Here is a 112,488-nt window from a genome sequence, read left to right as displayed (position 1 = left end):
CCCAATGCGCCATTGGTGATGGCGACATCCCCGCCAACCTGGCCTTGCACCTGGCGTTCATGCGCCAGGCCCATGAGCATGGCGTGGACCTGTTGCTCTTCCCCGAACTGTCGCTCACGGGCTATGCCCCCGCCGTGGCCAGTGGCCTGGCGCAGGGCCTGGACACGCCGCTGCTGGCCCCCCTGCGCCGGTTCGCCCAGGAAGCGGGCATGACCACCGTGGTCGGGATGCCGCTCAAGGTGCCGGGCCAGGACAAGCCGCGGATTGCGGCCTGCATCCTCCACCCGGATGGCTCGATTGCGGTCTATACCAAGCAGCACCTGCATACTGGCGAGGACGTGTTCTTCAGTGCGGGGAGCGGCGGTGAGTTGTTGTCCGTTTCCGGGCTGTCCGTGGCCTTGTCGGTATGCGCCGATTTCAGCCATCCGGAGCATGCCGCCCAGGCAGCGCAGCGCGGTGCGCAGGTGTACGCGACGGGTGTGCTGATCGGGGAGGGTGGGTATCCGGCGGATAGCGCGTTGCTGCAGGGTTATGCACAGCGGCATGCTATGGCCGTGCTCATGGCCAACCATGGCGGCACCACGGGAGGCTGGGCGGCGGCTGGGCGCAGCGCGTTCTGGGACGAGCAGGGGCGGTGTGTCGTGGCTGCTTCAGGGGACGGAAATCGGTTGTTGGTTGTTTCTGGGCAGTCGGGCAAATGGCAAGGACGCGAGGTATTCGTGTCTCTCGATGTCGCGGGGTCAGCCTGAAATCACTTGGCTAATCGCTCGGCTGCTTTGCGGTAAACCTGATCACGCTCACGTTTATCCACGGCGATCACGAATACCACGACTTCCTGGTCGATGACCTGATAGATCAATCGATATCCACTGCTGCGCAGCTAGATCTTGTAGCAGTCCGGGAAGCCATGCAGACGGTTGGCTTCGACCCTCGGGTTGAGCAGCACGGTTGCCAGCTTCTTCTTGAGCTGTTGGCGAATGGTGTCGCCGAGCTTCTGCCATTCCTTGAGTGCGCGCGCATCGAAATCGAGGTTATAGGTCATCCAGCGTTACCCTTACCCTCTGCGGCGCGGCCAGGCGTTCGCGTACCGTGGCGAGCAGTGCTTCGTCCTCTTCGGTCTGCAACACGGGTTTGAACGGCAGTTGTCCGCGCTCAGCGACGTATTGCAGTGCCTGGCGCATCAGCTCGGAAGGGGTTACACCCAGTTTTTCCAGCTCACGGTAGGCGCGCACCTTGAGTTCGTCGTCGATACGCACATTGATGGACGCCATGCTTGCAGTCTCATTTGTAATGACAGTGGTCTGTACAATGTGGCAAAGCAGTCTGTTGGACAAGGGTGGCAACGAGATTACCGACAGGCATATTACTCGTTGAACTCCGGAGCGACATCGGGCTGCAGGGAGGGCGATTTCGAGGTGGCCGCTTCGAACCACACGGGCCACGAACTGCGATGCCGGCTCTCCACCTGCACACAGTGAATCAACCGCTCGCGCAACACCTCGGTCCTGCCCACGCTCACCGCCAGCCGATACTTGGCACTGTGCACGCACTCCCGGTCGCCAAACTCGCAACGGTCCAGGCTCGTGCCGCCGCATGGCCCGTTCGCCAGGCCTTTGGGGCAGGTCTCGGGGCAGATGTAGAGCGTGTCCTCCAGCCGGCAACTGCCGCAGGTATCGCACCCCACCAGCGGGCGTTTGATACGCCGCTCCAGCTGATGCAGCCACGTCGCCGCCGTGGGGTTGGCCCACAGCGGCCGGGTCACGGCCCAGCCGAAGGCCTTGCTCAAGGCCGTGGTGCGGCTGAACAGCTGATGGTGCATCGCCGAGAGCAAGTGATAGCGGGCCTTTTCCTTGTTCGATGCATTGATCTGCCGTTGCCCGAGGCACCAGGCGTGCCCGGGTGGGTGGAAGGTGACCGGCGCCAGGCCAGGTGCCTGCCAGGCTGCTTGCCAAGCCGGGGCCCAGTCCTGCAGTGAGGTGAACTGCGGCTGCAGCGCGTCGATGGCCTGCTCCAGGGCCTCGAACTGAGCCACCTCGTGGATGCCGGACAGGTGCACGCCGGCATAGCCCATCAGTTTCAGGCCGATCACCTGCAAGGCCAGGCGATGGTTGGCGCGTTCCCTGGCGTAAGCCTTGGACACCGCCGTTTCGGCGGCCAGCAGCGCGCGCATCGACGGCGTGACGGTTACCCCGGCAACGTGATCGAGCATCCCGGCGCGGCCTTCGGTCAGCGCCATGATGCAGGCCATCAGTGGCTTGGGCCGGGGCTGGCGCTGCATCCAGTCGAAGGCTTCCTGGTGTTTGTCGATATCGAAACCGAGCTGCAGGATGAACAGGTCGGCGCCGGCGGCGAGTTTCTTTTCGGCCTTGCAGTACTGCGCGCCGCCTTCGGCCTCCTGGTACTTGAATGGGTTGAGCGCGGCGGCCAGCAGCCAGTGGGGGCGGGCCTGGCGGACGATCTGCAAGGCGGCCACGGATTCCAGGTAGCGTACCGGCCGTTCGCCCGGGTTGTGGCCGGGCAGGCGGTCGCCGGTCAGCAGCAGGAGCTGGTCGAGGCCGGCGGCATCCATGCGTTGCAGCTGGGCCAGCAGGTCGCGGCGTTCGCGGTCCTTGCCGGAGAAGTGCAGCAGGGCGGGGACGGGGTTCGAGAGACTGCTGAAGGCCTCCAGCGGCGACATGTCCAGGGCGCTGGCGACGCGGTCGCCGATGGCCACGGTCATGGGCCAGCCGCACAGCCGGGTGCGGGCCATGAGGGTTTCGAGGGTGGCGAAACGCTCGGCGCCGGGCTTGGGGACGAATTCCAGGATGCAGGCGAAGGCGTTGGCGTCCAGGGTCGTTTTCAGCAGGCTCATGGGGTGCGGGCTACCGGGTTGGGGCAGGGTGGCAGTGTGCGGCAGATTGGCGGGTGGGGCATGTCTGATTGCGCGGGGGAATGTGTTGATTGAGACATCCTAGGCGACCCAGCCCCCTGTAGGAGCGGCCTTGTGCCGCGAAAGGGCTGCGGAGCAGCCCCAGGATGTCAGTGTTGATGCACAGATCGCCGGGGCCGCGTTGCGGCCCTTTCGCGGCACAAGGCCGCTCCTACAGGCAGATCACCGATCATGAACAAATCTTGAGTTCATCTCAAATTTAATGAGTTTGTCTCACCTTGTTACAGCGCCCAGAATCCCCTCATTCACATTCAAGGCTCGAGGGACGACAACATGGCACTGGCACACAACCTGGGGTTTCCGCGCATTGGCCGCGACCGCGAGCTGAAGAAAGCCCAGGAGGCCTTCTGGAGGGGTGAGCTGGACGAAGCCGGCCTGCGTGCCGTGGGCCGTGGCCTGCGCGCCGCGCACTGGCAGGTGCAGAAGGCTGCGGGCATCGAGTTGCTGCCGGTGGGCGACTTCGCCTGGTACGACCAGGTGCTCACCCACTCGCTGACCTTCGGCGTGATCCCCGAGCGTTTCCGTGCCAAGGACGGTGCCAAGCCGACCCTGCAAACCCTGTTCGCCATGGCGAGAGGAGTGAGCGACAACTGCTGCGGCGGCGCCCACGCCCAGGAAATGACCAAGTGGTTCGACACCAACTACCACTACCTGGTCCCCGAATTCACCGCCGACCAGCAGTTCGCCCTGAGCTGGGAGCAGTTGTTCGAAGAGGTTGAGGAAGCCAAGGCCCTGGGCCACGCCGTCAAGCCGGTGCTGATCGGCCCGCTGACCTACCTGTGGCTGGGCAAGACCAAGGGCGCCGACTTCGACAAGCTGGAGCTGCTCGACCGCCTGCTGCCACTCTATGACCAGATCCTCAACCGCCTGGCCGTGCAGGGTGTGGAGTGGGTGCAGATCGACGAGCCGATCCTCGCCCTCGACCTGCCGCAGGACTGGAAGAACGCCTACGAGCGCGTCTACAACATCCTCCAGCGCGCACCGCTGAAAAAGCTGATCGCCACCTACTTCGGCGGCCTGGAAGACAACCTGGGCCTGGCCGCCAACCTGCCGGTCGATGGCCTGCACATCGACCTGGTGCGCGCCCCGGACCAGTACCCGACCATCCTCGACCGCCTGCCGGCCTACAAGGTGCTGTCGCTGGGCGTGGTCAACGGCCGCAACGTCTGGCGCTGCGACCTGGACAAGGCACTGGACGTGCTGCGCCATGCCCACGAGCGCCTGGGTGAGCGCCTGTGGGTGGCGCCGTCGTGCTCGCTGCTGCACAGCCCGGTGGACCTGGCGCGTGAAGACCAGCTCGATGACGAACTGAAGAGCTGGCTGGCCTTCGCCGTGCAGAAGTGCCAGGAAGTGGCGCTGCTGGCCAAGGCACTCAACCAGCCCGAGGCGGCCGATGTCGTCGCAGCGCTGGCGCAGAGCCGCGCCGTGCAGCACGCCCGCGCCACCTCGCCGCGTATTCACAAGCCGGCGGTGCAGGCCCGCGTCGCCGCGATCAAGCCCGCCGACAGCCAGCGTGCAACCGCCTTTGAGCAGCGCATTGCCAAGCAGCGTGCCGGGCTGAACCTGCCAGCCTACCCGACCACCACCATCGGTTCGTTCCCGCAGACCTCGGCGATCCGCCTGGCACGCCAGTCGTTCAAGCAGGGCAAGCTGACCGAGGCGGACTACGTCGAGGCCATGCACAGCGAGATCCGCCATGCGGTGCAGATCCAGGAAAACCTTGGCCTGGATGTGCTGGTCCACGGCGAGGCCGAGCGCAACGACATGGTCGAGTACTTCGCCGAGCAACTGGACGGTTATGTGTTCACCCGCTTCGGCTGGGTGCAGAGCTATGGTTCGCGCTGCGTGAAACCGGCGGTGATCTTCGGCGACTTGAGCCGCCCGAAGGCCATGACCGTGGACTGGATCAAGTACGCCCAGGGCCTGACCCGCAAGGTGATGAAGGGCATGCTGACGGGCCCTGTGACCATGCTGATGTGGTCCTTCCCGCGCGAGGATGTGAGCCGCGAAGTGCAGGCTCGCCAGCTGGCGCTGGCGCTCCGCGACGAGGTGGTGGACCTGGAAGCCGCCGGCATCAGGATCGTGCAGATCGACGAGGCCGCCTTCCGTGAAGGGTTGCCGCTGCGCCGCAGTGCCTGGCCGCGCTACCTGGAGTGGGCCACCGAGGCCTTCCGCCTGTGCGCCTCGGGCGTGCGTGACGAAACGCAGATCCACACCCACATGTGCTACAGCGAGTTCAACGACGTGATCGAGTCGATCGCGGCGATGGATGCCGATGTGATCACCATCGAGACCTCACGTTCGGACATGGAACTGCTGGAGGCCTTCGAGCGCTTCGACTACCCGAACGAGATCGGCCCGGGGGTGTACGACATCCACTCGCCGCGGGTGCCGAGCAAGGAGGAGATGGTCAACCTGCTGCGCAAGGCGGCCCGGCGGATTCCGGCCGAGCGCCTGTGGGTCAACCCGGACTGCGGCCTGAAGACCCGCGCCTGGCCGGAGACCGAGGCGGCGCTGGTGAACATGGTGGCGGCGGCGCGGGCGTTGCGCGCCGCAGTCTGAAAACCGCGCTGGCTCCCGATGCGGCAGCCAATGCGCGTCAGAAGGTACCGCGCAGGGTCACCGAGACATTGCGCGGATCGCCCCAGTAGTAACCGGTCGGCGTCGGCGCCACCTGGCGGTAGTACTTCTTGTCGAACAGGTTGTTGGCGTTCAACTGCAGCGAATAGTTGTCGTTGAAGCGGTAGTTGACCATCGCGTTGTACACCGCATACCCCGACTGCGAGGCTTCGGCGCTGCCGCTGCGGTTGTAGATGTCGCTCTGCGCCTGCACGCCGCCGCCCACGGTCCAGGCCTGCAGCTCGCCCGGCAGGCGATAGCTGGTGAACAGGCGCAGCAGGCGCTTGGGGTCGGTGGTACGGATCGGGTTGCCGTTGTTGCCGGTGGTGTCCTTGAGGTATTCGGTGGTGTTGTAGGTGTAGCCACCGGTCACGTTCCAGCCCGGCAGCACTTCGCCGGAAATCTCCAGCTCGAAGCCCTGGCTGCGGTTCTTGCCCGCGGCGACCTTGCAGTAGCCGCTGGTGTAGTTGGGCAGGCACGGGTTCGGCCCGCTGACGTCGTCCAGCGCGTTGCCGACCTGGTAGATGCGGAAGAACGCCAGCGAGGTGTTCAGCCGGCCCTCGTAGAACTCACCCTTGATTCCCGTCTCGTAGGCTTCGCCGGTGACCGGCTCGAGCACGGAGCCGGCGGCATCGGTGTTGGTCTGCGGGTTGAAGATCTCGGTATAGCTGGCGTAGGTGCTGAAGTTCTCGTTGAGGTCGTAGATCAGCGCGGCGTACGGCACGATCTCGTTGTCGACGCTGAACTTGCCGCTGGCCTTGGTGTTGTTCTCCTGCTCGTAGTCGTACCAGTTGGCGCGGGCGCCGATGATCGCGGTGAGCGGGTCGGCCAGGGAGATGCGCCAGGTGGCGTAGGCGCCTTCCTGGGTGGTGCGGGTGCGCACCGGGTGGGCGGTGATGTCGATGTGCGGGTTGGCCAGGCTGGTCTTCGGGTCCCAGGTGCGGATGTCGAACACGCCCGACTGCACATTGTTGGTGGCCGAGGCGTAGGAGTCGTTGCGGATGCGCTCGACGCCCAGCATCAGCTCGTGGGTGCGGCCAAGCAGGTCGAACGGGCCATTTAGGGTCGCGCTGAGGTTGTTCTGCAGACTTTCGCCGCCATCGCCTTCGGTCACCTGGTAGCTCATCAGGTAAGGGTTGCGCGTCGGGTTGGCGGGACCGGTGGCGCGGCTGAAGTAGGTCTGCTTGAAGCCGTTGTCGTCCAGCTCGAAGTGGGTGCGCTGGGCCATCAGCTTGAGCGTCCAGTCGTTGTCGAAACGGTGCTCGAGCTCGGCGAAGGTCTGCAGGTTGCTGCGGTTCCAGCGGTTCCAGTCGGCGCCCAGGTAGGTGCTGCGGCCGAACGGCAGCGGCGAGCCGTCGTAGTCGGCCGGCAGGTTGCCCCAGGCCCCGGTGGCGTCGAGCTGGGTCCATTCCAGGCCGGTGGTCAGGGTGGTGCTGTCGTCGAGATCGAAGGCCATCACCCCGTACAGCACGTCCTTGCGCTCCTGGCGCGATTGCTGGAAGTGGTCTTTCTCGTCGTGCACCGCGATCACCCGGCCACGCACGTTGCCGGTCTCGGTCAGCGGCCCGGAGAGGTCGGCGACGTAGCGCTGGGCGTCCCAGGTGCCGAGAGTGACGCTGCCTTCGCCCTGGAACTCGTAGGTGGGGCGCTTGCGCACCAGGTTGACGGTGCCCGAGGGGTTGCCGGCGCCGCGCAGCATGCCGGTGGCGCCGCGCAGGACCTCGGCGCGGTCGAGGATCGCTGAGTCGCTCTGGATGAACGAGCCGCCGCCGCTGCTCTGCACCACGGTGGCGCCGTCGTACTGGATGGCGTCGATCTGGTAGCCGCGCGAGTAGTACTGCACCCGCTCGCTGTCGGTGAGGTTGACCACCACGCCGGGGGTCTGTTCGAGCAGGTTGGTGAGGTTGGTGATGTTCTGGTCGTCGATCCGTTGGCGGGTAACCACGGTCACCGACTGCGGGGTGTGGCGGATGCTTTGCGGGGTCTTGCCGATGGTCACCGCCCCGGTGGTGTAGGAGCCGCTATGCTCGGTGGTTTCGCCCAGGCGGTTGCTGGAGATGCTGGTGGCACCCAGCTGCAGGGCGTCGCCGACGTCCAGGGCCGGGAGCAGCAGGAAGCTCTTGTCGCTTTCCTGCTGGACCTGCACGTCGCTGCCTTGCAGCAGGATCTGCAGGGCCTGGGCACTGTCATGCCGGCCTTGCACGCCCTGGGTGGTCTTGCCCCGCAGGCTGGTGGCGTCGAACGACAGGTTCAGCCCGCCCTGGCGCGCCAGCTGGTCCAGCGCGGCGGCCAGCGGGCCGGCCGGGATATTCCAGTCGCGCTGCTGGCTCTGGCTGGCGGGCGCGGCAAGGGCGAGGGTCGGCGGCAGGCCGGCACAGGCCACGCCCAGGCCCAGGGCGGCGGCGCGGATGGCATGGCGCAGGGTGGCGTTGCGGGGGGAACACGGGCGGATCATGAAGCGCTCCTGAAGGTTGGCAGACCACTGTTCGGGCTTGTTTCCTTCAGGCCGGACGAGAATAAGATTCCACCTCATTTATTTTTTCGATGTTTTCAGGCGGCGCCGATGCTCACCCAGAAGCGTGTGCGGTAGTCGACGCGCACCGGCAGGCTACGGGCGACCAGCAGCAGGATCTGGTCGGTGTCGGCCAGCTGGAAGGTGCCGGAAACCTTCAGCCCGGCGACTTCAGGCGCGCAGCGCAGCAGGCCGGGGCGATAGCGCGACAGTTCGTCGATGAACTCGCCCAGGGGCATCTGCTGCACGCTGAGCACGCCGTCGGTCCAGCCCCAGGGGTCGTTGTGCAGGGTGGCGGGCTGGAAGTCGCCCTGGGCGAACACCTGCAGCACCTCGCCGGGCTTGACCCGATGCGCGGCGGCAGAGGCGGGGAACAGCGTCACCTCGCCCCGGCGCACGGCCAGCAGCAGGCCCTGGGCATTTTCCCGCAGCAGCAGTTGGCCGCCCTGGGTGCTCAGGGCGCCGACGCGGGTGTCGATGCTGAACGGGCGGTTGTCGTTGGCGTTGCCGTCCAGGCTGACCTCGCCGCGCAGCAGGGTCAGCCGGCGCTGCTCGGCGCTGTAGCGCAGGTCGATGGCGCTGGCGGTGTTCAGGCGGATCAGGCTGCCGTCACTGCCCAGCAGCTCGCGGCGCTCGCCGGTGGCGGTGCGGCTGTCGGCCATCAGCGCCGGCAGGCCCAGGGGCTCGCGCGCGGCCCAGCCGACGCTGGCGCCGAGCGCCAGCAGCGACAGCAGCTTGAGGTGGTCGCGCCGGCTCATTCGGCGGCGTTCGCTGCCGGCCAGGGTCTGGCGGCTCAACTCGGCGGGCAGGCTGGCCAGTTCGTCACCGAGGCTGCTGACCCGCTGCCAGGCCTGGGCATGCTGCGGGTGGCTGGCCAGCCAGCGCTGGAACTGCTGTTCGCTGCGTGGGCCGGGGCTGTCGTAGCGCAGTTTCACCAGCCATTCGATGGCCTCGTCGACCTGGGCCTGGGTCGGGTTCTGGTCAGGCATCGGCGTAGCGGATCCGGTAGCAGACACCCAGGGCCTTGGCCAGGTCGCGCTCGACCGTGGCCCGGGAGACGTCCAGGCGTTGCGCGACCTGGGTGAGGGTGAGGCCGTCGAGCTGGGCCAGCAGGAACGCCTGGCGCACTCGTGGCTTGAGGCGTTGCAGGGCGCGGTCGAGACGCTCGAGGGTGTCGAGGATCAGCAGGCGCTGTTCCTCGCTGGGGGCTTCCAGCTCGGGCAAGCTGGCCAGGCTCTCGAGGTAGGCTTTTTCCAGGGCACGACGGCGGAACTGGTCGATCATCAGGCCGCGGGCGATGCTGCTCAGGTAGGCCCGTGGCTCCTTGAGCGGCGAGACCTGGCGCGCCTTGAGCAGGCGCACGAAGGTGTCCTGGGCCAGGTCCGCGGCGTGCTCCCGGCAGCCGACCCGGGCACCGAGCCAGCCGCGCAGCCAGCGGTGGTGCGCCTGATAGAGCAGATCGACCTCGGCCGGTTTCAGCGTGTCTTCGATCTGCATCGTCTGGAGAGCCTGCCCGGATAATGTGATTGTTAATAGTTCTCAATTCTATGCGGGGCGTTGCGGGCGGATCAATGGTATGCCAGTAATTCGATGAGCAAGATTGAGCGTTTCACCGATGAACGGTTGCGCTAGGCTGGAGGATCGTGATGTGAGCGAATGCCCTTGATGATCCTTGCAGACCTTTCCCCGCAGGCCTTTGACGATGCCGCTGCCTGGCTGGCCGGGCAGGACCCGGACTGGGCGCGGCATATTGCCGCTGTGGGGCCTTGCCTGCACCGTGCCACGCCCGGACGCGAGCCGTACGAGGCGTTGGTACGGGCGATCGCCTACCAGCAGTTGCATGCGCGGGCGGCCGAGGCGATCCTCGGGCGATTGCTGGCGCTGTTCCCGGAGGGAGCGTTTCCCTCGCCCGAACAGTTGCTGACGGTGACGCCGGAGGCGATGCGCGCCTGTGGGCTTTCCGCGAGCAAGATCGCCACGGTTCACGGGATCGCCCAGGCGCGTGTGGCGGGCGTGGTGCCCAGCCGGGACGAGGCGCTGCATATGTCGGATGCCGCACTGGTCGAGCGTCTTGTAGCGTTGCGCGGGGTGGGGCGCTGGACCGTGGAAATGCTGCTGATCTACAGCCTGGAGCGATCGGATATCCTGCCGGTGGATGATTTTGGCGTGCGCGAGGGGTATCGGCGCATGAAGGGGCTGGACAAGGCGCCGACACCTGCGCAGATGCGGGTATTGGGCGGGGCGTGGAGCCCTCATCGCACCGTGGCGGCCTGGTACCTGTGGCGGGCTTGAAGCTTTCCTGCATGGCCCTATCGCGGGGCAAGCCCGCTCCCACAAAGATGGACCACGCTCTCGTGGGAGCGGGCTTGCCCCGCGATAGGGCCCGTGAAAACACCGCAAGAATCGGAGTTCCACGCATCATCCACCCTGCCAGGCTGACGGTATCGAATCCCAGGAGAGGCCCCTGATGAAGCCCGCCCCGACCACCTACACCACCGACGCCGAACGCTGGCACGCCGTGCAGGCCCGCGACACCGCCGCCACCGGCCATTTCGTCTACGCCGTGCGCACCACCGGCGTGTATTGCCAGCCCGCCTGCAAGTCGCGCCTGGCCAAGCGCGAGAACGTCGAGTTCTTCGGCAACGCCACCCAGGCCGAGGCCGCCGGCTACCGCCCCTGCAAGCGCTGCAAGGGCGGGCAGGGCAGCCGGCGCACCGACTTGGTGGCCCGCGCCTGCCGCCTGATCGAGGCCAGCGAGACCGCACCCAACCTCGACCAGCTCGGCAGCGAACTGAACGTCAGCCCGTTTCACCTGCACCGCCTGTTCAAGGCCGAGACCGGCCTGACCCCCAAGGCCTACGCCTCGGCCTTCCGCGCCCAGCGTCTGCGCGAGCGCCTGGACGCCGCCGGCAGCGTCACCGAAGCCATCTTCGACGCTGGCTACAACTCCAACAGCCGCTTCTACGAAAGCGCCGGCGAGCGTCTGGGCATGCGCCCCAGGGAATACCGTGCCGGCGGCCAGGGCGCGACCATCCGCTTTGCCCTGGCCCAATGCGCCCTCGGCGCGATCCTGGTGGCCCAGAGCGAACGGGGCATCTGCGCGATCCTGCTCGGTGACGAGCCCGAGCCCTTGCTCAAGGACCTGCAGGACAAGTTCCCCAAGGCCCAGCTGATCGGCGGCGATGATGCCTTCGAGCGGCTGGTGGCCGAGGTGATCGGCTTCGTCGAGGCCCCGGCCCTGGGCCTGGCGCTGCCCCTGGATGTGCAGGGCACGGCGTTCCAGGAGCGGGTCTGGCAGGCGCTGCGCGAGGTGCCGGCCGGGACCACGGTCAGCTACACCGATATCGCCGAGCGCATCGGCGCGCCCAAGGCCGTGCGGGCAGTGGCCCAGGCCTGCGCGGCCAACGCGATCGCCGTGGCCATTCCCTGCCACCGGGTGGTGCGCCGCGACGGCGACCTCAGCGGCTACCGTTGGGGCATCGAACGCAAGCGCCAGTTGCTGGACCGAGAGACGGCACTCTCCTGAGCCTCCAGACCGCGTAGAATTCACGCCCTGTCGAGTTGTGTAGAGGAACATTCGATGAGGCGTGTCAGCCTTGACCGATTCTATGCGGGGATTTTCGCCCTGCTGTTGTGCCTGGCCGTGCCGGCCTGGGCCGCGCCAGCCACGCCGGTATCGCGCCTGGCCGTGGCCGAGCAGCAAGTGCTGGACGAGAACGCCAGCCTGGAGGAGTTGAGCGAACGGCTCGACCAGATCCGCCAGGGCGTCACCAGCAACGCCAACGACGACCTGCTCGCGCAGTTGCGCCAGTCGGCCTTGCAGGTGCAGCGCCAGGCCGATGTGCTGGTCACCCAGCGCACCGCCGACGTGCAGCGCCTGGACGACCAGCTCAACGTGCTCGGCCCGCCGCTGGAGGAGGAGGCCGAGAGCCTGACCCGCCAGCGCAAGCAGCTCAACGACGAAAAGAACAAGCTGGTCGCCGAGCAGAAGGACGCCACCACGCTGACCCAGTCGGCCCGTGACCTGTCGACACAGATCGTCAACCTGCGCCGTAGCCTGTTCAACTCGCAGATCACCAGCCGCGCCGCCAGCCCGCTGAGCCCGGCATTCTGGTCGAGCCTGATCCGCCCCACCGACGACGACGTGGCGCGCCTGCGCGACCTGCGTGGCGAGGTGTCGGACGCCATGGCCAGCGCCTTTAGCGCCGAGCACCGATGGCTGTTCATCACCGCGCTGGTGGCGGCGGTGCTGGTCTGGACCCTGGTGCGCCGGGTGCTGGAGCGCCTGCTGGCCGATGCCATGATCCGCTGGCTGCCCGAAGGTCGCCTGCGCCGCAGCGCCCTGGCGCTGAGCGTCAGCCTGGCGACCCTGGGCACCATCTCCGGCTCCGTGTCGCTGCTGCGCTGGGGCCTGGAGAGCAGCGCCGACCTTGGCACGGACCTCGCCAGCCTGACCAACCATATCCTCGCCCTGGTGATCTTCAGTGCCTTCATTTCGGGCCTGGGCCGCGCCATGCTGATGCTGCAGCGCCCGTCCTGGCGCCTGCCGCCGATCGCCGACGAAGTGGCCAGCGCCCTGGGCTGGTTCCCCAAGGTCCTGGCCCTGGCGCTGATGGTGCTGCTGACCCAGGAGCGCATCAACAGCGTGATCGGCACCAGCCTGGCGCTGACCCTGGCCACCAACGGCCTGACCGCGCTGGTGGTGTCGTTGCTGTTCGTCGTGGCCCTGCTGCGCTATCGCCGTGCCCACCGCCAGCATGACCTGGAGCGGCCCAAGGGCCTGGCCGGGCTGATCCCGTTCGTGATCGTGGTGTGGGTGCTGGCGATCCTGCTGACCCTGCTTGCCGGCTACCTGACGCTGGCCTACTTCCTTACCGCCAAGCTGCTGTGGATCAGCGTGGTGGTGGTCTGTGCCTACCTGCTGGTCACGGTGTTCGGCGACCTGTGCGAGACCTTGCTGTCGCCTCGCCAGCCCGGTGGCCTGGCGCTGGCCTCGGCGCTTGGCTTGCAGCAACGCCACCAGGCCCAGGCCAGCACCGTGCTGGCGGGCATCGGCCGCACGCTGCTGCTGTTCGCCGCCGCGTTGCTGGTGTTCATGCCTTCGGGCACCAGCCCGGGCGAGCTGCTGCTGAGCCTGGCGGACTGGGACGGCACCGGCGGCAAGGTGCTGGGCAACCTGAACATCGTGCCCCAGGACATCTTCCTGGCCGTGGCGATCTTCCTCGGAGGCTGGTTCGCCATCCGCGTGGTCAAGCGCTGGCTGAGCGAGCGCCTGCTGCCGGAAACCGACATGGACGCCGGCATGCGCGCCTCGCTGGTGACCCTGGTCGGCTACCTGGGCTTCCTGTTCCTGGCCATGCTGGTGATGTCCACCCTGCACATCAACCTGACCAGCCTGACCTGGGTGGTCAGTGCGCTGTCGGTGGGTATCGGTTTCGGCCTGCAGCAGATCGTGCAGAACTTCATCTCCGGCCTGATCCTGCTCACCGAGCGCCCGGTGAAGGTGGGCGACTGGGTGAGCCTGGCCGGTGTCGAGGGTGACATTCGCCGGATCAACGTGCGCGCCACCGAGATCCAGATGTCCGACCGCTCGACGGTGATCGTGCCCAACTCGCAGTTCATCTCGCAGAACGTGCGCAACGTGACCATGGCCAATGCCCTGGGGGTGGTCAGCGTTACCCTGACACTGCCGCTGGAAACCGATGCCAACCATGTGCGCGAGCTGCTGCTGGCGGCGTACAAGGAGCATGAGTCGATCCTTGATGCGCCGGCCACGTCGGTGACTTTCAAGGACCTGACCAGCAGCGGCATGGTGATCGGTGTGAGCGGTTACGTGGCGTCGCCCCGGCAGGTGTCGGGCACGCGCAGCGACCTGCTGTTCACCATCCTCGGGCGTTTGCGAGACGAAGGCATTGCACTGTCGTCGCCGCAGAGCATGGTGTTGGTGCAGGAAAATGGGCGACCGGCCGACGAGCCGGCGTGAGGCCATCTCGGCTCTTGTAGGAGCGGCCTTGTGCCGCGAAAGGGCCGCAAAGCGGCCCCGACGATCTTTGCTCAACACTGAAATCTGGGGCCGCTACGCGGCCCTTTCGCGGCGCAAGGCCGCTCCTACAGGGATCGTGCAAGAATTGATGACGCGGGTTGGCCTCGCGATGTTTTCAATGCTGCTTGGCTCGTCGAATCCGCAGCAGGATGACCAGCAGCACCAACCCCGCCACCGGTGCCATCCCCAGCATCGCCTCCCGCGCCGTCAATCCCGCCCCCAGCACATTCAACCCGCCATACAGCAGCTTGAACAGGTTCAGCAGGTAGTAGGTGATGGCAATGATCGACAAGCCTTCCACCGCCCGCTGGATCTTCACCTGGGCGTCGGCCCGGGCATTGAGGCTGCGCAGGATCTCGGCGTTCTGCTCCTCCATCTCCACCTGCACCCGCGCCTGCAGCAGGTCGCCCAGGTTGGCGACGTTCTTCGCCAGCTGTTCCAGTCGTTGCTCGGTGGCCACGCAGTAGCGCAGGGTCGGCTTGAATCGCCGCTCGATGAACACCCCCAGGCGCTGGCAGTCGGCGACATGGCTCTCACGCAGCTCGCCCAGGCGTTCGAACACCAGTTGCGCATAGGCCTGGCTGGCGCCGAAGCGGTGTCGGGTCTGCACCGTGCGGTCGACCACCTGGCGCGACAGGTGGGCGATGGCTTCGAGCAGGGCCTTGGAATCGTGGGCCGCGCTGCTGGCGCCGCGTTCGGAAAGGCTCACCAGGACGGCGTCGAAATCGTCCAGTTCCTGGCTCAGGGCCTTGGCCGTGTCCAGGGTCAGCGAGGCCATCATGCGGTAGGTCTCGATCTCCAGCAGGCGGCGGATCATGCGACCCTGGCGATAGGCATTGAGCCGGCGGTTGATGAACAGGAAGCGGTTGGTGCCGTCCCCGGTCAGGCGGAAATCGCTCCACACCACCGCATCGCCACCGCCGACGCTGGAACCGCAGGGGTCCTTGAAGCCATAGCGGGCGAGGTCCAGGTCCTGGTCGTCGCGTACCAGCACCTGCACGGCGTTGATCACCTGCGCCGCCTGCGGGGCGATGGCCTCGGCGAGCACGGCGGGCAGGGATTGCCAGTCGCTGTCGTGGGTCGTGCAGGGCACCACCAGGGTCAGGGTGAAGAATTCGGTGTGGCGTTCCCACTTGAACGGGTGGCCGTCCAGCCGGGTGATGCCCTGGGCCGCATGGGTGTCGGGGGCCTCGGGGCAGCAGCGTTGCAACAGGGTCTGACAGGCGCTGGCGTCGCCGAGCACGGCAAGGTGGAAGACATGCGCCGGGTCGTCGAAGTACAGCGACGGGCGGGCGTGCAGTTCGTTGTGCAGGGCGGTGCGAAGAGGATGCATGGGTGGGCTGGCCTGGTGTTGTGATTGTGGGGCTACCAGGAGGTGTGACTTCGCAGGGCAGGGCAAAAGTCACGGGGTGCCGGGGCCGTGTGTTCGGGATTTACACCTGCCTGTGTAGGAGCGGTCTTGTGCCACGAAAGGGCTGCGAAGCGGCCCCGGCGATCTGTCTCGTGGCGCAGACCCTGGGGCCGCTACGCGCCCCTTTCGCGGCACGAGGCCGCTCCTACAGGGATCGCGCAGGGCAGGTCTCCTGGCGTCAGCCGCAAGAGCAGCGGTTCAGCGCATGTTCCGCCAACGCCCGCCCCATCTGCATGTTGTGCGCGGCGTTCACCAGCATTCCCAGTCCGGGTTCGCCGGCCAGGGCGCAGCAGTACTCGTCGATGGTGTCTTCGATACCACGCATCAGCTGGATGGCGTGAAGCAGCGCCTCGGTGGTGGGCATATCGTCGTTGATGGTGAAGAAGGGGCGGTTGAGCGATTTGGCAGGGGGTGGATCGGGAACGATCTTTTTCATGGGAAGCACTCATTTCGATTGGAAAGGTGCCGCCTCCAGATCCCTCTCACAGGATGAGGGTGGCAGCCGTACGCGGGGTGAGAGACCGGTCGAAATGAGCAAATGCCGGCCAGGCCTGGGCCTGCCCGCGCACAGCCGCCATGGCAGTGCTGCGTACTTCATTTCGACGGTGGCAGGCTCTCACCCCTGGTCGCCGGTAAGACGACCTAGGGAAGTTAGTCCTGCTGATGGTCCTCGACAATTCAGACGCGTCGGCAGCGTGCGTAGGGTAATTCCCAAGCTGTTCTGCTTTGAAGCACTTTGTTTCAGGTTCGGAAATCTCTGACAGGCAAGGCTGATTTGCACAGGCAGGGTTTTTATCGCTCTGAGATTGGCCAGAATGATTGGCCTGGCGATGTGGTTCTGGTCATTGCTTCCAAGGAGGTGATTTTGAAAGACACGAATCTTGCGTATGACGAAAGGCCGAACAATCCTGTCTCGGAGGTGGATGAATTGGAGTCTCAGCCATTCGTGGTCGGTGATGAGGCATTTGAAGCGTTCATCGACAACCTCGAATATTACCCGCTCAAGGAAAACCAATGCCTTCAAAACCTTATGAGTAGGCCGAAGCGTTGGATTTGAGTGTGGCAGGTGATGCAAATGATCAGATCGCAAGTGCGCCATTGCCCGCTGGATCAATGAGGCTGGGCAGAAGTAGCGCGGGTTGTCGTGGGAGCGGGCTTGACCCTCGATGGGAATGGAGGGCTGGGCTTTCGAGGATACTGAAGACTGTCGCGTGCGGGCGCCCAGGTGTACGACGTTTGTTTTGAGGCGCTTACGAGATCGAGCGCCGCCCGCGCGGCGCATCGCGACGCAAGGCCGCTCCTACATCTGTTTCGGGCCAGTCAATCCTGTGCCATTACCGGGTCCGCCTTGTTGGTACGACGCGGTTTCAGTGTAGGCACCACTGGCGCCTCACCTGTCTCAAGACAGGCACCAAGGCGGGCAACCATGGCCTGACAGGTTCGGTACGTTGCAACAAATGTGGGAGCGGCCTTGCGTCGCGATGCGCCGCGCGGGCGGCGCTCGATCTCGCAGGCGCTGCAAGGCTGCCGTCGAACACCTGCCAGCCTCACGCGCCCTGTGAAAGGGCTCAGCTACTCACCCCAAACACCGCGTCACATGCTTCACCGACTGATACCCCGAAAGCCCCCAAGGCCCAAGCTCTCGGCCAATGCCGCTGCCCTTGGTCCCGCCCCACGAGGTCTCGACGAACACCGCCTGCACCGAGTTGATCCACACATGCCCGACCTCCAGCGCGTCGGCGACGCGCTCGGCGCGTTCCAGGTCGGCGGAGCAGACGGTGGCCACTAGCCCGAAGCGGCTGTCGTTAGCCTGGGCGATGGCCTCGGCCTCGGTGCTGAAGCGCCGTGCGCAGAGCACCGGGCCGAAGATTTCCTCACTCCATAGACGGCTGCTTTCGGGCACATCCACGTACAGCGTCGGGCTGACGAACCAGCCGTCGCGGTCCAGCGCCTTGCCGCCGGCCAGGCACTTCAGGCCCTCTTCGCGGGCGGTGGCGAAATAGCCGGCGACCTTGAGCCACTGCGCCTGGCTGGTCAGCGGTCCCATGTCCACTTCTTCCGCCAGCGGGTTGCCCACGCGCAATGCTTCCAGCGCCGCCTGCAAGCGCGGCAGCAGGGCGTCGGCGATGCCGTCCTGCACCAGCAGGCGCGAGGTGGCCGAGCACATCTGCCCGGCGTTCCAGGTGATGCCGGCGACGATCCACTCCACCGCCTGGTCGACATCGCAATCGTCGAACACCACGATGGCCGACTTGCCGCCCAGCTCCAGCGTCACCGGCCGGCACTGGGCGGCGGCGGCGCGCATCACCTGGCTGCCAACGCCGTTGCTGCCGGTGAACGACAGCTTGTCCAGGCCGTTGTGGCCACTCAGGGCGGCGCCGGTCTCGGCCTTGCCGCCCACGATGTTCAGCACGCCGGCCGGCAGGCCCAGCACCTCGGCGATCTGGCCGTAGGCCTGCTCGATCAGCGGGGTGACCTCGGAAGGTTTGAGCACCACGGTGCAGCCGGCCGCCAGGGCCGGGGCGAGCTTCCAGGCACTGGTCACCAGCGGGAAGTTCCACGGCACGATCAGGCCGACCACGCCCACCGGTTCCAGACGGGTGCGGGCAGTGAAGCCCGGCGCGGCCAGGGGCACGTCGCGGTTCTTCGCCGGCAGTTGCTCGGCGAGGTCTGCGTAATAGGCGAAGGTGGCGATGGCGTCGTCCAGGTCGATTTCGGCCTCATGGCGCGGCTTGCCGTTGTTGCGCATCTGCAGGGCGATCAGTTCGTCGCGGCGCTGACCCAGCTGTTCGGCGAAGCCGCGCAGGTAGGTGGCGCGCTCGGCGGCGCTGACCGTCTTCCACGATGCCAGAGCACGGCGCGCGGCGGCCACGGCCTGGTCGACCTGGGCGCTGCTGGCGGCCATCAGTTCGGCGAACGGCTGACCGTCGGACGGGTTGTGCACAACGATGCAGTCGCTGCCCTGGCCTTCGACCCAGCGGCCGTCGATGTAGTGAGGTGTGGTCATGGTCGGATTCCAGTCAGGCCATTTCGGCGGTGGTCACGGGCTTTACGGGCGTACTTTTGCAGCGCACCCAGCGCGGGCCACGGGGGCCGTACACGCCAGCGGGTTCAGGGAACAGGTTGAGCAGGATCAGGTACAGCACGGCGGCGATGCCGAGGGTCACCGGCAGGCTCAGGTCGATGCCGCCGGCCAGTTCGCCCAGCGGGCCGACGAACTGCCCGGGCAGGTTGACGAAGCACAGGCCGATGGCCGCGCTGGGGACCCACGCGCCCATGCCGCGCCAGTTCCAGCCATGGTCGAACCAGTAGTGACCGCCCTGCTGGCCACGGGTGAACACCTGCAGGTCGTCGGCGTGGTAGAAGCCGCGGCGGGTGATCAGGCCGAGGATCATGATCACCATCCACGGGCTTGTGCAGGTGATGATCAGCACGGCGAAGGTCGACACGCTCTGCACCAGGTTGAAGGTAAAGCGGCCGACGAAGATGAAGCCGATGGCCAGCACGCCGATCAGCAGGGTGGCGGCGGCGCGGCTGAGCAGGCGCGGGAACACGCTGGACATGTCCAGGCCGGTGCCATACAGCGCCGTGGTGCCGGTGGACATGCCGCCGATCACCGCGATCAGGCACACCGGCAGGAAGAACCAGCCCGGCGAGATCGCCAGCAGGCCGCCGACGTAGTTGTTGGCGGCGATGTAGTCCGGCGCCTGGCTGGCCACCAGGGTGGCGGTGCACAGGCCGAACAGGAACGGGATCAGCGTGGCGGCCTGGGCCAGGATCACCGCCAGCATGATGCGTGACTTGGCGGTTTCGCGCGGGATATAACGCGACCAGTCGCCGAGGAACGCGCCGAACGACACCGGGTTGCTCATGGCCAGGATCGCCGCGCCGACGAACGCCGCCCAGAAACCGGCCTGGCCGAGGTTGACGCTGCCGGCGTAGCCCGCGTCAAAGGGCCCGGCGAAGGCGAAGATGCCCAGCAGGAACAGCAGGCTCGAGGCCCACACCGCGATCTTGTTGACCCACAGCATGAAGCGAAAACCAAAGATGCACACCACCAGCACCAGCACCGCGAACAGGCCGTAGGCCAGGCCCAGGGTCAGGTCGGTTTCCGGCAGGCCGACCAGGCGCTTGGCGCCGCCGACCAGGGCATCGCCCGAGCTCCACACCGACAGCGAGAAGAACGCCACGGCGGTCAGCAACGACAGGAACGAGCCGACGATACGCCCGTGCACGCCGAAGTGCGCGCCGGACGATACCGCGTTGTTGGTGCCGTTGAGCGCGCCGAACAGGCCCATCGGCGCGAGGATCAGCGCGCCCACGCCGACGCCGAGCAAAATCGCCCAGACCCCGGCCTGGAATGACAGCCCGAACAGCACCGGGAAGCTGCCCAGCACGGCGGTGGCGAAGGTGTTGGCGCCGCCGAAGATCAGGCGGAACAGGTCCAGCGGGGCGGCGTCGCGTTGATCGTCGGGGATCTGTTCGACGCCATTGGTCTCGATACCGGTCGAGTGGCTCATGGTGGTGCTCCAGCGCGAATGTTGTCGGCCGTCGGGCGGCCTTGTTGTGGGTGCGATGGCAGTGCGGCAGGGCCGCTTAAGGGAATCAGGCCGGCGAGATGACCGACAGGTGCTCGTGGCAGGCCAGCCAGCGTTCCCCGTGCAAGCGGAAGACGATGGTCTCGCGCTCGTTCAGGTCGAGGGTTTCGCCGGCCACGCGCAGGCGCGTGGCTACATCGTGCATGAAGATCGCCACGTCGCCCTGCAGGCTCACCTGCGCGTTGCTGGACTCACAGCCGAGCACGGCGAATCCGTCTGCCTGCCAGCTGGCCCAGAGTTCTTCATAGGCGCGGCGTGACAGCAGCGGTTGCGGCACGGTATGGAAGAGAAAGGTGGCGTCTTCGCTGAAGTAGGCGAAGTAGCGGGCGCTGTCGTTGCTGGCGAAGGCGGCGACGAGGTCGGCGGCGGCCTGCCGTACCTGGAGTGTCTGGTCCACGGGAGTGGCCTCACGGTTTATTGTGATTGTTGGTGAAGCGATTCTGGTGGCGGTGGGCGAGGGGAAAAATCGCTGTGGGCAAATAATCAGTTCAGGAAATCGTGAACCAATGGGGTGCTGTGCTTTACCCGGGTGTTGCCACTGGCTAAGGTGTCGACAGCCTTGACGTCATCAAGCTTCACGATCATTCCCACGCTTTCAGACCCGATGGACATTCCCCATGAGCCAGTATCTGCCGCCACTGACCGTGACACCGCGCATGCTGGCGCTGGTTGCCGATATCAGCGAGCAGGTGGGTGCACTTACGGCTAATCGGGAAGTGGCGCTTACCCCGCAACTGCGCCGGGGCAACCGCATTCGTACCATCCAGGCCTCGCTGGCGATCGAAAACAATACACTGAGCGTCGAACAGGTCACTGCGGTTCTGGAAGGGAAGCGGGTACTCGGCCTGCCGCGTGAAATCCAGGAGGTGCGCAATGCCTTTGCCACCTATGAAGCGATGAGCGGCTGGCTGCCCGAGCGTCAGGCTGATCTGCTGGCTGCCCACAAGCTGCTGATGATGGGGTTGATCGATGACGCCGGTCAGTTTCGCCAAGGAGGTGTCGGCATCTATCGCGGCCAGCGCCTGTTGCACATGGCACCGCCTGCCAGTCGCTTGCAGCCACTGATGCATGACCTGCTGCGTTGGCTGGGCGCCAGTGACTGGCACCCGTTGATCAGCAGCTGCGTCTTTCATTACGAATTCGAGTTCATCCATCCTTTCGCCGATGGCAACGGGCGGATGGGGCGTCTGTGGCAGACGCTGATACTGAGCCACTGGCGCCCGGTACTCGCCTACCTGCCGGTGGAGTCGGTGATCTGTGCCCAGCAGGAGGCGTACTACGGTGCCTTGGCGGCTGCGGATCAGGCTGGCGAGGCCACGCCCTTTGTCGAGTTCATGCTCCAGGCACTGCGGCAGGCATTGGCCGAGGCGAGTGAGACCGACCAAGTAACCGACCAAGTAACCGACCAAGTAGCACGATTACTGGAGGTTCTGAAACCGGGTGTCGCGCTGCGCGCCAATGAACTGATGGAGCGCCTCGAGCTGTCTCATCGGCATACCTTCAGAGCGAACTACCTCAAACCGGCGCTGGCGGCCGGTCTGATCGAGATGACCGATCCGGCAGCCCCGCGCAGTCCGATGCAGCAATATCGTCGTACCTCACGATAGCGGCGCCCGCCTCACTGTTCTTCAGGTAGAACTCTGAGGGTTCACCCATGGGCCTACCGGCCCGCGTCTCTCCTCTCTACCGTTAGCCCTGTCGCCCGTCTGGCCCCAGGCCGCACGGGCATCTCCCACGGCCCGCCGACTGACGGTCGCTTCGTTCAGCCTGCGTTGCCTACTCTCATAGTCCCCACTGTGGATGTGTGGGGCGCGGCCAGACCGCAGCGGCCAGGATGGCCTGTTCTCCACACCTGAAGGAGAGAACGATGAGCAATTTCTCGCAAGCCGCCAACTTCGAAGGCCAGGTGCCACGCATCGACCCCGACAACGCCACCATGCTGCTGATCGACCACCAGAGCGGCCTGTTCCAGACGGTCAAGGACATGCCCATGACCGAGCTGCGGGCCAATGCCATCACCCTGGCCAAGGTCGCCAGCCTGGCGAAGATCCCGGTCATCACCACCGCCTCGGTACCCCAGGGCCCCAACGGCCCGTTGATCCCGGAAATCCACGAGGCCGCGCCACATGCGCAATACGTGGCCCGCAAGGGTGAGATCAACGCCTGGGACAATCCCGAGTTTGTCGCCGCGGTGAAGGCCACCGGGCGCAAGCAGCTGATCATCGCCGGTACCATCACCAGCGTTTGCATGGCCTTCCCCAGCATCAGCGCGGTGGCCGCCGGCTACCAGGTGTTCGCTGTCATCGATGCGTCAGGCACCTACTCCAAGATGGCCCAGGAAGTGACCCTGGCGCGGGTGGTCCAGGCCGGCGTGGTGCCGATGGACACCGCCGCCGTCTGCTCCGAGGTCCAACGCACCTGGAACCGTCCGGACGCCGCCCAGTGGGCCGAGGCCTACAGCGCGGTGTTCCCGCACTACCAACTGCTGATCGAGAGCTACACCAAGGCCCAGGCCGTCGTCACCGGTCATGAGCAACTAGACTCGCAACGCAACTGAACCTGGCTGTTCCCTATCCAAGCAAGGAGATCCACCATGGCATTCCAATACAAGCGTCTGGACAAGAACAACGCCGCAGTCCTGCTGGTCGATCACCAGACCGGTTTGCTGTCGCTGGTGCGCGATATCGACCCGGACCGGTTCAAGAACAACGTGCTGGCGCTGGCCGACCTGGCCAAATACTTCAAGCTGCCGACCATCCTCACCACCAGCTTCGAGACCGGTCCCAACGGCCCGCTGGTGCCCGAGCTCAAGGAGCAGTTCCCCGATGCGCCCTACATCGCCCGTCCCGGCAACATCAACGCCTGGGACAACGAGGACTTCGTCAAGGCGGTGAAGGCCACCGGCAAGAAGCAGCTGATCATCGCCGGCGTGGTCACCGAGGTGTGCGTGGCTTTCCCGGCGCTGTCGGCGCTGGAGGAGGGTTTCGATGTGTTCGTGGTGACCGACGCCTCCGGCACCTTCAACGAGCTGACCCGCGACTCGGCCTGGCGTCGCATGGAGGCCGCCGGCGCGCAGCTGATGACCTGGTTCGGCGTGGCCTGCGAGCTGCACCGTGACTGGCGCAACGACATCGAAGGCTTGGGCACGTTGTTCTCCAACCACATTCCCGACTACCGTAACCTGATGACCAGCTACAGCAAGCTGGCCAAGTGACGGTGTGTCCGGGCCCCGGTGCCGGGGCCCGGACCCGCCTTGTCGGTTACGAGGTAATGGATGGCTCCACTGATTGCCTATTTCAGGCTTGCCCTGCGCCCCGGACGCGATGTGCTGCTGTTCGCGCTGCGCACGGTGGTGGCGGGCCTGCTGTGCCTCTACCTGGCGTTCCTGTTCGACCTGGAACAACCGAAATGGGCGCTGATGACAGTGATCATCATCAGCCTGCCGCTGGCCGGCATGACCCTCAAGCGCAGCCTCGCGCAGGTGCTCGGCACCGTGGTCGGCGCGGCGGTGGCCGTGCTGCTGATGGCGTTGTTCGCGCAGATGCCGTACACCCTGCTGGTCAGCCTGGCGCTGTGGCTGGGGCTGTGCACCGCCGGTGGCACCTTGCTGCGCTATACCGATTCCCATGCCTTCGTGCTCAGCGGCTTTACCTCGGTGGTGGTGGCCATGCTGGCCGTACCCGAGCCCGAGGGCACCTTCATGCTGGCCGTTACACGGGTTACCGAGACCTTGCTGGCGGTGGCCTGCGTGGCCGTGGTCAGCCTGCTGACGGCCCGCCCGCAGGCGGTGGCCAACAGCTATTTCGCCAAAGTCGACAGCCTGCTGAAACTGATCGCCCAGCATGCCGCCGAGGTGATCCGCACCGAAGAGGACGAGGCCGCATTCGGTCAGCGTCAGGCCCGGTTGATCGCCGAGGTCAGCGCGCTGGAGGGGTTGCGTCGGCACCTGTACTTCGATGCCCCGCACCTGCGCAGCGGCGATGGCCTGGTGCAACTGTTCGCCAACCAGCTGGTGCTGCTGGTTTCGCGACTGCTGGTGCTGCGCCAGCAGCGTGAGCTGATCAAGGCGCACTGGGAGGGGCCGCTGCCCGCGGATATCCAGCTGCTGCGCGACGCCGAACTGGCGAGCCTGGATGCGCTGGCACGTGACGGTATGGCGCTCTCGGCAGCGGATCGCGAGGCCCTGCGCACCCTGCACAAGGGCTTCGATGACGCCGCCGACCGTGCGGAGTTTCTCAATGAGCCATTGCCCCCGCACCTGCGCGCCCTGGCCTGGGCCTTGCGCTGGGAGCAGGCGCGCCTGCTGCAGCAACTGGACGAGCTGATCGAGCTGAACGAGGCGATCCAGCAGGGCCGTCTGGCCAGTTGTCCCCAGCAGCAGGGGCGCGCCAGCGCCTTGCACCTGGACTGGCCGCTGGCGGCGATGAACGCCGTGCGCGCCTGCCTGGCCCTGTTGCTGATCGGCGGGTTGTGGATCGAGAGCGCCTGGGATGGCGCGCGTTCGGCGGTGATCCTGATGGGCGTGATGTGTTCGCTGATGGCGACCTTGCCCCGACCGCTGCTGGCCAGCCAGAACTACAACCGCGGGCTGTTGGTGGGCATGGGCTTGTCCGCGCTTTATCAGTTCGCCCTGCTGCCGCTGTTCACCGACTTCGAGATGCTTGCCCTGTGCCTGGCACCGTTGCTGTACCTGGCGGCGGTCGGCCTGGCCAACCCGATGACCGCGGGGATCGGCATGGGCATCGGTCTGATCAGCCTGCTGATGATCGGGCCGCAGAATGTCGGGGCCTATCACAGCAGCGATATCCAGTGGTTCGAGTTCGCCGGTGGCTACCTGGTGGCCGGGGTGCTGGCGATGGCCGTGTTCGCGCTGGTCTTTCCGTTCAATGCGCAGAAACGCATCGCCCGATTGTTTCGCCAGACCCGTGAGGATGTGCGCCGCCAGGTGCTCGGGAGCGGTTCGCTGGCCGGGCAGTTCGCCTTCGAGAGCCTGCTGCTTGATCGCCTGTCGGCGCTGATTGGTCTGTTGCCGGCCGCTGCGGACATGACCTCGCGCGAGCGTGTCGAGTGCGCGCTGGTATGCCCGGCGCTGGCCATCGCCCTGGGCCAGGCGCGTGCCTTGTGCAACAGTGACCTGGCGTTGCCGTCGGCGACCCGCACACGCTTGCGGGAAAGCCTGCAGGGCGTCGCCGACTTCGTCGGTGGCCAGGGCGCGGTGGCCCTTGATCCGCTGTTGCGGGAACTGGACGATCAGGCGCAGTTGCTCGATGCCTTGCATGGCACGCCAGGGCAGATGGGGCGTGACGCCTTGCGCCGACTGTTCATCCTGCGGGTGGCACTGGCGGTGGCCGGGCAGTTGCTGGCGCGTTATCGCCAGGTGCTGGAAGCTGAACGATCGCGGCTGTTGCCGGAGGTGGCCAATGCCCATTGATTTCGAGGTAGGCGGGGTCTACCTGCCGCCCATCGCCCAGGCGCTGCTGCTGGCGCTGCCGTTGTTTGTGCTGGTCGATGCCCTGTTGCGCCGGGTGGGCGTGCTGGCATTCGTCTGGCATCCGGCGCTGTTCCAGGGTGCCTTGTACACCGCGATTTGCGCGGCCTTGTTGTTGTGGATGGGAGTGAGCAGGTAGATGTCGTCGATCAAGCCACTGTTGTCGCGCAGCCTGACCCTGGTCATGCTGGCCGTTGCCATCGTGCTGGGCTGGTTGGCCTGGACGCACTATACCCAGGCGCCCTGGACCCGCGACGCACGAGTGCGGGCCGATGTGGTCACCCTGGCCGCGGAGGTCAGCGGCCGGATCGTCGCCCTGCCGGTGCGGGACAATCAGTTCGTGCACAAGGGCGACCTGCTGTTGCGCATCGACCCGGCGCGCTATGAACTGGCCGTGCTGCATGCCCGGCGCGCGGTCGAGGTGGCACGGGCAGCCTTGGGGCAGTCGCAGGCGAACATCGTTGCCAACCAGGCGTTGCTCAAGCAGCGGCGTAGCGAGGAACAGCGCCGCGGCAAGCTGCAGTCACTGTCGGCCATTTCCGCCGAGGAGTGGGAAAAGTCCAAGACTGATGTGGCTGTGGCCCAGGCCGACCTGCTGCGCGAGCAGTCCAGCCTCGGCCTGGCGCAAGCCAATGTGCAACTGGCCGAAGCCACGCTGGAACAGGCACAGCTCGACCTGCAGCGCACCGAGGTGCTGGCGCCGGTCAATGGTCATGTCACCAACCTGCTGACCCGTCAGGGCGACTTCGCGCAACCGGGTGCCGCGTTGCTGGCGCTGGTGGACAGCGATTCGTTCCATGTCAGTGGCTACTTCGAAGAGACCAAGCTGCCGCGCATCGCCGTCGGCAGCCGGGCGCGCATCGTGCTGATGAATGGCCAGGCGTTGCAGGGCACGGTGGAGAGCATCGCCTACGCCATCACCGACCGTGAGAACCAGCCGGGCAACCGTCTGCTGGCCAACGTCAACCCGAACTACACCTGGGTCAAGCTGGCCCAGCGCGTGCCGGTACGCCTGCGCCTGGAGCCCCAGGCTGCCGAGGCGCCTCCTTTGCGGGCCGGGACCACCGCCACTGTGACGATCCTCGAAGAATGACGGATGATGCAGCAGTGAGCCGTGGACGAGTGTTGCCGATGTTCGACCTGAACGACCTTTATCTCTATGCCAAGGTGGTGGAGCACGGCGGCTTCGCGCCCGCCGGGCGTATCCTTGGCCTGCCCAAGTCACGCCTCAGCCGGCGCGTGGCCAAGCTCGAAGAGCGTTTGGGCGTGCGCCTGATCCAGCGCTCCACGCGGCAGTTCCAGGTGACCGAGGTGGGGCTGGAGTATTACCGCCATTGCCTGGGCATGCTCGAGCAGGCCGTTGCCGCCGAGGATGCGGTCGAGCGCAACCGCGCCGAGCCTCGCGGCATCGTGCGCCTGGCCAGCAGCACCGCGCTGCTCGATTCGCGCCTGGCGCCGATGCTGGCGAGCTTCATGGCGCAATGCCCGGTGGTCGAGCTGCTGGTCAAGAGCTACAACCGGCGGGTGGATGTGATCGGCGAGGGTTTTGACCTGGTGCTGAGCGTGCAGCACCAGCCACTGGAAAGCAGCGAGCTGATCATGCGTCGCCTGGCCCCGAGCCGGCAGTGCCTGGTAGCCGCGCCGGGCCTGTTGGCCGAACACGGGCGGCCCATGTCGCCGGAAGGGCTTCAGGCCCTGCCGAGCCTGAACTGGGGCGCCAATGTGCAGGACGCCAGCTGGATGCTGGTCGGGCCCGCAGGCGCCGAGGTTGCCGTGCGCCATCGCCCCCGTGTGGTGTCGGACGACCTCGCGGTGCTGCGCGAGGCCGCCCTGGCCAGCGTGGGCGTGGTGCTGCTGCCCGAGGAGGCAGTGCGCGACGATCTGGCTAGCGGGCGGCTGGCGCATGTCCTCGACGACTGGGCGCCCCGGGAAGGGGAGGTGGTGGCGCTGTTCCCTTCCCGTCGCGGGTTGATGCCCGCGGTGCGCAAGCTGATCGACTACCTGGCCGATGCCTTCGAGCAGGAGCAGCAGGCCGCTACGCCGGTTCGCGCTCGCTGAAGCCAGGCACGGCAGGTGGACGCGCCGACCAGAACGCCAGGCCCGCCGCCAACGCGGTCAGCGCGGCGCCGGCCCAGGGGGTGGCCGCCAGCGTCGCCCCGGTTATCACCGCGCCGCCGATGGCCGAGCCGAGCCCGACGCCCAGGTGCATGGCCGACATGTTCAGGCTCATGCCGGCCGGGAAGGTGTCCGCGCCACGGGTCGCCAGGTAGCTCTGCACCACCGGCGAGGTGGTCCAGCTCAGCCCGCCCCAGAGCATCATCGCCGGCAGGAACAGCCAGGGCGTGCCGACGCTCAGGGGCAATACCAGCAGGCTGGCGAGATAGAGCAGTGGCGCCAGGGCGATGGAGCGACCTGCACCGAGCCGGTCGGCCATCCAGCCGCCGACATAGCCGCCCGAGACGCCGGCGATACCGAAGACGGCGAACAGGGCCGCCAGCCATTGCACGGGGATGTCGGCGACTTGGCGGGCGTAAGGCGCCAGGTAGGCGAACACCGTGAAGTGCCCGGCGATCATCAACAGCGACACGCCCTGGGCGGCCACCAGGCGGCTGTCACGCAGATGCCGCAGGTAGCTGCCCAGGGCGATGCGTTCGCTGCTCTGTAGTTGCGGCAATCCGCGCCAGGCCATCAGCAGCACTGCGATCGCCAGCAGGCTCAGGCCGGTGAACACCCCGCGCCAGCCCAGCACGTCGCATAGCAGCATTCCGGCGGGCACGCCCAGCACGAGTGAACTGCAGATACCCATGAATATCACGCCGATGGCTCGGCCACGCAGGGCCTCGGGTACCAGGCGCGTGGCCATCAGGGTGCAGGTCAGGCAGGTGAGGGCGCTGGTCGTGGCCATGCCGATGCGGGCGAGCAGCAGCGCGGTGTAGCCGGGCGCCAGGGCCGCGGCGAGGTTGCACATGGCGAACAGGGCCAGGGTGATGCAGAGCAGTCGCCGCAACGGGAAACGGGTGGTCAGCAGGGGAGAGAAGGGTGCGGCGAGGGCGAAGCTCAGGGAGAAGACCGTGGTCAGTTGTCCGGCGATCCCGAGCGGGACTTGCAGGCCATCGGCCAGGGCCGGCAGGATGCCGACCGTGATGTTTTCCGCCATGCCCGTGGCGAATGTCGCCAGGGCCAGCAGCCAGATACGCGGGCTCATGTGTTGCCTCCGATAAACGGGCCGGCCAAGGTCCGGACCCATTTGTCCCGACGGTTGACCGGCAGTGGTCAGGTCCATCGGGTTTCGAGGCAGTGCTTCGGTTATCCCGGTTCAAGCAGGAGGGATTGTAGACGGTTGTGCGCAGGCGATGAAGCCTTGGATTCTTTCAGGCTGAACAGGACTCTATGGGCTGGGAGGTCGCGCAGGGCATCATCACCTGCGGGCTTGCCCCGCGATGTGGGGCTCTGGCATCGGCTTTGCCGGCGATCGCGGGGCAAGCAGGTTCCCACGCAGTGCGGGCGCGGGTTGTAGTGCTTTTCTGCGGGCGAAAAAAAACCCGCCGAAGCGGGTTTTTTCAGGAGCGGTGCATCAGACGTTGAAGCGGAAGTGCATCACGTCACCGTCCTTGACGATGTAGTCTTTGCCTTCAAGGCGCCATTTGCCGGCTTCCTTGGCGCCGCCCTCACCCTTGAACTGGATGAAGTCGTCGTAGGCCACCACTTCGGCGCGGATGAAGCCTTTCTCGAAGTCGGTGTGGATCACGCCGGCCGCTTGCGGTGCGGTGGCGCCCACGCGCACGGTCCAGGCACGCACTTCCTGCACGCCGGCGGTGAAGTAGGTCTGCAGGTTGAGCAGCTCGTAACCGGCACGGATCACGCGGTTCAGGCCAGGCTCTTCCAGGCCCAGGGCCTCGAGGAACATGTCCTTCTCCTCGCCGTCGTCCAGCTCGGCGATCTCGGCTTCGATCTTGTTGCACACCGGTACCACCACCGCGCCTTCTTCCTCGGCGATGGCCTTGACCACGTCCAGGTGCGGGTTGTTGTCGAAGCCGTCTTCGGCGACGTTGGCGATGTACATCACCGGCTTGCTGGTCAGCAGGTGGAAGCCGCGAATCACGGCCTTCTCGTCGTCAGCCATGTTTTTCATCAGGCTGCGCGCCGGCTTGCCTTCGGTGAAGTGCGGGATCAGCTTTTCCAGGATGGCCTTCTGTGCCAGGGCGTCCTTGTCACCGCCCTTGGCGTTGCGGGCGACCTTCTGCAGTTGCTTCTCACAGCTGTCGAGGTCGGCGAAGATCAGTTCGAGGTCGATGATCTCGATGTCGCGCTTGGGGTCGACGCTGTTGGAAACGTGGATCACGTTCTCGTCTTCGAAGCAGCGCACCACGTGGGCGATGGCGTCGGTCTCGCGGATGTTGGCGAGGAACTTGTTGCCCAGGCCTTCACCCTTGGAAGCACCGGCGACCAGGCCGGCGATGTCGACGAATTCCATGGTGGTCGGCAGGATGCGGTTCGGCTTGACGATCTCGGCCAGTGCCGCCAGGCGCGCATCGGGCATCGGCACGATGCCGCTGTTCGGCTCGATGGTGCAGAAGGGGAAGTTCTCCGCCGCGATGCCGGACTTGGTCAGGGCGTTGAACAGGGTGGACTTGCCGACGTTGGGCAGGCCGACGATGCCGCAATTGAAACCCATGGGTATTCCCCTTTCGTAAAGTGTCAGGCCTTCTGGCTGTGCAGTTCGCGCATGGCCTTGGCGAAGTCGCCGGCCAGCACGTCGGGCATCACGCCGAGGGCAAAATCGATGCTGGCGTCGAGCTTCTCCTGCTCGGCGCGTGGCGCCCGGCCCAGGACGAAGTTGGAGACCAGTTTGGCGTCGCCCGGGTGGCCGATGCCGAGCCGCAGGCGGTGGAAGTCGTTCTGGTTGCCGAGCTGCGCGATGATGTCGCGCAGGCCGTTGTGCCCACCGTGGCCGCCGCCTCTCTTGAGCTTGGCGACGCCGGGAGGCAGGTCGAGTTCGTCGTGGGCCACCAGGATCGCTTCCGGCTTGATGCGGAAGAAATTGGCCAGAGCCGCCACGGACTGGCCGCTACGGTTCATGTAGGTGGTGGGGATCAACAGGCGAACATCGTTGCCCTGATGGCTGAATTTAGCCGTCAGGCCGAAATACTTTTTGTCAGCGGACAGCGAAACGCGCTGGGCGCTGGCGAGGCGTTCAACGAAAAGAGCCCCTGCGTTATGCCGGGTCTGTTCGTATTCGGGGCCGGGGTTACCCAGGCCGACGATCAACTGGATGGCGGTCACGTCAGGGGCTCTTCCTTGGAGTTGGTGGGTTACAGTGCGCGCGGCACTGTAACCCGATCAACGCCGGCGTGCGAGTGGATTACTCGGCAGCGCCTTCAGCAGCTTCAGCGGCAACGCGCGGGGCGTGGACGTTGGCAACAGCTTTGTCATCACCGTGGGCCAGAGCGACGAACTCTACGCCTTTCGGAGCTTTCAGGTCCGACAGGTGGATGATGGTGCCGACTTCGGCCTTGGACAGGTCGACTTCGATGAACTCAGGCAGGTCCTTGGCTTCGCAGGACACTTCGATCTCGGAAACGACGTGCGAGATCTCGCCGCCTTTCTTGATCGGGGCTTCTTCGCCGACGAAGTGAACTGGAACCTTGGCGGTCAGCTTCTGGCCAGCAACGACGCGAACGAAGTCGGCGTGCATGATGAAGCCTTTGGCCGGGTGACGCTGCATGGCCTTGACCACGACGTTCTGCTTGGCGCCGTCGACGTTCAGTTCGATCACGTGGCTGAAGGCAGCTTCGTTTTCGAACAGCTTGGCGATTTCCTTGGCCACGATGGTCAGGGATTGGGCTTCTTTATCGCCACCGTAGACAACGGCAGGGATGTTCAGCGAGTGACGCAGGCGGCGGCTCGCACCTTTCCCCAGGTCAGTACGCGCTTGGGCGTTCAGAATGAAATCAGTCATTTTGTTTCTCCAAAATAGCCCCCCGAGGGCGTTTGCGACCAGCGCCAGACGGGGATGGCAAAAAAGCCCCGCCCCAACACATGCTGGGGCGGGGCGCTTCATATCAACACATGTTCCGCTTAGCGGAACATCGCGCTGATCGATTCTTCGTTGCTGATGCGGCGTACCGCTTCAGCGACAACCGGTGCGATATCCAGCTGGCGGATACGGTCACAGGCCTGAGCAGCGGCGGACAGCGGAACGGTGTTGGTCACCACCAACTCGTCCAGTACCGACTTCTCGATGTTCTCGATCGCACGGCCCGACAACACAGGGTGCGTGCAATAGGCGTAGACCTTGGCGGCACCGTGTTCTTTCAGGGCCTTGGCCGCGTGGCACAGGGTGCCGGCGGTGTCGACCATGTCGTCTACCAGGATGCAGGTGCGTCCTTCGACGTCGCCGATGATGTGCATAACCTCGGAGTGGTTAGCCTTTTCGCGGCGCTTGTCGATGATCCCGAGATCGACGCCCAGGGACTTGGCAACGGCGCGAGCACGCACCACACCACCGATGTCCGGGGAAACGATCATCAGGTTCTCGAAACGCTGGTCTTCGATGTCGTCGACCAGTACGGGCGAGCCGTAGATGTTGTCGACGGGGATATCGAAGAAACCCTGGATCTGGTCAGCGTGCAGGTCGACGGTGAGTACACGGTCGATACCCACGACAGTGAGCATGTCAGCGACGACTTTGGCGCTGATGGCTACACGTGCCGAACGCGGACGGCGGTCCTGGCGGGCGTATCCGAAGTAGGGAATCACGGCGGTGATTCGCGACGCTGAGGAGCGGCGGAAGGCATCTGCCATCACGACCAGTTCCATCAGATTGTCGTTGGTTGGAGCACAGGTGGGCTGAATGATGAAGACGTCCTTACCGCGGACATTTTCATTGATTTCAGCACTGATTTCGCCGTCGGAGAATTTACCGACAGAAACATCACCCAGTGGAATATGCAGCTGACGTACGACACGCCGAGCCAGATCGGGGTTGGCATTCCCCGTGAAGACCATCATCTTGGACACGCGCAGTACCTGAAGGCTGAGGGTAACCTGGATGAGTATAAGAAATGGCAGGGGCGGCTGGATTCGAACCAACGCATGGCAGGATCAAAACCTGCTGCCTTACCGCTTGGCGACGCCCCTGTATCTGTTGCTGCGAATTCTTATGAACTCGACTTCTTGATCAGAACTTGCAGCTTGCGATGCAACATCGAAACATTGCTTCCTTTCGCCACAAACCCTGTTTGGGTCTCTGAAAGAAGGGCCAGAACTCTATCAGCTTCGGCTTTGCTTGGGAAGGCCCCAAACACACAACTTCCAGTTCCGGTCATTCGGGCTTCGGTGAATTTACCCAGTGAAATCAGCGCATTGCGAACTTCAGGATACCGTTGCTCTACTACCGGTTGGCAGTCATTTCGACTGTTTCCCTCGGGAACGTGGCGCATCTTAAGGGGGAGGGAATCACGTGTCAACTCCGGATGCGAAAAAATTTCCGCTGTGCTGACAGACACTTGCGGCACCAGCACGACATACCAGGGTTCCTCGGGGTCGACCGGGGTCAGCTGCTCGCCGACACCCTGGGCGAAGGCCGCGTGGCCGCGGACGAACACCGGCACATCGGCGCCGAGCGACAGGCCCAGGCTTGCCAGGCGGTCTTGGTCCCAGTCCAGCTGCCACAGGTGAGCGAGCGCCAGCAGGGTGGTGGCCGCGTCCGAGCTGCCGCCGCCGATGCCGCCGCCCATGGGCAGCACCTTGTGCAGCCAGATGTCGGCGCCGAGCGGGGTGGCGGATTGTGCCTGCAGCAGGCGCGCGGCGCGGACGATCAGGTTGCTGTCGTGGGGCACGCCTTCAATTTCGGTCTGCAGGCGGATCTGGCCGTCCTCGCGCAGGGCGAAGCTCAGTTCGTCGCCGTGCTCGAGGAACTGGAACACGGTTTCCAGCTCGTGGTAGCCGTCGGCGCGGCGGCCGGTGATGTGCAGCCAGAGGTTGAGCTTGGCCGGGGCGGGCAGGGTCAGCTTGTGCATTGTCTCAGTGCCCCAGCTGGCGTGGCTGCCAGTCCTTGACCACCAGGGTCACGTCGATGTTCTCGCCGTGCAGCTTGAGGCGCTCGGGCAGCCAGTAGCCGTTCTGCTCCACGTAGCTCAGGTACTCGACCTGCCAGCCATCCTGGTGAAGGCTGGCCAGGCGGCTGTCGCCGTCGAGGGTCAGCTGGCTCTTGCTGTCCGGGGCGGGCAGGCCGCGCACCCACCAGACCAGGTGCGACACCGGCAGGCGCCAGCCCAGTTGTTCTTCCAGCAGTGCCTCGGGGTTGGCGGCCTCGTAGCGGCCCTGGTTGGCCACTTCCAGCACCACGCCGCCGGGGCGTCCGGTCAGGCGCGCCGCGCCACGACCCAGGGGGCCGGCCAGGCGGATGTCGTAGTAGTCCTGGCGTTGCAGCCAGAACAGGGTGCCGCTGCCGGAGTCGCGCGGGGCGCGGATGCCGACCTTGCCGTTGATCTGCCAGCCGTCGAGGCTGCCCAGCTGCTGTTTGTGCTCGCGCCACAGCTGCGGGTTGCCTTGGCCTTGTACGGCTTCCTTGCTGCCGAAGCCGGCGCAGCCGGCGAGCAGGGCGATGAGGGTGAAGGTGATGCAATGACGCAGGAACATGGTTTACAGGCTCTCGGATCCGGTCAGGCGCAGCAGGGTCTTGCGCAGGATGGGGCTGTCGGCCTGGGCTTCGAAGCCCTTGGCCCAGACTTGGCGGGCTTCGCGGCGCTTGCCGTTGGCCCAGAGGACTTCGCCCAGGTGGGCGGCGACTTCATGGTCGGGGAAGCGTTCGAAGGCCAGGCGCAGCTGGCGCTCGGCTTCCTCGAGGTTGCCCATGCGATAGGCCACCCAGCCCAGGCTGTCGAGCACCGCCGGGTCGTCCGGAGTGAGCTGGTGGGCCTTGTCGATCAACGTCTTGGCTTCGCTGTAGCGGGTGGTGCGGTCGGCCAGGGTGTAGCCCAGGGCGTTGAGGGCCATGGCGTTTTCCGGCTCGCGGGCAAGGATCGCGCGCAGGTCTTTCTCCATCTGCGCCAGGTCGTTGCGCTTCTCGGCGAGCATGGCGCGGGTATAGAGCAGGTTGAGGTCGTCCGGGTAGCGCTTGATCGCCTGCGCCAACACTAGACCGGCCTGGGCCTCCTTGCCGTTGTTGCCCAGGCTTTCGGCTTCGATCAGGTACAGCTGGATGGCGTAGTCCGGCTGCGCCTCGCGGGCTTCGGCGAGTATCCGCGAGGCTTCGGCGCTGCGGCCGTTGGCGATGAGGATATCGGCCTGGCGCAGTTGCGCCGGCAGGTAGTCCGGGCCGGGGCCGACCAGGGCGTATTCGCGCAGGGCGGCGGCCGGCTGGCTGCGCTCCTCGCGGATGCGGCCCAGGTTGAGGTGGGCGGCGTCGACGTTGGCGTCACGCTCGACCAGCTCCTGCAGGTAGCCTTCGGCTTCGTCCCAGTGTTTGGTTTCCAGGCACACCAGGGCCAGCGAGTAGCGGATCTCGTCGTCTTCGGGGTATTGCTGCAGCAGGCTTTCGAACTCGGCCTTGGCGTCGTCGATGCGGTCCTGCTCGACCAGGGTGCGGGCGTAGGTCAGGCGCAGGCGCTTGTCCTCGGGGTTGTCGCGGATCGCCCCACGCAGCAGTGGCAGGGCCTCCGGGCCACGGTCCATGGCTTGCAGCAGACGGGCGCGCAGCAGCACCGGGGCGATTTCGCCGTTCTTCGGCGGATGGGCCTCGAGCAGGTCGAGGGCCTGTTGCGGCTTGTCGTCCTGGTTCAGCAGCAGGGCCTTGCCGAACACCAGCTGGCCGTTGTCGGGGTATTTCACCAGCAGGCGGTCGAAGCTCTGCATCAGGCCGTCACGGGTGCTCTGGTCGGTCTCGGCGGCCGCCAGGGCGAGGAAATCGAAGTGGGTGTCGCCCTGGCCCTGCAGCACCTTTTCCATATAGGTCATGGAGTCGTCGTAGCGTCCGGCGCGGGCCAGCTGGATGGCCGCGGCGCGCTGGGCGTCGAGGTTCTGTGGGTCGTTGCGTGCCCAGATCAGCGCGGTGTCCAGGGCAGGCTCGTCGGCGCCGAGGTATTCGGCGATGCGATAGGCGCGCTCGGAGACGGCCGGATCCTGGGTCTTTTCGGCCTGGTCGACGTAGTTGGCCAGGGCGATGTCGAAGCGGTTGCGCTGGCCGGCCAGCTCAGCCACCAGCAGGCTGTACAGGGTCTCCTGCTTGAACGATCCGTACACCACGGGCTTTTCCGCGCTCTTGCCGGCGTCGACGGCGGGCGACTGGGCGTCCGTCTTCGGGGCCAGGCTCTGGCAGCCTTGAAGCAGGGCGAGGGCAAGCAGCAATGCGTAGGATTTGTTCATAGAGGCTTATTAAAGAGGCTAAACCGGCGGTCGGAGCATGATGACACAAGCGTGAGGGCAAACCCACCTGCGAAGGTCGTGGTGTGAAGCGGTGCTTCGGAGTATAGGGACAATGAGCCGGGGCGGTGGTTCGCAACCACTCACGGCATCCTGCCCTTGCCCTTGCCCTTGCCCTTGCCCTTGCCCTTGCCGTTGCCGTTGTTTTTGCTTTTGCTTCTAAGCGCGCGGTAGTTCAGGCAACACCAATTGCGACTTCAGGAGGCCGAACGCAGGTCTTGCGGAGGGAGGTGACGGGCATGGATGCCCGTCAAGCGCTGCGCCCCAGGATGGGGCGTTCAGCGCGGTCCTCCCGGGAGCAAGACCGGAGTGAGGGGACCCCGGAGCGAAGCGTAGGGGCCGGATGAACGGAGCGGGGCGGTTTTGCCTACTTTTGCCAAGACAAAAGTAGGCCGCCGTAAGGGCGGAAAGGTGACTATGCGTCGCCATCGCCAATGAATGAGCGTATAACTTTCAAAACCCACGCTCTGAAAGTCAAAGTCAAAGTCAAAATCGGTCGGCGCGGGTTTCTACAAGTGCAAGCGCATTCATTTACGATGTCGACGCATAGTCACCTTTTCGCCCTTACGGCGAGTCACTTTTTGTCAAACGCGACAAAAAGTAACCAAAAAACGCTGCGCTCCATTCATCCGGCCCTCCGCTGCGCTCCGGGTCCCCTCACTCCGGCCTTGCTCCCGGGAGGACCGCGCTGCAGGGCCCATCCTGGGCCCCAGCGCTTGACGGGCATCCATGCCCGTCACCTCCCTTCGCAAGACCTGCGTTCGGCCTCCTGAAGTCGCGAAGGTACGGGCGGCGCCTGGGCTGGCGCAGCTGTCGCTAGCTGGGTATGGCGCTAGACTCTCGATCGGCAACGGCAACGGCAACGGCAACGGCAACGGCAACGGCAGGGAAGGGTGATGGTGCGGGGCGATAGGCACGCACCATCGCCACAATAGCGAACGGTGGTTGTTCTAAAACCTGCGAAGTAGGACAATTATCGGCTTCACGTCCCAACCAGCGACCTTGCATGGCCTTTCTTGCACTTGGTATCAACCATAAGACTGCCTCGGTAGACGTACGCGAGCGCGTGGCGTTTACGCCCGAGCAGCTGGTCGATGCCCTGCAGCAGCTCTGCCGACTGACCGCCAGCCGCGAGGCGGCGATCCTGTCCACCTGCAACCGCAGCGAGCTTTATATAGAGCAGGACCACCTTGCCGCCGACGCCGTGCTGCAATGGCTGGCCGACTACCACCAGCTGAGCCTCGACGAACTGCGCGCCAGCGCCTATGTCCACGAGGAACACGACGCGGTCCGGCACATGATGCGCGTGGCCTCCGGCCTCGACTCGCTGGTGCTCGGCGAGCCGCAGATCCTCGGCCAGATGAAGTCAGCTTATGCCGTGGCCCGTGAGGCCGGCACCGTCGGGCCGCTGCTCGGGCGCCTGTTCCAGGCCACCTTCAGCGCCGCCAAGCAGGTGCGCACCGACACCGCCATCGGCGAGAACCCGGTGTCGGTGGCGTTCGCCGCGGTCAGCCTGGCCAGGCAGATCTTCTCCGACCTGGGCCGCAGCCAGGCGCTGCTGATCGGTGCCGGCGAGACCATCACCCTGGTCGCCCGCCACCTGCACGAGCAGGGCGTGCGCCGCATCGTCGTGGCCAACCGCACCCTCGAGCGTGCCAGCATCCTCGCCGAGCAGTTCGGCGCCCATGCCGTGCTGCTCTCGGACATCCCGCAGGAACTGGCCAACAGCGACATCGTCATCAGCTCCACCGCCAGCCAACTGCCGATCCTCGGCAAGGGCGCGGTGGAGAGCGCGCTGAAGCAGCGCCGGCACAAGCCGATCTTCATGGTCGACATCGCCGTGCCGCGTGACATCGAGCCGCAGGTGGGCGAGCTGGACGACGTTTACCTCTATACCGTCGACGACCTGCATGACGTGGTCGCGGAAAACCTCAAGAGCCGCCAGGGCGCGGCCCAGGCCGCCGAAGAGCTGGTCTCGGCCGGCGCCGACGACTTCATGGTGCGCCTGCGCGAACTGGCGGCGGTGGATGTGCTCAAGGCCTACCGCCAGCAGAGCGAGCGCCTGCGCGACGAAGAACTGCAAAAGGCCCTGCGCCTGCTCGGCAACGGCGGCAACCCCGAGGATGTGCTCATGCAGCTGGCCCGGGGCCTGACCAACAAACTCTTGCACGCGCCCAGCGTGCAGCTGAAAAAGCTCTCCGCCGAAGGCCGCCTCGATGCGCTGGCCATGGCCCAGGAACTCTTCGCCCTCCACGAGGGCTCGACGGACAAATCCCCGCAATGAAAGCGTCGCTGCTGAACAAACTGGACACGCTCCAGGATCGCTTCGAGGAACTCACCGCGCTGCTTGGTGACGCCGAAGTCATTTCCGACCAGACGCGCTTTCGCGCCTACTCCCGCGAGTACGCCGAAGTCGAGCCGGTGATCGGCGCCTATAAAGACTGGCGCAAGGTCCAGGACGATCTCGAGGGCGCCCAGGCGCTGCTCAAGGATGCCGACCCCGACCTGCGCGAGATGGCCGTGGAGGAGGTGCGCGAGGCCAAGGAGCAGTTGGTGGGCCTGGAGTCGCAGCTGCAGCGCATGCTGTTGCCCAAGGATCCCAACGACGGGCGCAACGTGTTCCTGGAAATCCGCGCCGGCACCGGCGGTGACGAGGCGGCGATCTTCTCCGGCGACCTGTTCCGCATGTACTCGCGCTACGCCGAGAAACGCGGCTGGCGCCTGGAGATCCTCTCCGAGAACGAAGGCGAGCACGGCGGCTACAAGGAAATCATCGCCCGGGTCGAAGGCGACAGCGTGTACGGCAAGCTGAAGTTCGAGTCCGGCGCGCACCGTGTGCAGCGGGTCCCGGAAACCGAATCGCAAGGCCGTATCCACACCTCGGCCTGCACCGTGGCGGTATTGCCCGAGCCCGACGAGCAGGTGGCGATCGAGATCAACCCGGCCGACCTGCGCGTGGACACCTACCGCGCCTCCGGCGCCGGCGGCCAGCACGTCAACAAGACCGACTCGGCGATCCGCATCACCCACTTGCCCACCGGCATCGTGGTCGAGTGCCAGGAAGAGCGCTCGCAGCACAAGAACCGTGCCCGCGCCATGTCCTGGCTGTCGGCCAAGCTCAACGACATGCAGACCAGCGCCGCGCAGAACGCCATCGCCAGCGAGCGCAAACTGCTGGTGGGTTCAGGCGATCGCTCCGAGCGCATCCGCACCTACAACTATCCACAGGGCCGGGTCACCGACCACCGTATCAACCTCACCCTCTACTCCCTCGACGATATCCTCGCCGGCGGTGTAGACGCGGTGATCGAGCCGTTGCTGGCCGAATACCAGGCCGATCAGCTGGCCGCCCTGGGGGATTGAATGACCATCATCGCCAGCCTGCTGCGCAACGCGCAGTTGCCGGACTCGCCGACCGAACGGCTGGACGCCGAGCTGCTCCTGGCCGCGGCCCTGGGCAAGTCGCGCAGCTTCCTGCACACCTGGCCCGAGCGCATCGTCAGCAGCGAGGCGGCGCAGGTGTTCGCCAGCTACCTCGAACGGCGTCGCGCCGGTGAGCCGGTGGCCTATATCCTCGGCCAACAGGGGTTCTGGAAGCTGGACCTGGAAGTTGCGCCACACACGCTGATTCCGCGTCCGGACACCGAGCTGCTGGTGGAAACCGCCCTTGAGCTCGTGCCACCCATGCCTGCCCGAGTACTCGATCTGGGCACCGGCACCGGGGCTATCGCCCTGGCCCTGGCCAGTGAGCGTCCGGGGTGGCAGGTCACGGCGGTGGACCGTATCGACGAGGCCGTGGCCTTGGCCGAGCGCAACCGCCAGCGCCTGGGCCTGGGCAATGTCCAGGTGCGCGCCAGCCATTGGTTCGACGCTCTCTCGGGTGACCAATTTGACCTGATCCTCAGCAACCCGCCCTATATTCGCGCCGCTGATCCGCACCTGGTGGCCGGTGACGTGCGCTTCGAACCCAGCAGTGCCCTGGTGGCCGGCGAAGACGGGCTGGACGACCTGCGGGTGATCGTCGCCCAGGCCCCGGCGCACCTGCTGCCCGGAGGTTGGCTGCTGCTCGAGCACGGCTATGACCAGGCGCCCGCCGTACGTGACCTGCTGGCGGCGGCCGGCTTCATCGACGTCGTCAGCTGCGTCGACCTGGGCGGCCACGAACGCATCAGCCTGGGGCGCCTGCCATGCTGAGCGACCAGGAGCTGTTGCGCTACAGCCGGCAGATCCTCCTGTCGCAGGTGGATATCGACGGCCAGTTGCGTCTGAAACACGGCAAGGCCCTGGTGATAGGCCTGGGCGGGCTGGGCTCGCCGGTGGCGCTGTACCTCGCCGCAGCGGGTGTCGGTGAGCTGCACCTGGCCGATTTCGACACCGTCGACCTGACCAACCTGCAACGCCAGGTGATCCACGACAGCGACAGCGTCGGCATGAGCAAGGTCGATTCAGCCATCAAGCGTCTGCGGGCGATCAACCCGGAAATCAGCCTGGTCGCCCATCGCCGGGCGCTGGACGAGGATTCGCTGGCCGCCGCGGTGGCGGCGGTCGATGTAGTGCTCGACTGCTCCGACAACTTCGGCACCCGCGAGGCGGTCAATGCCGCCTGTGTGGCTGCGGGCAAGCCGTTGGTCAGCGGCGCGGCGATCCGCCTCGAGGGCCAGTTGTCGGTGTTCGACACCCGCCGCGATACCAGCCCCTGCTACCACTGCCTGTATGGCCATGGCAGCGAGGCCGAGCTGACCTGCAGCGAGGCCGGTGTGATCGGTCCGCTGGTGGGGCTGGTCGGCAGCCTGCAGGCACTGGAAGCGCTGAAGTTGCTGGTCGGTTTCGGCGAGCCGCTGGTCGGCCGCCTGCTGCTGATCGACGCCCTGAGTACCCGCATGCGCGAGCTGCGGGTCAAGCGCGACCCCGCCTGCGCGGTGTGCGCGACTCGCCATGGCTGAGCGCTCGGCGCCGGTGGGCGTGATGGATTCCGGGGTCGGCGGGTTGTCGGTGCTGGCCGAGATCCAGCGCCTGCTGCCCAACGAGTCGCTGCTCTACCTGGCCGACAGTGGCCACGTGCCCTATGGCGAGAAGTCCCCGGACTACATTCGCCAGCGTCTGCGGCTGATCGCCAGGTTCTACCATGAGCAGGGCGCCAAGGCCTTGGTCCTGGCCTGTAACACGGCCACGGTGGCGGCGGTGGCCGACCTGCGCGAGCTCTATCCGGACTGGCCGCTGGTGGGCATGGAGCCTGCGGTCAAGCCGGCGGCCGCGGCAACCCGCTCCGGCGTGGTCGGTGTGCTGGCCACCACCGGTACCCTGCAGAGCGCCAAGTTCGCTGCCTTGCTTGACCGCTTCGCCAACGATGTGCGGGTGATTACTCAGCCGTGCCCTGGGCTGGTGGAGCGTATCGAGGCAGGGGATCTGGTCAGCGAGCAACTGCGCCAGTTGCTGTCGGGCTATGTAAAACCTTTGCTGGCGGCCGGTTGCGACACCCTGATCCTGGGCTGCACCCACTACCCGTTCCTGCGCCCCATGCTGGCCGAGATGGTGCCGGCGGATGTGGCGATCATCGACACCGGCGCTGCCGTGGCGCGCCAACTGCAACGCCTGCTGGACGCTCGCGGGCTGCTCAGTGACGGACCGGCGCGGGCGACGGCGTTCTGGAGCAGCGGCGAGCCGGACAACTTGCAGAATGTCCTGCCGCTATTGTGGAACCAGTCCGGCAGCGTGCAGCGCTTCCTGCCATGAAACGCAGGTTCAACTGCTTTTCGGCAGCGGCCACAGTTCGCCTGGGTTGAGCACCTCCAGTACCAGCTCGGGTTGGCGCTCATCCAGGCCCGCCAGCAACTCCTGCGCTGCGCTTTGCGCCGTCCAGGGCTCCGGAATGGCCTGTACCGAGGTCACCGGGGTCTTCAGCGACTGAGGCGCCACCACGGTCAGGTCGATGCCTAGTGTGCTCAGGGTGTTGCGTTGTTCGCTCAGCCATGTCGGCAGGCTGTTGCCGCCATTGAGCGGCTGGTTCGGTTCGAACAGCTGCAATGCCGAGTAGCGACTGAGAATGGCCATGACCTGCGGCCTCTGGCCCTTGGCCAACAACGGCAGCGCGGCGTTCAGGCACTGGTGCGTGGCCTGCAGGTTGCTGCTGACGATCTGCTCGAACAGGTCTGCATGCGCCATATTGTCCGGCAGATAGTCGCAGCTCCCGGCATTTACCAGCAGACAATCCAGCGCGCCCCAAGTGGCCTTAAGCCGCTGACCGGCATCCTGCAAGGGGCCGAAAAGCCGCAGCAAGCGTGTGCCGTGACGCTCCCCCAAGGTGTCGAGTTCCTGGCTATCCCTGCCACTGGCGGCCACCGTGTGCCCTTGTGCGAGCAACTGTTCCACCAAGGCCAGGCCGAGTCCGTGGCTGGCTCCTGTAATCCAGAAACGACGTGTCATGCTCTATGCCCCCTGATCCTGCCAGCTGGTCAAGCTTTTGAAGGCTTCCAATGCGCGTTGGCGACTACTATCGAGATCGACTATCGGGCCCGAGTAATTATTAGTAGCAAATAGGTCGGCGGATTTCACGGGGTAGTGAATTGATTTATCGTCCTTTCCTTCCAGTTCAGGCAACCACCGGCGGATGAACAATCCGTTCGGATCGAAGCGCTGCGACTGTGTGATGGGGTTGAAGATCCGAAAATAGGGCACGGCGTCGGTGCCGGTCGAGGCGCTCCATTGCCAGCCACCGTTGTTGGCGGCCAGATCACCGTCTATCAGGTGACGCATGAAATGCCGTTCGCCGTGCCGCCAGTCGATCAGCAGGTTCTTGCTGAGGAACATGGCGACGATCATGCGCAGGCGGTTGTGCATCCAGCCGGTGTGCAGCAACTGGCGCATGGCGGCATCGATGATGGGGAAGCCGGTGCGGCCGTCCTTCCAGGCCTGCAGGTCGGCGGGCGCGTCGCGCCAGGGCAGTGCTTCTGTATGCAGGCGGAAGGCGCGGTGCCGGGAGACCCGGGGGTAGCCCACCAGTGTGTGCTTGTAGAACTCGCGCCACAGCAGTTCGTTGACCCAGGTCTGCACGCCGACGCTGCCACTGTCGAACTCGCCCCGGTTGCTGGCCAGTGCCGCGTGCAGGCACTGGCGCGGCGAGACCACGCCAGCGGCGAGGTAGGGGGACAACTGGCTGGTGCCGGCCCTGGCAGGCAGGTCGCGCAGTTGTGCGTAGTCATCGATGGTTTCGTCGACGAAGCGCTGTAACCGCCGCCTGCCTTCATCCTCGCCTGCCGGCCAATGCTGGCGTAGGGCTTCGCCAGGGGGCTCGAAGCCTTCGATCTGCAGGGGGATGGCGTCGCTGCGGATCCCGAGGGCTTGCTGGCGTTTCACCGAATGGGCAAGGGGGGGCAGGCTGCGGTGCAGGTGCTCCAGGCAGACCCGCTTGAACTGGCCGAACACCTGGAAGTACTGGCCGGTGCGGGTCAGCACGCTGCCGGGCCTGAACAGCAGCTGGTCGAGGTGGCCGGTGGCGGTGATTCCGGCTTGCTGCAATGCGTCATGGGTTGCCTGGTCCCGCCGGGCCTCGTTGATGCCGTATTCGTCGTTCCAGTGCACGGCCTCGATGCCGTGCTGGCGACAGACCTCGAGCACGCACTCCGGGACACCCGCCCAGCTGTCTGTCGTGCGAACCAGCAACGGAATGTTCAGCGCCGCCAGCGACTGTTGCAGCAATCGCAGGTTGCGCAGCCAGAAATCGACCTTGCACGGCGCATCGTCGTGGGCCTGCCACTGGCCGGGGCTGGCGATCCAGAGGGCCACGGTCGGGCCACGCTGGCAGGCGGCCGCGAGGGCGGTATTGTCATCGATGCGCAGGTCGCTGCGCAGCCAGATCAATTGCATGGGTTGCAGGCTCAAGGTCGAGGTTGTTGAAGGCAGCGCAAGGCGGTAAGCGGGCTGTCGAACAAGTGCAGGTCAGGCAGCGACAGTGCATGCAGTTCCGTCTCATGCAGGCTGACGGTGCTACCACCCAGCAGTTTCAGTGTGTTGACGTCCTTCAATGCGCGGCCCAGCGCGGCGAGGTCGGGGCGACGGCCGAGGTGCAGCAGCAGCGCTCGTGGTTGCAGGTGCTCCACGGCCAGGCGCAGTTGACGGGGCTCGACCGACCACTCGAGGATCTCCAGTGGGTAGCCGTTGCTGCTCAGCAGCCAGGCGCAAAGCCAGAACTCGGCATCGAAGGGGGAATCATCGGAGCGGGCGAGCAGCACGCAGGGGCCGCCAAGCGAGTGGCTGTCGTGATAAACCCGCGCCCCCAGCTTGCTGCGCAGCCAGCCCTGAAGGAACACCTGTTCCAGTCGCGCGTCGAAATGCGTTTGCCAGCGTTGTTCGAGGGCTTCGAGCAGCGGCAGCAGCAGGCGTTCGCACACGGTTACGGCGGGGTAGAGGGCCATGACCTGGTTGATCAACTGGTCCAGCGGACGCTGGGCAAGGCGGGCGATGGCCGCGATCAACTGCTCGATCCGTGCGCCCCATTCGCCCTGGATCGGCGCCGTGGCGTGCGCGGCATTGTCCAGCAGCTCGCGCACCTGGCTCACCGCGGCGCCACGCTCCAGCCAGCGCAGCACGGCCTGGACCCGCTGCACCTGGTCCTGTGGATAAAGGCGATGGCCCTTGGGCGTGCGCTGTGGCTTGATCAGGCCGTACCGGCGCTCCCAGGCGCGCAGGGTGACCGGATTGACGCCGGTCAGGCGGGCCACTTCGCCGATGGGCAGCAATGGGTCAGATGGCATTGCGCAGTCCGAGGTCTTCCGGATGGGGTTGCAGGTAGGCCTGTTGCAGCAGATAAGGATCGGGATGGTGGCGCAGGTGGTGCTTGAGCAGGGTCAAGGGTACGACCAGGGGCACCACGCCTTGCTGGTATTGGCCGATGACCTGCTGCAGCTCGGCCTTGTCCGCCTGGCCCAGGTCGTTGCGCAGGTAGCCGCTCAGGTGCTGCAGTACGTTGCCATGGGTGCCGCGACTGGCGCAGCGGCGCAGTGCCTGCATCAACTGGCTGAAGTAGCGCGGGCCGAGCTGCGCCGGGTCGTCGTCGCGGCTCATGTTGCCGAGCAGGCGGCCAAGGCTGCGGTACGCCTGGGGATTGTGCGCCATCAGCAGGTACTTGTAGCGGGCATGGAAGCGGATCAGCGCACCGCGGCTCAGGCCCTGGCGCAGCAGTTGCCGCCAGTCGGCGTAGGCGTAGACGCGGGTAATGAAGTTTTCCCGCAGCACCGGGTCGTGCAGGCGGCCTTCCTCCTCGACCGGCAGGTCCGGGCGCCGCTCGCAGAATGCCGCGGCGTAGGCGCCCCGGCCACCCTGGCGGGCCGGGCGGCCGTCTTCCTGGTAGACCTTGACCCGTTCAAGGCCGCAGGACGGTGACTTCTGCATGAAGATGTAGCCACAGATATCGTCGAGTTCGTCGGCCATTTGTTCGCCGTAGGCACGCAGCGGGCCGGCAAAATCAGTGGCGCTGTTGCGCGTGCCGGTGACGGCGGGGTGGTCCGGGTCCCCCACCAGGCGGATGGGTTCACGGGGCGTGCCCAGGCCGATGGCGACCTCGGGGCACAGCGGTACCCAGTCGAAATGCTTTTCGAGCAGTTCCAGACAGAGGCTGGAAGCTTTGTGGCCGGCGTTGTAGCGCACGTTGAGGCCGGTCAGGCAGGCGCTGATGGCCAGGCGTGGCTTGCCGCTGGGCGGTGAAGCGTTCATCGCGGTCTCCGGAATGACTTGTACAGGCTGCACGGTTTGTACAAGTCTATTCCAGCACAGATAAAAACTTATACAAGTAGAATTTTTTGTATAAGTTTTTCCGTCGATTATTCCAGATGCTCCAGCAGCCGTCGGGCGGCTTCCTGGCCACTGAGCCAGGCCCCTTCGACCCGGCCGGACAGGCACCAGTCGCCACAGGCGTACAGGCCCAGGTCGGCATCGGCCAGCGTGCCCCATTCATGATTGACTGCAGGACGGGCGTACAGCCAGCGGTGGGCCAGGGCGAAGGTCGGCGCGGGGACTATGCAGCCGACCAGCTCGGCAAACTCACCCCACAGCTGCTCGATCACTTGCTCCTTGGGCAGGTCGATATGCTGCTTGCTCCAGCTGGAGGTGGCATGCAGCACCCAGGTGTCGAGATGCTCGTCGCGGCCTGGTTTGCTCCGATTGCGGGCCAGCCAGTCGAGCGGATTGTCCTGCACGAAGCAGCCCTGCATGGGGGTGTCGAGCGGTGTCTGGAAGCCCAGGGCGATGGCCCAGGTCGGTTCCATCTGCACCCCGGCGGCGACCGCCGCGAGTTTGGGGGCGGCCGTCAACAGCGCGGTGGCCTGAGGCGCCGGCACGGCGATCACCACCTGGCTGAACGGTCCGTGGCTGCAGCCCTCGGTGTCCTGCAGGTGCCAGTACTGTTTGCCGCGAAACACCTCGGCGATGCGGCAGCCGAAGTTCACCGTGACATCCTTGAGCAGGCCGCGGGTGATGGCGCTCATGCGTGGTACGCCGACCCAGCGGATCTGTTCATCAGGGGAGGGGGTCAGTTCACCATCGCGGTAGTTGTACAGCTGCGGCTTCCACTGCTGCGCCCAGCCGTTCGCCACCCAGTGCTGGACCTGCTCGACGAAGCGCCGGTCGCGGGCGGTGAAGTACTGGGCACCGAGGTCCAGGGCGCCGGCGTCGCTGCGCTTGCTGGCCATGCGGCCACCGCTGCCGTGGCCCTTGTCGAACAGGTGGACGGTCTGCCCGGCTTTCTGCAGGGCCTGGGCGGCGGACAGGCCGGCGATTCCGGCACCGATGATGGCAATAGGTACTGTCATGATGGCCTCTTCGAACCTAGCTATACGCAGCCTACGCTGCCAGGCAAACCTGTACAATGCACAATGTTTGTATAAGGTTATTCCGCTCGATAGGCAGGTTGGCCTATGTTTATCCGAGAGCGTTCGGTCAAAAAAGTGCCTTGATCTTAAAAATAGACCACGGCCGCCAAGTGCGAGGACACAACCATGCATATATTGCTGACCGGCGGTACCGGTTTGATTGGCCAACACCTGTGCCAGTTGTGGCGCCAGCAAGGGCATCGCCTGACGGTCTGGAGCCGGCGCCCCGAACAGGTGGCGAAAATCTGCGGCAGCGGCGTTCGCGGTGTGGCCCGGCTGGAAGACATTGCCGATGACGACGACGTGGATGCGGTGGTCAACCTGGCCGGCGCACCGATCGCCGACCGGCCCTGGACCGCGGCGCGACGCAACCTGCTCTGGGCCAGCCGGGTGACCCTCACCGAGCAGTTGCTGGCCTGGCTGGAGCGCCGCGAGCGCCGCCCGCAGGTGTTGATTTCCGGCTCGGCGGTGGGTTGGTACGGCGATGGCGGCGAGCGAGAACTCACCGAGGCTTCGCCGCCGGTGAAGGAGGACTTCGCCAGCCAGTTGTGCATCGCCTGGGAGGAAACCGCCCAGCGCGCCCAGGTCCTGGGGATCCGCGTGGTGCTGGTGCGCACTGGCCTGGTGCTGGCTGCCGATGGCGGCTTTTTGTCGCGCCTGCGCCTGCCGTACAAGCTGGGCCTGGGCGGGCCGTTGGGCGATGGTCGGCAGTGGATGCCCTGGGTGCATATCGACGACCAAATCGGCCTGATTGATTTTCTCTTGCAGCACAACGAAGCCAGCGGTCCCTATAATGCCTGCGCGCCGGAGCCGGTGCGCAACCGCGAGTTCGCCAAGCGCCTGGGCCGCATCCTGCATCGTCCGGCGTTCATGCCGATGCCGGCGCTGTTGCTCAAGGCCGGGCTCGGCGAGTTGTCGACGCTGCTGCTCGGTGGCCAGCGCGCGCGCCCGGTGCGCCTGCTGGCGGCGGGCTACACGTTCCGTTTCAACGATCTGCAATCGGCCCTGGACAACCTGTCCAGCCGCCTCTGACATAGGACGCTGCATGACCGATCACGCCCTGCTGCTGGTCAACCTGGGTTCGCCGGCCTCCACCTCGGTGGCCGACGTGCGCCGTTACCTCAACCAGTTCCTCATGGACCCGTACGTGATCGATCTGCCCTGGCCGGTGCGGCGGTTGCTGGTGTCGCTGATCCTGATCAAGCGCCCCGAACAGTCGGCCCATGCCTACGCCTCGATCTGGTGGGACGAGGGCTCGCCGCTGGTGGTGCTGACCCGCCGTCTGCAGCAGGCGATGACCGCCCATTGGCCCCATGGGCCGGTGGAGATCGCCATGCGCTACGGACAACCGGCGCTGCCGGAGGTCCTGGAGCGCCTGGCCGCGCAAGGTGTGCGCAAGGTAACGCTGGCGCCGCTTTATCCACAATTCGCCGACAGCACCGTGACCACGGTCGTGGAGTTGGCGAAGCAGACCATTGCCGAGCGCAAGCTGCCCTTGCAGACTCGCATTCTGCAGCCGTTCTACGACCACCCTGAGTACATCGATGCCCTGGTGGCCAGCGCCCGCCCGTACCTGGAACAGGATTACGATCACCTGCTGCTGAGCTTCCATGGTTTGCCCGAGCGGCACCTGAAAAAGCTCGACCCCACCGGCAACCACGACTTCCAGGCCGCCGACTGTTGCAAGGACGCCAGCGCCGAGATGCGTGCGGTGTGCTATCGCGGCCAGTGCCTGGCCACGGCCAGGGCATTCGCCGAGAAGATGGGCATCCCGGACGGCAAGTGGTCGGTGTCGTTCCAGTCGCGCCTGGGCCGGGCCAAGTGGATCGAGCCCTACACCGAGACGCGCCTGGACGAGCTGGGCAAGGCGGGGGTGAAGAAGCTGCTGGTGATGTGCCCGGCGTTCGTCGCCGATTGCATCGAGACGCTGGAGGAGATCGGCGATCGGGGCAAGGAGCAGTTCATCGAGGCGGGCGGGAAGGAGCTGGTGCTGGTGCCGTGCCTGAATGATCACCCGGAGTGGGTGAGGGTGTTGGCGGGGATGTGCGAGAAGGCTTGAGGCCTGGGTTGACCAGGCCGGCCTCTTCGCGGGTAAACCCGCTCCCACAGGTTCGGTGAGAGTCCTGTGGGAGCGGGTTTACCCGCGAAGAGGCCAGGTCAGTCTAGCGCCGGATCAAGGCAACTGATCATCCAGCTTCTTGTTCTTCCAGCCATCGTTGCCCGGCAGGATCAGGTTCAGGGCAATCGCCACCACGGCGCACAGGGCGATGCCCTTCAGGCCCCAGTCGTCCGGGCCGTCGCCGCTGCCGATCAGCACGCCGCCGATACCGAATACCAGGGTCACCGAAACGATCACCAGGTTGCGCGCCTCGGCCAGGTCGATCTTGTGGCGGATCATGGTGTTCATGCCCACCGCCGCGATCGAACCGAACAGCAGGCAGAGAATGCCGCCCATCACCGGAACCGGAATGCTCTGCAGCAGCGCGCCGAACTTGCCGATGAAGGCCAGGGTGATGGCGAATACCGCCGCCCAGGTCATGATCTTCGGGTTGTAGTTCTTGGTCAGCATCACCGCGCCGGTTACTTCGGCGTAGGTGGTGTTGGGCGGGCCGCCGAACAGACCGGCTGCCGTGGTAGCCAGGCCGTCACCCAGCAGCGTGCGGTGCAGGCCGGGCTTTTTCAGGTAGTCGCGGCCGGTCACGCTGCCCACCGCAATCACCCCGCCGATGTGTTCGATCGCCGGGGCCAGGGCCACGGGCACGATGAACAGGATGGCCTGCCAGTTGAAGGCCGGCGCGGTGAAATTGGGCAGTTCCAGCCAAGGGGCCGCAGCGATCTTGGCGGTGTCGACCACGCCGAAGGCAAACGACAAGGCGAAGCCCACCAGCACGCCGGAAATGATCGGCACCAGGCGGAAGATGCCCTTGCCGAACACGGCGACGACCAGCGTGGTCAGCAGTGCCGGCATGGAGATCAGCATGGCGGTCTTGTACGGCATCAGCGCAGCGCCATCACCACCCTTGCCCATGGCCATGTTGGCGGCGATCGGTGCCATGGCCAGGCCGATGGAAATGATCACCGGGCCGATCACCACCGGCGGCAGCATGCGGTCGATGAAACCGGTGCCCTTGATCTTCACCATCAGGCCCATGAAGGTGTACACGAAGCCTGCGGCCATCACGCCGCCCATGGTCTCGGCCAGGCCGAACTGGCCCTTGGCGAGGATGATCGGGGTGATGAAGGCGAAGCTCGAGGCCAGGAATACCGGGACCTGACGGCCCGTGACCAGCTGGAACAGCAGGGTGCCTATGCCGGCGGTGAACAGCGCCACGTTCGGATCGAGGCCGGTTATCAGCGGCATCAGCACCAGCGCGCCAAATGCCACGAAGAGCATCTGCGCGCCCGAGACGACCTGGCGCCAGAGCGGGTCGTTGAAGCCGTCCTGCATGGTCAGGCGTCCTTCTGCTTGGTGCCGAAGATCTTGTCGCCGGCATCACCCAGGCCTGGGACGATGTAACCGTGCTCGTTCAGGCGCTGGTCGATCGAGGCGGTGTAGATCTGCACGTCGGGGTGGGCTTTCTCCACCACGGCAATGCCTTCGGGCGCCGCGACCAGGACCATGGCGCGGATTTCCTTGCAGCCGGCCTTTTTCAGCAGGTCGATGGTGGCGACCATCGAGCCGCCGGTGGCCAGCATCGGGTCGATGATCAGGGCCAGGCGCTGGTTGATGTCCGGCGCGAGTTTCTCGAGGTAGGTGTGGGCCTCGAGGGTTTCCTCGTTGCGGGCCACGCCCACGGCACTCACCTTGGCCCCGGGGACCAGGCTGAGCACGCCGTCGAGCATGCCGATGCCGGCGCGCAGGATCGGCACGACGGTGATCTTCTTGCCGGCGATCTTCTCGACTTGCACCTTGCCGCACCAGCCGTCGATCTCGTAGGTTTCGAGCGGCAGGTCCTGGGTGGCTTCATAGGTCAGCAGTGCACCGACTTCCTGGGCGAGTTCGCGAAAATTCTTGGTGCTGATATCGGCACGGCGCATCAGGCCGAGCTTGTGGCGGATCAGCGGATGGCGGATCTCACGAGTAGGCATAGGGGGAGGGCTCCGGGAGGCGGGCAAAAAAACCGCGCTAGATTAATCTATTCAGTCCTTGATGTCGTGCAGTCATTGTGCACGTTAGTCCATAAAGGCTTGATCTGGGACGAGCGGATGCGTACCTTTGCCCGCTTTTCCAAAACGCACCCCCTGGAGAGCGCCATGTCCGCCGATCTCGAGCATATCCGTCAAGTGATGCACGAGGCTGATTGCCTGTACAACGAAGCCGAGGTCGAGGCCGCCATCGCCGAGGTCGGCAAACAGATCTGCCAGGACCTGCACGACAAGAACCCGGTGGTCTTCTGCGTGATGAACGGTGGCCTGATCTTCTCCGGCAAGCTGCTCACCCACCTGCAGTTCCCGCTGGAAGCCTCGTACCTGCACGCCACCCGCTACCGCAACACCACCAGTGGCGGCGAGCTGTTCTGGAAGGCCAAGCCGGAAGTGTCGTTCATCGACCGCGACGTGCTGATCGTCGACGACATCCTCGACGAGGGCCACACCCTCAGCGCGATCATCGAGTTCTGCAAGCACGCCGGCGCCCGCGCGGTGCACACCGCCGTGCTGATCGACAAGGACCACGACCGCAAGGCCAGCCCGGACCTGAAGGCCACCTACACCGGCCTGCCATGCATCGACCGCTACATCTTCGGCTACGGCATGGACTACAAGGGCTACTGGCGCAACGCCAACGGCATCTTCGCGGTCAAGGGGCTGTGATCATGCGCCAGCCCGGATTCCTCGATCAGTCGTTGTTCGCCGGGCTGGCAGAGCGGGCCACCGCCAGCCCGCGCGGTCGGCAGAACCACAACTTCCACGAGATGGAGGAGCCGTGTCATCGCATGGCCGTGGGGCTGCAGCCGCGGACCTACATCCAGCCACACCGTCATCTGAGCGACGACAAGGCCGAGACGCTGATCGTGCTCAAGGGGCGCCTGGGCCTGCTGATTTTCGACGACCAGGGCACGCTGACTGACAAGCGTGTGCTCGAGGCCGGTGGCGACTGCCTGGGGGTCGACCTGGTGCCGGGGGTCTTCCATGGCCTGGTGGTGCTGGAAGACGACAGCATCATGTTCGAGTGCAAGGCCGGGCCGTACCGTCCGGTGGGCGAGGGTGAGCTGGCCGAGTGGGCGCCACGCGACGGTGAAGCGGGCGTTGCCGAGTATCACGCCTGGATGCGCGCGCAGTTCGATTGAGCCTGCGCCCCTTGTCGTGGGGGTGGTGGTTCGCCGCTGCGACTTGCCCCGCGACAGGGCCTGTGCGTAGAGTGCCTGCTCATGCCTAGGAGCCCCACATGCGTGCGATCGTCCCCCTCCTGCTGGCGGTGAGCCTGCCGCTTTCCGCTGCGCCGCTGCACAGCCAGTTCCTCCCGCCTGACGACCTGTCCCTGCGCCAGGAGGCTCCGGCCAGCCAGCAACTGCTGCAGGTCACCGACTACAGCGTAGTGGTGGGCACCCAGCGCCAGTCCGACCAGCAACCGATTCCGATCACCTCGTCCCTGCAGATGCGCCTGAAGGGCAAGCCGTTGAGCAAGGGCTCGACCATCACGCAGGTGCTGCTCAACTTCGACGGTGAGGGTGGCAAGAGCCTGAAAAAGCCGGCCTATGACGACAAGAGCCGGACCCTGACCCTCAACTACCCGATGGCCGACTACCGGGTGATCATGGACTTGCTGCGCAACGAAACCCTGTACGTGCAGTTCCTTACCTACGCCAATGGCCACATCTGGGCCGACCTGCACACCGGTACCGTACGTACGCGTTGAGGGCCGCAGGTTTCGGGGGGTAAACTGCCGGCCTTCGAAAATGTCCGTGATGGCCCAGTTGGAGTCGGCGATGCGTAAAGACAAGAAACAAGTGATTGGTGACGAGATCAGCGACGAGTACATCAAGACGTTCCTGCAGTTCGAGCCGGCCGATGGCCTGACCTCGCCGTCTCATCACAAGCTGATCAAGGGCTACCGCGGCCTGCGCGTCGATGATTTCGAGCGTTATGTGGGCTTCTTCGTCGCCGCCGGTTACGACCTCGATGGCAAGGATGAGCACGGCAAGACCTTCGTCGAGGCGATCGCCGACCAGCGCAATGCGCCGGAGTACATCGAGATCATCGATAACGCCCGGGGCTGATTTCGCGCGTTCGGCTTCCCCTGTAGGAGCGGCCTTGCCGAGGCGTCGGACCGGCCGGAAAGGGCTGCGAAGCAGCCCCAGATTTATGCCATACCTCAATATCGCCGGGGCCGCTTTGCGGCCCTTTCGCGGCCCAAGGCCGCTCCTACAGAGGAGAGGTGGGGGCAGTGAGGCAGGCACAAAAAAACGCCCCGAGGGGCGTTTTTTCGTTTCAGCCGGATCAGGCGTAGTGCTTGGCCGGGCTGCTTTCCGCCAGTTCCAGTGCCTCGTCGTTGTCGGCGCTGATCTTGTGGTACAGCGCGGCATCGGTGGCCAGGACCTTTTCGCGGGCCGGGAAGATCTCCTTGAGCTTGGCGGCCCAGGCGCCCTTGGCCTGCTCGGGGAAGCAGCGCTCGATCAGCTCGAGCATGATCGACACGGTCACCGAGGCGCCCGGCGAGGCGCCGAGCAGCGCGGCCAGGCTGCCGTCCTGGGCCGAGACCAGCTCGGTGCCGAACTGCAGGATGCCGCCTTTCTTCGGATCCTTCTTGATGATCTGCACGCGCTGACCGGCCACTTCCAGGCGCCAGTCCTCGGCTTTCGCCTCGGGGTAGAAGCGGCGCAGCGATTCCAGACGCTGTTCCATCGACTGCATCACTTCGCTGACCAGGTACTTGGTCAGGTCCATGTTGTCGCGGGCCACGGCAAACATCGGGCCGAGGTTGCCCGCGCGCACCGACAGCGGCAGGTCCAGGAGCGAGCCGTGCTTGAGGAACTTGGTGGTGAAGCCGGCGTAAGGGCCGAACAGCAGCGACGTCTTGCCATCGACCACGCGGGTGTCCAGGTGCGGTACCGACATCGGTGGGGCGCCGACCGCGGCCTGGCTGTAGACCTTGGCCTGGTGCTGCTTGACGATTTCCGGGTTGTCGCAGCGCAGCCACTGGCCGCTGACCGGGAAGCCGCCGAAGCCCTTGCTCTCCGGGATGCCGGACATCTGCAGCAACGGCAGGGCCGCGCCGCCGGCGCCGAGGAAGACGAAGCGGGCGTCGACCTCACGGCTGCCGCCGCTGTTGACGTCCTTGATGCTCACGGTCCAGCCGCTGCCTTTGCGACGCAGGCCGACGACCTTCTTGCTGTACTTGACCTGGGCGTCCGGGCTGTTGCCCAGTTGCTTGAGCAGCTTGTTGGTCAGGGCGCCGAAGTTGACGTCGGTGCCCTTCATCACGCGGGTGGCGGCGATGCGCTGGTCGGCCGGACGGCCTGGCATCATCAGCGGCATCCACTCCTTCATCACCGCCTGGTCTTCGGTGTATTCCATCTCGGCGAAGGCGTGGTGCTGCTTGAGCAGCTCGAAACGCTTCTTGAGGAAGGCAATACCCTTGTCACCCTCGACGTAGCTCAGGTGCGGTACCGGGTTGATGAAGGCGCGCGGCGAGCCAAAGCCGCTCTTGCGGCTCAGGTAGGCCCAGAACTGGCGCGAGACCTCGAACTGGGTGTTGATGTGCACGGCCTTCTTGATGTCGATGCTGCCATCGGCGGCCTGCGGGGTGTAATTGAGCTCGCACAGGCCGGCATGGCCGGTACCGGCGTTGTTCCAGGGGTTGGAGCTCTCCGCGGCCCCGGAGTCCATCGCCTCGACGACTTCAAGCTTCAGGGTCGGGTCGAGCTCCTTGAGCAGTACGGCCAGGGTGGCACTCATGATGCCCGCGCCTACCAGTACCACATCAACCGATTCGTTCTGCGCCATTAACGCGTCTCCACAATCTACAGCACCTAATTGACAGCATAGGATCCGTGGGGTGGCCAGGATCGCCATGTCCGACTCTTCGCAGTTCTTGCAACTTCCGCGGATACCGCCAATCAGTCTTGGGTGTTCGGCTATTGAACGCCCATTGCCACGGGTGCGGCAATTCGACTTATGGTCAAGTGCTCCGTCGTGCGTTATGGACCGGCCTCAGAGGCTCATCGGGGATGAGCGCTTTTGCCGTCTGTTCAGGGCTGTTCGGGACACATCTGCCGCTCTTGCACATGCCAGACTGTTCATTTGCTCGCCACACTCTCGTGAAGTTGTGAAAAACCGTTTTTTCACGCTCTTTTGGAGTCGTGAACCTCAAAAGTGGACTGCGCGATGGCAACCCGCAGGTTCATGCGAAGCAGAAGGCCGGAAACAGCAGGCACGACAGCCAATGCAAGACCTGAGTGGAAGGCTCTCTGTGGGCGAAGCGTCGAGGGTGCCGGGGTCAAGCGGCGAATGCGGGGCCCGATCAGGAGACGTCCTTATAATCGGGGGGAGATTATAACGATGTCGCGGGCGGAAAGGGCGTACTTGTTGGGTTTTTATTGCAGCGTTTGTCAGGCGGACAGGGTGCGTTGCTGCCAACGCTGCGTTGCACGGGCGCAAATCCGGGCGCTGGCCGGCAGCGGGCGGCCGAGCCAGGCCAGTTGCGCCTCGTTCACCTGCACCCAGGCGCCGTTGCCCGGTGGCGTGGCGCAGTGCTTGAAACCGAGGCAGATGCCGTCGCTGTCGAGACGGGCGTAGGTGGCGTGGCGCGGGCGGTGCAAGAGCAGGGTCCAGAGCGAGGCCATGGTGGTCAGTCCTGTGTGTGAGGGCTGGCGCCAGAGTAACCGGGGGGCATGAAACGATTGTGACAGAAGGGCAGTTGCAAGCTTCCAGCGGCAAGCTGCAAGGAAAAGCGTAGGTGCTTTTGCTTGCAGCTTGCCGCTGGAAGCTTGCCGCTAGGTATACTGTGGGCCTTTGCCGCTTTTTCTGGAGAAACGCGCATGTTGCAACGTCTGTTGGTCGGTTTGTTCGCGGTGGCCAGCCTGAGCCTGGCCGGTTGTGCCCACAGCCCGCAGCAACTCAGCCCGCAACCCAAGCTTACCCAGCAACTGGCCCCGGTCGGCCATGGCCAGCCGGTGGTGGTCAAGGTCGTCGACGGGCGCGCCTCGCAATCGCTCGGCACCCGTGGTGGCATGTACCCCGAGACCAGCACCATCACCGTCAATGGCAACGATGTCGTGCCCAAGCTGCAGGCCCAGGCCGAGGCGGCGGTGCGCCTGCTTGGTTTTACCCCGACGCCAAACGCCTACAACGCGCCGCAGCTGACCGTGACCCTGGCCGAGCTCAAGTACCAGTCGCCCAAGGACAAGATGTACGTGACCGAGGCGACCATCGGCGCCACCTTCCGTGCCGACGTGTCCAACGCCAACCGCCGCTACAGCGGCCGTTACGGTGCTTCGCTGGACCAGCGCTTCGGCATGGCGCCGAACCAGGAAACCAACACCAAGCTGGTGAGTGATGTGCTCAGCGATGCCCTGACCCGTCTGTTCAAGGACCCGACCGTCGGTCAGGTTCTGGGCGAGTAAGGTTTTTGCAGTGAAGAAAACCCGCAGCCTGTGATCAGGCTGCGGGTTTTTTGTTGTCTGTACTGGCCTGTCGCGGGGCAAGCCCGCTCCCACGCGTGCTGTGGGGCTTCAGTGGGAGAGCAGGCAGCGCGGTTCAGGCAGCCAGCACATTGAAGTCCAGCAGGCTGATCCCGGTGTACGGGTCGACCTCAGGCAGGTCCTGGTGGGCATGCCCACCCAGCGCGCAGTAAACCAGCCACTGGCGGTCCTGGACATTGATCGCGAAGCCATCGATCAGCGCCTGCTGCTCGTCGCTCTGGGCGACAAGGTAGAGGCGGTCCTGGTTTTCGGCGTGCAGCATGACAAGCTCCGGTTCGGTTGAAGGCCGACAGGGTGGCCTGCCTTGATGACGAGCGTGTGACAGATGAAATTAAATGACAGCTGGTCGCAAAGTGGCGGCAGTGAACCTGGGCTTGGGTAGAATGCCGGGCTTTGCCGCACGTGATACCGAGGTCGCGCAATGTCGTTGCAAGTGTTCTGGGGCTTCCTGGCCGCCCATCCGGCCAAGCTGATCAACCTGCTGGCCCTGCTCATTACCTGCCCTGGCGGGCTGCTGCTGCACAGCGCCCGGCGTCGCGAGGCGCTGAGCCGGGAAAGCCTGGCGGTGGATGAAGGCGTGGTGGATGCGCTGGAGCAGCGGATACCGCGCTATTACTACATCCTGGGCTTCTGCTGCCTGGCGATGGCCTTGCTTTTATCCTGGTTCAGTACCTGGATCTGAAGGCGATACCTGCTCTGTGTAGGAGCGGGCTTGCCCCGCGAAGGCGTCATATCAGATCACATCATTGCTTGATCTGACGCCTTCGCGGGACAAGCCCGCTCCTACAGTTGTGTTGTCAGGCCGACGCGGGCTGACGCTTCACCTGATACTGATTACGCACCGGCGTCGCATACTGCTGCACCAGGTACGGCTGATGCTCGACCGGGCAGGCGTCCAGCCGGCGCTGCCATTCTTCCTTCGCCTTGGCCAACTCGTCGGCCGGGAACAGTTTCTCCGCGCTCGGCACCTCGAGCGTCGCGTCCTTCTCCGCCCACATCGCATAGGCCAGGTAGTGCACCGGGAATAGCCGGTAGCCGCCGAGGATCTGCCGGTCGATGGCCTGCGCCAGTTGTTTGGTGTCCTCGTGGTAATCGGTCACCGGTGGGGCGAAGTTGATGTGCACCCGCCCTTTGTAGCCGGTGATGCCCTGGGCGATGCTGTTGTCGTCCTCGCCCGGCGCCTTGGTGTAGCTGCCGGTGGTGGCGCGGATGTACAGCTCGCGGGCCTTGGCCTGGTCGCAGGGGTCGTACTCGTAGCTGATCGACACCGGGGTCAGGTTCAGGCTCTGGACCACCGCGCCGAACGGCTCGTCCTTGCGGCTCATGTGGAACATCTTGAGGATCGCCGAATCGGTACGGTCGTCACCGTCCTTGGCGCGGCCTTCGGCCTGGGCGATCCAGATCGACACGCAATCGTTGCGGATCGAGTGGTTGATGTAGGCCGAGAGCAACTGGTAGGCGGCCAGCTTCTCGCGGCGGCCGCTGATCGAGCGGTGCACGATGAAGCTCTTGTTCAGGCGCATCATGTCGCTGACGAACGGTTTTTGCAGCAGGTTGTCGCCGATGGCGATGCGCGGCGTCGGCAGGCCGGCGTGGTACACCGCGTAGTTGACGAAGGCCGGGTCCATCACGATATCGCGGTGGTTGGCCAGGAACAGGTAGGCGGTCCCCGACTTGAGCTGTTCGACGCCGGTATAGGTGACGCCGTCGGTGGCGCGGTCGATGGTGCGGTCGACGTAGTACTCGACCTTGTCCTGCAGCGTGGAGACGCAGCTCACGCCGGCGAATTCCTTGCGCAGGCGCCGGGCGATCAGCGGTTTGAGCAGCCAGCCGAAGGCGCCGGCCGCGCGCGGGAAGCGGAAGTGGGTGAGGATATCGAGGAATGCCGGGTCGCTGAGCAGGCGTGCCAGAACGGCAGGGACCTCAGCGTCGTCGTACGGTCGGATGGCATCGAATTCGCCCATCATGCTCTCTTGTTGGAAACGGCTAGGGTAATTAGGTAGGGGCGGGCTCCGAAAAACGGCTCGGACGCACACAGGCCCTGTAAACAGACCGGCAATTATACGCACAAGTCACTTCGGAGGCCGCGATGCTGGAAACTGCGATCTATGATTGCCCTTATTGTGGCGAAGAAGTCGAAACCACGGTGGACCTGTCCGGCGGCGACCAGGAGTACATCGAGGATTGCCAGGTGTGCTGCAAGCCGATCCGCTTCGTGCTGCAGGTGCATGGCGAGGAGTGGATGCTCGATGTCTACGGCGAGAACGACTGATGCAACGGATCTATGAGCCGGAAAGCCTGCTGGAGGCGCAGGTGCTGGTGGGCATGCTGGCCAGCGAGGGCATCGAGGTGCACCTGGTCGGGCGCGACCTGATGGGCGCCGCAGGGGAGTTACCGATGCACGGACTGCTGGGGCTGGCGGTGCCGGATGAGCAGGCAGGCTACGCACGGCAGTTGATCGATGCGTACAATGCCGCCCAGCCGCTTGCCGGCGACGAACCGGAGAGTTATCCCGGAACCCTGATCTGCTAGGTTTTGATTTCGCCCATGTGTGGACGCTACGCCCTGTTTCGCTGGTCCCAGAGCTTCGCCGGCCTGCCGGGCTTCCCCGCGGGCCAGCAGGCCCTATGGAACATCTCGCCCGGTGCCACGGTGCTGATCCAACGCCAGCTCGACGGCCAGCTGCAGCTGGCCGGTGCGCGCTGGGGGCTGACCCCGGCCTGGCTCACCGACCTGTCCCGCACCCCGGCCCAGGCCCGTGCCGAGACCCTCGCCGAGCAGCCGATGTTTCGCGAACCCTTGCGCCAGCGGCGCTGCCTGATGCCGGCCAACGGTTTCTACGAATGGCGAGGCACGGCGCGCAAGCGCCCGTACTGGGTGACGCCGGGGGAGGGCGCGTCGCTGTTCTTCGCCGCGCTGTGGGAGGTCTACCCGGTGCAGGAGCAGGCATGGCTGAGTTGCGCGGTAGTGACGCAAGCGGCGATGAACCAGCGTCGGCCGCTGATCCTGGACGAGGCCGAGCAGGCGCTGTGGCTGGATCCTGAAACACCGATGGCCAGATTGCACGAGTTGTTGGCCAAACCGCCGACGGCACTGCGTGAGCGGGCGTTGGCGAATTTCGTCAACGATCCGAAGCTCAATGGGCCGGAGTGCCTGACTCCCGCCTAGGTGGCGTGCGCTAACTCCCTGTAGGAGCGGCCTTGTGCCGCGAAAGGGCTGCAAAGCAGCCCCGGCGATCTTTGCGTCAACGCTGAAGCCCTGGGGCCGCTTCGCGGCCCTTTCGCGGCACAAGGCCGCTCCTACAAGGGCGCGCGTGCAGGCCTACACCCTGAACTGATTGATCAACCGCCGCTGCTGCTCGGCCAGCTTGGTCAGCTCGGCGCTGGCCTGGCTCGACTCGTCGGCGCCGCCGGCCACCTCGCCGGCTACCTGGCCGATGTTGATCACGTTGCGGTTGATGTCCTCGGCCACGGCGCTCTGCTCCTCGGCGGCGCTGGCGATCTGCGTGTTCATGTCGTTGATCACCGACACCGCCTGGGTGATGCTCGCCAGCGACTCGGCCGCGCGGCTGGCCTGCTGCACGCTGATGTCGGTCTTGCCCTGGCTGTCTTCCATCACCTTGACCACCTCGCGGGTGCCCAGCTGCAGTTGCTGGATCATCTGCTGGATTTCCTGGGTGGCCTGCTGGGTCTTCTGCGCCAGGTTGCGCACCTCGTCGGCGACCACCGCGAAACCGCGGCCCTGTTCGCCGGCCCGGGCCGCCTCGATGGCGGCGTTGAGCGCCAGCAGGTTGGTCTGTTCGGCAATGGCGCGGATGGTCACCAGGATGGCGTTGATGTTCTCGCTGTCGCGGGCCAGGTCCTGGACCACGGTCACGGCGCGACCGATCTCGGCGGCCAGCTCGCTGATCGAGTGCGACGTATCGCGGACGATGTCCAGGCCCTGGTTGGCGGCGCGGTCGGCTTCACTGGCGGCCTGGGCCGCTTGCGTGGCGTTGCGCGCCACATCCTGGGCGGTGGCGGTCATTTCGTGCACGGCGGTGGCCACCTGGTCGATCTCGGCCATCTGCTTGTGCACGCCCTGGTTGGTGCGGATGGCGATGTCGGCGGTGTGTTCCGAGGAGTCGCTGACTTTCTGCACCGAGCTGACCACCTGGCTGATCATCGCCTGCAACTTGGCCAGGAAGGTGTTGAAGCCCTTGGCGATGGCGCCCAGTTCGTCGGCCCGGTCGCTCTGCAGGCGCCGGGTCAGGTCGCCTTCGCCCTGGGCGATGTCGTCGAGCATGCTCACCATCTGCTTGAGCGGGCGGGCGATGCCCAGGGCCAGCAACCAGATCACCAGCAGGCCGAGAGCGGCGATGCCCAGGCCGACCACGGTCATGCCGGCGATATCGGTGCGGCGCTGTTCGGCCAGGTCCTGCTGCAGGCGGTTGACGTCGGCCATGACCGTGCTCAGCGGCAGCTCCAGCAGCAGGGTCCAGCGTGCGTCGGTGCCGGCGATCTTGAACGGCAGGTACAGCTCGATGCGGTCCTTGGCGGCGTCCACTTCATAGTGCAGCGCCTCGCCGCTCAGGTTCTTGAGGGTGTTGGCTTCGTCGCTGTCCAGCACGTCGCCGGCCTTTTCGCCGAACTTGGCCGGATCGCGGGTGTAGGCCACCAGGCGGCCGTTGCTGGAGACCAGCGCCAGTTCGCCGGCGCCGTCGTAGAGCTGGCGGTCGGCGGCATTGAGCAAGTCCTGGATGAAGTTCACCGACAGGTCGGCGCCGGCCATGCCCTGGAACTGGCCGTCGATCATGATCGGTTCGACGAACGAGGCGAGCATGACCATCTTGTCGCCCACCTTATAAGGCGCGGGATCGATCACGCAGGCCTTCTTCGACTCCTTGGGGCACAGGTAGTACTCGCTGGCGCGCACGCCGGTGGCGAGCACCGTGCGGTCGTCGACATCGGCCAGCTTGTCCTGGCCGAGGCTGCCGTCGCCATTGCGGAACCACCAGGGCAGGAAGCGCCCGCTGGCGCTGTCGATGCCCACCAGGTGGCTGCCGACGTAACGGCCATCGGCATGGTCGAGGGCGTTCGGCTCCCAGCCCAGGTAAGCGCCCAGCACGCTCGGGTTGACCTCCACGGTGCGCTTGAGCTGGTTGATCAGGTGTTCACGATCAATGCGCATCAGCGGCTGGCCATCGGCGCCCTGCATGCCGAGCATGGCGTTGCCGGTGGCCAGGCCGCGGGCGATCGCCAGGGGCGCTTCCAGGCCGCGCTGGATCTCGCTGACCTGGGTGCGGGCCAGGGCCGAGAGACGCTGTTCGATGACGGTCTCGAACTGCTGTTGCGTGCGCTGTTGCACCAGTGTTTGGGTCCGCTGCCCGGAATACACGGCGTACAGCACCAGGGCCGCGACAATGCTCAGCACGATGGCACCGGCCAGGGCGGCCACGGAAAACTGGATCGACTTGAACTTCATGGCAAAGCTCCGCGCGCAAGGAGGTCGTTACCGAGGGTTATCGGCGGGCTAATACCAAAGCATGAGGGGCTTGTCAGAAATCTTACCTGTGGCTCTGGCAGGCACGGGCGTCAGGGCCTAGGATACGCGGCACGTAAATAGGGAGTGTTTTCATGCGTAAGTCATTCGTTGTCAGCATGCTGACGGCCAGCGTCCTGCTCGGCGGCTGCCAGGCGGTCAATACCACCAGTGGCGGTGCCGTGGGCGTCCAGCGCCAGCAGTACATGTTCAGCATGCTCTCGACCGATGAGGTCAACCAGATGTACGCCCAGTCCTACCAGCAGACCCTCGGCGAGGCGTCGAGCAAGGGCGTGCTGGACAAGAGCAGCAATGATGCCAAGCGCGTACAGGCCATCGCCAAGCGCCTGATTGCCCAGGCACCACAGTTCCGGCCGGATGCCGCGCAGTGGAATTGGGAAGTCAACGTGATCAAGAGCGACGAGCTCAACGCCAACTGCGGTCCGGGCGGCAAGATCATCGTCTACACCGGCCTGATCGATCAGCTCAAGCTGACCGACGCCGAGATCGCCGCGGTGGTGGGCCACGAGATCGCCCACGCCCTGCGCGAGCACAGCCGTGAAGCGATGTCCAAGGCCTATGGCGTGGAAATGGCCCGCCAGGGTGCCGGCGCGATCTTCGGCCTGGGCCAGGACAGCATGGCCATGGCCGACACCGTGGTGAACTACGCCATGACCCTGCCCAACAGCCGGGCCAACGAGAACGAAGCCGACCTGATCGGCCTCGAGCTGTCGGCCCGCGCCGGCTACGACCCGAACGCCGCGATCACCTTGTGGAACAAGATGAGCAAGGCGTCCGAAGGCGCGCCGCCTGAGTTCATGAGCACCCACCCGGCGTCGAGCAGCCGGATCGCCTCGCTGCAGGCAGCGATTCCGAAGGTGATGCCGTTGTATCAAGCGGCCAAGAAGTAAAAGCAGCTTCAAGCGGCAAGTAAGGACGCATCTGCTCTTTCTTGCCGCTTGTAGCTTGCCACTTGTCGCTGCTTCACCCTATCCAGCCGCTGGTCTTCATCGCCGAATACACCGCGACGATGGCCAGCACGATGAACGCGGTCGCCGCCAGGCGACGGATCAGCGTCAGCGGCAGTTTCTCCGCCGCGAAGTTGCCCGCCAGGACCACCGGCACGTTGGCGATCAGCATGCCCAAGGTGGTGCCGATGATGACCATGATCAGGTGCGGATACTGGGCGGCCAGCATCACCGTGGCCACCTGGGTCTTGTCGCCGATCTCGGCGAGGAAGAACGCGATCAGCGTGGTGACGAACGGCCCGAAGCGGCGCGCGTTGCTGGTTTCGTCATCGTCCATCTTGTCCGGTACCAGGGTCCACAGCGCGGTGGCGGTGAAGCTCGCGGCAAGAATCCAGTGCAGCACCGACTCGCTGAAGAAACCGCTGACCCAGGCGCCCACGGCACCTGCGGCGGCATGGTTGGCCAGGGTCGCGGCGATGATCCCGGCAATGATCGGCCAAGGCTTGCGAAAGCGTGCGGCGAGGATGAGCGCAAGCAATTGCGTCTTGTCGCCGATTTCGGCGAGGGCAACGATGGCGGTGGGGACGAGCAACGATTCCAGCATCAGGATTCCTACGGGGGCGGGTCGACACGGCTATGACACGTACAGCCTTCCCGCCCCGGGTAAGGTGTGCGTGTCATAGGTCTTGTCAAACCCTGGACCTGTCTGCGCAGATCGTGGGTCGCACGCGCCATGGCCTGTGGGCCAAGTGTGTTGACGCGTGCCGGGCGAGCAGGGCGCTCGCGGGAGACTACTCCCCTAGGACGGAGCGGATTCTGCCTAGGCGAAACGCTTTCGGCAAGCCCTGTTTTTAGCCGCGGGTCGCTCGGTAGATGCGAAAGCCTTGTGCCTCGGCACGGATTTCACAGTTGCCCAGGGCGCCTTCGATCAACGGCTGGTAGCGCAGGAAGCTGTTGGCGACCAGCCGCATTTCGCCGCCTTTTCGCAGATGTTCGCCTGATTTTTTCAGCAGGTTTTCCGATGCCTGGTAGTCGGTGTGCACGCCGGTGTGGAATGGCGGATTGCTCAGGATCAGGTCAAGATCGGCCGGCGCGGCATCGATGCCGTCGCCGCTGATCACCTGGCCTTCCAGACCGTTGGCCGCCAGGGTCAGGCGGCTGGCCGCGACCGCGAAGGCATCGACATCGAGCAAGGTGACCCGGCTCTGCGGATAACGGCGCTTGATCGTGGCGCCGAGCACGCCGGCGCCGCAGCCGAAGTCTAGGACATGGCCGCCGGGCAGGCCGTCAAGGTGCTCCAGCAGTAGCGCGGTGCCCTTGTCCAGGCGCCCATGGCTGAACACCCCGGGCAGGCTGATGACTTGCAGCGGACCATCTTCCAGCGGCAGTTCGAAGCGTTCGGCCAGGCTTTCCAGCGGCTTGGCCTCAGGGGCGCTGTCCACGGTTACTTGCCACAACTGGCAGTGCCTGGCGCTGTCGAGCTTGCGCGGTTTGCCGAATGCCTGCAGAAGCTTGGCCGCGCCTTCGATGCCGCCGCGCTTTTCCCCCACCAGGTACAGCTCGCGACCGCCCAGGCGCGAGGCCAGGGCGTTGAGCAGGTAGGCGGCCAGCTCGCGGGACTTGGGCAGGAACAGCACGGCGGCGTCGAAGGCCACCTCGGGCACCTCGACGCCGTAGTGGCTGCGCCCGGCGAAACGGCTCTCGAGCAGCGCCTGGTCGCCGGCATGCCAGGTCCAGCCATGGGCGCCGGGCAGCTGGCCGAGCAGGCCATCGGCCTGGGCGCCGGCGATCAGCAGCGGGCCTTGGAACAGCTCTGCCTGGCGGAGCAACACTTCACTGCGCGGGTCCATGGACGACGCCTCCTGAAAAAGTGGCGCAGTGTACCAGAGGCGTCGGCGGATCAGCCGACCACTCGCCGCGGCTGGCCGGCGAAGTAGGCCTGGGCGTTCTCGGCCAGCTGCCCGACGATGCGCTGGCGTGACTCCACTGCGCCCCAGGCGCTGTGCGGGGTGATGATCAGGCGCGGGATGTCCGCCGCCAGCAGCGGATTGCCCTCGACCGGCGGTTCAACGCTCAGCACATCGGTGGCGGCGCCGCCCAGGTGACCGCGGCGCAGGGCGTCGGCCAGGGCCTGTTCGTCGATCAGCCCGCCGCGGGCGGTGTTGACCACCAGCGCGCCCGGCTTGAGCAGGGCCAGTTCGTTGGCACCAATCATGTGCCGGGTCTGCTCGTTGAGCGGGCAGTGCAGGGTCAGGGCATCGACCTGCGGCAGCAGTTCGTCCAGCGGCAGGCGATCGGCCCGGGGTGGGCGGCCGGGAATCTGCCCGCTCAGCACGCGCATGCCGAACGCCTCGGCCAGGTGCGCCACCGCGCCACCCAACTCGCCATGGCCGAGCAGGCCGAGGGTCTTGCCTTCCAGCTCGACGATGGGGAAGTCCAGCAGGCAGAACTGGCTGGCCTTGGCCCATTGTCCGGCCTTCACCGCCTGGTTGTAGTCGCACAGGCGCGTGGCCAGGGCCAGTAGCAGGGCCAGGGTGTGCTGGGCCACCGACGGCGTGCCGTAGCCCTGGCAGTTACACACGGTGATGCCCTGGGCACGGGCGGCGGCCAGGTCGACATTGTTGGTGCCGGTGGCGGCTACCAGGATCAGCTTGAGGTCAGGGGCGGCGGCCAGTGTGGCGGCATCGAGCATCACCTTGTTGCTGATCACCGCCGTGGCGCCTTGCAGGCGTTCGGCGACCTGCCCTGGCGCGGTGGCGGCGTGCAGTTGCAGTTCATCGAACTGCGACTGCAGTGGCGAAAGGTCGAGGTCACCCAGGTCCAGTGACTGGTGATCGAGAAACACGGCGCGACGTGGGCTGGGCATGGAGGCTCCGGTGCAGGGCTGGATACATTCTTGGTGGCGGTTCGAAGCTGTGGGAGCGGGTTTACCCGCGAATGCGCAGGCGAGTCCACTAGCGCATTCGCGGGTAAAGCCGCTCCCACAGGGCACGCGATCCGTTCGGGGCAGTGTCTGGCCCGGCGTTGCTGTTCGTCAACGCCGACATCGCCACTCATACCTTGGCGCGGCAAATCATTCCTTCGGCTGATTTGACCGGTGCGTCACCGAACTACAGTGGATTCCTGAACCGTTCTGCCCGTATTGAAGAAAAGGGATACCCATGTTGCAGACACGCATCATCAAGCCCGCCGAGGGCGCCTACCAATACCCGTTGCTGATCAAGCGCCTGCTGATGTCCGGCAGCCGCTACGAGAAGACCCGCGAGATCGTCTACCGCGACCAGATCCGCCTCACTTACCCGCAGTTGAACGAGCGCATCGCCCGCCTGGCCAATGTGTTGACCGCGGCCGGTGTGAAGGCCGGTGACACCGTGGCGGTGATGGACTGGGACAGCCACCGTTACCTGGAGTGCATGTTCGCCATCCCGATGATCGGCGCCGTGGTACACACCATCAACGTGCGCCTGTCGCCCGAGCAGATCCTCTACACCATGAATCACGCCGAAGACCGCTTCGTGCTGGTCAACAGTGATTTCATCGGCCTCTACCAGGGCATCGCCGGGCAGCTGACCACGGTCGACAAGACCCTGCTGCTGACCGACGGCCCGGACAAGACCGCCGACCTGCCGAACCTGGTGGGCGAGTACGAGCAACTGCTGGCTGCCGCCAGCCCGGGGTACGACTTCCCCGACTTCGACGAGAACTCGGTGGCCACCACCTTCTACACCACCGGCACCACCGGCAATCCCAAGGGGGTGTATTTCACCCATCGCCAGCTGGTGCTGCACACCCTGGCCGAAACTTCGGTGCTGGGCAGCCTGGACAGCGTGAGGCTGCTGAGCAGCAACGACGTCTACATGCCGATCACGCCGATGTTCCATGTGCACGCCTGGGGCATCCCCTACGCGGCGACCATGATGGGTATCAAGCAGGTCTACCCGGGGCGCTACGAGCCGGACATGCTGATCAGGCTGTGGCGCGAGGAGAAGGTCACCTTTTCCCACTGCGTGCCGACCATCCTGCAGATGCTGCTCAACTGCCCGTCGGCGGCCGGCCAGGATTTCGGCGGCTGGAAGATCATCATCGGCGGCAGCGCGCTCAACCGCGCCTTGTACCAGGCGGCGCTGGCCCGGGGCATCCAGCTCACCGCCGCCTACGGCATGTCCGAGACCTGCCCGCTGATCAGTGCCGCGCACCTGAACGACGAGTTGCAGGCCGGCAGCGAGGATGAGCGCACCAGCTACCGGATCAAGGCCGGCGTGCCGGTGCCCCTGGTCGAGGCCGCCATCGTCGATGGCAATGGCAACTTCCTGCCCGCCGATGGCGAGACCCAGGGCGAACTGGTGCTGCGCGCGCCCTGGCTGACCATGGGCTACTTCCGCGAACCGGAAAAGGGCGAGGAGCTCTGGCAGGGCGGCTGGCTGCACACCGGCGATGTCGCGACGCTGGACGGCATGGGCTTCATCGACATCCGCGACCGCATCAAGGATGTGATCAAGACCGGTGGTGAATGGATCTCGTCGCTCGACCTCGAAGACCTGGTCAGCCGTCACCCGGCGGTGCGCGAGGTCGCGGTGGTCGGGGTGCCCGATCCGCAGTGGGGCGAGCGCCCGTTCGCATTGCTGGTGGTGCGCGAGGGGCAGAGCATCGATGCGCGCGCGCTCAAGGAACACCTCAAGCCTTTCGTCGAGCAGGGGCACATCAACAAGTGGGCGATTCCCAGCCAGATCGCCCTTGTTACTGAAATTCCCAAGACCAGCGTCGGCAAGCTCGACAAGAAGCGTATCCGCGTGGATATCAGCCAGTGGCAGGCCAGTAACAGCGCTTTCCTCTCCACCCTGTAACCCGGGCGCGGGTCGCGCTTTTTCCAGCGCGACCCCGCAGGCTAGACAGGATGGCGCCTTGTCAAACGGTAGAATTGAGCCATGCTTGAGCACTGCCAGCGCGCAGGCCGGCCGATCGGGGTGGGCCGCAAGCGGGACGCGCAAATCACACTTTAGAGGGATCAAGCACCTGTGACCGCTGGCTATAGTCGGGTCAGGGGATTTTCAGGAATGGGGGAGGGCGCCACGCGGCAACGCGCGGCGCCACGGGCAGGAGCCTGCTTCACCGGGCGCTCGAGCCGTTTCTGAAAGGACTCACTGCCATAACAAAAAAGTACATGGAGTAGCGTCGATGACATCTGCAAACCTGTTCTGGCGCCGGGCGAAACTGCCCCTGGCCGTCAGCCTCGCTTCCACGCTCGCAAGTCCTGCTTTCGCTGTCAGCTTCAACATCGGTGAAATCGAAGGCCAGTTCGACTCCTCGCTCTCCGTTGGCGCCAGCTGGTCGACTGCCAACCCCAACAAGAACCTCATCGGGGCCAACAACGGCGGCAGGGGGCTGTCGCAGACCTCCGACGATGGCCACCTGAACTTCAAGAAGGGCGAGACCTTCTCGAAGATCTTCAAGGGTATCCACGACCTGGAGCTCAAGTACGGCGACACCGGCGTGTTCGTCCGCGGCAAGTACTGGTATGACTTCGAGCTCAAGGATGAAAACCGCGAGTTCAAGGACATCAGCGACTCCAACCGCAAGGAGGGCGCCAAGTCCTCGGGCGCGGAGCTGCTCGACGCTTTCGTCTACCACAACTACAGCATCGCCGACCTGCCGGGCACCGTGCGCCTGGGCAAGCAGGTGGTGAGCTGGGGTGAAAGTACCTTCATCGGGGGGGGCATCAACGCCATCAACCCCATCGACGTCTCGGCGTTCCGCCGCCCGGGTGCGGAGATCAAGGAAGGCCTGATCCCGGTCAACATGTTCTACCTGTCGCAGAGCGTGACCGACAACCTGACCGCCGAAGGCTTCTACCAGATCGAGTGGGACCAGACCGTCGTCGACAACTGCGGCACCTTCTTCTCCCAGCCCGACGTAATCGCCGATGGTTGCAACAACAACCTGGCGGTGCTGGCCAAGCAATCGGCCGTGGCGGGACGCCTGGGGGCGCTCTCGGGGCCGACCATGCGTGCGCTGGCGGCACAGGGCGTTTCCTGGGGCTCGCCTGACGAAGGTGTGATCGTGCGTCGTGGTCCTGACCGTGATGCGCGGGACAGTGGCCAGTTCGGTGTTGCGCTGCGCTACATGTACGAGCCGCTGAATACCGAGTTCGGTGGCTACTTCATGAACTATCACAGCCGTGCGCCGATCTTCAGTGGTCGAGGCGCCGCTGCGCGCTTCTACAACCCGGCCAACCTGGCTGGCGCACTGATCGGCGCTGGGGTTCCAGCGGGCGCGGCGACCAACCCGGCGTTGCTCCAACAACTGATGCCGTTGTATGTCGCCGGTAACTCCAGCTACTACGTCGAATACCCCGAGGATATTCGCCTGTACGGCCTGAGCTTCTCCACCACCTTGCCTACCGGCACGGCCTGGAGCGGCGAGATCAGCTATCGCCCGAATGCGCCGGTGCAACTGAACACCACCGACATCCTGTATTCGGGCCTGACGCCACTCGATCCGAACGCATCGGTCCTGAAAGGCACGCCGAACACCGACCAGCCTGGCTATCGTCGCAAGGAAATCACCCAGCTGCAGACCACGTTCACCCACTTCTTCGACCAGGTCATGGGCGCCGAGCGTCTGACCATGGTCGGCGAGGTAGGCTGGACGCACGTCGGTGGCCTGGAAAGCACCTCGAAGATGCGCTACGGCCGCGACCCGGTCTACGGGCCAGGCCCGCTGCCCAGTGGCCGCTGCCAGAGCCTCAACGCCACCACGCTGGCAGGCGTCGAGCAGAACAACCTGTCGCGCTACTGCGAAAACGACGGCTTCACCACCTCCGACTCCTGGGGTTATCGCGTGCGCGCCATCTGGGACTACAACAACGTCTTCGCCGGTGTGAACCTGCGCCCGAGCGTGGCCTGGTCGCATGACGTCGACGGTTACTCCCCGGGCCCAGGCGGCAACTTCGAGGAAGGCCGCAAGGCGGTCAGCCTTGGCCTGGACGCCGAGTACCAGAACACCTACACGGCGAGCCTGTCGTACACCAACTTCTTCGATGGCAAGTACACCACCGTGGATGATCGCGACTTCGTCGCCCTCAGCTTCGGCGTGAACTTCTAAGAAACCTGATCCAGGACGACACACAATGAAAATGACCACACGTCTGCTGCAAGCCGGTGTACTGGGCATGTCCCTGCTGGCAACCAGCGTCATGGCTGCGGTTTCCGCCACCGAAGCGGCCAAGCTGGGTTCCACGCTGACCCCGATGGGCGCGGAGAAGGCCGGTAACGCCGATGGCTCGATCGGCCCGTGGGAACCGCTGTCCAAGAGCGCTGGCAGCGCCGACGCCAAGGGCTTCCTGTCCGACCCTTACGCCAGCGAAAAACCGCTGTTTACCATCACCGCGCAGAACGTCGACCAGTACAAGGACAAGCTCTCGCCTGGTCAGGTTGCCATGTTCAAGCGCTATCCGGACACTTACAAGATCCCAGTGTACAAGACCCACCGTGGTTCCACGGTACCGGACGATGTGTTCGCCGCGATCAAGGAAAACGCCACCAAGACCACCTTGGTCACGGGCGGCAACGGCCTGGAGAACTTCCGCACCGCCGTGCCGTTCCCTATTCCCAAGGACGGCCTGGAGGTGATCTGGAACCACATCACCCGCTACCGTGGCGGCAGCGTGACCCGCCTGGTCACCCAGGCCACCCCGCAGCAGAACGGCTCGTACAGCCTGGTGTACTTCCAGGACCAGTTCGTGTTCCGCGACAAGATGAATGACTACGATCCGGCCAACCCGGGCAACATCCTGTTCTACTTCAAGCAGAAAGTAACCGCGCCGTCGCGTCTGGCCGGGACCGTGCTGCTGGTCCACGAGACCCTCGACCAGGTCAAGGAACCGCGCAAGGCGTGGATCTACAACGCCGGCCAGCGCCGCGTGCGCCAGGCGCCGCAAGTGTCGTACGACGGCCCGGGTACCGCCGCCGACGGCCTGCGCACCTCCGACAACCTGGACATGTACAACGGCGCGCCGGACCGTTACGACTGGAAACTCGAAGGCAAGAAGGAGATGTACATCGCCTCCAACGCCTACAAGCTGGATGATCCGAAGCTCAAGTACAGCGACATCATCAAGGCCGGGCACATCAACCAGGACCTGTCGCGCTACGAGCTGCGCCGCGTCTGGCACGTGGTTGCGACCCTCAAGCCAGGCCAGCGTCACATCTATGCCAAGCGTGACTTCTACATCGACGAGGACACCTGGCAGGCCGCGGTGATCGACCAGTACGACGGTCGCAACCAGCTGTGGCGCATTTCCGAGGCCCACGCCCAGCCGTACTACAACGTGCAGGTGCCGTGGTACACCCTGGAGGCCATCTACGACCTGCAGTCGGGTCGCTACCTGGCCCTGGGCATGAAGAACGAAGAGAAGAGCGCCTACAACTTCGGCTTCAGCGCCAGCAAGGCCGAGTTCCAGCCGGCAGCCCTGCGTCAGGACGGTGTGCGTTGAGCTGACAGGCATCGCAACTCCGTTTGATCTCCCAGAACGCCCCGGCTTGCCGGGGCGTTTCTGTTCATGTGGGTGTGAGATCGGGCTACCTGTTTCTTTTTGTCGTAGTCTTTTTGCGGCAAAGCGGCTGCATCATCTTCAAATGCGCCGCGTTTGCCGCTAGTCTCGCAACAAGCCGTAACGCCCATCCCTTTCAAGGTTTTTGCGATTTTTGGGATATGGCCGCTCAGGTTCAAGAGTGCCGGGGCCGCTTTGCGACCCTTTCGCGGCACAAGGCCGCTCCTACAGACGACCGCGCTCCCCTGTAGGAGCGGCCTTGTGCCGCGAAGGACTGCAAAGCAGCCCCGGCAACTCCAAGCCGCGCGCCTATTACCAACACCTTGAAAGGGCTGAATCTAACGCCGCCCTAATTCCAATCAGAACGAGCCGGCCATGACAGACCTGTCCCGTACCCACGGAGTCGCCAGCCAGGCCCTGGGCCTGCTGGATGGGCGTTTCTTCCGGCCGCCGCTGCCGGAAACACACGTCCCCAGAGCACGCCTGTGCCAGCGCCTGCAAAGTGGCCTGGCGGGGCGCCTGTTGCTGGTGAACGCGCCGGCGGGTTTCGGCAAGAGTTCGCTGGCCGTCGAGTTCTGCCAGGCGTTGCCCAGCCACTGGCGCAGCCTCTGGCTCGGGTTGAGCCAGCGCGATGCCGATCCGGGGCGCTTCCTCGAACGCTTGCTCGAAGGCTTGCAGCAATTCTGCCCGGCACTCGGCGGCCAGGCTCTGGGGCTTTTGAAGATGCGCCAGCGGCATCAACCCTTCGCCTTCGAAGAGTGGCTCGACGGCCTGCTTGATGAACTCGCGCTCTACCTGCAGCCGGACACGCCCTTGCTGCTGGTGCTGGACGACTACCACCTGGCCCAGGGGCCGGTGCTCGATCGTTGCCTGCAGTTCTTCCTCAACCATCTGCCGGCCGGGTTGGTCCTGCTGGTCACCAGCCGCCAGCGGCCCGATTGGCACTTGGCGCGCCTGCGCCTGTCACGGCAACTGGTCGAACTCAACGAGCAGGACCTGCGCCTGACCCCCGATGAAGCGTTGGCAGTGATCGGCCGCCAGCCCACCGGTTTGCGCGGCCAGGCCCTGGATAACCTGATCCAGCGCAGCGACGGTTGGGTGGCGGGGCTGCGTTTCTGGCAACTGGCGGCCAGCGAGTCCGGCGAGGACCACGCCTTGCCCCAGGCGCTGCATGGCGGCGAAGGACTGATCCGCGACTACCTGCTGGAGGAAGTCATCGACATCCTGCCGGCCCCCGTGCAGGCGTTTCTCTACGAGACTGCCTGCCAGGAGCGTTTCTGCGCCGAATTGTGCGACGCCCTGCGCGAGCGCCATGACAGCGGCGAGATCCTGAGCTACCTGCAGGCCCACCAGGTGTTCCTGGTGCCGCTCGACGAGCATGGGCTGTGGTTCCGCTATCACCACCTGTTCTCCGACCTGCTGCGCAGCCGGCAGGCCAGCGAGCCGCTGGCGGGGCTGCACCTGCGCGCCTGCCGCTGGTTCGAAGGGCAGGGTCTGCTGGACGAGGCGGTGGAGCAGGCCCTGCGCGCGGGCCATCTGGACGTGGCGGCGGACCTGGTACAGAGCCTATCCGAGGAGCAACTGCTGGCGGAGCAGAATGTCGGCATGCTGCTGCGCTGGAAGATGGACCTGCCCGACAGCCTGTTGATCAGCACGCCCAGGCTGATCGTCCTGTACAGCTGGGCCCTGGGGTTGGCCTGCCAACTGGACGCCGCCGAGGAGCTGGCGGCCTACCTGAGCCGCTTCCTGCCCGCGCCGTCGGCCACCGCGCAGAAGTCGATGCTGGCCCAATGGTTGGCCCTGAGCGGGGTCATTGCCCGTGGCCGCGGCGATCGGGAGCGGACACTCGCTTACTGTGGCGAAGCGCTGCAGAGCCTGCCGAACAAACGCTACGGCCAGCGCCTGGTGTGCCTGTCGACCTTGTCGAACCTGGCCATCGCCGATGGCGATTTCTGGCGGGCGCGGGGCTGGAACCGCGAAGCACTCGAATTGGCGCAACGGGTCGGCAACCCGCTGTTCGAAGCCCTGGCCCATTACGATCGGGCGCGGGTACTGCACGCCCGCGGCGAGGTGCTGCGCGCCCTGGACGAAGTGCGCCAGGGATTGCAGCGGTTGCAGGGCCTTTCGGGGCAACGCCTGTATGCCGTGCGCGCGCGCCTGACCCTGTACGAGGGCTACTTGCTGGCGGCCCGCCTGCACTGTGCCCAGGGCCGTGCGCGCTTGCGCGCCGGGCTCAGCGAGGCGCGCAGCTGCCGCGACATCAGCGTCCTGATCGGGCATTGCGTGATCGCCTCGCTGGACGGTCGCGAAGGGCGTTTTGCCGAGGCGTTCTCGGAACTGGCCGAGGCGGAGCGGCTGATGCATATCTGGGACGTGCCGCCGATCTTCTACCTGGCCATGATTACCCTGGTGAAGTGCGAGCTCTGGTTGGCCCAGGGCCGAACGGACCTGGCCGAGTCCTGGCTGCTGCGCCTGGGGCAGACCTACGGTGGCGAGCAGCCTGCGGCCGCGCCGGAGTTCCACCCGCTGTTGCCGCTGCACATCGAATTGCAGCAGGCCTTGCTGGAACGGGTGCTGGCCCGCCCCGGTGATGCCGAAGCGCGGTTGCGCACGCTGGTCGAGCGGGGCCAGGTCAGCGGTGGCATGACGCTGGTGGTCAGCGCGCAGTGCCAATTGATCGCTCTGCTGCTGGCCGAGGGGCGTGACGCCGAAGCGGCCAGGTTGCTCGCACCTGCCCTGGAAGCGGCCCAGGGCGGTGCCCTGCAGGCCTTCCAACGCTTGATCGAAGAGCAGCCACACTGGCTGCGCGAGCAGTTGACGGGGCGTGCGGCCTGCCCGGCGCAGAGCGATCTGCTGGCCCATCTGCCGCAGGCCCTGGCTACCGGCGGCGGTGCCACCGAGGCCCTGAGCGGCCGCGAGTTTGCGGTGCTGGAACTGATCGCCCAGGGCTGTTCCAACCAGCAGATCAGCGAGCGCCTGTTCATCTCCCTGCACACGGTCAAGACCCACGCCAGCCATATCAACAGCAAGCTCGGTGTCGAGCGCCGCACCCAAGCGGTGGCCAGGGCCAAGTCCCTTGGCTTGCTGGTCTAGTGGCTTGGGGCGAGGTCGGCCGTTAAGATAATGGCTTTAGGCCATCATTCGGCGTTACCTTTCCGGGCTCATCTTTCCCGAACCGCTGCCGATACAGACCTCGGCGGTATGCATCGCCACGCGCCACTTCCCCACTTTTTTCAATACAGGTCGTGTTGATGCTGCAGTATGGGCAAAAAAGCTTTCTGATCGTCGACGACTTCACCGACTTCCGCACCTCGACCCGCTCGATGCTTCGCGAGCTGGGCGTGCGCGACGTCGACACCGCCGACAGTGGCGAACAGGCGCTGCGCATGTGCGGGCAGAAGCGCTATGACTTCATTCTCCAGGACTTTCACCTGGGGGACGGCAAGAAGAACGGCCAGCAGGTGCTCGAGGACATGATCCTCGACAAGCTGATCAGCCATGAATGCGTGTTCATCATGGTTACCGCCGAAAGCAGCCAGTCCATCGTGCTCAGTGCCATCGAACACGAGCCCGACGCTTACCTGACCAAACCCTTCAACCGGGTCGGCCTGGCCCAGCGCCTGGAGAAGCTGACCCAGCGCAAGACGCTGCTCAAGCCCATTCTCCAAGCCCTTGATCGCGGGCGCCCGGCCGAAGTGCTCGCCGCTTGCGCCGAGCTGTGCAAGAAGGACCCGCGCTTCGCCCCGCTGTGCCTGCGCTATCGCGCCGACGCCCTGCGCGACCTCAATCGCTTCGAGGAGCTGGAGAAGTTCCTCAAGAACATCCTCGCCAGCCGCCCACAGCCCTGGGTCTACGCCGCGCTCGGCAGCCTGTTGCACAAGCGCGGGCAGAATGCCCAGGCCCAGGGTGTCTACGAGCAGGCCCTCAAGGCCTTCCCGATCATGCCCAACCTTTACGATGGCATGGCCGAGGTGCTGGTGGCCCAGGGCGAGACCCGGCGTGCCCAGCACATGCTCGAGGAGGCGGTGCGTCTGTCGCCGCTCGCCGTGCGCCGCCAGGCCGCGCTGGGCAAGCTGGCGCTGGACAACGCCGACTTCGAGAGTGCCTCCAAGGCCTTTCGCCATGCGGTGAACCAGGGGCAGAGTTCGCGCTACAAGGACGCCGAGAGTAATCTGGGGCTGGTCCAGGCGTTGATGAACAAGAACAGCGGCAACGGTCTCGATGCCCGTACCCGGGTCGAGATCAACACCGTGCTCAGCGAGGTGGCCAAGGAAAACGTCGAGGACCAGGGCCTGCAGGTGCGCGCGCGCCTGATGAAGGCCGCCAGCCTGCAGCAGGCCGGCGACCCGGAAACCGCCGCCAAGCTCACCGAGCAGGCCATGCAGCGCCTGGAGAAGATGGACCAGTTCTTCTCCGTGGAGGCGGCGCTGACGGTGGCCAAGCAGTTGCAGCAACTTGGCCAGGATGCGGCGGGTACCTCGATTCTCAAGGGTTGCGTGGAAACCTACGGCGACGACCCCAAGGTCATGCAGAGCGTCGCCAAGCTCACCGACGACCCGCTGGTGCTGGGGGCGGTGACCGAAGCCGTGGACCTCAACCGCCAGGGCGTGCGCAGCTACCAGGGCGGCCAGCTCAACGAAGCGCTGGGCATGTTCCGCAAGGCGTTGTCGTTGCAGCCGAAGAACATCAGCATCGCCCTGAACACCGCCCAGGCACTGCTGCGCATCGGCGGCGAGACGCCACCGCCGGCGCTGATGCAGGAGTGTCGCGACTGCCTCACCAGCGTGGCCGGCATTCCCGCCAGCGACAGTCGCTATGACCGTTACCGCAAACTGCACATCCGGGTCTTCGGCGCATGAACCAGGACAACCAGGGGCTGGACTTCTCCACGGTGATCGCCTCCACCGTGCACGACCTGAAAAACTCTCTTTCGGCGCTCACCCACGCCCACAGCCAGTGGCTGGCGCGCCTGCCCGAAGAGTTGCGCGGCGGTATCGAGCAGGGCGTGGTGGAGCATGAACTCAGCCACCTGAACGGCATGCTCGTGCAGTTGCTGGGGCTGTACAAGCTGGGCGTCAACCAGTTGCCCATCTGCCCCGACTACCACGAACTGGACGACTTCATCGAGGCCCAGCTGGCGGCCCAGGAAGACGTGATCAAGCACCGCGACATCCTCGCCACCTGGCGTATCGAGACCGAAAGCCCGTTGGGTTTCTTCGACCGTGAGCTGGTCGCCTCGGTGGTGGCCAACGTGCTTACCAACGCCATCCGCTATGCTGGGCACGCCCTGCTGATCAGCATCGAGGAAGAGGGCGAGCAGTTGGTGATCAGTGTCAACGACGATGGCGCCGGTTATCCACAGCGCATGCTCGAGCGCCAGCACGACTACGTGCAGGGCATCGATTCGCAGAGCGGCAGTACCGGACTGGGGTTGTACTTCGCCGCGCGAATTGCCGCGCTGCATGAGCGCAACGGCGTGCGCGGGCGGATCGAGATCGCCAATGGCGGTACGCTGGGGGGCGGCTTGTTCCGCTTGTACCTGCCTTGAACCGCAGCACGGCGTTGGCCGTCGTGCCGCCTCAGGCGCGAAGGGGCCGCGAAATGGCCGGTGCAGCCATCACTCGGCTGCTGCGCCTTCGAGCAGTTCGGCCAGCGCATCCGGCTGGCTCTTGAACGCCCGGGCGAACACGTCGCGGTTCTTGGCCATGTAGATACCGGCTTCCTCGACTTGCTGTTCGCTCAGCGACGGTACGGCTTTGTGCAGTACCTCGGCCAGGCGTTCGGCCAGTTCGAGCATCTTGTCGTGACGGTCTGCTTCGGCCTTATCCATGAACAAGCGCTCCGGGTCGCGGCTGCTGCGGTACACCACTTCGACGGCCATTCATCACCTCTGTGCCTTTTTGCTGATGGGGTTACGGATCACTGTATTTTTATACAGTACATCGCCAGGCCATCACCCTGCAACCGCAATGATGGCCCGGCAAACTGAAAATCAGCGTAGCCCACAGGTGCCCTGCGGCAATCGGCCGCCTTCCAAGACAGGGGCCGTGGCCCTTTAACTGCATGGCACAAGACCTTCAGCCGTATCTAGGAATCGAACATCGTGAACATCAAATGGGCAGAAAGACTGCGCAAGGGCCTGCACGGCTCCGCCGACTCGCTGGGCAACCTGTGCGTGGAAGCCTTCCACTACCTGGCGCTGTTCGGCATCGGCGCGATCACCGCCTATGCGGCGGTGGTGACCTTCCTGGACATGCTGGGCAAGGGCGGGGTCAGCGTCGATGACATCCTGCTGCTGTTCATCTACCTGGAGCTGGGGGCGATGGTGGGGATCTACTTCAAGACCAACCACATGCCGATCCGCTTCCTGCTCTACGTGGCGATCACTGCATTGACCCGCCTGCTGATCGGCGACGTCTCGCACCACAAGGCACCGGATGTCGGGCTGCTGTACGTGTGTGGCGGCATCCTGCTGCTGGCCTTCGCCATCCTGGTGGTGCGCTACGCCTCCTACCGCTACCCGTCGACCAAGGCGCTGGATGCCAGCGGCAAGGAAGTGGACGAGAGCAAGTAGCCCTCAGTTGGCAATGCCGGCGGCGGGAAAGCGCTGTTCGCCATGCCAGGTGCGGGTCAGGGCCGCCAGCACCTCAAGTGGGTTCTGCCCCAGCTCGATGGCCAGGCCCAGGCGGATGCTGTCGATGACCCGCTGCAGGCGCACCGGATCGTTGCGCTGGGCCTGGCTGATCAGGCGCCTGGCGACCACGCCGCTGTCGTCGGACAGGGTCAGCATGATGCTGCCGTCCAGGCGCTCGATGCTCAGGTTGACCCGGTATTCGGGGGCGAAGGCGGCGCTGATCTGGTCGAAAGGGTTGTTCATGGTCGGTCCTGCACTGAATGACTGCAGGGGTTGACCGGGGCAAGGGTGGGTTGGTTCAGGCCCGCTGATCGGCACGCAATGAAAACGCCCGGCGCAAGGCCGGGCGTTTTCATTGGACACATTCGAGTGTCAGGCGTCTGGATCGCTCTGCTCCAGGATAGCGCGCTTGCTGCGCAGCTTACCGTAGAAGTGTTCCAGCGCGTGGTTCAGCTTGCTGGCGGCACCATCGACGGCATGTTCCAGCGAAGTGGCGGTGTGGGTCACGGAAATCGGCTGGTGGCCTTTGGGGCGAGCCTCCATCTGGCAGCGTTTGTCGTGCGGTCCGGGCTTGGCGCCGTTGTCGTCGCGCAAGTGGACTTCGATACGGGTGAGGTCGTCCTCGTAACGTTCGAGGCTGCTCTGCAGTGTGCTGCGGACCCACTCGTTCAAGCGGACGTTGCCTTGGATCTGGTTGCTGCTGTTGACCTGGATTTGCATGATTCAATCCTTATTCAGCTTGCTCGCGAGAGGCGTGCCTAGGCCACTGAGGGCGTTGGGTTTTCTGCGCCTCTTGACTCTAAAGTCAGGCAACCGCCGGACGAATTCAAGCCCTTTTGCAAAATAAATTTCCTGTTGCAAATCGGCCCGCTCGCAGCGATACCTGCCGATCACTGCAATCAATGATGCTGTGACACGCACCTGGTGGCCCCTAAGCTCGGGCGCATCCATCTCATCCCTCGGGAGCGCCGCATGTCCAGCAACCCTCTGTTCCAGCCTTTCACCCTCGGCTCCCTCGACTTGCCGACCCGCGTGGTCATGGCGCCGATGACCCGTACCTTCTGCCCCGGCGGCGTGCCCCACGACGGCGTGGTCGAGTACTACCGCCGCCGTGCCGCCGCCGGTGTCGGCCTGATCATCACCGAGGGCACCACGGTCGGGCACAAGGCCGCCAACGGCTACCCCAACGTGCCGCGTTTCCACGGTGAGGATGCCCTGGCCGGCTGGAAGCGCGTGGTCGAGGCCGTGCATGCCGAGGGCGGGCGCATCGTGCCGCAGCTGTGGCACGTGGGCAGTGTGCGCCGCCTGGGTACCGAGCCGGACGCCGCGGTTCCGGGCTATGGCCCGAGCGGCAAGGAAAAGGACGGCCAGGTGCTGGTCCACGGCATGAGCCGGGAGGATATCCGCGAGGTGATCGCCGCCTTCGCCCAGGCGGCGCACGATGCCCAGGCCATCGGCATGGACGGCGTGGAGATCCATGGCGCTCACGGCTACCTGATCGACCAGTTCTTCTGGGACGCCAGCAATCGTCGCGATGACGAGTACGGCGGTGACCTGGCCGGGCGCTCGCGTTTCGCCATCGAACTGATCCAGGCCGTGCGCGCGGCCGTCGGCCCGGACTTTCCGATCATCCTGCGTTTCTCGCAATGGAAGCAGCAGGACTACAGCGCGCGCCTGGTGCAAACCCCCGAGGCCCTGGCAGCGTTCCTCAAGCCCTTGTCCGAGGCCGGCGTGGATATCTTCCACTGCTCCACCCGGCGCTTCTGGGAGCCGGAATTCGAGGGCAGCGAGCTGAACCTCGCCGGCTGGACCCGCCAGCTCACCGGCAAGCCGACCATCACCGTGGGCAGTGTCGGCCTGGACGGCGAGTTCCTGCAGTTCATGGTGGCCACCGACAAGGTGGCCAAGCCCGCCAGCCTCGAAGGGCTGTTGCGCCGCTTGCAGGACCAGGAGTTCGACCTGGTGGCCGTGGGCCGCGCCCTGCTGGTGGATGCCGAGTGGGCGCGCAAAGTGCGGGACGGGCGTGAGGACGATGTGCTGCCGTTCAGCCGTGAGGCGCTGACGACCCTGGCTTGATCACCAGCGGCGGAGCCTGTTCGCGGGCAGCATGCGGCTCGCGGCAGGCGCCGTACAAGTAGCCCTCGAACTGCTCGACGATCGCCAGCCAGCCCTGGCGGCTGGCGTGTTGGCGGGCATTGAGGCGCACCCGGCGCAGGGTTTCGCCTTCCTCCAGCAACCAGCAGGCGGCGTCGATGAACGCCGCCTGGTCCCCCGGCATGGCCAGGGCGCCGCTGTGGCCGTGGCGGATATGCTGGGCGGCGGCGGCCTCGTCGTAGGCGACCACGGCCAGGCCCGAGGCGAGCGCCTCGAGCACGACGTTGCCGAAGGTTTCGGTCAGGCTCGGGAACAGGAACAGGTCGCCGCTGGCGTAGTGCTCGGCCAGCACCTCGCCGCGCTGTGCGCCACAGAACATGGCATTGGGCAGTTGCTGTTCGAGCTGGCCACGCATCGGGCCATCGCCGACGATCACCAGGCGCAGCCGCCGCTGCGGATAGGCCTTGCCCAGGGCCTCCATGCAAGGGCGCAGCAGGGCCAGGTTCTTCTCTGCGGCCAGGCGCCCGACATGCAGCACGGCAATGTCATCCACACCCAGCCCCCACTGCTCGCGCAGGGCCTGACTGCGCCGTGCCGGGTTGAACAGGCTGGCGTCGACCCCGCGGGCCATCAGGCCGAGCCGTTCGAAGCCGCGGCGCTCCAGCTCCAGGCGCTGGCTGGCGCTGGGCACCAGGGTGATGGCGGTGCGCCGGTGGAACCAGCGCAGGTAGTGGGTGAGCAGTCGTGACAGCAGGCCCAGGCCGTATTGTCCCGAATACTGCGGGAAGTTGGTGTGAAAGCCGCTGACCACCGCCACGCCCAGGCGCCGGGCGGCGCGCAGGGCGCTCAGGCCCAACGGGCCTTCGGTGGCGATGTACAGCACGTCCGGGCGTTGCCGGCGCCAGCGGCGCCACAGCTTGTGCATCGACACCTCGCCCCATTGCAGGCCCGGGTAGCCCGGCAATGGCCAACCCCGGCACAGCAGCAGGGTCTCGTCGTTGCCGGCCCCGTTGTCGGTGGCCTGGCGCGGGCGGATCAGCTCCACCTGGTGGCCGCGCAGGCGCAGCCCTTCGCTGAGGCGGCCAAGGGTGTTGGCCACGCCATTGATCTCGGGTGGGAAGGTTTCGCTGACCAGGGTGATACGCAGGGACGGTGTGCTCATGGGGAAAAGTCTGGGCCGCCCCCGTTGCGCCCATGTGACGCCTTTGTGACGTGCGCATGACGCCTGATTTCCGGCACTTGCACCCGTTTGAATATTTCCTTGCAACGCACTCAAGAACTCTTGTCACGCAGCCGATGCAGAGGCATTCGACTACAGGAATTCGCTCCGGGAGAGCGGCCATGTTCAACAGCAAACTGAAGAAAGAAATCCAGCAACTGCGCGAAGAGCTGATGTCCATCGAGCAGGTCAAGAACAGCCTCGACAGCGAGATGCTGGTGCTCCAGCTCGACCCCCAGGGGCGCATCGAGTCGGTAAACAACAACTTCGAGGCCGAGATGGGCTATCGCGCCGAGCAACTGATCGGGCGCAACATCGAAGAGATCGTGCCGGCGCATGTGAAGAAGCTCGATTTCTACCAGCGCATGAAGCACGCCATCACCCGTGGCGAGCACCTCAACGGCGCCTTCCGTCTGCTGCGCGGCAACGGTGACGAGGCCTGGCTGCGTTCGATCCTGCAACCGGTCAAGGACAGCCAGGGGCGTATCAAGTACTTCTCCCTGCACTCCAGCGACCTGACCCGCACCATCGAGACTTCCCGCGAGCACGAGAGCCTGATCAAGGCGCTGATGCGCTCCACCGCGGTGATCGAGTTCAACCTCGAAGGCCAGGTGCTGACCGCCAACGACCGTTTCCTGCAGACCATGGGCTACAGCCTGGAGCAGATCCGTGGCAAGTACCACCGCATATTCTGCGAGCCGGAGGAGGCCAACTCGGCGGCCTACCAGGAGTTCTGGAACCGGCTGCGCCGTGGCGAGTTCGTCGCCGAGCGTTTCAAGCGCATCGATGCCCATGGCCGCGTGGTCTGGCTGGAGGCTTCGTACAACCCGATCATCGACGCCCATGACGTGCTGTACAAGGTGGTCAAGTTCGCCACCGTGATCACCGATCAGGTCAACCAGGAATTGGCCGTGGCCCAGGCCGCCGACATCGCCTACACCACCTCGCTGGAGACCGACGACAGCGCGCGCAAGGCCACCGATGTGGTGACCCAGACCGTCGAGGTGATGCGTGGCCTGGAAGGCTCGATGCAGGACGCCGCCGATGGCATCCAGGCGCTGGACAAGCAGTCGAAGGTGATCGGCGCGATCATCAAGACCATCAGCGACATCGCCGGGCAGACCAACCTGCTGGCGCTCAACGCCGCCATCGAGGCCGCCCGCGCCGGCGAGCAGGGGCGTGGCTTTGCCGTGGTCGCCGACGAAGTGCGCCAGCTGGCCTCGCGCACCAGCAGCGCCACCGAGGAGATCGCCAAGGTGGTGCAGCAGAACGAACAGCTGGCCCAGGCCGCGGTGGACATCATCGACACCAGCAAGCGTCAGGCCGAGCAGGGCCTGGCCCTGGCCGCCGATACTGGCGGGGTGATCGTCGAGATCCAGGAAGGGGCGAAGAAGGTGGTGGATGCGGTGGGGCAGTTTTCCAGCCAGTTGAGCCACTGATTGGCTTCACACCGCCTGTGTAGGAGCGGCCTTGTGGCGCGAAAGGGCCGCAAAGCGGCCCCGGCGATCTCAGCTTGACGCATGAACCCTGGGGCGCTTCGCACCCTTTCGCGGCACAAGGCCGCTCCTACAGGATTGTGGGCGCTCAGGTACGCTCACGCACCCAGAACAGCGTCGCCCCGGCCACCGCCGCCGGCATCATCAGCACGTTGACCCCCGGAATCATCAACGCGAGATAAGTGATCCCGCCAAAGCCCATCGACTGCCAGCGCTTCTGCCGCAGCCAGGCGAGCATGTCCTGCCAGCTCATCTTGTTGTTGTCCGCCGGGTAGTCGATGTACTGGATGGCCATCATCCAGATGCCGAACACCAACCACAGCGGCGCGGCGATCACGTTCACCACCGGGATGAACGAGAGGATGAACAGGCCGATGGCCCGCGGCAGGAAATAGCCCAGCTTGCGCATCTCGCGGCTGAGGGTGCGTGGCACCATGGCTACCAGCTCGGCCCAGCTGAAGGGCGGGAAGTTGTCCTGGCCACGCACCACCACCTCGACCTTTTCCGCCAGGAAACCGTTGAACGGCGCGGCGATGATGTTGGCCAGCAGGGTGAAGGTGAAGAACACCATCAACAGCACCAGGGCGACGAACAGCGGCCACAGGATGTAGGTGAGGAAACTCAGCCAGTCGGGCAGGGTGGGCATCAGCGCATCGACCCACAGGCTGAACTGATGGCCGGCGAAGTAGATCAGGCCGCCGAACAGCAGCAGGTTGACCGCCAGGGGCAGCAGCACGAACAGGCGCAGGTTCGGGCTCAGGACCAGTTTCAGGCCCTCGCGCAGGTACTGGGGGCCGGACAGGACGGGGGCTTGCATCGGAATGCTCCGCTTGAGGAAAACGCGCTGACCTTACCGAGTTTGGCGCGCCGACGGAAGGAGCCGCACCTCTGGGAAACGGCGTGTAACAAAGCACTGGGACAATGGTTGTCGGATAGAGACTGTCTATAAGGTGGATTGTCGAAGGATATTTCCTTAATCTCTGCGGCCTCGCTACAGTGCGCTCAACTTTTTCGGTTTTGGACCAACGCGTTGTAGCCTTCCCCAAGTGCTGCGTGGGTCCCTTTTAATTCCAGCTGGCGCAACCGGCACCTAGATGCTGGACCCGTGCGGCCCGCTCGACAGGAGTTCGACATGTCTGAAGTACGTCATTCGCGCGTCATCATTCTCGGTTCCGGCCCTGCCGGTTACAGCGCCGCGGTATATGCCGCCCGCGCCAACCTCAAGCCGCTGCTGATCACCGGCATGCAGGCCGGCGGCCAGTTGACCACCACCACCGAAGTCGACAACTGGCCGGGCGACCCCCACGGCCTGACCGGCCCGGCCCTGATGCAGCGCATGCAGGAGCACGCCGAGCGCTTCGAGACCGAGATCGTCTTCGACCACATCAACGCCGTCGACCTGGCCAACAAGCCGTTCACCCTGCAGGGTGACAGCGGCACCTACACCTGCGACGCGCTGATCGTCGCCACCGGTGCCAGCGCCCGCTACCTGGGCCTGCCGTCGGAAGAAACCTTCATGGGCAAGGGCGTGTCGGCCTGCGCCACCTGCGACGGTTTCTTCTACCGCAACAAGCCGGTCGCCGTGGTCGGTGGCGGCAACACCGCAGTGGAAGAAGCACTGTATCTGGCCAACATCGCCAGCAAGGTGACCCTGGTCCACCGCCGCGACACCTTCCGCGCCGAGAAGATCCTGATCGACAAGCTGCACGCCCGTGTCGCCGAAGGCAAGATCGAGCTCAAGCTCAACGCCACCCTGGACGAAGTGCTGGGTGACAACATGGGCGTGACCGGTGCGCGCCTGAAGAACAACGACGGCAGCTTCGACGAAATCAAGGTCGACGGCGTGTTCATCGCCATCGGTCACACCCCGAACACCTCGCTGTTCGAAGGCCAGCTGACCTTGAAGGACGGCTACCTGGTGGTCCACGGCGGCCGTGAAGGCAATGCCACCGCCACCAACGTCGAGGGCGTGTTCGCCGCCGGCGACGTGGCCGACCACGTCTACCGCCAGGCCATCACCTCGGCCGGCGCCGGCTGCATGGCGGCCCTGGACGTCGAGCGCTACCTGGACGGCCTGGCCAACGCCGCGCACTGATCCAGCCTTTGCCGCTGCCAAGCATTCCACTGTAGGAGCGGCCTTGTGCCGCGAAAGGGCCGCAAAGCGGCCCCGGCAGTTTCAGCGGTCCACCGAGACAGGGGCTGCTGTGCAGCCCTTTCGCGGCGCAAGGCCGCTCCTACAGGGATTGTGCATGGCATGTGGGAGTGCCCCGCGATAAAAAAACCGGCCATCTGGCCGGTTTTTTCATGCCTTGCGAAAACCTCAGAGGCTCAAGCGCATCGACAGGTCCACCGCCTTCACGTCCTTGGTCATCGCGCCGATCGAGATGTAGTCCACCCCCGTCTCGGCGATCACCCGCAGGGTGGTCTCGTTGACGCCGCCGCTGGCCTCCAGCTTGGCCTTGCCGGCGGTGATGCGCACCGCTTCGCGCATCTCGTCCAGGGTCAGCTCGTCGAGCATGACGATATCGGCCCCGGCCGCCAGCGCCTGGCGCAGTTCGTCCAGGCTTTCCACCTCGATCTCCACCGTCTTGCCCGGAGCGATGCGGTGCGCCGCCGCCACGGCCTCGGCCACGCCACCGCTGGCGGCGATATGGTTTTCCTTGATCAGGAAGGCGTCGTACAGGCCGATGCGATGGTTGTGGCAGCCGCCGCAGGTGACCGCGTACTTCTGCGCCAGGCGCAGGCCGGGCAGGGTCTTGCGGGTGTCGAGCAGACGCACCTGGGTGCCTTCCACCAGGTCGGCCAGGAAGCGCGCGCGGGTTGCCACACCCGAGAGCAATTGCAGGAAGTTCAATGCCGAGCGTTCGCCGCTGAGCAGCGAGCGCGCCGGGCCTTCGAGGTGGAACAGCACCTGGTTGGCCGTGGCCCGCTCACCGTCGGCCACCTGCCAGTGCACCGCCACCCGTGGGTCGAGCTGGCGGAATACCGTATCGACCCAGGCGGTGCCGGCGATCACGCAGTCCTCGCGGGTGATGATGGTCGCCTTGGCCAGGCGCTCGGCCGGGATCAGCTGGGCGGTGATGTCGCCGCTGCCGATGTCCTCGAGCAGCGCGCGGCGCACGTTGGCTTCGATTTCGGCAGTCAGGTCGGCGAGGCGTAGGTTCGGCATGGTCGGCTCCACAAGCTAGGTGCCGGCGATTATAGGGCAGGGGGGCTGCGTGTACAGCTGCCGGGCCGATGACCTTTGGTCAGGCGGTTTGAGCATTCTTGCGAACGCACTGTCAGTTGAGGCGTGCGAAAGGCGTGCTGGCAGCTATCAGTGTTTTCACTGATAATAGCGCCCAGTATTTGGCGTCATAGCTTTGACGATTCCCTTCCAGTCGAACAACGTAACATCCAGCAAGGAGTCCGGGATGCATGATGAAGGCAAGGTGGTGCCCCTGGCGGCTGCCATCGACCGGGGTGCGCGCGCGCCCTCGCCATGCCTTCCCGTGCTGCTCCTGCAGGTGCGCGACAAGGCTGCCCTGCAATTGCGCCAGGGCTTGCAGGCGCTGTTCGACAATGCCGACGACACCCTGTTCGAAATGGCCGACAAGGCCAGTGGTCGCCTCGATCAGAACCTCTACTTCGAAGCCATGCGCGACCTGCGCCTCAAGCGCAAGAGTATTGAACGAGGTTTCCTCGACACTTTCTACGAGGCCTTCGCCCGCATCGGCCAGGGCGACGGGCTCGAGTCCCTGATCAGGGCGCAGACGCAGGACAAGCCGTCGCTGGAGCGCTCGGTGGCCGTGCAGGCCATGGTCGATCGGGTGCTGTCCCGCGACGGCTTCCTGTTGGAGCAGTTGAACCTGCGCTTCTCCACGCTGCTGGAGTTGCCGCTGGCCAGCGCAGGCAATCCCCTGGGCCCCGGCAACCTGTGTGGCTATTTCCTGGACGCCGGGCGCAACCTGGGAGTCGGCGCCCGCGTCAAGATGGTGCTGCTCAAGCTGTTCGAGCGCTACGTGCTGCGTGACCTCGACCTGCTCTACGGCGAGGCCAGCCAGTTGCTCGCCAGCGCCGGTGTACTGCCGCAGCTGATGCCCGCCCCGCGGCGCCGCGCCGAGGACCGGCGCAGCATCGCCCGGCGCGTCCCGGCCAGCCCGGCGCTGGGCGGCTTGTCCGACTCCGCCGGCCAGGCTTTCTTCGCCTCGGTGCAGACGCTGCTGGCGCCGGTGCGCGGGCGTGTCGCGCCGCGGTTGCAGGCGGCCGGATCCGCGCAGCCGACCAGCACCGGCGACCTGCTGCGCCTGCTCACCCACCTGCAGCACTATGTGCCGGCCCCCGGCGAGCCGGATGACTTCAACCTCGGCCAGCAGCTGGAGCAGTTGTTGCTGCGGGTCAGCGTGCGCAGCGGTACGCGGCGGCGGATCGCCACCGACGACGAGGACACGATCAACCTGGTCGACCTGCTGTTCGCCTACATCCAGGGCGACGACAACCTGCCGGCCAGCCTGCGGGCGCTGATCGTCCGCCTGCATATCCCGGTGCTCAAGGTCGCGCTGATCGACAAGGGCATGTTCAGCCGCGCCAGCCACCCGGCGCGCCGCCTGCTCAACGAGATCGCCGCCGTGGCCATCGGCTGGGAGAGCGATGCCGAGGGGCTGCGCGACAGCTTGCACCTGCGGGTCGAGCGCATCGTCCAGCGCCTGCTCAATGACTTTTCCGACGACTGTGCAGTGTTCAACGAACTGCTCGATGAGTTTCTCGCCTTCAGCCAGGACGAGCGCCGGCGCAACGAACTCCTCGAACAGCGCACCCGCGACGCCGAGGAGGGGCGTGCCCGTGCCTTGCAGGCCCGCCAGCGGGTACAGCAGGAGTTGAACGACCGCCTGCATGGCCGGGTACTGCCGCAGGTGGTGGTGCAGATGCTGGTGCAGTCCTGGAGCCAGGTGCTGCTGCTGGCCTGGTTGAAGCAGGGCGAGGCCTCGCCGGCCTGGGCCGACGCCCTGGCGACGGTGGACGACCTGCTGGTCAGCATTGCCCCGTACCGTGAGCCACAGCGTCTGCTGGAGCAGGTGCCGGGCCTGCTCAAGGCGCTGCGCGACGGCCTGGCGGGGGTGGCGCTGGACTCCGCCGCCACTCGTGATTTCTTCCTGCAACTGGAAAAACTGCACCTGCGTGCCTGCGGTGGCACGCCGGAGCCGGACGCCGCATTGGATGAAGTGTGGCTGGAGGAGGCTATCGTGCTGGCGGTCAGCGACGAGTCCGCCCTTGCCCCTGGCCTGCCGCTCGATGACCAGGAGCCGGCATTGCGCCAGGTGCAGCGCCTGCAGGTCGGCACCTGGGTCGAGGTGATGGACGACGACGAGCCGCTGCGCTGCAAGCTGGTGGCGCGCATCGAAAGCAATGATCGCCTGGTCTTCACCAACCGCACCGGCATGAAGGTGCGCGAATGGAACCGCATGGGCCTTGCCCTGGCCCTGCGCCGTGGCGAGGTGCGCCTGCTGGACGACGGCCTGCTGTTCGAGCGAGCGCTGGAAGCGGTGCTGGAGCAGTTGCGCGGGCAGCAGGCCCAACAGAGCTGAATTTCCCTACACAATCATTTACATGCAAGCACCGGCCGGCCACGGCATACTGGGCACCTGTCTCGGGCGTCATTTCAGGATCTGCACCATGCAATTGGACCGTGCGACCGGCTGGTTCAGCGGCGTCAGCCACTGCCCCTCGCCGAACTTCAACGCCCGCCCCGAGGGCGAGGCCATCGCGCTGCTGGTCATCCACAACATCAGCCTGCCACCGGCCTGCTTCGGCACCGGCAAGGTGCAGCAGTTCTTCCAGAACCGCCTGGACCCGAACGAGCATCCTTATTTCGCCACCATCAACCACCTGACTGTCTCGGCGCACCTGTTTGTCGAGCGCGATGGCGCGGTGACCCAGTTCGTTTCGTTGCTCGACCGCGCCTGGCATGCCGGCGTGTCGCGCTTCGGCGAGCGCGAGGGCTGCAACGATTTTTCCATCGGCATCGAACTGGAAGGCACCGACGAGCTGCCCTACACCGATGCCCAGTACGTCACCCTGGAGCGCCTGACCCGCGAGATCCGCGCAGCCTGGCCTGTGATCGACGCCCAGCGCATCTGTGGCCACAGCGACATCGCCCCGCAGCGCAAGACCGATCCGGGCCCGGCCTTCGACTGGCCGCGCTACCGGGCCGCGCTGCAACGCAACGAGGACAAGGCATGAGTTTCCTGGTGTTGGTGCTGGCGCTGTGGGTCGAGAAGTTCTCGGCCTTGCGCCAGCGGTTGCAGCGCGACGGCTTCTACCTGGGCGAGCTGGTGCGCCTGGAGCGCAGCGGCAAGGTCCACCCCTGGTGGACGCTGGGCATCCTGGTCCTGGCGCCGGTGGCGCTGCTCGCGCTCTTGCTGCATGTGCTGGAGCCGGTGGCCTACGGTCTGCTGGCGTTGCCGGTGCACCTGCTGGTGCTGGTCTACAGCCTCGGCCGAGGCGATGTGAAGGCGGCGCTCGGGCCGTTTCGCGACGCCTGGCGCCGCGGTGACGACCAGGCTGCGCTGCATGTGGCCGAACGCGACCTGGGGCTGGCTGCCGACGATGCCCAGAGCCTGATCAAGCGGGTCCAGGGCCACCTGCTGTGGCAGGCCTACCAGAGCTTCTTCGCGGTGATCTTCTGGTACTTCCTGCTCGGCCCGGGGGCGGCGCTGGCCTACCGCCTGCTGGCGCTGACCATGGACCACAGCCGCCAGCCGGCGCTGCAGACCCTGGCCGGGCAATTGCGTCATGCCATGGACTGGCTGCCGGTGCGGGTGATGACGGTGAGCTTTGCCCTGGTCGGCAACTTCGTCGCGGTGACCCGGGTGATGTTGCACGAGCTGCTCGACTGGCATGTCAGCGCCGGGCACCTGGTGGCTAAAGTCGGCCGGGTGGCCGACGATATTCCCGAGGAGGAAGACCGCCAGCGTGGCCTGGAGCGCCTGGACAGCCTGTGGGAGCTGCTGCTGCGCTGCGCCGTGTTGTGGTATGCCTGCTTCGCCCTGTGGACCGTGCTGGTCTGAAAACTTTCATCACCTTCTTGTAGGAGCGGCTTCAGCCGCGATCACCCGCGAAGCGGGTGCCAGACTCCGCGGTGCCCGCATCGCGGCTAAAGCCGCTCCTACCGAACCGCGCTTAACCATAAGTTACAAACCTTGATTCCAATCTGCGCTATACAAAGCCACTGGCCCTAGATGGCCTTGTGCTACCCCGCAGAACAACAAGAATTCAAGGAGGTGACCTGTGAAGCGTCTGCTCTATCCGGCCATCGCACTGATGAACCGGCTGAGCTTCGGCATGAAGTTCAGCCTGATCAGCGTCCTGTTCTTCCTGCCCATGCTGGTCACCAGTTTTTACCTGGTCCGCGACGCCTATAACCAGCTGCAGGCCACCCGCGGCGAACTGCAGGGGCTGGCGCCGCTGTCCGAAAGCCTGGCCTTGCGCGGCGACCTGGAGACCCTGGGCAACCTGCTGCAGATCAACGCTGTGCTGGGCCAGTCGGGCCAGGCCGGCGATGTGGAAAGCCGCATCGGTGCCCTGCAGGACAAGGTCCAGGCCCGGCTCGATGGCCTCAAGGGCAGCGACCCGGCGCTCGAGGCCAAGCGTGCCGAGCTGGCCGAGGCCTTTGCCCGCGCCCGTGAGGAAAGCTCGCTGCAGAACAAGGCGGCGCTGTTCGACAAGTTGCTGGCCCAGGCCCAAGTGCTGGGCAAGCTGGTCGCCAGCCAGTCGGGCTTGAACCAGGACAGCCAGGCTTCGGTGCGCCAGCTGAGCGAACTGGTCGGCAACGCCACGGCGCAGGTCACCCAGGCCCTGGGCGAAGGCCGGGCGATGGGCGCGGTGGCCCTCGGCCGCGGTTTCATGGATTCCTCGGGCAGCGCGCGCTTCGAAGACCTGCTGCAGCGCCTGGAGCGGCTGTCCGCCGACTATGCCATCCGTCTCGACGATGTCCTGGCCAGCGATGCCGGGCTCAGGGCCGCGCTGGCCAGCGATGCCCAGGCCAGCCAGGCCACGGTCAAGCAGGCCGCGACCCTGTTCGAGGACCAGGTGGTGGTGGCCGAGACCCTGGATGCGCCCTGGGCCGGCTTCTACCAGCAGACCAGCGACCTGATGGCGCAGACCTACCGCTTCAACGATGCCGTCCTTGCCCACCTGCACGGCCAGCTGGAGGAGCGCCTGGGCGAGCACCGCCTGCGCACGATCGCGCTGGTCGCGGCCCTGGCCACGGTGTTCGCGCTGATCATCTACCTGTACGGCGGCTTCTACGTCTCCACCCGGGAAACCCTCGGCAACCTGGGCAACGCCATGGACAAGGTGGCCGCCGGCGACATGACCATCAGCTTCAAGGCTAACAGCCAGGACGAACTGGGCGAGTTGGGGCGTGGCTTCAACGAGACGGTACGGCGCATTCGCGGGCTGATCGAGCAGGTCGGCAAGACCGTGACCACGGTGGAGGAGCAGGCCGGGCAGGTGCTGTCGGTGTCGAGCCGCAGCAACCAGGCGGTCAGCGGCCAGCGCGAGCAGATCGAGCAGGTGGCCACGGCCATGAACCAGATGAGCGCCACCGCGCAGGAGGTTGCCCGCAGCGCCGCCCTGGCCGCCGAAGGCGCGCAGCGGGTCAACCACGAGAGCGCCTCGGGCCGCGACCTGGTGGCAAGCCAGCAGGGCAGCATCGCCCGCCTGGCCGGCGAGATCGACCAGAGCGTGGCGGCGGTGAACCAGCTGGCGGGCGACAGCCAGGCCATCGGCCGGGTGCTGGAAGTCATCCGCAGCATCGCCGAGCAGACCAACCTGCTGGCCCTCAACGCCGCCATCGAGGCAGCCCGGGCCGGCGAGCAGGGCAGGGGCTTCGCCGTGGTCGCCGACGAAGTGCGGACCCTGGCCAGGCGCACCCAGGACTCCACCGAAGAGATCGCGCAGATGATCCAGCGCCTGCAGGATGGCGTGGGCGCGGCGGTGCGGGTGATGGGCAGCAGCCACCAGATGGCCGCCGGTACCGTGGACGAGGCGCGCCAGGTGCAACAGGCGCTGGGCAATATCCTTGGCGCGGTGGGCGGGATCGTCGAGCAGAACCAGCAGATCGCCGCCGCCGTCGAGCAGCAGACCGCCGTGGCCCACGACATCGACCAGAACATCGTGGCGATCAACCGCGCGGCGCAGGACACCACCGAGGGCGCCTGCCAGACCGAGGACGCCAGCCGGGCGTTGTCGGCGCAGGTGGTGGAGCTCAAGCGGTTGATCGGGGCGTTCAGGGTCTGATCGAGGGCAGCGTGAAGCCCGTGTAGGAGCGGCCTTGCGCCGCGAAAGGGCCGCAACGCGGCCCCAGCGATCTTTGCGTCAACACTGAAATCCTGGGGCTGCTACGCAGCCCTATCGCGGCGCAAGGCCGCTCCTACAGGGACCGCGTCGGTCTACCAGCCAAACACCTCGCAGGCATTGCGACTGCTAGCCTCGGCCAGCAGCCCCGGCTCGATCCCCATGACTTCGGCCAGCGCCCCGGCAATCTCGGGTAGATGCTCCGGGCTGTTGCGCTGCCCCGGGAACATCGCCGGCGCCATGTCCGGCGCGTCGGTCTCCAGCACCACGCTGTCCAGCGGTAGCCTTGGCAGGGTCTTGCGCAGGCGTAACGCCTGGGGCCAGGTGCCGGCACCGCCGAGTCCCAGCTTGAAGCCGAGCTTGATGTATTCCCGCGCCTCTTCGTAGCTGCCGGCAAAGGCATGGATGATCCCCGCCCGCGCTGGCTTGTAGCGCTTGAGCGTGGCGATTACCTGGGCGTGGCTGCGGCGCACGTGCAGCAGTGACGGCAGTTCGAAGTCGCAGGCCAGTTGCAGCTGGGCTTCGAACAATGCCTGCTGGCGCGTCGGGTCCAGTTCGGGCAGGTAGAAGTCCAGGCCGAACTCACCCACCGCGCACAGCCGCGGATCGCCGCGCAGGCGTTCCAGCCAGTCGCGTAGCTGCGCCAGGTGTTCGGGGCGATGCTGCTCAAGGTAGATCGGGTGCAGCCCCAGCGCCGCGTACACGCCTTGGTTGGCGCAGGCCAGGTCCCAGACCCGCTGGAAATTGTCCTGGTACACCCCCAGCACCACCACGCGCTCCACCCCGCGCGCCGCCGCGTTGGCCAGCAGGCGCGGGCGGTCGGCGTCGAAGTCGGGGAAGTCGAGGTGGGTGTGGGTGTCGATCAGGCGCATGTTCAGGCCTTGGCGATCCGTTGCTTGAAGGTGCGGCCGATGGCGTGCACACCGGGCTCGTAGCGCTTGTCCTCGATGGCGGCCAGGGCCAGTTCCAGCGCGGTGGCGGCGATCAGGCCGTGCTGCTGGGCCATGGCGTTGACCGGCAGCGGCAGGAAATCGAGCAACTGGTTGTCGCCGAAGGTGCCCAGTTGCAGCTCGCGGGATCCCTCAGGGCGCGCCTGGAGCGTGTCGAACACGCCTTGCAGCAGCACGTAGGAGGTGGTCACCAGGGCATCCGGCAGGCCGCCCAGCTCGTCGATCAGTTGCTGCATCAGGCGCTGGCCGCATTCGCGGCTGAAGGCCTCGCCCTGGTAGCGGCGCACGTCGCCGTCGAAGCCTTGCAGGGCCTCGTCGAAGCCACCGGCGCGGGCCTGGCTCACCGACAGCTCGGGGCGCGCGCCAATCAGGGCGATGCTGCGCGGGCGGGTTTTCAAAAGGCTCTGTGCCAGCTGACGGCTGGCGTCGCGGTCGTCGCTGATCACCGAGCAGAAATGCGCCGGGTCCAGGCGTCGGTCGATGGCGATCACCGGCAGGCCCTTGGCCTGCAGCTCGCGATAGCTGTCGTCTTCCGGCGGCAGGCAGCTGGCGACGAACAGCGCGTCGCAGCGGCGGGCGCGGAACAGCTGCTGCAACTGGCGTTCGCTGTCGGGCTGGTCGTCGCTGCTGGCGATCAGCAGTTGGTAGCCACGGGCACGGGCGCCTTGTTCCAGTTGCTTGGCGATGCGGGCGTAGCTGGGGTTCTCCAGATCCGGGAGAATGAAGCCCAGGGTGCGCGTGTGGCGGCTGCGCAGGCCGGCGGCCTGGGGGTTGGGCGTGAAGCCATGGGCCTCGACCACCGCACGCACGCGCTCGACGGTGCTGTTGCTGATGCGCTGTTGTTCGGCCTTGCCATTGATGACGTAGCTGGCGGTGGTCACGGACACACCGGCCAGACGGGCGATATCGCTGAGTTTCACCGAATTTTCCTTGTTGTTTCCGGGACTGGCCACGGGGCTGGACCGGCTAGTTTCACCCATCTACGGTCCCGCGCGCAGACGACCATTGTCGCAATTGTCCGACAGGATGGGGCTTTTTCGTTGGCAGATTATCGAGTAACGTGGCCACTTGGTCAGATTAAACGTTTCAGCAAAACGAAATTTCCTGCCTGGAAATGAGTATTCGCCCGTTGCGCTGATCGTTTTGGCGGCTTTTGCCGTCGAATTCCACAACAATACCTCGGTAGCCGACGGGGCTGCCGCAAAAGGAGAGGGTCATGCTCGAGCTTGCCGTGGAGCAGATTGCCATGGGCCAGCGTGCCGCCGACAAGGGCGAGGCACTGGCGTTGCTGGCTGATCGACTGGTTGCCGATGGCCTGGTCGCCGAGGGCTACCTGGCGGGGCTGCAGGCCCGGGAGGCGCAGGGCTCGACCTTCCTCGGCCAGGGTATCGCCATTCCCCACGGCACGCCGCAGACCCGCGAGCTGGTGTTCGCCACCGGTGTGCGCCTGCTGCAGTTCCCCGATGGCGTGGACTGGGGCGACGGCCAGATCGTCTACCTGGCCATTGGCATCGCCGCCCGCTCCGATGAACACCTGCGTCTTCTACAACTGCTGACCCGCGCCCTGGGCGAAACCGACCTGGCCGAGGCTCTGCGCCGGGCCGGCAGCGCCGAGGCGCTGCTCAAGCTGCTGCAGGGCGCGCCACGTGAGCTGGCGCTGGATGCCCAGCTGGTCGGCCTTAACCTGGCGGCGGACGACTTCGACGAACTGGCCTGGCGCGGCGCCCGCCTGCTGCAACGCGGCGGCTGTGCCGACAGCGGCTTTGCCGCCGTGCTGCAGCAGACCGAGCCGCTGCCGCTGGGCGAAGGCCTGTGGTGGCTGCACAGTGAGCGCGAGGTGCGCCAGCCGGGCTTGGCCTTCGTCACCCCACAGCAGCCACTGCGCTACCGCGACCAGCCGCTCAATGGCCTGTTCTGCCTGGCCAGCCTCGGCGCCGCCCACCAGGCCTTGCTTGAGCGCCTGTGCGAGGTGCTGATCGAGGGCCGTGGGCAGATGCTCTACCAGGCCACCAGCAGCCGCGCCGTGCTCGAAGTGCTCGGTGGCGAGGCGCCCGCCGACTGGCCCAGCGCCCGGGTGGTGCTGGCCAACGCCCATGGCCTGCATGCGCGTCCGGCCAAGGTGCTGGCGCAACTGGCCAAGGGCTTCGAGGGTGAGATCCGCATCCGCCTGCAAGACGGCGCCCAGCCCGCCGTCTCGGTGAAGAGCCTGAGCAAGCTGCTGAGCCTTGGCGCTCGCCGTGGCCAGGTGCTGGAGTTGATCGCCGAACCGGGCGTTGCCGCCGATGCCTTGCCGGTGCTGCTGGCCGCCATCGAGCAGGGGTTGGGCGAGGAGGTCGAGCCCTTGCCGCAAACGGCAGCAATGGAGCCGCCACCCATCGAAACCCTCCAGGCACCGGCGCCCGGCAGCACCCTGCAGGGTGTCGCAGCCGCGCCGGGCATCGCCAGTGGCCCGGCCCATGTGTGCGTCGAGCGCGAGATCGACTACCCGCTGCGCGGTGAGTCGCCCGGCCAGGAGCGGGCCAGGTTGCGAGCGGCCATCGACAAGGTGCACGCCGACCTGCAGGCCCTGGTGCAACGCAGCGACAAGGCCATCGGCGAAATTTTCATCACCCACCAGGAAATGCTGGCCGATCCGGCCCTGACCGATGACGTCGAGCTGCGCCTGGCCCAGGGCGAGAGCGCCGCCGCCGCGTGGATGGCAGTGATCGAGAACGCCGCCCGCCAGCAGGAGGCGCTGCACGATGCGCTGCTGGCCGAGCGCGCCGCCGACCTGCGCGATATCGGTCGCCGTGTGCTGGCCCAGTTGTGTGGCGTGCAGGCGGTGGTCGAGCCCGAGCAGCCCTACGTGCTGGTGATGGCCGAGGTGGGCCCATCCGATGTGGCGCGCCTGGACCCGGCGCGGGTCGCCGGCATCATCACCGCCCAGGGCGGCGCCACGGCCCACAGCGCCATCGTCGCCCGGGCCCTGGGCATCCCGGCGGTGGTCGGTGCCGGCGCGGCAGTGCTGCTGCTGGAGAGCGGCACGCCGCTGCTGCTCGATGGCCAGCGCGGGCAGGTCGAGGTCGCGCCGCCCGAGGCCCGCTTGCAACGGGCGCTGGCCGAGCGCGATGCCCGCGAGCGGCGCTTGCAGATCGCCTGGGCCAACCGCCATGAGCCGACCCTGACCCGCGACGGCCACGCGGTCGAAGTGTTCGCCAACATCGGCGAAAGCAGTGGCATCGACAAGGTAGTGGAGCAGGGTGCCGAAGGCGTCGGCCTGCTGCGCACCGAGCTGATTTTCATGGCCCACCCGCAACTGCCCGATGTGGCCACCCAGGAGGCCGAGTACCGCCGGGTGCTCGACGACCTGTGCGGACGCCCGCTGGTGGTGCGTACCCTCGATGTGGGCGGCGACAAGCCCTTGCCGTACTGGCCGATCGCGGCGGAAGAGAACCCGTTCCTCGGCGTGCGCGGCGTGCGTCTGACCCTGCAACGCCCGCAGGTGATGGAAGAGCAACTGCGGGCCCTGCTGCGCGCAGCGGACAATCGCCCGCTGCGCATCATGTTCCCCATGGTCGGCCAGCTCCATGAATGGCGCGCCGCCAAGGCCATGGTCGAGCGCCTGCGCCAGGAAATTCCGGTGGCCGACCTGCAAGTGGGCATCATGGTCGAGGTACCGTCGGCCGCCTTGCTGGCGCCGCAGTTGGCCCGCGAGGTGGACTTCTTCAGCATCGGCACCAACGACCTGACCCAGTACACCCTGGCCATCGACCGTGGCCACCCAAGCCTCTCGGCCCAGGCCGACGGCCTGCACCCGGCGGTGCTCAATCTGATCGACATGACCGTGCGCGCCGCCCATGCCCAGGGCAAGTGGGTGGGCGTGTGCGGCGAGCTGGCGGCCGATCCGCAGGCCGTGGCCGTGCTGCTGGGCCTGGACGTGGACGAACTGAGCGTCGCCGCCCGCAGCATCCCTGAAGTCAAGGCACTGGTGCGCCAGGCCGACCTTTCGACGGCCCGCGCCCTGGCGCGCGAGGCCCTGCAACAAGACAGCGCCGAGGCAGTCCGGGCGCTGGTGGAGCGTTACTGATGGCCAAGATTCTCACCCTCACCCTCAACCCGGCGCTGGATATCACCATCAGCCTCGATCGCCTGCGCCCCGGCGCGGTCAACCGTAGCCAGGCCCAGCACAGCCATGCCGCCGGCAAGGGGCTGAACGTCGCCCAGGTGCTGGCCGACCTGGGCCACAGCGTGACCGTCGGCGGTTTTCTCGGGCTCGACAACCTGGCGCCGTTCGAGGCGCTGATTGCCTGGCGTGGGTTCGCCGACTGCTTCGTCCGTGTGCCCGGCGAGTCCCGCAGCAACATCAAGCTGGTCGAGGCCGATGGCCAGGTCACCGATATCAACGGCCCCGGGCCTGAAGTCGACGAGGCCGCCCGCGACGCTTTGCTGCAACGCCTGGCCGAGGTGGCCCCGGGGCATGACGCCGTGGTGGTGGCCGGTAGCCTGCCGCGGGGGATCAGCCCCGAATGGCTGCGCGAGCTACTGCTGATGCTCAAGTCGCAGGGGTTGAAGGTGGCCCTGGACAGCAGCGGCGAGGCCTTGCGCGTCGGCCTCGAGGCCGCGCCCTGGCTGGTCAAGCCCAATACCGAGGAGCTCGGCGAGGTGCTCGGGCAGCCTGTGCTTGACGCGGCCGGCCAGCGCGCCGCCGCGCAGCGCTTGCTGGCCAGCGGCGTCGAGCATGTGGTGGTGTCTCAGGGCGAGCAGGGCGTGACCTGGTTCGCCGCCGGCCTGGCGCTGCATGCGCAACCGTCGAAGGTGCGCATCGCCAGCACTGTCGGCGCCGGTGATTCACTGGTCGCCGGCATGGTCCATGGTCTGCTCCAGGCCGAAGCGCCCGTCGCCACCTTGCGCCGCGCCACCGCCATCGCCGCCCAGGCGGTCACCCAGGTCGGCTTCGGCATCCACGATCGCGAGCAACTGGCCCTGCTGGAGGCCGCCGTGCACCTGGCAGAACAACAAGAAGAGGGCTGCTGATGAACATTGCCATTGTCACCGCCTGCCCCAACGGGCAGGTGTCCAGCGTGCTCAGCGCCCGCCTGTTGGCCGCCGTGGCCCAGCGTCGGGGCTGGAGCACCAGTGTCGAGGTGCAGGATGCCGAGCACCCCGAGCGTCGCCTGACTGCGGCGCAGATCCTTGATGCCGACTGGGTGCTGGTGGTCAGCACCGGGCCGATGGACCTGGCGCGCTTCGCGGGCAAGCGCCTGTACCAGAGCACGCCGGCCCAGGCACTGGCGGACCGCGAGGGGTTTCTTGACCAAGCCGCCGCCGAGGCGCGGGTACACGAGCCGGCGCCGGCCCCGCAGGGCAGCGCGCCGAAAATCGTCGCGGTGACTGCCTGCCCGACCGGCGTGGCCCACACCTTCATGGCCGCCGAAGCGCTGCAACAGGCCGCGCAGACCATGGGCTACCAGCTCACCGTGGAGACCCAGGGCTCGGTCGGCGCGCGCAACCCGCTGCCGGCCGAGGCCATCGCCGAAGCCGACGTGGTGCTGCTGGCCGCCGATATCGAAGTGCCGGCTGCGCGTTTCGCTGGCAAGCGCATCTACCGCTGCGGTACCGGCATCGCCCTCAAGCAGGCCCGCGCCACGCTGGACAAGGCACTGGCCGAGGGCAAGGTGGAGGCTGCGGGGGATGCGCCTGGCGCGGTGCAGCAGGCCGAGAAGACGGGCGTCTACAAGCACCTGCTGACCGGGGTGTCGTTCATGCTGCCGATGGTGGTGGCCGGCGGCCTGCTGATTGCCTTGTCGTTCGTGTTCGGCATCGAGGCCTACAAGGAGGCCGGCACGCTGCCCGCCGCGCTGATGCAGATTGGTGGTGAGGCGGCGTTCAAGCTGATGGTGCCGCTGCTCGCCGGCTACATCGCCTGGTCCATCGCCGACCGTCCGGGGCTGGCGCCCGGGATGATCGGCGGCTTGCTGGCGAGTACGCTGGGGGCGGGGTTCATTGGCGGCATCGTCGCCGGCTTCCTGGCCGGCTACAGCGCCAAGGCCATCGCCCGTTGGGTGCGCCTGCCCAGTAGCCTCGACGCGCTCAAGCCGATCCTTATCATCCCACTGCTGGCCAGCCTGTTCACCGGCCTGGTGATGATCTATGTGGTCGGCCAGCCCGTGGCCGCCATGCTCGAAGGGCTGACCCACTTCCTCGACAGCATGGGCACTACCAACGCCATCCTGCTCGGGCTGCTGCTCGGCGGCATGATGTGTGTGGACCTGGGCGGCCCGATCAACAAGGCCGCCTATGCGTTCTCGGTAGGGCTGCTGGCGTCGTCGAGCTACGCGCCGATGGCCGCGACCATGGCCGCCGGCATGGTGCCGCCGATCGGCCTGGGCATCGCCACCTTCCTGGCCCGACGCAAGTTCGCCCAGAGCGAGCGCGAGGCCGGCAAGGCCGCGCTGGCGCTGGGGCTGTGCTTCATCTCTGAAGGGGCGATCCCGTTCGCCGCCAAGGACCCGTTGCGGGTGATCCCGGCGAGCATCGCCGGTGGCGCGCTGACCGGGGCCTTGTCGATGTACTTCGGCTGCAAGCTGATGGCGCCCCATGGCGGCCTGTTCGTGCTGCTGATCCCCAACGCGATCAACCATGCGCTGCTGTACCTGCTGGCGATCGTGGCCGGCAGCCTGCTGACGGCGGTGGTGTATGCCGTGATCAAGAAGAGCGAACAGGTGGAGATGGTGGTGGCGCCGGCCAAGGGGTAGCCAGGCCCGGCGCAATCCCTGTAGGAGCGGCCTCGTGCCGCGAAAGTGGCGCGGAGCGGCCCCAGGATTTCAGCGTCATACACAGTGAATGGGGCTGCTTTGCAGCCCTTTCGCGGCACAAGGCCGCTCCTACAGAGGGTGCGGTCAGCCCCGCGTCTTGCCCCGCAACGGCTTCAGCAGATCGCCCAGCCCGTTGTGGTCGATCTCATGCATCAACGCCAGCAACGCGCCCAGCTCCCCGGGCGGGAAGCCCTTGCGGGCGAACCACGCCAGGTAATCGCCGGGCAGGTCGGCAATGATCCGCCCCTGGTACTTGCCGAAGGGCATGGTGCGGGTGACCAGCAGTTGCAGGGATTCGGGTTTCATCGGGCATCGGCCTGTGGCAGGTGAAGCGCGGACCATACTGCAAACTGCACGACGACCCAAGCGGCGATCATGCAGAACGCCGTTTTCAGGTTTTTTGTTTTTCATTTCAAGCTATTGATTTTAATGAATAATTTCATATTCATTAGCCTGGCACGAAGCCTGCTCCGGTAAAGGTGACTATCACCTGCCAAGGAGTTTGTTGCCATGAGCAATCCCAACAAAGACACGATCGATGTACTCAACGACCTGATCGAGTACAGCAAGGACGGTGAGAAAGGCTTCAAGACCTCCGCCGAGGATGTGAAGAACCCACAACTCAAAGCCTTCTTCGTGCAGCGCGCCAGCGAGTGCGCCAGTGCCGCGGCCGAGCTGCAGGGCGAGGTGCGCCGGCTGGGTGGTGACCCGGAGACCAGCACCAGCATCAGCGGCGACCTGCACCGCGGCTGGGTCAACCTCAAGTCGATGGTCACCGGCAAGGATGAAGAGGCGGTGCTCAACGAGGTGGAGCGTGGTGAAGACCATGCGCTCAAGGCCTACAAAGAGGCCCGCGAGAAGCTGGTCAAGCTGGGGCGCTCGGCCAATGACCAGAGCTATACGCTGGTGGAGAAGCAGCTGCAGGGCGTGCAGCGCAATCATGACCAGGTGAAGGCGCTGCGTAACGCGGCACGTGCTCGGTCTTGAGATCTTTGGGGCCGCTTTGCGGCCCTTTCGCGGCACAAGGCCGCTCCTACAAGGGGAACGCATTCCTCTCTGTAGGAGCGGCCTTGTGCCGCGAAAGGGGCGCGAAGCGGCCCCTTAGGCCATCGGCCCTTCAACCCGATTCCGGCCATTGGCCTTAGCCCGGTAAAGCGCCTCGTCCGCATCGGCCAGCAGCGTCGACAAATCCTGCGCGGTGCCCGGCACATGCAGGCCGATCCCCACGCTGACCGTCACCGACCGCTCGTCATCGCCAAACGGCGGCATCGCCTCGACGCTGGCGCGAATGCGTTCGGCCAGCAACCGGGCGCCAGCCAGCTCGGTTTCCGGCAGCACCACCTGGAACTCCTCCCCGCCATAACGCGCCGCCAGGTCCGCCGGGCGCCGAATGCACAGCTCAAGGGTCGTGGCCACCTCGCGCAGCACGTGGTCGCCGCCGGCATGGCCATGGCGCTGGTTGAACGCCTTGAAGTGATCCACATCCACCATCAGCACCGCCAGCGGCTTGCGGTTGCGCTGGGCGCGCGCCCATTCCTGGCGCAACACCTGGTCCAGGCGACGACGGTTGGCAAGGCCCGTGAGGCTGTCGGTGGCGGCAAGCGTGGCCAGGCCTTGCTCGGCATCGTGGCGGCGGCGCAATTCACGGCCCAGCAGCAGGGTCAGCCAGAGGATGCCGATGCACAGCACGCCGGTGGCCACGCTGACCACGATCGCGGTGCGGCGCCACGACTGGAACACCTCGTCGGCCGAGTGCGCCACCAGCACGATCAGCGGCAGGTCGGCAACTCGGGCGAAGGTGTAGAGGCGCTGGCCTTCATAGGTAGTCGAGCGGGCGGTGAAGCTGCCGCTGCGCTCCTCGAGGATGCGCTTGAAGTTGGGGCGTTCGCTGAAACTGGTGCCGATCAACGGGTCCTGCGGGCGGGTTGGCTGGCGTGCCAGCAGTTGGCCGTCGGTGTTGAGCAGGTTGATGCTGCTGTCCACGCCGATGTCCAGGCGCTGGAACAGCTCGTTGAAGTAGGACAGGCGCAGGGCCCCGGCGGCCAGGCCCTGGAATTCGCCGTTGGCGCCGGAGATGCGCCGGCTGAAGCTGATGCACCAGTCCAGCTCGCCCAGCCGCGCCTTGAACGGCGGGCTGATCAGCAGGCCCAGGCCCGGGTGGTCGCGGTGGGCCTGGAAGGCCACGGTGTCGGCGAAGTTGGCCTGGCGCGGCACCGCGCTGGTGGAGTCGCCGAGCACATCGCCCTTGGCGTCGAGCCAAAGGATGTCACCGCGCACCGGCGCGGAGAAGGCCTGGTTGAAGAGGATCTGCTGGCGCAGCTTGGCCGGCACGTTGAGCAGCTCGGGGTGCTGCACGGCCCAGATCAGGCCCTTGAGCGACTGGTCGTAGAGTTCGACGTTGCGCAGGATGTCGCTTTCGATCAACTGCACGATGTTGCTCGAGGAGCGCATTTCCGATTGCTCGACGCTGTCGCGCTCGCGGGCCAGCAGGTAGCTGACGATGGCCACGATGGCGAGCACGGCAAGGCAGCTGCCCAGGTTGAGGACCAGCTCGGGGTGTGACTTGTACAGGGCGGATCGTGGTGATCGGGTGGGCAACGTCATGCTCGCAACTGCATAAGCCCCGGGATCCATGGGGAGTGGGCCGGAAAGCGGCGGCGGTATTTTAGGCAAGGCGGGATTGTCGGACAAGATCAAAGCTGATTTGGCCGACGGAAATGATTCAGTAGGTCCATCGCGGGGCAAGCCCGCTCCCACCATTCGCCAGGGCCAGGGCCAGGGCCAGGGCCAGGTCATGGTCGTGGGAGCGGGCTTGCCCCGCGATGGGATGTACGACATTTCCGAATCTGAAACCAAATGCTTCAGTTGGGCCGAGCTTGGGACCTATCCTACGCGTCTGCCGGAAGGGGCTGGATAGGCGGGGAAATGCATCAGGGCTAACGTCTTCGGGTCGCCGAATTTGGTGATCGGGTGTGAGAAACCCGAACGATGTTGGTCCCGCATTCTGTTACGGCAGCTGTGCATGGGCAGACCTAGGTCTGGCCGGGTTCCGATGTCCTCGGTTTTCTCACCCCATGTACGGCTGCCACCCTTATCTGGTGAGAAAGGATGAGCTGGCGGTTTCCTTTAATGACATTGGAAAACGCACATGAAGAAGCTGGTACCTGATCCCCCCATCCCCTACATCTCCATCATCGACCACCTGCCGCTGGCCGAAGTCTGGGAGCATGCCGCCGTCCTGATGACCATGATGACCCGCACTTGCGACGTCTACATGGCCTTTCCCGTGGATGAGCGTCCCGAGATCCTGGTGGATAACATTTCCATCCTCAGCCGGCTGCTGAGCTGCCTGATGGCCCACGCCAGGTCGCTGGAGGTGCAGCCATGAGCGAGCAGCCCGAGCCTTGTGCCACTGCCGGCGTTTCGACGTTCCTGGAGTGTTTTCGAAGGGGATTTAAAAGCGGGGAGTGCGGCGCGGATCCTCAGCGCCATGGCCAAGGCGTTGATCAATGACCTGGAGATCGGCTTGAACCGTAACCGTTGAAGCCCATCGAGGGGCAAGCCCGCTCCCACGCCTGATAAGCCACCTGGCGTGGGAGCGGGCTTGCCCCGCGATCGGTTCCGGATCAGAACACGTTCAGCGGATAATCCACGATCACGCGGAATTCGTTGTTGTCCTGGATGTTCGAGTACGCCGCGTTGGCCCGGTGCGTGGCATAGCGCAGCAGCACCGACAGGTCCTTCAGCTGGCCTTGCTGGAACACGTACTTCACGTCGAAGTCGCGCTCCCAGTGCCGGGCATTCTCGCCGTCGGCGTTATAGAAGGCGTAGTACTGGGTGTCCTGGCTGGCCTTGGTCAGGTCGGCCTTGCCGCGCGAGTACGACAGCGAGGTGCTCAGGCCCGGCATGCCGAGGCCGGCGAAGTCGTAGTCGTACTGCAGCTTCCAGGAACGCTCGTTCGGCGCGTTGAAGTCCGAGTACATGCGCGAGTTGTCGAGGAAGATGCTGTCGCCCAGGTTGATGTAGTCGAACGGCGTGTCGCCGTTGACTCGCTGGTAGGCGGCGGTGACGCTGTGGTACCCGGCGGCCACGGTGAAGTGCACGCTCCAGGTGTTGTTGTCGATGTCGCCCAGCTTCGACTGGCCGGTGTCCTGGGTGTGGTAGAAGTGTACGCCCGGGTTCAGGCTGACCAGATCGTTGACCTGGTAGGTGTAGTCGAAGTCGGCGTAGTACTGGTTCCAGATGTCCTTCAGCTCGGCGGCGTAGACGTTGGCGGTAACGCCTTTGGTGCCGCTCCAGGAGGCGCCGGCCCAGCTCAGGTTCTGGCTGTCCTGCTCGCGCGTCTGGTTGCTGTAGTAGGTGTTGATGCGGCGGTGGCCGCTCTGGTTGTACGGCTTGGTGAAGCTGACCTTGCCGCCTTCGAGCATCAGCCCGTCGATGCTGCGGTTGGTCACGGCGACGCCGCGGAAGGTCTGCGGCAGCATGCGGCTTTCGCCACCGGCGATCACCGGGTTGGTGAGGAACAGGTCACCGGCCTTGAACTCGGTGTCGAAGCCCTTGAGCTTGATCGCGCCGCCGGCGGTGGAGAAGGCGTGGCGTGCCTTGTCTTCCGGCGCGCTTGGCAGGATCGAGGTGCCGGCGCGGCCACCGCCGCCGTCCAGCTTCAGTCCGACCATGGCGTGGGCGTCGAGGCCGAAGCCGATCACGCCCGGCGTGTAGCCGGACTCGAAGCGGGCGACGGCGCCTTGGCCCCACTCGCGCTTGTCCTTGATCGAGGCATTCTTCTCGTTGCGGTTGAAGTAGGCATTTCTGAAATGCAGGTTCAGCGTGGAACCCTCGATGAAGCCTTCAGCCTTGTCTTCATCGGCCTGTGCGGCCACGGGCATCGTTGCGGCCAATGCAACGAACAACGGGGTGAAACGAAACGCAAAAGACACCGGTACAAACTCCTTTGGTCAAGCGATGGGGCAGTTTTTTATTGTCGTGTCTGCAAGTTCTTATTAGAGACGTAACAGCCAGGCTGATATTTTCGACGCATAAAAAAAGCCGCTGAAAGGCAGCGGCTTTGAAAGGCTAACATATCGTCACGGGCACTGCCCATGGTGTAGCCAAGGGAAAACTGGAAACTGGAGTCAGGCCAATCAGCTGTCGGCATCGGTGTCGACAGAGACTTTGGAAGCAGTCTGCCGTGCGTCTTTTACCGCATCGGCCTGTTGCGCGGCGTAGGCTTCGCGAGCCTCTTGGTGAACGGCGGCAAACTCAGCGTTACGGGCGACAAAGGCCGGGGATTCTTCCGCCATGGCCAGGGGCGACAACAACAGGGAAGACAGGACGAACACGCTGGCAATACCCATACTGTTGGACATGTGATGCAACCTTCTTGCGCGGCAAGTGCTAATGGAGACAGGGCTAAAGTTAGTCCTGTAAACAGCGGGGAAACAGAGGCTGTTCAGATAAGCACTGTTGCGCAAAAAGTAATGATCACGGCAAAAACACTCAGACTTTTACCGCAAACCCGCGTAGTTGAGCGTTTGGCAAGTTGATACCGAAGGTATTGGCGCCCGCTTCGCTGTGCACGAAAACACTGCCGCCGTGCATCAGGGCGATCGCCTTGACGATGGCCAGGCCCAGTCCGTGGTTGCCGCCGCCGCTGTTGGCGCGTGCCGCATCCACCCGGTAGAAGCGCTCGAACAGCATCGGCAGGTGCTCGTCGGCAATCGCCGGCCCCGGGTTGCTCACGGCGATGCTGACCTGTTCCTCGCCCGCCTCGATGCGCACCTGGATCACCTGGTGCGGCGCGGTGTGCTGCACGGCGTTGTTCAGCAGGTTGATCAGCGCCCGGCGCAGCTGGGCCTTCTCGAAACAGGCCTGGGCGTCACCGCTGACGCTGACGCTGACCTGGGCGTCCTCGAGGATGAAATCGAGGTAGTCGAGGGTGGTGGCCACTTCCTCGGCCAGTGAGGCGCTGGTCAGCGAGGTGGCCTTGCTGCCCTGGTCGGCGCTGGCCAGGAACAGCATGTCGTTGATGATGCTGCGCAGGCGCTCCAGCTCTTCGAGGTTCGATTGCAGCACCTCGAAGTAGTGCTCGGCGCTGCGCCCGCGGGTCAGGGCGACCTGGGTCTGGCCGATCAGGTTGGTCAGCGGCGAGCGCAGTTCGTGGGCGACATCGGCGTTGAACGCCTCGAGTTGCGAATAGGCCTGGCTGACCCGGTCAAGGGCGGCGTTGAAGGCACCGGCGAACTGCGCCAGTTCCGGCGGCAGGTCGCGGGTCTGCAGGCGCCCGTCCAGGCGTGGCGGGGCCAGGGCCTGGGCTTCGTCCGACAGCGCCAGCAGAGGCTTGAGGCCGATGCGCGCGACCCAGTAGCCGAGTAGCGAGGCCAGCAGCACGCCGAAGGCGGCCAGGCCGACGATGGCCACCAGCAGGCTGTGCTGGGCCTGCCAGAAGGTCTCGGTGTCGATGCCGATCAGAAAGCGCAGCGATGGGCGCTCACCCAGTGCCGGCAGTTCGCTGACCAACACCTTGTACGGGTAGGGGCTGTCGCTCAGGCGCAGGTCGCGCATGCCCGGCGCGCCCTCGGCGAAGCCGCGCACCTGTTCGGTGGGATGGCCGTATTCGAACGCCGGGTTGCTGCTCACCACCCAGAAGCGGATGCGTCGGTCTTCCTCGCTGAGCAGGTTGAGCTTGTTGTTGATCTTGGCCCAGTGCTCGGGAGTGCCGTAGCGGTTGAGGGTGGATTCGAGCACGCTGAAGCGCGCGTCCAGTTCGGCGGCCGGCAGCAGGTCGAGGCTGCGGTCGACCTGGCGGTACAGGGCGCTGCCGATCAGCACGAACACGGCCAGGGCCACCAGGGTGAACAGGGCCGAGAGGCGCAGGGCGATGGAGTTGCCGGGTTTGGCACGCAAGAGGTTCATGTCCGATTGCCCGTCGGAGGTTCGTGGGAGCGGGCTTGCCCCGCGAACACCGGCCAAGCCGGTGCCATCCACGGCGCCGCCTGCATCGCGGGGCAAGCCCGCTCCCACGCTATCAACGAAATGCGTGCAGCGCCCCTGAGGCTACCCACGGTTCTCCAGGACATAACCCATACCTCGAATGGTATGCAGCAGCTTGTTGTCGAACGGCCCGTCGAGCTTGGCGCGCAGGCGCTTGATGGCCACCTCGACGACATTGGCGTCGCTGTCAAAGTTGATGTCCCAGACCAGCTCGGCGATGGCGGTCTTGGACAGGATCTCGCCCTGGCGCCGGGCCAGCACGCTGAGCAGCGAGAACTCCTTGGCGGTCAGGTCCAGGCGCGATCCCGCGCGGGTGGCCTTGCGCGCCATCAGGTCGATCCACAGGTCGGCGACCTGAATCTGCAAGGGCTCGTGGATGGCACTGCGCCGGGTCAGCGCCTGCAGGCGGGCGACCAGTTCGAGGAACGAGAACGGCTTGCCCAGGTAGTCGTCGGCGCCTTCGCGCAGGCCGTGGATACGGTCCTCGACCCGCTCGCGGGCGGTGAGCATGATCACCGGCGTCTGCTTGCGCGCCCGCAGTGCGCGCAACACGCCATAGCCATCCAGGCCCGGCAGCATCACGTCGAGCACGATCACCGCGTAGTCGCCTTCCAGGGCCAGGTGCAGACCGTCGATGCCGTCGCGGGCCAGGTCGACGGTGAAGCCCTGCTCGGTGAGGCCGCGATGCAGGTAGTCGGCGGTTTTCTCTTCGTCTTCGATGATCAGCACACGCATGGTCTTGTCTCAACTGGCGGTCGGCGCGGGGGCGGCAGCGGCCCGGCGGCGGAGGAACAGACGCTCCAGGGCCAAGTATATGACCGGGGTGGTGAACAGCGTCAGGGCCTGGCTCACCAGCAGGCCGCCGACCACGGCGATGCCCAGCGGCTGGCGCAGCTCGGCGCCGGTGCCGAAGCCGAACATCAGCGGCACCGCGCCAAGCAGCGCGGCCAGGGTGGTCATGATGATCGGACGGAAGCGCACCAGGCATGCCTGGCGGATCGCCTGCTCTGGCGTCATGCCATGGTGACGCTGGGCGTCGAGGGCGAAGTCGATGAGCAGGATGCCGTTCTTCTTGACGATGCCGATCAGCAGCACCACGCCGATCAGGCCCATGATGGTGAAGTCCTGGCCCATCAGCCACAGCAGGATCAGCGCGCCCAGGCCCGCCGAGGGCAAGGTGGAGATGATGGTCAGCGGGTGCACGAAGCTCTCGTAGAGCACGCCGAGGATGATGTACACCGCCACCAGCGCGGCGAGGATCAGGTACGGCTGGCTCGACAGCGAGCTCTGGAACGCCTGGGCCGCGCCCTGGAAGTTGCCGGCGATGGAGTCGGGCATGCCCAGCTCGCGCTGGGTGCGTTCAAGGATCTGCACCGCATCGCCCAACGCCACGCCGGGGGCCAGGTTGAACGACAGGTTGGCCGCCGGGAATAGGCCGTCATGGCTGATCGACAGGGGGCCGGTGCTGGGCGGCGCGACATGGGCCAGGGCCGACAGCGGCACCATTTCGCCGGACAGCGGCGAGCGCAGGTAGAAGTAGTTGAGGCTTTCGGCCTTGCCACGCTGGCGGGCGTCCAGTTCGAGGATCACCTTGTACTGGTTGGTCTCGGTCTGGAACTCGCTGATCTGCCGCTGGCCGAAGGCGTCGTACAGTGCCTGGTCGACGTCGGTGGTGGTCAGGCCGAAGCGCGCCGCGGCCTGGCGGTCGATGTCGATGCGGGTGACGCTGGCGCCCAGCTGCAGGTCGTTGGACAGGTCGCGAAACGCCGGATTTTCACGCAAGCGCTCGGTCAGGCGCTGGGTCCACAGGTTCAGGGCCACGCCGTCGTTGCTCTTGAGCACGTACTGGTACTGGGTGCGCGAGGGGCCGGAGCTGAGGTTGATGTCCTGCCCGGCGCGCAGGTACAGGACGATGCCGGGGATTTGCATCAGTTTCGGGCGCATGCGGTCGATCCATTCACTGGCCGACACATCGCGTTCGCCACGGGGCTTGAGGGAAATCCAGAAGCGGCCGTTGGCGATGGTCTGGTTGCTGCCGGTGACGCCGACCGAGTGGGAGAAGGCGCGCACCGCAGGGTCGGCCTCGATGATCTTCGCCAGGGCCTGGTGTTTCTCGATCATCGCCGGGTAGGAGACATCCGCCGCCGCTTCGGTGGTGCCGAGGATGAAACCGGTGTCCTGCAACGGGAAGAAGCCCTTGGGGATGGCCACGTAACCGGCCACCGCCAGCGCCAGGGTCAGGCCGAAAACGCCGAGGGTGATGCGCCGATGCACCAGGGCCCGGTCCAGGCCCTTTTCGTACCAGCGCACCAGGCGCTGGCCGAGGCCGCCGTGCTGCTCCTCGGGCGGGCGGCGCATGCACAGCGCGGCCAGGGTCGGCGCCAGGGTCAGCGAGACCACCACCGAAATCAGGATGGTCGCGGTGGCGGTCAGGGCGAACTCCTTGAACAGCCGGCCGACCACGCCGCCCATGAACAGCAGCGGAATGAACGCGGCGATCAGCGAGAAGCTGATCGACACCACGGTGAAGCCGATCTCGCCGGCGCCCTTGAGCGCGGCGGTGCGGCTGTCGTCGCCGGCCTCCAGGTGGCGGTGGATGTTCTCCACCACGACGATGGCGTCATCCACCACGAAGCCCACGGCGATGACGATGGCCACCAGGGTCAGGTTGTTGAGGCTGAAACCGAACACGTACATCAGCGCGCAACTGGCGATCAGCGACACGCCGAGCACGCTGGAGACGATGAAGGTGGCCGACCACTGGCGCAGGAACAGCGCCATCACCCCGATCACCAGGGCCACGGCGATCATCAGGGTCAGCTCCACTTCGTGCAGCGAGGCACGGATGGTCTGGGTGCGGTCCTGCAGCACCGAGACATCGACCGCCGCCGGCAGCATCTCCTGCAGGCGCGGCAGGGCTTCGAGCACCCGGTCCACGGTGTCGACGATGTTGGCGCCGGGCTGGCGGAAGATCACCAGGTTCAGCCCCGGCCGGTCGCCGGACCAGGCCTTCACATAGGCGTTCTCGGCGCCATCGATCACCTTGGCCACGTCGGCCAGGTGCACCGGCGCGCCATTGCGGTAGCTGACGATCAGCCTGGCGTAGTCCTCGGGATGGAACAGCTGGTCGTTGGCGGCAATGGTCGACACGCTGTGTTCGCCGTACAGCGCGCCCTTGGCCAGGTTGAGGCTGGTCTGCTGGATGGCCAGGCGGATATCGGCCAGGGTCAGGCCGATGGCGGCGAGCTTCTCGGGCTGGGCCTGCACGCGGATGGCCGGGCGCAGCTGGCCGGTGATGTTGATCAGGCCGACCCCGTCGATCTGGCTGAGCTGGCGGGCCAGCAGGGTCTCGGCGTAATCGCTCAGTTCGTTGCCGGGCATCTGCGTCGAGCTGACGGTGAGGATCAGCACCGGGCTGTCGGCCGGGTTGACCTTGCGCCAGGTGGGCGGGCTGGGCATGTCCTGGGGCAGGCGCGCGGTGGCGGTGTTGATCGCCGCCTGGACTTCCTGGGCGGCGGTGTCGATGTTCTTGTCGAGGGTGAACTGCAGGATCAGGTTGGTCGAGCCCAGGGCGCTGCTGCTGGTCATCTGGGTCATGCCGGGGATGGCGCTGAACTGCACCTCCAGGGGCGTCGCCACCGACGAGGCCATGGTTTCCGGGCTGGCGCCGGGCAATTGGGCGGTGACCTGGATGGTCGGGAAGTCGGCCTCGGGCAGGGGCGCCACCGGCAGGCGCGGGAAGGCGATGGCGCCCAGCAGCACCAGGGCGAAGGTCAGCAGCAGGGTGGCGATGGGGTGGTCGATGCACCAGGCCGAGACGCCGTTGCGGGTGTTCATGGCTGGCTCGCCTCGGCTTTGGCGTTGTCGGTAAGGGCCTCATCGCGGGGCAAGCCCGCTCTCACGTCCTGTTGCTGCCTGGGTGGGAGCGGGCTTGTCCCGCGATTGCCATCCGCCAGGCGCTGCGACTGCTTGCACTGTGACTCGCCACTGAGCTCCACGTGGCTCCCCGGCTTGAGCCGCGACTGTCCATCGAGCACCAGGCAATCGCCGGCCTTGACCCCGGCGATGACGTTCAGCGTGCTGTCCTGGTACACCACCTTGACCGGCACGGCGCTGACCTTGTCGCCGTCCATGCGGTAGACGAAGTGGCCGTCGATGCTGCGTTGCACCACCGGCGGCGGCACCACCAGGGCGTCCTCGTCCACCGCCGTGCGCAGGCGCACGGTGACCAGCTGGCCGGGCCACAGGCGGCCGTCCTGGTTGTCGAACTCGGCCTTGATCCGCACCGTGCCGGTGGTGGTCGAGACCTGGTTGTCGATCAGCATCAGGTGACCCTTGGCGAGCAGGCTGCGTTCACCGTCGGCGTCCATGTACGCTTCGACCTCGGCGGGGGTAGGCGATTTCAGCAAGCCCTGCAGGACCGGGAGCTGCTGCTGAGGCAGGGCGAACTCCACGGCGATCGGGTCGATCTGGGTGACGCTGAACAGGCTCTGGGTGTCGCTGGTACGCACCAGATTGCCGGGGTCGACGTTGCGGATGCCGACGCGGCCAGTGACCGGGGAGCGGATCTGTGTGTAGCTGAGTTGTACCGCGGTGTTGTCGATGGCCGCCTGGTTGCCTTTGATGGTTGCCTGCAACTGGTTCACCAGGGCCTGCTGCTGGTCGAGGGTCTGCTTCGACACGCCGTCGTCGGTGCTGAGCAACTGGTAGCGCTTGAGGTTGACGTTGGCCACCTGCAACTGCGCCTGGGTCTGGCCGAGCTGGGCGCGGGCCTGGTCCAGGCTGGCGCGGATCGCCCGGTCGTCGAGAGTCGCCAGCAGGTCGCCTTGCTTGACCCACTGGCCTTCCTTGACCAGCACCTGGGTCAGCACGCCCTCGACCTGGGGGCGGACCTCGACGCTGTGCAGCGACAGCACCGAGCCGATGGCGCCGAGGTAACGCGGCACGTCCTGCTGGGCCACGGCTATCACCCGCACGGGGATCGCGCTGGCGGCGCGATTGGCCGGGGCTTCGTGGCGCAATCCCTGCCAGGTGCCGACGACGGCCAGCAGGACAAGGGCCAGGGCGGCGATAACGAGGGAGCGGGACGGACGTCGCATCGGGGCGGGCACCTTGGCCAAGGGGCTAAGAAAAGGATTCGGCTATTGCAGGGTTATAGCGCGCTGACCGGGTCGGCAGCGTGACGCCTGGCTGTCACGGCTGTCAGTTTCGGCGGCTTGATGGCCAAGTGCCAATACCCTGCCATGGATCAATGTTGCGCCGGCGTTTGCCCCTAGAGTCGTACGCCCTGCCGATTTCACGTACAACAACGAGAGCCTCCGATGAAGTGCAATATGCCTGTTACCGGTCGCGAAGTGGATTACCCCGGCGACGCCAATATCCTGTCCACCACCGACCTGGACAGCCGCATC

General features: G+C 65.7%; 100 protein-coding genes, 1 tRNA gene and 1 riboswitch (2 of these 102 running past the window's edge). Of the genes, 50 read left to right on the top strand and 51 right to left on the bottom strand.

The window, feature by feature from the left end; translation table 11 throughout:
- On the top strand, positions 1–749 hold the 3' portion of the coding sequence (locus POF53_RS02165; RefSeq protein ID WP_232854758.1) for a carbon-nitrogen hydrolase family protein. 25 nt of this gene lie to the left of the window's left edge; 749 of the gene's 774 nt are visible here — the last part of the coding sequence; the start codon falls outside the window, past its left edge; it ends in the stop codon at positions 747–749.
- 131 nt (positions 750–880) lie between these two features.
- Here the strand turns inward: POF53_RS02165 and POF53_RS02160 are convergent, their stop codons facing one another.
- The 3 genes from POF53_RS02160 to POF53_RS02150 form a co-directional block, all read right to left on the bottom strand.
- Positions 881–1,042 carry a type II toxin-antitoxin system RelE family toxin gene (locus tag POF53_RS02160; protein WP_498966151.1) on the bottom strand — a complete coding sequence of 54 codons (162 nt, stop codon included), beginning with the start codon at positions 1,040–1,042 and terminating at the stop codon, positions 881–883.
- Positions 1,032–1,271, bottom strand: coding sequence for a type II toxin-antitoxin system RelB/DinJ family antitoxin (locus POF53_RS02155; protein WP_232854757.1), 240 nt, complete (start codon positions 1,269–1,271; stop codon positions 1,032–1,034). The genes POF53_RS02160 and POF53_RS02155 overlap by 11 nt, the downstream gene beginning before the upstream one ends.
- A 92-nt stretch (positions 1,272–1,363) precedes the next feature.
- Entirely contained in the window at positions 1,364–2,851 is a 1,488-nt protein-coding gene (locus POF53_RS02150) for a methylenetetrahydrofolate reductase C-terminal domain-containing protein (protein ID WP_254464383.1), read from the bottom strand.
- Between the two features lie 351 nt (positions 2,852–3,202).
- Between POF53_RS02150 and metE the strand changes: the two genes are divergently transcribed.
- Positions 3,203–5,491, top strand: a complete 2,289-nt coding sequence (metE, locus tag POF53_RS02145) for a 5-methyltetrahydropteroyltriglutamate--homocysteine S-methyltransferase (RefSeq protein ID WP_254464382.1) — start codon at positions 3,203–3,205, stop codon at positions 5,489–5,491.
- A 37-nt stretch (positions 5,492–5,528) separates the two neighbouring features.
- Here the strand turns inward: metE and POF53_RS02140 are convergent, their stop codons facing one another.
- The 3 genes from POF53_RS02140 to POF53_RS02130 all read right to left on the bottom strand — a co-directional run bounded on the left by POF53_RS02140 (position 5,529) and on the right by POF53_RS02130 (position 9,557).
- Positions 5,529–8,003 carry a TonB-dependent siderophore receptor gene (locus tag POF53_RS02140; RefSeq protein ID WP_498966148.1) on the bottom strand — a complete coding sequence of 825 codons (2,475 nt, stop codon included), beginning with the start codon at positions 8,001–8,003 and terminating at the stop codon, positions 5,529–5,531.
- 95 nt (positions 8,004–8,098) lie between these two features.
- Positions 8,099–9,049, bottom strand: coding sequence for a FecR domain-containing protein (locus tag POF53_RS02135; protein ID WP_498966146.1), 951 nt, complete (start codon positions 9,047–9,049; stop codon positions 8,099–8,101).
- A complete protein-coding gene (locus POF53_RS02130; RefSeq protein ID WP_186735844.1) occupies positions 9,042–9,557 on the bottom strand; it encodes a sigma-70 family RNA polymerase sigma factor in 516 nt (171 codons plus the stop codon). Before POF53_RS02130 ends, POF53_RS02135 begins: the two co-directional genes overlap by 8 nt.
- Positions 9,558–9,722: 165 nt before the next feature.
- On the opposite strand from POF53_RS02130, the gene POF53_RS02125 reads away from it, so the two are divergent.
- The 3 genes from POF53_RS02125 to POF53_RS02115 all read left to right on the top strand — a co-directional run bounded on the left by POF53_RS02125 (position 9,723) and on the right by POF53_RS02115 (position 14,043).
- Positions 9,723–10,352: a DNA-3-methyladenine glycosylase family protein gene (locus POF53_RS02125; RefSeq protein ID WP_498966221.1), complete on the top strand. Its 630-nt coding sequence runs from the start codon at positions 9,723–9,725 to the stop codon at positions 10,350–10,352.
- Positions 10,353–10,527: 175 nt separating this feature from the next.
- Positions 10,528–11,586 (top strand): bifunctional DNA-binding transcriptional regulator/O6-methylguanine-DNA methyltransferase Ada, encoded by a 1,059-nt coding sequence (gene ada / locus POF53_RS02120; protein ID WP_203648010.1) that lies wholly within the window; start codon positions 10,528–10,530, stop codon positions 11,584–11,586.
- 54 nt (positions 11,587–11,640) lie between these two features.
- Positions 11,641–14,043: a DUF3772 domain-containing protein gene (locus POF53_RS02115; RefSeq protein WP_203648009.1), complete on the top strand. Its 2,403-nt coding sequence runs from the start codon at positions 11,641–11,643 to the stop codon at positions 14,041–14,043.
- A 175-nt stretch (positions 14,044–14,218) separates the two neighbouring features.
- On the opposite strand, the gene POF53_RS02110 is transcribed toward POF53_RS02115, so the two are convergent.
- Both POF53_RS02110 and POF53_RS02105 read right to left on the bottom strand, forming a co-directional pair.
- Complete coding sequence (locus POF53_RS02110) at positions 14,219–15,436, bottom strand: DUF3422 domain-containing protein (protein WP_267813735.1); 1,218 nt, start codon at positions 15,434–15,436, stop codon at positions 14,219–14,221.
- Positions 15,437–15,692: 256 nt separating this feature from the next.
- Positions 15,693–15,950: a hypothetical protein gene (locus POF53_RS02105; RefSeq protein ID WP_203648008.1), complete on the bottom strand. Its 258-nt coding sequence runs from the start codon at positions 15,948–15,950 to the stop codon at positions 15,693–15,695.
- Between the two features lie 429 nt (positions 15,951–16,379).
- Here POF53_RS02105 and POF53_RS02100 point away from each other — a divergent pair, with 429 nt between their 5' ends.
- On the top strand, positions 16,380–16,571 hold the full coding sequence (locus POF53_RS02100; RefSeq protein ID WP_181427794.1) for a hypothetical protein: 192 nt from the start codon (positions 16,380–16,382) through the stop codon (positions 16,569–16,571).
- A 519-nt stretch (positions 16,572–17,090) separates the two neighbouring features.
- Here POF53_RS02100 and POF53_RS02095 read toward each other — a convergent pair.
- The 3 genes from POF53_RS02095 to POF53_RS02085 form a co-directional block, all read right to left on the bottom strand.
- Positions 17,091–18,521 (bottom strand): aldehyde dehydrogenase family protein, encoded by a 1,431-nt coding sequence (locus POF53_RS02095; RefSeq protein ID WP_203648007.1) that lies wholly within the window; start codon positions 18,519–18,521, stop codon positions 17,091–17,093.
- Between the two features lie 13 nt (positions 18,522–18,534).
- Entirely contained in the window at positions 18,535–20,034 is a 1,500-nt protein-coding gene (locus POF53_RS02090; protein WP_110735906.1) for a purine-cytosine permease family protein, read from the bottom strand.
- Positions 20,035–20,119: 85 nt separating this feature from the next.
- Complete coding sequence (locus POF53_RS02085; RefSeq protein WP_498966141.1) at positions 20,120–20,509, bottom strand: YybH family protein; 390 nt, start codon at positions 20,507–20,509, stop codon at positions 20,120–20,122.
- Between the two features lie 220 nt (positions 20,510–20,729).
- Between POF53_RS02085 and POF53_RS02080 the strand changes: the two genes are divergently transcribed.
- The 7 genes from POF53_RS02080 (at position 20,730) to POF53_RS02050 (ending at position 27,658) form a co-directional block, all read left to right on the top strand.
- Positions 20,730–21,719, top strand: coding sequence for a Fic family protein (locus POF53_RS02080; RefSeq protein WP_110735904.1), 990 nt, complete (start codon positions 20,730–20,732; stop codon positions 21,717–21,719).
- A 260-nt stretch (positions 21,720–21,979) separates the two neighbouring features.
- Complete coding sequence (locus POF53_RS02075; protein ID WP_110735903.1) at positions 21,980–22,669, top strand: hydrolase; 690 nt, start codon at positions 21,980–21,982, stop codon at positions 22,667–22,669.
- A 36-nt stretch (positions 22,670–22,705) separates the two neighbouring features.
- On the top strand, positions 22,706–23,326 hold the full coding sequence (ycaC, locus tag POF53_RS02070) for an isochorismate family cysteine hydrolase YcaC (RefSeq protein WP_110735902.1): 621 nt from the start codon (positions 22,706–22,708) through the stop codon (positions 23,324–23,326).
- Between the two features lie 60 nt (positions 23,327–23,386).
- Positions 23,387–25,543, top strand: a complete 2,157-nt coding sequence (locus POF53_RS02065) for an FUSC family protein (RefSeq protein WP_498966138.1) — start codon at positions 23,387–23,389, stop codon at positions 25,541–25,543.
- A complete protein-coding gene (locus POF53_RS02060) occupies positions 25,533–25,739 on the top strand; it encodes a DUF1656 domain-containing protein (protein ID WP_110735900.1) in 207 nt (68 codons plus the stop codon). The genes POF53_RS02065 and POF53_RS02060 overlap by 11 nt, the downstream gene beginning before the upstream one ends.
- Entirely contained in the window at positions 25,740–26,693 is a 954-nt protein-coding gene (locus POF53_RS02055) for an HlyD family secretion protein (RefSeq protein WP_267967134.1), read from the top strand.
- Positions 26,694–26,707: 14 nt separating this feature from the next.
- On the top strand, positions 26,708–27,658 hold the full coding sequence (locus POF53_RS02050; RefSeq protein ID WP_498966136.1) for a LysR substrate-binding domain-containing protein: 951 nt from the start codon (positions 26,708–26,710) through the stop codon (positions 27,656–27,658).
- Here POF53_RS02050 and POF53_RS02045 read toward each other — a convergent pair.
- From POF53_RS02045 to POF53_RS02005, 9 genes are all read right to left on the bottom strand, one after another.
- Positions 27,636–28,805 (bottom strand): MFS transporter, encoded by a 1,170-nt coding sequence (locus tag POF53_RS02045; protein WP_203648001.1) that lies wholly within the window; start codon positions 28,803–28,805, stop codon positions 27,636–27,638. The two genes, POF53_RS02050 and POF53_RS02045, sit on opposite strands and share 23 nt — an antisense overlap.
- A gap of 369 nt (positions 28,806–29,174) precedes the next feature.
- Positions 29,175–30,275 carry a redox-regulated ATPase YchF gene (gene ychF, locus POF53_RS02040; RefSeq protein ID WP_203648000.1) on the bottom strand — a complete coding sequence of 367 codons (1,101 nt, stop codon included), beginning with the start codon at positions 30,273–30,275 and terminating at the stop codon, positions 29,175–29,177.
- Between the two features lie 23 nt (positions 30,276–30,298).
- A complete protein-coding gene (pth, locus tag POF53_RS02035) occupies positions 30,299–30,883 on the bottom strand; it encodes an aminoacyl-tRNA hydrolase (protein WP_023629555.1) in 585 nt (194 codons plus the stop codon).
- Positions 30,884–30,962: 79 nt separating this feature from the next.
- On the bottom strand, positions 30,963–31,559 hold the full coding sequence (locus POF53_RS02030) for a 50S ribosomal protein L25/general stress protein Ctc (RefSeq protein WP_232854730.1): 597 nt from the start codon (positions 31,557–31,559) through the stop codon (positions 30,963–30,965).
- A 119-nt stretch (positions 31,560–31,678) separates the two neighbouring features.
- Positions 31,679–32,608: a ribose-phosphate pyrophosphokinase gene (locus POF53_RS02025; protein WP_011532197.1), complete on the bottom strand. Its 930-nt coding sequence runs from the start codon at positions 32,606–32,608 to the stop codon at positions 31,679–31,681.
- 57 nt (positions 32,609–32,665) lie between these two features.
- Positions 32,666–32,740, bottom strand: a tRNA-Gln gene (locus POF53_RS02020).
- Positions 32,741–32,760: 20 nt separating this feature from the next.
- Positions 32,761–33,621, bottom strand: a complete 861-nt coding sequence (ispE, locus tag POF53_RS02015) for a 4-(cytidine 5'-diphospho)-2-C-methyl-D-erythritol kinase (protein WP_498966132.1) — start codon at positions 33,619–33,621, stop codon at positions 32,761–32,763.
- A 4-nt stretch (positions 33,622–33,625) separates the two neighbouring features.
- Positions 33,626–34,243, bottom strand: coding sequence for a lipoprotein insertase outer membrane protein LolB (gene lolB / locus POF53_RS02010; RefSeq protein ID WP_028691147.1), 618 nt, complete (start codon positions 34,241–34,243; stop codon positions 33,626–33,628).
- Between the two features lie 3 nt (positions 34,244–34,246).
- Positions 34,247–35,968 (bottom strand): tetratricopeptide repeat protein, encoded by a 1,722-nt coding sequence (locus POF53_RS02005; RefSeq protein WP_498966130.1) that lies wholly within the window; start codon positions 35,966–35,968, stop codon positions 34,247–34,249.
- A 1,063-nt stretch (positions 35,969–37,031) separates the two neighbouring features.
- Here POF53_RS02005 and hemA point away from each other — a divergent pair.
- Genes hemA through murI form a run of 5 tightly spaced genes read left to right on the top strand, consistent with a single transcriptional unit; the run spans position 37,032 to position 41,758 of the window.
- Positions 37,032–38,309, top strand: a complete 1,278-nt coding sequence (hemA, locus tag POF53_RS02000) for a glutamyl-tRNA reductase (RefSeq protein WP_203647995.1) — start codon at positions 37,032–37,034, stop codon at positions 38,307–38,309.
- Positions 38,306–39,388: a peptide chain release factor 1 gene (gene prfA, locus POF53_RS01995; RefSeq protein ID WP_203647994.1), complete on the top strand. Its 1,083-nt coding sequence runs from the start codon at positions 38,306–38,308 to the stop codon at positions 39,386–39,388. Before hemA ends, prfA begins: the two co-directional genes overlap by 4 nt.
- A complete protein-coding gene (gene prmC / locus POF53_RS01990) occupies positions 39,389–40,219 on the top strand; it encodes a peptide chain release factor N(5)-glutamine methyltransferase (RefSeq protein ID WP_498966127.1) in 831 nt (276 codons plus the stop codon).
- Positions 40,216–40,968, top strand: a complete 753-nt coding sequence (locus POF53_RS01985) for a molybdopterin-synthase adenylyltransferase MoeB (protein WP_498966219.1) — start codon at positions 40,216–40,218, stop codon at positions 40,966–40,968. The genes prmC and POF53_RS01985 overlap by 4 nt, the downstream gene beginning before the upstream one ends.
- Positions 40,961–41,758 carry a glutamate racemase gene (gene murI, locus POF53_RS01980; protein ID WP_203647991.1) on the top strand — a complete coding sequence of 266 codons (798 nt, stop codon included), beginning with the start codon at positions 40,961–40,963 and terminating at the stop codon, positions 41,756–41,758. Before POF53_RS01985 ends, murI begins: the two co-directional genes overlap by 8 nt.
- 9 nt (positions 41,759–41,767) lie before the next feature.
- On the opposite strand, the gene POF53_RS01975 is transcribed toward murI, so the two are convergent.
- The 5 genes from POF53_RS01975 to POF53_RS01955 all read right to left on the bottom strand — a co-directional run bounded on the left by POF53_RS01975 (position 41,768) and on the right by POF53_RS01955 (position 46,827).
- On the bottom strand, positions 41,768–42,448 hold the full coding sequence (locus POF53_RS01975) for an SDR family NAD(P)-dependent oxidoreductase (RefSeq protein ID WP_232854727.1): 681 nt from the start codon (positions 42,446–42,448) through the stop codon (positions 41,768–41,770).
- Between the two features lie 3 nt (positions 42,449–42,451).
- Entirely contained in the window at positions 42,452–43,888 is a 1,437-nt protein-coding gene (gene phrB / locus POF53_RS01970; RefSeq protein WP_232854726.1) for a deoxyribodipyrimidine photo-lyase, read from the bottom strand.
- Between the two features lie 11 nt (positions 43,889–43,899).
- Entirely contained in the window at positions 43,900–44,775 is an 876-nt protein-coding gene (locus POF53_RS01965; RefSeq protein ID WP_232854725.1) for a MerR family transcriptional regulator, read from the bottom strand.
- A complete protein-coding gene (locus POF53_RS01960; protein ID WP_232854724.1) occupies positions 44,765–45,733 on the bottom strand; it encodes a DUF523 and DUF1722 domain-containing protein in 969 nt (322 codons plus the stop codon). The genes POF53_RS01965 and POF53_RS01960 overlap by 11 nt, the downstream gene beginning before the upstream one ends.
- 107 nt (positions 45,734–45,840) lie before the next feature.
- On the bottom strand, positions 45,841–46,827 hold the full coding sequence (locus tag POF53_RS01955) for an NAD(P)/FAD-dependent oxidoreductase (protein ID WP_232854723.1): 987 nt from the start codon (positions 46,825–46,827) through the stop codon (positions 45,841–45,843).
- A 186-nt stretch (positions 46,828–47,013) separates the two neighbouring features.
- Between POF53_RS01955 and POF53_RS01950 the strand changes: the two genes are divergently transcribed.
- Both POF53_RS01950 and hemH read left to right on the top strand, forming a co-directional pair.
- Positions 47,014–47,919, top strand: coding sequence for a TIGR01777 family oxidoreductase (locus tag POF53_RS01950; protein ID WP_203647988.1), 906 nt, complete (start codon positions 47,014–47,016; stop codon positions 47,917–47,919).
- A gap of 13 nt (positions 47,920–47,932) precedes the next feature.
- The gene (hemH, locus tag POF53_RS01945) at positions 47,933–48,946 is read left to right on the top strand and encodes a ferrochelatase (RefSeq protein ID WP_203647987.1); all 1,014 of its coding nucleotides are present in this window, start codon (positions 47,933–47,935) and stop codon (positions 48,944–48,946) included.
- A gap of 114 nt (positions 48,947–49,060) precedes the next feature.
- Here the strand turns inward: hemH and POF53_RS01940 are convergent, their stop codons facing one another.
- Both POF53_RS01940 and upp read right to left on the bottom strand, forming a co-directional pair.
- On the bottom strand, positions 49,061–50,335 hold the full coding sequence (locus POF53_RS01940) for a uracil-xanthine permease family protein (RefSeq protein WP_203647986.1): 1,275 nt from the start codon (positions 50,333–50,335) through the stop codon (positions 49,061–49,063).
- A gap of 2 nt (positions 50,336–50,337) precedes the next feature.
- On the bottom strand, positions 50,338–50,976 hold the full coding sequence (gene upp / locus POF53_RS01935; RefSeq protein WP_028691132.1) for a uracil phosphoribosyltransferase: 639 nt from the start codon (positions 50,974–50,976) through the stop codon (positions 50,338–50,340).
- 165 nt (positions 50,977–51,141) lie between these two features.
- Here upp and POF53_RS01930 point away from each other — a divergent pair, with 165 nt between their 5' ends.
- The 4 genes from POF53_RS01930 (at position 51,142) to POF53_RS01915 (ending at position 53,105) form a co-directional block, all read left to right on the top strand.
- Positions 51,142–51,699 carry a hypoxanthine-guanine phosphoribosyltransferase gene (locus POF53_RS01930; RefSeq protein WP_050703742.1) on the top strand — a complete coding sequence of 186 codons (558 nt, stop codon included), beginning with the start codon at positions 51,142–51,144 and terminating at the stop codon, positions 51,697–51,699.
- Between the two features lie 2 nt (positions 51,700–51,701).
- Positions 51,702–52,175, top strand: coding sequence for a WbuC family cupin fold metalloprotein (locus tag POF53_RS01925; protein WP_232854722.1), 474 nt, complete (start codon positions 51,702–51,704; stop codon positions 52,173–52,175).
- Positions 52,176–52,273: 98 nt separating this feature from the next.
- A complete protein-coding gene (locus POF53_RS01920; RefSeq protein ID WP_203647984.1) occupies positions 52,274–52,744 on the top strand; it encodes a hypothetical protein in 471 nt (156 codons plus the stop codon).
- 40 nt (positions 52,745–52,784) lie between these two features.
- Positions 52,785–53,105: a PA4642 family protein gene (locus tag POF53_RS01915; protein WP_498966121.1), complete on the top strand. Its 321-nt coding sequence runs from the start codon at positions 52,785–52,787 to the stop codon at positions 53,103–53,105.
- Positions 53,106–53,325: 220 nt separating this feature from the next.
- On the opposite strand, the gene mqo is transcribed toward POF53_RS01915, so the two are convergent.
- The gene (mqo, locus tag POF53_RS01910; protein ID WP_203647983.1) at positions 53,326–54,831 is read right to left on the bottom strand and encodes a malate dehydrogenase (quinone); all 1,506 of its coding nucleotides are present in this window, start codon (positions 54,829–54,831) and stop codon (positions 53,326–53,328) included.
- Between the two features lie 605 nt (positions 54,832–55,436).
- Entirely contained in the window at positions 55,437–55,670 is a 234-nt protein-coding gene (locus POF53_RS01905; RefSeq protein ID WP_203647982.1) for a hypothetical protein, read from the bottom strand.
- Between the two features lie 195 nt (positions 55,671–55,865).
- On the opposite strand from POF53_RS01905, the gene POF53_RS01900 reads away from it, so the two are divergent.
- Positions 55,866–56,450 carry a YajG family lipoprotein gene (locus POF53_RS01900; protein WP_011532230.1) on the top strand — a complete coding sequence of 195 codons (585 nt, stop codon included), beginning with the start codon at positions 55,866–55,868 and terminating at the stop codon, positions 56,448–56,450.
- Between the two features lie 133 nt (positions 56,451–56,583).
- Here POF53_RS01900 and POF53_RS01895 read toward each other — a convergent pair whose 3' ends face one another.
- Positions 56,584–56,790 (bottom strand): hypothetical protein, encoded by a 207-nt coding sequence (locus tag POF53_RS01895; RefSeq protein ID WP_203647981.1) that lies wholly within the window; start codon positions 56,788–56,790, stop codon positions 56,584–56,586.
- Positions 56,791–56,949: 159 nt separating this feature from the next.
- Here POF53_RS01895 and POF53_RS01890 point away from each other — a divergent pair, with 159 nt between their 5' ends.
- The gene (locus POF53_RS01890; RefSeq protein WP_186733875.1) at positions 56,950–57,210 is read left to right on the top strand and encodes a hypothetical protein; all 261 of its coding nucleotides are present in this window, start codon (positions 56,950–56,952) and stop codon (positions 57,208–57,210) included.
- Between the two features lie 115 nt (positions 57,211–57,325).
- Here the strand turns inward: POF53_RS01890 and POF53_RS01885 are convergent, their stop codons facing one another.
- Positions 57,326–58,492, bottom strand: a complete 1,167-nt coding sequence (locus POF53_RS01885; protein WP_232854720.1) for a 1-acyl-sn-glycerol-3-phosphate acyltransferase — start codon at positions 58,490–58,492, stop codon at positions 57,326–57,328.
- Positions 58,493–58,617: 125 nt separating this feature from the next.
- Between POF53_RS01885 and POF53_RS01880 the strand changes: the two genes are divergently transcribed.
- From POF53_RS01880 to POF53_RS01870, 3 genes are read left to right on the top strand one after another with little or no spacing between them, the layout of a single operon-like run.
- Positions 58,618–58,800: a CPXCG motif-containing cysteine-rich protein gene (locus POF53_RS01880; protein WP_010225771.1), complete on the top strand. Its 183-nt coding sequence runs from the start codon at positions 58,618–58,620 to the stop codon at positions 58,798–58,800.
- Positions 58,800–59,060: a putative signal transducing protein gene (locus tag POF53_RS01875; RefSeq protein ID WP_203647979.1), complete on the top strand. Its 261-nt coding sequence runs from the start codon at positions 58,800–58,802 to the stop codon at positions 59,058–59,060. The genes POF53_RS01880 and POF53_RS01875 overlap by 1 nt, the downstream gene beginning before the upstream one ends.
- 15 nt (positions 59,061–59,075) lie before the next feature.
- Entirely contained in the window at positions 59,076–59,696 is a 621-nt protein-coding gene (locus tag POF53_RS01870; RefSeq protein WP_203647978.1) for an SOS response-associated peptidase, read from the top strand.
- 153 nt (positions 59,697–59,849) lie between these two features.
- On the opposite strand, the gene POF53_RS01865 is transcribed toward POF53_RS01870, so the two are convergent.
- The gene (locus POF53_RS01865) at positions 59,850–61,991 is read right to left on the bottom strand and encodes a methyl-accepting chemotaxis protein (protein ID WP_203647977.1); all 2,142 of its coding nucleotides are present in this window, start codon (positions 61,989–61,991) and stop codon (positions 59,850–59,852) included.
- A gap of 152 nt (positions 61,992–62,143) precedes the next feature.
- On the opposite strand from POF53_RS01865, the gene POF53_RS01860 reads away from it, so the two are divergent.
- Positions 62,144–62,959 carry a M48 family metallopeptidase gene (locus tag POF53_RS01860; protein ID WP_110735860.1) on the top strand — a complete coding sequence of 272 codons (816 nt, stop codon included), beginning with the start codon at positions 62,144–62,146 and terminating at the stop codon, positions 62,957–62,959.
- 73 nt (positions 62,960–63,032) lie between these two features.
- On the opposite strand, the gene POF53_RS01855 is transcribed toward POF53_RS01860, so the two are convergent.
- The 3 genes from POF53_RS01855 to POF53_RS01845 all read right to left on the bottom strand — a co-directional run bounded on the left by POF53_RS01855 (position 63,033) and on the right by POF53_RS01845 (position 65,882).
- Positions 63,033–63,617 carry a TMEM165/GDT1 family protein gene (locus POF53_RS01855; RefSeq protein ID WP_203652706.1) on the bottom strand — a complete coding sequence of 195 codons (585 nt, stop codon included), beginning with the start codon at positions 63,615–63,617 and terminating at the stop codon, positions 63,033–63,035.
- 90 nt (positions 63,618–63,707) lie between these two features.
- Positions 63,708–63,829: riboswitch (yybP-ykoY riboswitch) on the bottom strand.
- 38 nt (positions 63,830–63,867) lie between these two features.
- The gene (locus POF53_RS01850; RefSeq protein WP_203647976.1) at positions 63,868–64,866 is read right to left on the bottom strand and encodes a methyltransferase; all 999 of its coding nucleotides are present in this window, start codon (positions 64,864–64,866) and stop codon (positions 63,868–63,870) included.
- 50 nt (positions 64,867–64,916) lie between these two features.
- On the bottom strand, positions 64,917–65,882 hold the full coding sequence (locus POF53_RS01845; protein WP_203647975.1) for a 2-hydroxyacid dehydrogenase: 966 nt from the start codon (positions 65,880–65,882) through the stop codon (positions 64,917–64,919).
- A gap of 295 nt (positions 65,883–66,177) precedes the next feature.
- Between POF53_RS01845 and POF53_RS01840 the strand changes: the two genes are divergently transcribed.
- From POF53_RS01840 to POF53_RS01815, 6 genes are all read left to right on the top strand, one after another.
- Positions 66,178–67,860: a fatty acid--CoA ligase gene (locus POF53_RS01840; protein ID WP_254464757.1), complete on the top strand. Its 1,683-nt coding sequence runs from the start codon at positions 66,178–66,180 to the stop codon at positions 67,858–67,860.
- 331 nt (positions 67,861–68,191) lie between these two features.
- Positions 68,192–70,117, top strand: a complete 1,926-nt coding sequence (locus POF53_RS01835) for a DUF1302 domain-containing protein (RefSeq protein ID WP_232854716.1) — start codon at positions 68,192–68,194, stop codon at positions 70,115–70,117.
- A 25-nt stretch (positions 70,118–70,142) separates the two neighbouring features.
- The gene (locus POF53_RS01830; RefSeq protein WP_203647972.1) at positions 70,143–71,507 is read left to right on the top strand and encodes a DUF1329 domain-containing protein; all 1,365 of its coding nucleotides are present in this window, start codon (positions 70,143–70,145) and stop codon (positions 71,505–71,507) included.
- Between the two features lie 432 nt (positions 71,508–71,939).
- Positions 71,940–74,657, top strand: coding sequence for a winged helix-turn-helix domain-containing protein (locus POF53_RS01825; protein WP_498966113.1), 2,718 nt, complete (start codon positions 71,940–71,942; stop codon positions 74,655–74,657).
- 158 nt (positions 74,658–74,815) lie between these two features.
- Complete coding sequence (locus tag POF53_RS01820) at positions 74,816–76,423, top strand: response regulator (RefSeq protein ID WP_232854715.1); 1,608 nt, start codon at positions 74,816–74,818, stop codon at positions 76,421–76,423.
- Positions 76,420–77,112: a sensor histidine kinase gene (locus POF53_RS01815; RefSeq protein ID WP_186713188.1), complete on the top strand. Its 693-nt coding sequence runs from the start codon at positions 76,420–76,422 to the stop codon at positions 77,110–77,112. Before POF53_RS01820 ends, POF53_RS01815 begins: the two co-directional genes overlap by 4 nt.
- A 69-nt stretch (positions 77,113–77,181) precedes the next feature.
- Here the strand turns inward: POF53_RS01815 and POF53_RS01810 are convergent, their stop codons facing one another.
- Complete coding sequence (locus tag POF53_RS01810) at positions 77,182–77,445, bottom strand: YebG family protein (RefSeq protein WP_186713189.1); 264 nt, start codon at positions 77,443–77,445, stop codon at positions 77,182–77,184.
- A gap of 222 nt (positions 77,446–77,667) precedes the next feature.
- Here POF53_RS01810 and POF53_RS01805 point away from each other — a divergent pair, with 222 nt between their 5' ends.
- Positions 77,668–78,138 (top strand): phosphate-starvation-inducible protein PsiE, encoded by a 471-nt coding sequence (locus tag POF53_RS01805; protein ID WP_050703765.1) that lies wholly within the window; start codon positions 77,668–77,670, stop codon positions 78,136–78,138.
- 3 nt (positions 78,139–78,141) lie between these two features.
- Here POF53_RS01805 and POF53_RS01800 read toward each other — a convergent pair whose 3' ends face one another.
- On the bottom strand, positions 78,142–78,441 hold the full coding sequence (locus tag POF53_RS01800) for a DUF3509 domain-containing protein (RefSeq protein WP_198743699.1): 300 nt from the start codon (positions 78,439–78,441) through the stop codon (positions 78,142–78,144).
- A gap of 129 nt (positions 78,442–78,570) precedes the next feature.
- Positions 78,571–78,918 (bottom strand): HPF/RaiA family ribosome-associated protein, encoded by a 348-nt coding sequence (locus POF53_RS01795; RefSeq protein WP_203647969.1) that lies wholly within the window; start codon positions 78,916–78,918, stop codon positions 78,571–78,573.
- A 252-nt stretch (positions 78,919–79,170) separates the two neighbouring features.
- Between POF53_RS01795 and POF53_RS01790 the strand changes: the two genes are divergently transcribed.
- A complete protein-coding gene (locus POF53_RS01790) occupies positions 79,171–80,274 on the top strand; it encodes an NADH:flavin oxidoreductase (RefSeq protein ID WP_232854714.1) in 1,104 nt (367 codons plus the stop codon).
- On the opposite strand, the gene POF53_RS01785 is transcribed toward POF53_RS01790, so the two are convergent.
- Positions 80,243–81,454: a glycosyltransferase family 4 protein gene (locus POF53_RS01785; RefSeq protein ID WP_475860839.1), complete on the bottom strand. Its 1,212-nt coding sequence runs from the start codon at positions 81,452–81,454 to the stop codon at positions 80,243–80,245. The two genes, POF53_RS01790 and POF53_RS01785, sit on opposite strands and share 32 nt — an antisense overlap.
- A gap of 179 nt (positions 81,455–81,633) precedes the next feature.
- Here POF53_RS01785 and POF53_RS01780 point away from each other — a divergent pair, with 179 nt between their 5' ends.
- Positions 81,634–82,950 (top strand): methyl-accepting chemotaxis protein, encoded by a 1,317-nt coding sequence (locus POF53_RS01780; protein ID WP_232854712.1) that lies wholly within the window; start codon positions 81,634–81,636, stop codon positions 82,948–82,950.
- Positions 82,951–83,095: 145 nt separating this feature from the next.
- On the opposite strand, the gene cysZ is transcribed toward POF53_RS01780, so the two are convergent.
- Positions 83,096–83,824: a sulfate transporter CysZ gene (gene cysZ / locus POF53_RS01775; protein WP_475860840.1), complete on the bottom strand. Its 729-nt coding sequence runs from the start codon at positions 83,822–83,824 to the stop codon at positions 83,096–83,098.
- 315 nt (positions 83,825–84,139) lie between these two features.
- On the opposite strand from cysZ, the gene trxB reads away from it, so the two are divergent.
- The gene (trxB, locus tag POF53_RS01770; protein WP_110736861.1) at positions 84,140–85,102 is read left to right on the top strand and encodes a thioredoxin-disulfide reductase; all 963 of its coding nucleotides are present in this window, start codon (positions 84,140–84,142) and stop codon (positions 85,100–85,102) included.
- Between the two features lie 225 nt (positions 85,103–85,327).
- On the opposite strand, the gene nadC is transcribed toward trxB, so the two are convergent.
- Positions 85,328–86,176, bottom strand: a complete 849-nt coding sequence (gene nadC, locus POF53_RS01765) for a carboxylating nicotinate-nucleotide diphosphorylase (RefSeq protein WP_498966107.1) — start codon at positions 86,174–86,176, stop codon at positions 85,328–85,330.
- Positions 86,177–86,420: 244 nt separating this feature from the next.
- Between nadC and POF53_RS01760 the strand changes: the two genes are divergently transcribed.
- The 4 genes from POF53_RS01760 (at position 86,421) to POF53_RS01745 (ending at position 92,286) form a co-directional block, all read left to right on the top strand.
- Positions 86,421–88,571, top strand: coding sequence for a DUF1631 domain-containing protein (locus POF53_RS01760; protein ID WP_498966105.1), 2,151 nt, complete (start codon positions 86,421–86,423; stop codon positions 88,569–88,571).
- 88 nt (positions 88,572–88,659) lie between these two features.
- On the top strand, positions 88,660–89,226 hold the full coding sequence (gene ampD / locus POF53_RS01755; RefSeq protein ID WP_498966103.1) for a 1,6-anhydro-N-acetylmuramyl-L-alanine amidase AmpD: 567 nt from the start codon (positions 88,660–88,662) through the stop codon (positions 89,224–89,226).
- The gene (gene ampE / locus POF53_RS01750; protein WP_186733859.1) at positions 89,223–90,053 is read left to right on the top strand and encodes a regulatory signaling modulator protein AmpE; all 831 of its coding nucleotides are present in this window, start codon (positions 89,223–89,225) and stop codon (positions 90,051–90,053) included. The genes ampD and ampE overlap by 4 nt, the downstream gene beginning before the upstream one ends.
- Positions 90,054–90,273: 220 nt before the next feature.
- On the top strand, positions 90,274–92,286 hold the full coding sequence (locus POF53_RS01745; RefSeq protein ID WP_498966100.1) for a methyl-accepting chemotaxis protein: 2,013 nt from the start codon (positions 90,274–90,276) through the stop codon (positions 92,284–92,286).
- Between the two features lie 152 nt (positions 92,287–92,438).
- Here POF53_RS01745 and POF53_RS01740 read toward each other — a convergent pair whose 3' ends face one another.
- Together POF53_RS01740 and cra are read right to left on the bottom strand one after the other, a co-directional pair.
- A complete protein-coding gene (locus POF53_RS01740; RefSeq protein WP_203647959.1) occupies positions 92,439–93,215 on the bottom strand; it encodes a TatD family hydrolase in 777 nt (258 codons plus the stop codon).
- A 2-nt stretch (positions 93,216–93,217) separates the two neighbouring features.
- The gene (cra, locus tag POF53_RS01735) at positions 93,218–94,213 is read right to left on the bottom strand and encodes a catabolite repressor/activator (RefSeq protein ID WP_186713203.1); all 996 of its coding nucleotides are present in this window, start codon (positions 94,211–94,213) and stop codon (positions 93,218–93,220) included.
- Between the two features lie 296 nt (positions 94,214–94,509).
- Between cra and ptsP the strand changes: the two genes are divergently transcribed.
- From ptsP to POF53_RS01720, 3 genes are read left to right on the top strand one after another with little or no spacing between them, the layout of a single operon-like run.
- The gene (gene ptsP / locus POF53_RS01730; protein ID WP_232854704.1) at positions 94,510–97,359 is read left to right on the top strand and encodes a phosphoenolpyruvate--protein phosphotransferase; all 2,850 of its coding nucleotides are present in this window, start codon (positions 94,510–94,512) and stop codon (positions 97,357–97,359) included.
- A complete protein-coding gene (gene pfkB, locus POF53_RS01725) occupies positions 97,359–98,306 on the top strand; it encodes a 1-phosphofructokinase (protein ID WP_498966096.1) in 948 nt (315 codons plus the stop codon). Before ptsP ends, pfkB begins: the two co-directional genes overlap by 1 nt.
- Positions 98,303–100,027, top strand: a complete 1,725-nt coding sequence (locus POF53_RS01720) for a PTS fructose-like transporter subunit IIB (protein ID WP_498966216.1) — start codon at positions 98,303–98,305, stop codon at positions 100,025–100,027. Before pfkB ends, POF53_RS01720 begins: the two co-directional genes overlap by 4 nt.
- A 144-nt stretch (positions 100,028–100,171) precedes the next feature.
- Here POF53_RS01720 and POF53_RS01715 read toward each other — a convergent pair whose 3' ends face one another.
- Positions 100,172–100,393: a DUF3820 family protein gene (locus POF53_RS01715; protein ID WP_234560464.1), complete on the bottom strand. Its 222-nt coding sequence runs from the start codon at positions 100,391–100,393 to the stop codon at positions 100,172–100,174.
- 204 nt (positions 100,394–100,597) lie between these two features.
- Here POF53_RS01715 and POF53_RS01710 point away from each other — a divergent pair, with 204 nt between their 5' ends.
- Positions 100,598–101,074, top strand: a complete 477-nt coding sequence (locus POF53_RS01710) for a ferritin-like domain-containing protein (RefSeq protein ID WP_203647954.1) — start codon at positions 100,598–100,600, stop codon at positions 101,072–101,074.
- Positions 101,075–101,188: 114 nt separating this feature from the next.
- Here POF53_RS01710 and POF53_RS01705 read toward each other — a convergent pair whose 3' ends face one another.
- Entirely contained in the window at positions 101,189–102,691 is a 1,503-nt protein-coding gene (locus POF53_RS01705) for a GGDEF domain-containing protein (RefSeq protein ID WP_498966094.1), read from the bottom strand.
- Between the two features lie 544 nt (positions 102,692–103,235).
- Between POF53_RS01705 and POF53_RS01700 the strand changes: the two genes are divergently transcribed.
- A complete protein-coding gene (locus POF53_RS01700; RefSeq protein ID WP_062575113.1) occupies positions 103,236–103,475 on the top strand; it encodes a hypothetical protein in 240 nt (79 codons plus the stop codon).
- A gap of 238 nt (positions 103,476–103,713) precedes the next feature.
- On the opposite strand, the gene POF53_RS01695 is transcribed toward POF53_RS01700, so the two are convergent.
- The 6 genes from POF53_RS01695 to POF53_RS01670 all read right to left on the bottom strand — a co-directional run bounded on the left by POF53_RS01695 (position 103,714) and on the right by POF53_RS01670 (position 112,176).
- The gene (locus POF53_RS01695; RefSeq protein WP_498966092.1) at positions 103,714–105,024 is read right to left on the bottom strand and encodes an OprD family porin; all 1,311 of its coding nucleotides are present in this window, start codon (positions 105,022–105,024) and stop codon (positions 103,714–103,716) included.
- 204 nt (positions 105,025–105,228) lie between these two features.
- Positions 105,229–105,453 carry a hypothetical protein gene (locus POF53_RS01690; protein ID WP_050703787.1) on the bottom strand — a complete coding sequence of 75 codons (225 nt, stop codon included), beginning with the start codon at positions 105,451–105,453 and terminating at the stop codon, positions 105,229–105,231.
- 130 nt (positions 105,454–105,583) lie between these two features.
- On the bottom strand, positions 105,584–106,999 hold the full coding sequence (locus POF53_RS01685; RefSeq protein WP_203647952.1) for a heavy metal sensor histidine kinase: 1,416 nt from the start codon (positions 106,997–106,999) through the stop codon (positions 105,584–105,586).
- Between the two features lie 141 nt (positions 107,000–107,140).
- A complete protein-coding gene (locus POF53_RS01680; RefSeq protein ID WP_110736828.1) occupies positions 107,141–107,812 on the bottom strand; it encodes a heavy metal response regulator transcription factor in 672 nt (223 codons plus the stop codon).
- A 9-nt stretch (positions 107,813–107,821) separates the two neighbouring features.
- On the bottom strand, positions 107,822–110,914 hold the full coding sequence (locus tag POF53_RS01675; protein WP_498966089.1) for a multidrug efflux RND transporter permease subunit: 3,093 nt from the start codon (positions 110,912–110,914) through the stop codon (positions 107,822–107,824).
- Positions 110,911–112,176 (bottom strand): efflux RND transporter periplasmic adaptor subunit, encoded by a 1,266-nt coding sequence (locus tag POF53_RS01670; RefSeq protein WP_498966087.1) that lies wholly within the window; start codon positions 112,174–112,176, stop codon positions 110,911–110,913. The genes POF53_RS01675 and POF53_RS01670 overlap by 4 nt, the downstream gene beginning before the upstream one ends.
- A 222-nt stretch (positions 112,177–112,398) precedes the next feature.
- On the opposite strand from POF53_RS01670, the gene POF53_RS01665 reads away from it, so the two are divergent.
- Positions 112,399–112,488, top strand: the 5' portion of a protein-coding gene (locus tag POF53_RS01665; RefSeq protein WP_234560466.1) for a methyl-accepting chemotaxis protein. The gene runs 1,494 nt beyond the window's last position; the window shows 90 of its 1,584 coding nt (coding positions 1–90); the start codon lies at positions 112,399–112,401; the stop codon falls past the right edge of the window.

The sequence above is a fragment of the Mitsuaria sp. RG genome (assembly GCF_028369275.1).
Classification (GTDB): Bacteria; Pseudomonadota; Gammaproteobacteria; order Pseudomonadales; family Pseudomonadaceae; genus Aquipseudomonas; species Aquipseudomonas peradeniyensis.
This window is presented reverse-complemented; position numbering and strand designations above follow the sequence as displayed.

Excerpts from the sequence above, each read along its gene's own strand:
- POF53_RS02160 (WP_498966151.1), bottom strand. The coding sequence starts at position 1,042 with ATGACCTATAACCTCGATTTCGATGCGCGCGCACTCAAGGAATGGCAG.
- POF53_RS02155 (WP_232854757.1), bottom strand. The coding sequence starts at position 1,271 with ATGGCGTCCATCAATGTGCGTATCGACGACGAACTCAAGGTGCGCGCC.
- POF53_RS02150 (WP_254464383.1), bottom strand. The coding sequence starts at position 2,851 with ATGAGCCTGCTGAAAACGACCCTGGACGCCAACGCCTTCGCCTGCATC.
- metE (WP_254464382.1), top strand. The coding sequence starts at position 3,203 with ATGGCACTGGCACACAACCTGGGGTTTCCGCGCATTGGCCGCGACCGC.
- POF53_RS02140 (WP_498966148.1), bottom strand. The coding sequence starts at position 8,003 with ATGATCCGCCCGTGTTCCCCCCGCAACGCCACCCTGCGCCATGCCATC.
- POF53_RS02135 (WP_498966146.1), bottom strand. The coding sequence starts at position 9,049 with ATGCCTGACCAGAACCCGACCCAGGCCCAGGTCGACGAGGCCATCGAA.
- POF53_RS02130 (WP_186735844.1), bottom strand. The coding sequence starts at position 9,557 with ATGCAGATCGAAGACACGCTGAAACCGGCCGAGGTCGATCTGCTCTAT.
- ada (WP_203648010.1), top strand. The coding sequence starts at position 10,528 with ATGAAGCCCGCCCCGACCACCTACACCACCGACGCCGAACGCTGGCAC.
- POF53_RS02115 (WP_203648009.1), top strand. The coding sequence starts at position 11,641 with ATGAGGCGTGTCAGCCTTGACCGATTCTATGCGGGGATTTTCGCCCTG.
- POF53_RS02110 (WP_267813735.1), bottom strand. The coding sequence starts at position 15,436 with ATGCATCCTCTTCGCACCGCCCTGCACAACGAACTGCACGCCCGCCCG.
- POF53_RS02105 (WP_203648008.1), bottom strand. The coding sequence starts at position 15,950 with ATGAAAAAGATCGTTCCCGATCCACCCCCTGCCAAATCGCTCAACCGC.
- POF53_RS02095 (WP_203648007.1), bottom strand. The coding sequence starts at position 18,521 with ATGACCACACCTCACTACATCGACGGCCGCTGGGTCGAAGGCCAGGGC.
- POF53_RS02090 (WP_110735906.1), bottom strand. The coding sequence starts at position 20,034 with ATGAGCCACTCGACCGGTATCGAGACCAATGGCGTCGAACAGATCCCC.
- POF53_RS02080 (WP_110735904.1), top strand. The coding sequence starts at position 20,730 with ATGAGCCAGTATCTGCCGCCACTGACCGTGACACCGCGCATGCTGGCG.
- POF53_RS02075 (WP_110735903.1), top strand. The coding sequence starts at position 21,980 with ATGAGCAATTTCTCGCAAGCCGCCAACTTCGAAGGCCAGGTGCCACGC.
- ycaC (WP_110735902.1), top strand. The coding sequence starts at position 22,706 with ATGGCATTCCAATACAAGCGTCTGGACAAGAACAACGCCGCAGTCCTG.
- POF53_RS02065 (WP_498966138.1), top strand. The coding sequence starts at position 23,387 with ATGGCTCCACTGATTGCCTATTTCAGGCTTGCCCTGCGCCCCGGACGC.
- POF53_RS02060 (WP_110735900.1), top strand. The coding sequence starts at position 25,533 with ATGCCCATTGATTTCGAGGTAGGCGGGGTCTACCTGCCGCCCATCGCC.
- POF53_RS02055 (WP_267967134.1), top strand. The coding sequence starts at position 25,740 with ATGTCGTCGATCAAGCCACTGTTGTCGCGCAGCCTGACCCTGGTCATG.
- POF53_RS02045 (WP_203648001.1), bottom strand. The coding sequence starts at position 28,805 with ATGAGCCCGCGTATCTGGCTGCTGGCCCTGGCGACATTCGCCACGGGC.
- ychF (WP_203648000.1), bottom strand. The coding sequence starts at position 30,275 with ATGGGTTTCAATTGCGGCATCGTCGGCCTGCCCAACGTCGGCAAGTCC.
- POF53_RS02030 (WP_232854730.1), bottom strand. The coding sequence starts at position 31,559 with ATGACTGATTTCATTCTGAACGCCCAAGCGCGTACTGACCTGGGGAAA.
- POF53_RS02025 (WP_011532197.1), bottom strand. The coding sequence starts at position 32,608 with ATGGTCTTCACGGGGAATGCCAACCCCGATCTGGCTCGGCGTGTCGTA.
- ispE (WP_498966132.1), bottom strand. The coding sequence starts at position 33,621 with ATGCACAAGCTGACCCTGCCCGCCCCGGCCAAGCTCAACCTCTGGCTG.
- lolB (WP_028691147.1), bottom strand. The coding sequence starts at position 34,243 with ATGTTCCTGCGTCATTGCATCACCTTCACCCTCATCGCCCTGCTCGCC.
- POF53_RS02005 (WP_498966130.1), bottom strand. The coding sequence starts at position 35,968 with ATGAACAAATCCTACGCATTGCTGCTTGCCCTCGCCCTGCTTCAAGGC.
- hemA (WP_203647995.1), top strand. The coding sequence starts at position 37,032 with ATGGCCTTTCTTGCACTTGGTATCAACCATAAGACTGCCTCGGTAGAC.
- prfA (WP_203647994.1), top strand. The coding sequence starts at position 38,306 with ATGAAAGCGTCGCTGCTGAACAAACTGGACACGCTCCAGGATCGCTTC.
- prmC (WP_498966127.1), top strand. The coding sequence starts at position 39,389 with ATGACCATCATCGCCAGCCTGCTGCGCAACGCGCAGTTGCCGGACTCG.
- murI (WP_203647991.1), top strand. The coding sequence starts at position 40,961 with ATGGCTGAGCGCTCGGCGCCGGTGGGCGTGATGGATTCCGGGGTCGGC.
- POF53_RS01975 (WP_232854727.1), bottom strand. The coding sequence starts at position 42,448 with ATGACACGTCGTTTCTGGATTACAGGAGCCAGCCACGGACTCGGCCTG.
- phrB (WP_232854726.1), bottom strand. The coding sequence starts at position 43,888 with ATGCAATTGATCTGGCTGCGCAGCGACCTGCGCATCGATGACAATACC.
- POF53_RS01965 (WP_232854725.1), bottom strand. The coding sequence starts at position 44,775 with ATGCCATCTGACCCATTGCTGCCCATCGGCGAAGTGGCCCGCCTGACC.
- POF53_RS01960 (WP_232854724.1), bottom strand. The coding sequence starts at position 45,733 with ATGAACGCTTCACCGCCCAGCGGCAAGCCACGCCTGGCCATCAGCGCC.
- POF53_RS01955 (WP_232854723.1), bottom strand. The coding sequence starts at position 46,827 with ATGACAGTACCTATTGCCATCATCGGTGCCGGAATCGCCGGCCTGTCC.
- POF53_RS01950 (WP_203647988.1), top strand. The coding sequence starts at position 47,014 with ATGCATATATTGCTGACCGGCGGTACCGGTTTGATTGGCCAACACCTG.
- hemH (WP_203647987.1), top strand. The coding sequence starts at position 47,933 with ATGACCGATCACGCCCTGCTGCTGGTCAACCTGGGTTCGCCGGCCTCC.
- POF53_RS01940 (WP_203647986.1), bottom strand. The coding sequence starts at position 50,335 with ATGCAGGACGGCTTCAACGACCCGCTCTGGCGCCAGGTCGTCTCGGGC.
- upp (WP_028691132.1), bottom strand. The coding sequence starts at position 50,976 with ATGCCTACTCGTGAGATCCGCCATCCGCTGATCCGCCACAAGCTCGGC.
- POF53_RS01930 (WP_050703742.1), top strand. The coding sequence starts at position 51,142 with ATGTCCGCCGATCTCGAGCATATCCGTCAAGTGATGCACGAGGCTGAT.
- POF53_RS01925 (WP_232854722.1), top strand. The coding sequence starts at position 51,702 with ATGCGCCAGCCCGGATTCCTCGATCAGTCGTTGTTCGCCGGGCTGGCA.
- POF53_RS01920 (WP_203647984.1), top strand. The coding sequence starts at position 52,274 with ATGCGTGCGATCGTCCCCCTCCTGCTGGCGGTGAGCCTGCCGCTTTCC.
- POF53_RS01915 (WP_498966121.1), top strand. The coding sequence starts at position 52,785 with ATGTCCGTGATGGCCCAGTTGGAGTCGGCGATGCGTAAAGACAAGAAA.
- mqo (WP_203647983.1), bottom strand. The coding sequence starts at position 54,831 with ATGGCGCAGAACGAATCGGTTGATGTGGTACTGGTAGGCGCGGGCATC.
- POF53_RS01905 (WP_203647982.1), bottom strand. The coding sequence starts at position 55,670 with ATGGCCTCGCTCTGGACCCTGCTCTTGCACCGCCCGCGCCACGCCACC.
- POF53_RS01900 (WP_011532230.1), top strand. The coding sequence starts at position 55,866 with ATGTTGCAACGTCTGTTGGTCGGTTTGTTCGCGGTGGCCAGCCTGAGC.
- POF53_RS01895 (WP_203647981.1), bottom strand. The coding sequence starts at position 56,790 with ATGCTGCACGCCGAAAACCAGGACCGCCTCTACCTTGTCGCCCAGAGC.
- POF53_RS01890 (WP_186733875.1), top strand. The coding sequence starts at position 56,950 with ATGTCGTTGCAAGTGTTCTGGGGCTTCCTGGCCGCCCATCCGGCCAAG.
- POF53_RS01885 (WP_232854720.1), bottom strand. The coding sequence starts at position 58,492 with ATGGGCGAATTCGATGCCATCCGACCGTACGACGACGCTGAGGTCCCT.
- POF53_RS01880 (WP_010225771.1), top strand. The coding sequence starts at position 58,618 with ATGCTGGAAACTGCGATCTATGATTGCCCTTATTGTGGCGAAGAAGTC.
- POF53_RS01875 (WP_203647979.1), top strand. The coding sequence starts at position 58,800 with ATGCAACGGATCTATGAGCCGGAAAGCCTGCTGGAGGCGCAGGTGCTG.
- POF53_RS01870 (WP_203647978.1), top strand. The coding sequence starts at position 59,076 with ATGTGTGGACGCTACGCCCTGTTTCGCTGGTCCCAGAGCTTCGCCGGC.
- POF53_RS01865 (WP_203647977.1), bottom strand. The coding sequence starts at position 61,991 with ATGAAGTTCAAGTCGATCCAGTTTTCCGTGGCCGCCCTGGCCGGTGCC.
- POF53_RS01860 (WP_110735860.1), top strand. The coding sequence starts at position 62,144 with ATGCGTAAGTCATTCGTTGTCAGCATGCTGACGGCCAGCGTCCTGCTC.
- POF53_RS01850 (WP_203647976.1), bottom strand. The coding sequence starts at position 64,866 with ATGGACCCGCGCAGTGAAGTGTTGCTCCGCCAGGCAGAGCTGTTCCAA.
- POF53_RS01845 (WP_203647975.1), bottom strand. The coding sequence starts at position 65,882 with ATGCCCAGCCCACGTCGCGCCGTGTTTCTCGATCACCAGTCACTGGAC.
- POF53_RS01840 (WP_254464757.1), top strand. The coding sequence starts at position 66,178 with ATGTTGCAGACACGCATCATCAAGCCCGCCGAGGGCGCCTACCAATAC.
- POF53_RS01835 (WP_232854716.1), top strand. The coding sequence starts at position 68,192 with ATGACATCTGCAAACCTGTTCTGGCGCCGGGCGAAACTGCCCCTGGCC.
- POF53_RS01830 (WP_203647972.1), top strand. The coding sequence starts at position 70,143 with ATGAAAATGACCACACGTCTGCTGCAAGCCGGTGTACTGGGCATGTCC.
- POF53_RS01825 (WP_498966113.1), top strand. The coding sequence starts at position 71,940 with ATGACAGACCTGTCCCGTACCCACGGAGTCGCCAGCCAGGCCCTGGGC.
- POF53_RS01820 (WP_232854715.1), top strand. The coding sequence starts at position 74,816 with ATGCTGCAGTATGGGCAAAAAAGCTTTCTGATCGTCGACGACTTCACC.
- POF53_RS01815 (WP_186713188.1), top strand. The coding sequence starts at position 76,420 with ATGAACCAGGACAACCAGGGGCTGGACTTCTCCACGGTGATCGCCTCC.
- POF53_RS01810 (WP_186713189.1), bottom strand. The coding sequence starts at position 77,445 with ATGGCCGTCGAAGTGGTGTACCGCAGCAGCCGCGACCCGGAGCGCTTG.
- POF53_RS01800 (WP_198743699.1), bottom strand. The coding sequence starts at position 78,441 with ATGAACAACCCTTTCGACCAGATCAGCGCCGCCTTCGCCCCCGAATAC.
- POF53_RS01795 (WP_203647969.1), bottom strand. The coding sequence starts at position 78,918 with ATGCAAATCCAGGTCAACAGCAGCAACCAGATCCAAGGCAACGTCCGC.
- POF53_RS01790 (WP_232854714.1), top strand. The coding sequence starts at position 79,171 with ATGTCCAGCAACCCTCTGTTCCAGCCTTTCACCCTCGGCTCCCTCGAC.
- POF53_RS01785 (WP_475860839.1), bottom strand. The coding sequence starts at position 81,454 with ATGAGCACACCGTCCCTGCGTATCACCCTGGTCAGCGAAACCTTCCCA.
- POF53_RS01780 (WP_232854712.1), top strand. The coding sequence starts at position 81,634 with ATGTTCAACAGCAAACTGAAGAAAGAAATCCAGCAACTGCGCGAAGAG.
- cysZ (WP_475860840.1), bottom strand. The coding sequence starts at position 83,824 with ATGCAAGCCCCCGTCCTGTCCGGCCCCCAGTACCTGCGCGAGGGCCTG.
- trxB (WP_110736861.1), top strand. The coding sequence starts at position 84,140 with ATGTCTGAAGTACGTCATTCGCGCGTCATCATTCTCGGTTCCGGCCCT.
- nadC (WP_498966107.1), bottom strand. The coding sequence starts at position 86,176 with ATGCCGAACCTACGCCTCGCCGACCTGACTGCCGAAATCGAAGCCAAC.
- POF53_RS01760 (WP_498966105.1), top strand. The coding sequence starts at position 86,421 with ATGCATGATGAAGGCAAGGTGGTGCCCCTGGCGGCTGCCATCGACCGG.
- ampD (WP_498966103.1), top strand. The coding sequence starts at position 88,660 with ATGCAATTGGACCGTGCGACCGGCTGGTTCAGCGGCGTCAGCCACTGC.
- ampE (WP_186733859.1), top strand. The coding sequence starts at position 89,223 with ATGAGTTTCCTGGTGTTGGTGCTGGCGCTGTGGGTCGAGAAGTTCTCG.
- POF53_RS01740 (WP_203647959.1), bottom strand. The coding sequence starts at position 93,215 with ATGCGCCTGATCGACACCCACACCCACCTCGACTTCCCCGACTTCGAC.
- ptsP (WP_232854704.1), top strand. The coding sequence starts at position 94,510 with ATGCTCGAGCTTGCCGTGGAGCAGATTGCCATGGGCCAGCGTGCCGCC.
- pfkB (WP_498966096.1), top strand. The coding sequence starts at position 97,359 with ATGGCCAAGATTCTCACCCTCACCCTCAACCCGGCGCTGGATATCACC.
- POF53_RS01715 (WP_234560464.1), bottom strand. The coding sequence starts at position 100,393 with ATGAAACCCGAATCCCTGCAACTGCTGGTCACCCGCACCATGCCCTTC.
- POF53_RS01710 (WP_203647954.1), top strand. The coding sequence starts at position 100,598 with ATGAGCAATCCCAACAAAGACACGATCGATGTACTCAACGACCTGATC.
- POF53_RS01705 (WP_498966094.1), bottom strand. The coding sequence starts at position 102,691 with ATGACGTTGCCCACCCGATCACCACGATCCGCCCTGTACAAGTCACAC.
- POF53_RS01700 (WP_062575113.1), top strand. The coding sequence starts at position 103,236 with ATGAAGAAGCTGGTACCTGATCCCCCCATCCCCTACATCTCCATCATC.
- POF53_RS01690 (WP_050703787.1), bottom strand. The coding sequence starts at position 105,453 with ATGTCCAACAGTATGGGTATTGCCAGCGTGTTCGTCCTGTCTTCCCTG.
- POF53_RS01685 (WP_203647952.1), bottom strand. The coding sequence starts at position 106,999 with ATGAACCTCTTGCGTGCCAAACCCGGCAACTCCATCGCCCTGCGCCTC.
- POF53_RS01680 (WP_110736828.1), bottom strand. The coding sequence starts at position 107,812 with ATGCGTGTGCTGATCATCGAAGACGAAGAGAAAACCGCCGACTACCTG.
- POF53_RS01675 (WP_498966089.1), bottom strand. The coding sequence starts at position 110,914 with ATGAACACCCGCAACGGCGTCTCGGCCTGGTGCATCGACCACCCCATC.
- POF53_RS01670 (WP_498966087.1), bottom strand. The coding sequence starts at position 112,176 with ATGCGACGTCCGTCCCGCTCCCTCGTTATCGCCGCCCTGGCCCTTGTC.